The sequence below is a fragment of the Nocardia sp. bgisy118 genome (assembly GCF_057708605.1).
Genome location: NZ_JBYISM010000011.1, coordinates 1 through 113,367 on the forward strand (window position 1 = coordinate 1; position 113,367 = coordinate 113,367).

Genomic DNA, 113,367 nt, shown 5'->3' on the forward strand with positions numbered 1-113,367 from the left:
TCCCCCCCCCCCCCCCCCCCCCCCCCCCCCCCCCCCCACCGGGCTCAGCAGTTGCTCGGCGCGGGCTCGCCGCGGAAGCGGGCGTCGAGCCAGCCCAGTGCGGCGGGGATGCCGAGAACGGCGGCGGTGAGATGATCGGGCACCGCGATCTGCTCGGCCTGCACCCGCACGCCCGCCGCGCACCACCTGCGGTCGGTGTTGACGATCGCGTCGACCGGCACCAATCCGTCTATCGGAGAATGCCATTCGAACACCGGCGTGCGCGGCACACCGGCGTGCAGCTCGAGGCTGTTCTCCTCCACCACCGCTCGCGCGTCGCGATTGTCGATCATCGAGGTCGTCTTGGCGAAGTCCATCGCGCCACGTCCCGCGCCCGCGGCGATGATGTCGTTGGTGCAGCTGTTGGCCATGGCGTCGCGCGCGGCCAGCCCGCGGTCGTTGAGTTGCTCGCTGAGCGGGAACCGCTCCGGGTACTCACGCTCCAGGCCGAGGCCCGCGGCCAAGGCCAGACCGAACACCGGGTGCGAACCGAGGCCGAGGCCCTCCATCATCTTGACCAGGTTCATCGGCACCCCGCCCATCGCGGCACCCGCGAGCTGGAGTTCCGGTGCGTACTCCGGCGCCAGCGCCGCCGCCCACGCGGTGGCCATCCCGCCGCCGGAGTAGCCGACCATCGCCGTAGGGCTCTGCGCCACTTGCAGATCGGACACCTGCTTCACCGCGCGGATGCCGTCCAGGGTGATCTGACCGCCCAGCTTTGCCGCGCCGTAGGCGAACTGCGGGCCGAGATGATCGGGGAGGGCCACGCTCCAGCCGCGCTGCAGCAGCACGTTCCAGCCGGGCGCCTCGCGCACGATCAGATTCGGATCGCCGGTGTAGAGCACCCGCGACACCGAGCACTCGGCGCCGAGCCCGTTGATGATGTGCTGGAAGGACAGCAGCGGGCCGTCCTTGCGGTGCGCCGTCGGGGTGAGCACCGTGGTGGTGGCCGCGATCGGCTTGCCCTGCGAGCTGGTCGAACGGAACCGCACCACGGTGACGGTGGTGTCCGGGAAGATCGGCAGCGGCGGCATCTGGCGCACCGCCAGCACCTCGCCGGGCTTCTTGTCGGCCAGGTCAGGGGGCGAGGCGTAGAACGGATCCGGATCGGGGGCCGGATACAGCGGTTCGCCGTGGGTCACCCCCGCTCCGGCGACGACCATCATCGCTCCGAGCGCGGCGACACCGAGCGCGCGCATCGAACGCAGGGCCTTCCTCATGGACTTGTGCCTCCCCAGTGGGTCCAACGTTGGAGAACATCCTCATCAACGGACGGTGGGGATGGCAGACGCGGTGCGCAACATGTTGACAATTCACAGTTCGGGCAGCGACACGCTGTGACCGCCGCGCACACATACTCGTGAGAATCCCCACCGAAGCGCCGCGCGGCCTGTGACTTGTCCAGCCAGTGGGATGGAACATGTTCTTTGCTATGGTCCCGGACCTACCGTCGAGTAACCGGCGTACGGCCGCGCCGGACCGGAAGGAGACGGTGGCATGGACGGCACACAGCGCATCGCGGATCGCTGGTCGGGTGTCGCGGACGCGCTGACCCGGCGCGTGACCGTCTACTTCGACGGCCCGACCCCCGAGGACGAGATCGTGCTCGCGTACGCCGCGACCAGCACCGAGGCGTGGGAATTCACCAGCGCGGCGCTGCACGCCGGCCTCACCGTCACCGTGGACGGCAAGGTCGGACCCGAGCTGCGCAGGTTGCCGTGCCGGTCGCTGTGGACCTGAATGCGAGGTGACGCGCCGTGCCTCACGGACTGTCCAGCACCCGATGGAGGAAGGCCATCGTGTCCGGCAGCGAGTCGCGGGCGGTAGCGAGGTGGTCGCCGGGATAGACCGCCACCTGGAGATCCGCGCCTGCCGACGTCAGCTCCGCGACCAGGGCTGCGCTCAGGGGCGCGGGCACGTCGCGATCGGTCAGACCCTGGCCGATGAACAGTGGCACCGTGTGGCCCTCGGTCGGTATCCGCAGCATCGAGCGCGCCGCGGCCAGCAGCGCCGGATCCGCCAGCGGCTTCGCCAGCATCTCGCCGATCGAGATATCGCGCACCATGGCGTCGGCCTCGGCGACACACTCGCGCTCGACCAGGGCGAGCACATCCCGGCCCACGGGAGTCAGATAGTTGTCCACGTCGACTTCGGGCGCGGTCTCGCGCAGCCCCACGAGGATCGAGGCGAAGTAGGCGGTCGTCATCCGGAGCGGAAGCCGCGGCACCCAGGGGCCGAGCAGCGGCGCGATGTTCTCCAGATTCGACGGCGGCCCGGTGGCGACCGCGCCGCGCAACCGTAGCTCGGGCGCGTCCTCCGGGGCGATGCGCGCGGTGAACAAGGCGGTCTGCCCGCCTTGGGACTGACCGAGCACGGCCCACCGGTCGCTCAGCTCGGGCACGACAGTCCGCGCGGCGCGCACCCCGTCGATCATGCTGCGCGCCTGCGACGGTCCATCCAGATACGGGTGCGTGCCCGGGGTGCCGAGGCCGACGTAGTCGGAGAGCGCCACGGCGTAGCCGGCGCGCAGCAACTCCGGATAGACGGTGTCGAGATAGAGGCGGCGCGGCTGCACCGTGAACGCGCAGTGGTCGGCGATCCCCACCGTGCCGTGCGCGTAGGCCACGATCGGCCATCCGCCGGGCGGCGGCGGACCCGGCGGCAGATAGATCGCGCCGCTGCTCTGCATCGGCCCGCGCGGGCCGCGCGACCAGTAGACAAGCCGTAGCCCGGCGCCCGCGTCCGCCACTTCGACGACCTGCGGCAACGGGGACACCTCCGTGACCGAGCCGGGCAGTCCGGCAGGGTTCGCCGCGCCGGTGCCCGCGGGCGCAAGCACCGAGATCACGACCCCGAGCACGCCCCCCAAGATCAGTGCACGATTCATCGACCGATGATTGCCGTATCGATGCCGGCGGGGCAAGACACCACATTCGGTGTCCCGCTCAGGGCGACCTACCCCCGCCACATGCGGGCCATCGACGGACGTCGTCCGGCCGCGCACGACTACGCTCGACCGGGACGTCCGCGCCACGCCGGACACCACGGCGGCCACGCTGGATACCCACAGCGGCCACGCCGGACAAGTACAGCGCCTCGGGAGGGAACGACAGTGAGACAGCGGACGCGGACAGCACACGACCGCCGACCGCGCGTGGTACACGGGGCGGCGGTCGCTCTGCTGCTGTCCCTCGCGGTCGCCGGTTGCGGCGGCGATAACACGTCCACCGCGACGACGTCCGATCTGGGCTCGCCCACGCCGTCCGCGCGCCTGACCGCACCGCCGACCACCGCGTCGATCGCGATCACCTCACCCGCCACCCCCCTTGCGGCGCAGCCGACGGTCGACCCCTACGAGGGCATTCCCCTTGTCGACCACGTGGAGTGGACCGAGAACGTGGACGGCGCCCGCCTGCTCGTCTTCCCCTCGGAAGCCGGTCGCCGCACCACCTATCCCGGTTCGGACGAGCGGGCCTGGCAGGAGGTTCTCGCCGAGTCCCCCGACGCCGACACCCCCGGCATGCGCGACCAGTTCATCTGCCACTGGGACTGGGCGCGTCTGGTCCAGCCGAACAAGCCCAGCTGGAATATCGAACCGTGGCGGCCCGCCGTCGGCTACCCGGCCACCGTGCAGGCGTCGTGCAACCCGGGCGGACCCGAACGCTGACCGACCGCCACCCGCTACCGGAAAGGACACCCATGCGCATTGTGATCGCCGGTGGACACGGCAAGATCGCCCTGCTGCTCGCCGAATCGCTCGCCGCGGCGGGTCACTCCGTCGACAGCCTGATTCGCAACCCCGTCCACGCCGCGGATGTCGCCGCCACCGGAGCCCGCCCTCTCGTGCTGGATCTGGAACGAACCGACCGCACCGCACTCGCCGCGGCGCTGACCGGGGCCGATGCTGTCGTCTTCGCGGCGGGCGCGGGGCAGGGCAGCGGCGCGGCCCGCAAATACACCGTGGACAAGGGCGGCTCGGTGCTGCTCGCCGAGGCCGCGGAGCAGGCCGGAGTACGACGTTTCGTGCAGATCTCCACCATGGGTGCCGGTCAGCCGCCCGCGCCGGGCACCGACGAGGTGTGGGCCGCCTACATCGATGCCAAAACCCAAGCCGAGGACGATCTTCGAGCCCGCGATCTGGACTGGACCATCGTGCGCCCGGGTCGGCTGCTCGATACCGAGGGCACCGGCCGGGTCACCCTGAGCGCGGACCGGGTCGGTCGCGACAGCATTGCCCGCGCCGACGTCGCGGCCGTCCTCGCCGCCGTGCTGTCCGCTCCGAACACCGTGCGCACCACGCTCGACCTCGTCGCCGGGGATACGCCGTCGGCCGATGCGGTCGCCAATATTGGTAGCCAATAGATTGCTGATTATCGTGTGACGCACCGGATTCGGCCAGCGGGATCCCCAAGACGGTTCCGTCGGCCGACTTATCCGGCCGCCGCCGACCCGCGATTTCGCACCGAATCCGAAACGATTTCCCGACGCTGCCGATTCACCATTCGAGACCTCGCCGCGCGGGGGCGCAATGACGACGCTTCGCCACACGGAGCGTCCGGCCATCCGCGCGCCCCCGCCGAGGCGCACGCGCCGGTCGGACGGTCCGGGACGCATCGCCGCGGCGAACGCCGCCCGACCTGGCCAGCCGTACACCCGGCCTGACGAGGAAGAACACTGGGAAGAGGGCGAACCCGGAGGCTGCCGCGCCGATCCAGCGAACCGCCCGGTCGGAACGCATGGCCGCGCTGGTCACAACTGTGAAAAACCTTTTGCGCGAATACAATCGATCGTGCAGATGTACTTGCATCTGAAAGGCACACGGACCTAAACTCAGTTCCGCAAAGCTATATAGAGGACAACCAGGGGAGGCCGTGTGGGCGAACCGAGGGCAAAAGTCGCCGGAGGTTTGCTGCCGCCTACAGTCAGGGGCGTTCTTATGGACCAACCACTTACAGGCGGCCGGATCGGGTTCGCCGACACCGCACTGGCCGACCAGCCAGCGAACGGTAGAGCTATGAGCACATCGTCGGCCCCGAGCGGCCACAGAAATACCGCGTACTCACGAGAAACGGCAGTCGCGTTCGTCATCGATGCCGTCGAGTCCACCGGAGCGGCCACCCGGAACGATTTCGACATCGATCGGATCGTGTCCACGGCGCACGCCATGGCGGACGACTGGGATCTCGAGGCGTTGCAGCCGGCGACGTTCTGGCGCATCGCATCCACCTTCATCAGGCAGTAGCCGGTTAATCACCGCGCGCGGCGGCCGAACAGCGCTGCGCGCCAGCGAATCTCGCCTGCGGCAGGACACGGCCGGACATCACCTCCGTCCGCCGAGCCGGTGTGCGCGACACCCAGCGCGACCTCGCCGCTTCTCGCGTCGTCCGGACCGACGACGACGCTCGAGCCACAACGGGATCTTCTCGCCGTCAATCGTTTTCGGCCCGAGCCAGGCGGCAAAAATCAGAAAAGAGACCGCTCGTGATCTTCAGGGCGTCGAGCTGCATCAGCGGCGCTAGGTAGTTATCGACGGCAGATAGTTATCGACGGCACCGCACCGCATCCAGCGGCACTCGGTGATTTCTCGGATACACCGCGAGGTCTTCGGCCGTACTGGCAGACCATCGGCGGCGCCACATGATCTTCGGCGACGCTCCTCAGCGCTGCCGGACGATCGTCACGCGTACGATGCCAACATCTCGACCGACTTCTGCGGCGGCAAGGCCTGCACGCTCAAGCGGTCCATCACCGAGAGATACAGCGCCAGATCTTGCCTGCGGTCAAGGTACAGGGCGCTGGTCAGGTGCTCCAGGTACACGATGTCGGGTAGCTCGGGCTGAGCGAAGCGCAGGATGCTGAAGGAGCTGCCCGCGGCCGCGTGCTCGCCCGCCGAGTACGGCAGGACCTGAAGGGTCACGTTCGGTAGGCCGGCCAGCGCGATGAGGTGCTGCATCTGCTCGCGGTGCACCTGCGGCCCGCCCACCGGACGGTGCAGCGCGGCCTCGTCGATCACCGCCCAGACGATCGGCGGATCCGTCCGGTGCAGGATCTCCTGCCTGCGCTGGCGCACGGCGACGCGTCGTTCGGTGTCGGCATCGTCGTTGCCGAGAGACAAGACGGCCCTTGCGTATTCGGGCGTCTGTAGCAGGCCGGGCACAAGGTGCGCCTCATAGGTGCGGATCTTGTTGGCCGCTTGCTCCAGCCCCAGGTAGGTGCCGAACCACGAAGGCAGCAAGTCGCTGTAGCGGTGCCACCAGCCGGGCTCGTTCGCCTGTCTGGCCAGCGCGAGGAACCGCTCGCGTTCGACGGGATCGGTTACGCCGTAAAGGGTTAGGAGATCGCGGATGTCGCGTTCTTTGAAACCGGTGCGGCCCAACTCGAGACGACTGATCTTGGCGTGCGAGCCACGAATCGCGTCGCCGGCGGCCTCGCGGGTGATGCTGCAACTCTCGCGTAGCTTGCGCAACTGCCCACCCAGGGCGATCCGGAGCACAGTCGGACCATGCTCCGCGACAACCGATTGCACGAGGCCGTCGTCGTTGGGTTCTGCGATCATGGAGTTCGTCTCCGATACTCGAGGTTGCCCACCAGTGTGTCACACACTTGTCGTTTCGAGACACACCGCACCGACCGCAATGTTACCTTTCAGCTAGTCAAATCGTCGAATTCCCCGGCCTTTGCTCCGCGAACGAACGCGTCGATCTCGGGGCGTGTGTAGAAGAGGACCGCGCCCTCGGGGTCGCGCGAGTTACGCACGGCGACCAGGCCATTGGACACCTCCGCTACTTCGACGCAGTTGCCGCCGCTCGGCCCGCTGTACGAACTCTTGCGCCAGGCGCTCGTGATCTTGTGTGTGGTTGTACCCGACATTTCCCACTCCTCGGTTACTGCCAGTGTGAGGGACCTATCCGCTTGGGTGCTTGCAGATGCACGCTCAAACGTTCTTGCATTTGCACCCACGTCCGGACGATAGCACGAAGTTCACCATGCGGCGCAGAATAATTCGGACCTACCGGTCGGCTTTGAGACCGGTGATTCGTCAGTCGCGGAAAGACCGTGATCAGCTGGCGGATCCAGTCCGCTGACACCACCCGAATCTTGTACTGTCACAGAGCACATCGGATGTACCGTCCATTCGCGACAACCTCGGTGCAAGACGCGCGCGGCGCGCCGCCGAACATCGGTCAAGGGCGGCGGACATCCGGCCAGCACGCACGTTCCCGAGGAGTCACACGCGATGCCCGAAGACCAGAGCCCGCTCATCCGGACCGACATCCCCCATTCCGCCCGAATCTGGAACTACTGGATGGGGGGCAAGGACTACTACGAAATCGACAGGGTCGCAGGTGATGCGGGCATCGAGGTCGACCCCGACATCACCACGATGGCCGTCCAGTCGCGCCAGTTCCTGATCCGCGCGGTCAGCTACCTGGCCAGCGAGGTCGGCATCCGCCAGTTCCTCGACATCGGCACCGGCCTGCCGACCATGCAGAACACCCACGAGGTGGCGCAGAGCGTGGCGCCCGACGCGAAAATCGTTTACGTCGACAATGATCCGCTCGTGCTGACCCACGCGAGGGCGCTGCTCACCAGCACCACCCCGGAAGGCGTCACCACCTACGTGGACTGCGACTTCCACGACACGGAGCAGATCGTCGCCGACGCGCAGAACGTCCTCAATTTCAACAAGCCGATCGCCGTCATGTTCATGGGCGTGCTCGGCCACGCCAAGACCTACGACGAATTGCTGCGCATCGTTCACACGGCGCTCGACGCCGTGCCGTCGGGCAGCTACCTGGTGATGTGGGACGGCACGGACGACAGCCAGGAGTACGTGACCCTCTGCGAGAACTACACCGGCACCGGCGGCGTGCCGTACGTGCCGCGCCCGCAGGCCCAGATTCGCGCCGTCTTCGACGGTTTGGAGTTGGTCGACCCCGGATTCACCTCCATCACCCAGTGGCGCGCCGAGAATGCCGAGGTGGGCGAGATCCGGCCCATTTCCGCATACGGAGCCGTCGCGCGCAAACCCTGACGCGCACACCGCGGATACCGGCCAGTCGGCAAATATCCGGCGCGCCGAAATATCCTGACGTGTCATCGATAATCGCGCCGGGTCGGCGAAATTACTGACGCATCAGGAAATAGTGCGACGCGCCTGGGAAAGCCGCTGCGCCACAACGGCGGCCGTCGGCATCCGTCGACGGCCGCCGTTTTCCATTCCTCGCCGTCGTTCGTGCAGATGTACTTGCATCTGTAAGGTACGCGGCCCTAAACTCGGGCAAAGAGTAACGCGGGGAGGCGCGCAGGGAGTTCGCGCCGGCGTCGACAGACAATTCGCCTCCCCATTGCCAGACGCGAGGGGCGGTCGACATGAGTCAGCCATTTCGAACTCCCCACCGGGACGCGCTCTTCGGAGGCGCCGGTGTAGAGACGTTGCGACCACCCGCCGCGGGCGATGTGTCCGCCGCCGATTGCGGCGCCGAGCCCGGTGGCCTCACCTATCGCCGCGCCCGCGAGATACTCCAGTTCCACGAGGTGCACGGCCCGCAGTGCAGACAGTGGCTCGCGGCGGCGGCGTACTTGTCCGCGGGCCTGGACGACGAATAGTTTGCCCTCGAATGTCGTTGCGGCTCAGTCTCTTCTGTCCCGATCACGCGCACGGCGCGTCACCGTAGACGACGAGCCAGATCGCCCGCCCCAGCGATTCCGCCAGCGCGTCGTCGGTGACGACCGAATTCGCCGCGAAGGCGGCCGTGATCGATCGCTCGACCATCGCCGTCAGCACCACCGCCGTCGCGGTCGGGTCGACGGACGAATCTATTCGGCCCGCGGCGCGATCCGTCTCGAGCCGAGTGCGCACCACATCCACGAAGGACGCGACCCGACCTCTCCAGTACCGCCCCACATCTCGGTCGTAGGCGGCGACTTCACTCAGCGCCAGCAGCAGATAGCGATGTTCACGGAACCCCGCGATCATGCTGCCGATCGCACCGACCACTCCCGCCCTGCGGTCACCGTGATCGGCCCGCCACCACGTCTCCGCCGCGTCGAACAGGTCCGCGGTCGCCAGCTCCGCCATGCGGATCAGTAGCCGACTCTTGTCCGGAAAGTAGCGGTAGAAGGTCGATCTCGCGGAACCCGACGCCGCGGCGATCTTCTGCACCGCGATCTCGGTGTAAGGCGTTCCGTCGGCGAGCAGCTCTTCGACGGCGCGCAGGACGCGTCGCTCGAATTCCGCGCGCCGGTCGTCGACCTGCTTGCGCGCGTTCTTCGGGGCTCTCGTCAGCGAAGGCATCCGCCGCCCGCACGTCGCGCGACGGTGCGGCGTCGCCGAGGTCGTCCGCTGGATGGATCCATGAGTTCCATTCTGCCGTGCGGCCGTTGACAGCGAGAGGCGCCGAGCCGCACCATCGATCGGACACCATGTCCGAGACGCAGTGACCGAGGTGGTTCGACGATGAGCGGAGCTTTTGCCATCCCGGTCGAGGACACCGAGGTCGTCGTGGTCGGCGCGCGCTGCGCCGGGTCGGCGGCGGCCGCCGCGTTCGCGCAGGCCGGTCGGCGGGTGGTGCTGCTCGAAGCGACTCGGCTTCCCTCCGACACGCTCTCCACGCACTTGCTGTGGCCCGGCGGAGTCGCGGAGCTGCGGCGTCTCGGTGCGCTCGATCGTGTCGCGGAGTTGGGCGCGCCACCGATGCGGACGGCCTATGCGGCGGGCGCGGGCCATGCCATTCGCTCCTCGTTCGCGCCGGTCGACGGCGTCGACTACGCGCTGTGTGTGCGCCGCACGGGCCTGGACGCCGCGCTCGCGGCCACCGCGGTCGCCGCGGGAGCGCAGCTGCGGGATGGCGCGCGGGTCGGCGAATTGCTCTGGCGCGGAACACGATGCGCGGGCGTGCGGTACACCGATTCGTCCGGCACGCACGAATTGCGCGCCGCTCTCGTCGTCGGCGCCGACGGACGGCGCAGCACGGTGGCTCGGCTGGCCGGTGCGTCCCGCCCTCGGCTCTTCGCGCCGAGCGGGCGGGACTGCTATTTCGCCTACTGGCGTGACACGGCGGTCGAATGGCGCGAGGTGGCCGCGCAGTGGCGCAACGGCGCCGATCTCGGCACCGCCTTCCCCTGCGACGACGGGCTGCTGCTCGCCCTCGTACAACCGCCCGCGAGCCAGGACCGTCCGGGACCCGGCGGGGCCGAACGACGCTATCGGGAAGCGATCGAACGGATTCCGGGGTTGACGGCGCGGCTCGCGGGATGCGAGCGCGTGGGTCGCGTCCGCTCGGCGACCGGGCTCGTCTCCTACTTCCGGGGATCCAGCGGGCCCGGGTGGGCCTTGCCCGGCGACGCCGGTCATTTCAAGGATCCCGTGACGGCGCAGGGCATTCGGGACGCGCTGCACTACGGCAGACGGCTCGGCGAACTCGCCGCCCCGGTGCTGCACGAACCGCAGCGCCTGGACGCGGCGTTGCGCGCCTGGGAGTCCCAGCGCCTCACCGAATGTCTCGGCATCTACCAGTGGACGAACCGGTTGTCTCGCGCGACGCCCATGAGCCCCTTGGAGATTCAGCTGTACCGCCGCGCCACCGGCGACCCGGAGCTGGCAGGGGCGGTGACCGAGATCTTCTCCCGGACAAAGGATCCGAAGGACGTCTTCACCCCTGGCCTCGCCGCCGCGCTGGCCGTTGGCGCCTTGCGTGCGGCCTGGCCGTCGGTCGGTCCGGTGCTGACCGAACTCCTCCACGAAGCCCGCGACACCGCCGCCGACTGGTGGCAGTCCCGCGCGCACCCGGCCATCACGCCCGCCACCGCCGCCGTCCCAGGAGTTCGACATGCGTGATCAGCGACCGTTTTCCGGTATTTCCCCGACCCGTCGCGATGTCCTACGCGGTGCGCTGGCGGCGGGCGCCGGCCTGTTGGCGAGCGCTCCGATGGCCACCGCCGCGCCCGTAGCGCGGCGAGCGCCCGCGCCGGGGCGAACGGTCGCGATCTTCGGCGGCGGCGTCGCGGGACTCTCCGCCGCTCACGAACTCGCCGAGCGCGGATACCAGGTCACCGTCTACGAACCCGCCTTCCTCGGCGGCAAGGCCAGGAGCATGGGCGTCCCGGGCACCGGCACGGAGGGCCGGCTCGATCTGCCCGGCGAGCACGGCTTTCGCTTCTTCCCCGGCTGCTACCAGAACCTTCCCGACACCATGCGGCGCATTCCGTTCCCCGGCAACCACGACGGCGTCGCGGGCAACCTGGTGCGGGTGGAGGGCACCGTCGCCGGATTCCGCGGGCGCCCACCGATTTTCACGCCGGTCGAGCTCGGCGCGATCGACCAGCTGACGCCGCAACGACTACAGAACACTCTGATGAGCGCGTTCGGTTTCGTTCCCGAGCTGCCGCCGCACGAACTCGCGTTCTTCGCCAAGCAGATGACGGTCTGGTTCACCTCTTGCGAGCAGCGGCGTTTCGGGCAGTGGGAGTACATCACCTGGGAGCAGATCCTGCGCGCCGAGGGCAAGTCGCCCGCCTACCGCGACTACTTGGTCAGCGCGCTCACCCGGATCACCGTCGCCGCGAAACCGCACCTCAGCTCGGCGCGCACTATCGGCACCATCGGCGAGGCGTTGGTGCTGGCCGCGACCGGAGCGATTCCCCAGTACGCCGCGGGCATCGACCGTATTCTGAACCGCCCGACCAACGAGGCGTGGATCGATCCCTGGGTCGGCTACCTGCGTTCGCTCGGTGTCCGTTTCGTCATGAACTGGGGCGCGAGCGCGCTGGCACTGCGCGGTGGGCGCGTCGTCTCGGCGACCGTGCGTGGCGCGAACGGCGCGGCCGACACCGTCACGGCGGACTGGTACGTCTGCGCCATGCCGGTCGAGCGAGCGCGGCCGCTGCTCAGCGACCAGATCCTCGACGCCGACCCGCGACTGGCGGGCATGCGTCACCTGCAGACGGATTGGATGGTCGGCATTCAGTACTACCTCGCCAGGACGACCGAGCTGCCGGAGGGCCATATCGCCGCGCTCGGTTCGCCGTGGGCGCTCACCGCATTGCGCCAAGCGCCCATGTGGGTCGGCGATTTCGCCGCACGCTACGGCGACGGCTCGGTGCGAGAGTGTCTCTCGGTGGACATCTCCGACTGGGACTCCCCCGGTCTGCTGTACGGCCGACCGGCCAAGGAGTGCTCGCGCGCGGAGATCGCGGCGGAAGTGTGGGCCCAGCTGAAGGAATGGCTCAACACCGCGACGGGCTGGCTGCGCGACGAGGACATCCACTCCTGGCATCTCGATCCCGGAATCAGCTGGCGCGGTGGCGAAATCGACAACGCGACACCGTTGCTGGTCAACACCGCCGGCTCCTACGAGCATCGGCCGTCGGCGCACTGCGCCATACCCAATCTGTTCTTCGGCGGCGACCACGTGCGCAGCCACATCGACCTCGCGACCATGGAGGGCGCCAACGAGTCCGGCCGCGCCGCGGCCAACGCGATCATGGACGCCGCCGACGACCCCGGCCTGCGCACGCCGATCTTCCCTCTGGTCTCGCTGCCGCTCTTCGATCAGGCCAAGCTCCTCGACGCCGATCGCTACCGCGCGGGACTGCCCCATGTGCTCGACGCCTGACGTTCCTCATCGGCGACCCACGCCGGGCAGTCCACCGAAGAAGATCTCGAACACCGTCTGTGGATTCGTGTGCAGCTGGGCGCTGGTCGGCGGGACGAACGGCGGCCCTTCGTTGATGTCGGTGACGACATAGTCCGCGTGCGAACCCGGCGTGCGCTGTTCGATACCGGAGCAGTCCGGACCGCCGGTCGCGTTGACCTTCGGCAGATCCTCCGGGTACTTGTACGGCTCCGAGGCCAGCATGAAGTTGCTGTTGAACACCGCGCCCGGCTTCATCCCGCCGAATATCGCGTTCGCCAACGGCATGACCGAGGTGATGCCCATGATCACGCAGCGCAGCACAGGGCGATAGTCGTGCAGCAACTCGGCGCCCGGCCGCAGCAGCCGGACCGCCGTCGCCAGCTGCTGCTCGTTCTCGGTGAAGACCGCGCGGGTGGTCTCGGCCAGACCCAGCACGTTGAGCAGCATCTCGTCCAGGTCCGCCGCCCGGTCCGCGACGGTCACGCCGGTCGCGGTCGCGTTGCCGACCGTGCGCAGCAACTCCCCCGCGGTGTCGGCGTAGAGGCCGGTGACCTCGGCTGTGGCGGCCATATCGAGTCCGAGTTGCGGCAGGCTCGGATTCAGTTCTCGCAGTACGGCGTCGGTGCGCGCCAGCAGATCCCCGAGCGTGTCGCCGCGCCCCTGCAACGCCGCGCTCAACGCGGCGAGGGTGGCGTTCAGCCGTGCCGGTTCGATTGCCGCCAGCAGCGTCGAGAGTCGCTGGAACAGCGTGTTGAATTCGACCGTCACCGATTCCCCGCGAATCAGCGCCCCCGGCGCGAGCGGGCGCGACGACGGGTGGGCGGGCGGCACGAAGTTGACGTACTTCGCGCCGAAGACCGTCGTCGAGCGGATATCGACCAGGGTGTTCTCCGGGACCATCCGCAGCAGGCCGGGGTCGAGCGCCAACCGCAGCCACACCCGGCCATCGTGCGGTTCGACGGCCGCGACGCGCCCGATGTCGACACCGCGCAGGCGCACCGCGGCGTCGGGATCGAGCACCAAGCCCGTGCGCGGCGCATCGACGACGACCGTGGCGGTCGGCTCGAAGCGACCCGTGTACAGCGCCGAGGCGACAAACAGCACGGCCACGATCGTCGAAACCAGCGCCAGCCCGGCGAGTTTGAGCCGGATCGTCACCCACGTGGCCCACAGGTTCGGGTAGCGCCCCCGGAAGGACTGTTGCCGTGCGTCCAACTCTTCACCCCTTCGGCAGGGCCCTGCGCGTGATCACGCGATCGCGTATCCCTTGCTCGCGTCCGGTCGACAGTAGTACTGTCCAGACACGTGTCCAGCATATGTCTGGACAGGTATCTGTGGAAGGATTTCCGATGACTCTGGTGAAACCACAGCGCGTCTCCGGCGGCGAGCACGAGCACGGACATCTCGAGGAGTTCCGCTCCGATCCGATCGCGTTGATGCGCCGGGTGCGCGCCGAATGCGGCGACATCGGCGCCTTCGAGCTCGCGGGCAAACAGGTCATCCTGCTCTCCGGGGCGGAAGCCAACGAGTTCTTCTTCCGTGCCGGCGACGAGGATCTCGACCAGGGCGCCGCCTATCCGTTCATGAAGCCGATCTTCGGCGAGGGCGTGGTCTTCGACGCCAGTCCGGAACGCCGTCAGGAGATGCTGCACAACCAGGCGCTGCGGGCCGAGCACATGCGCGGGCACGCGGCCACGATCGCCGCCGAGGTGGAGCGGATGCTGGCGCGCTGGGGCGACGCGGGCGAGATCGATCTGCTCGATTTCTTCGCCGAGCTGACCATCTACACTTCCTCGGCCTGCCTCATCGGCGCGAAATTCCGCAACGAACTGGACGGCAGGTTCGCGCACCTGTACCACGAACTCGAACGCGGCACCGACGCGTTGGCCTACGTGGACCCCTACGCGCCGATCGAGAGTTTCCGCCGCAGGGACGAGGCCCGGGCCGCGCTCGTCGATCTGGTGCAGGGAATCATGGACCAGCGGGCCGCCCGTCCCCCCGCCGAGCGCGGCGACCGCGACATGCTCGACGTGCTCGTCTCCGTGCCCGACGAGAACGGCGCTCCGCGCTTCAGCGCCAGCGAGATCACCGGCATCTTCATCTCGATGATGTTCGCCGGCCACCACACCACCTCCGGCACCGCGGCCTGGACCGTGATCGAACTGCTGCGCCACCCGGAGCTGCTGGACGGCGTCGTCGCCGAGCTGGACGAACTCTACGCCGACGGCTCGCCGGTGAGTTTCGGTGCGCTGCGCCGGATTCCGCGCCTGGAGGCGGTAGTGAAGGAGACGCTGCGGCTGCATCCGCCGCTGATCATCCTGATGCGGGTCGCCAGAGGCGATTTCGAGGTCTGCGGTCACCACATCACCGAGGGCGATCACGTGGCAGCCACACCGGCCATCTCGAACCGGCTGCCCGAGGACTTTCCCGACCCCGACGCCTTCGACCCCGGCCGCTACCTCGATCCGAATCAGGAGGACATCGTCAATCGCTGGACCTGGATTCCGTTCGGGGCGGGGCGGCACCGCTGCGTCGGCGCCGCGTTCGCGCTCATGCAGCTCAAGGCGATCTTCTCGATCCTGCTGCGGGACTGGGAGTTCGAGATGGCTCAGCCTTCGGAGAGCTACCGCAACGACCATTCGAAGATGGTGGTGCAGCTGGAGCAGCCCTGCCGGGTGCGCTACCGCAGGCGCGGTGCGGCGGGCGGGCGGGGCGATTGAGCGCCGGGACTTCGGCGGACATGCTCGGACGGCCGCGGCACCACACCGCGGCCGTCCGAGCGTCACCGGCTCACTCGTATCGAACCTGCCAGCTCTTGACCCCGTTGATCCAGCCCGACCGCAACCGCACCGGATCCGAGACCTGCCGCAGCGCGGGCATCGCGTCGGCGATCGCGTTGAACATCAGATCGATCTCCAGCCGGGCCAGGTTCGCGCCGACGCAGTAGTGCGCGCCCGTCCCGCCGAAGCCGACGTGCGGATTCGGATCGCGCAGGATGTCGAAGACGAACGGGTCGGCGAAGCCGTCCTCGTCGAAATTGGCCGAGCTGTAGAACAATCCGAGCCGCTGCCCGGCGTGGATCCGCTGCCCGCCGAGCTCGACGTCCGCGGTGGCGGTGCGCTGGAATGCGGTGACCGGAGTGGCCCACCGGACGATCTCGTCGGGCGCGGTGCGCGGGCGTCGCGCGCGGTAGATCTCCCACTGCTCGGGGTGATCCACGAAGGCCTTCATGCCGTGCGTGATCGCGTTGCGCGTCGTCTCGTTGCCCGCCACCGCGAGCAGGATGACGAAGAAGCCGAACTCGTCGGAGGCCAGCGCCTCGCCGTCGACGTCGGCGTACACCAGTTCGGAGACGATGTCGTGCGCCGGACGATCACGGCGCTGCTCGGCCATGTTCCACGCGTAGCCCAGGATTTCGGCCGAGGCCACGGTCGGGTCGCCGTACTCGGGGTCGTCGTAGTTGAGCATCTGGTTCGACCAGTCGAAGAGCTTGCGCCGGTCCTCCTGCGGCACGCCGAGCAGTTCGGCGATCGCCTGCAGGGGTAGCTCGCAGGCCACCTGCTGCACGAAATCACCTCCGCCCGTGCGCTTCGCGGCGTGCACGATGCGCTCGGCCCGTTCGGTCAACGCCGCGCGCAGGCTTTCGACCGCGCGCGGGGTGAATCCTTTGGAGACGATCCGGCGGATCTTGGAATGCTTGGGCGCGTCCATGTTGACCAGCAGCGCGCCGGTGAGCTCCATCTGCTCCGGAGTGATGTCGCCCGGCAGCCGGATGATCGCGCCTTTGCGCTGCGAGGAGTAGAGCTCCGCGTGCCGCGAGATCTCCTTGACGTCCGCGAGTTTGCTCACCACCCAGTAGCCCCCGTCGCGGAAGCCGCCCGAGGCGTCGTCGGACTGCGCGTTCCACCACACCGGCGCGGTGCGGCGCAACAGTGCGAATTCCTCGACGGGACTACGGTTCTGCCACAGCGCGGGATCGGTGAAGTCGAAACCCGTCGGCATCGACGGTGCGGTCATGTCTACCTCCTGGGATGAAATGTCCTGCGGCGATGCGGTTCACGCGGATCGGTGATCGGGTTCGCGACCCGCGACATGGTCCCGGGCCCAGCGGTAGTCCGGTTTGCCGCTGGGCGAGCGCACGATGGCGTCGGCAACCCAGATCTGTTTCGGCACCTTGTACCCGGCCAGGTGGCGCCGCACGTGCAGTTCCAGCGAGCCGAAGTCGATCGGGCCGGATTCCGGCACCGTGACGACCGCCGCGACCTGATGGCCCCAGCGCTCGTGCGGCACGCCGACCACCACCGCGTCGTAGATCCGCGCGTGCGCCTTCAGCACGCCTTCGACCTCTTCGACGAACACCTTCTCGCCGCCGGTGTTGATCACCATGTCGCCGCGCCCGAGCAGGGTCACCGAGCCGTCGGCCTCGGCCCTGGCGCGGTCGTCGGTCACCACGATGCGGGCGCCGTCCACGGATTCGAACAGCCGGGCGGACCTCTCGGGATCCTTGTAGTACCCGAGCGGCACCGCCCCGGTCTTCGCCAGCCGGCCTTCGGCGCCCGGCGGCACCGGACGCCCCTCGTCGTCGACCACCACCGCGCCGCGACCGGTCCGCACCCGGGGCCCGCGCGCGGGGTCGTCGTCCTTCTGCGCGAAACCTATTCCACCGAAGCCTGTTTCGGACGATCCGATGGAGTCGGACACGATCGCCGACGGAAACATCTCCAGTAGGGTGTTCTTCACCGCCTGCGAGAGCAGCGCCGCGCCGGAGGCGATGGCCAGCAGCGAGGACGCGTCGGCGGGCCGCTGCCGGTAGGCGTCGATCAGCGGCCGCGCCATGGCATCTCCGGTGATCACCAGCACCTGCGGCCGATGCCGCGCCACGCCCGCCCACACCGCGGCGGGTTCGAAACGGCGCTCGAAGATCACCGCGTTGCCCGACCACAGCGCGGTGAAGGTCGGCATCATCGCGGCCGCGTGGATCAGCGGCGGCAGTACGAACCAGATGCTCGGCTCGCCTGCCGCGCCGGTGCGCGACTGCTGGTACTCGTCGGCCACGGGTTCGCCTGTGTAGAAATCGATCCCGCCGCCGAGCACCCGCCACATGTCCTCTTGCCGCCACATGACGCCCTTCGGCAGCCCGGTGGTGCCGCCGGTGTACATCATGAACAGGTCGTCGGGACCGCGCTTCGCCGCGGGCCGCGTCCCGGGATGCTCCGCCAACGCGCTCTCGTACGGTACGGCGTCGGCGTCGGCCTGGTGCACCGTCTCGTCGTCGACGCGGAGCGCGTGCCGCACGCGCGGGACTCGAGATCTGGCCGCCCGCACCGCGTCCGAATAGCGGGCGTGGTAGACGAGCGCGTCGAGATCGGCGTTGTCGTAGATGTAGGCGAGTTCCGCTGGGCCGTATCGGTAGTTGATGTTGATCGGGACGGCCGCGAGCTTGAAGCAGGCGATCAGCGTCTCCATGGTCTCCACGCTGTTGTGCATCTGGAAACCGACGTGGGCGCCCGCCTCGACGCCCGATGCCGCGAGGTGGTGCGCCAGTCGATCGGCCCTGGCGTCGAGGTCCGCGAAGCTCACTCGGCGCTCGCCCTGGAGTACCGCGATCCGGTCGGGCATGGCGTCGACGGCGTGCTCGAACAGGTCGGCGAAATTGTTGGCCATCAGGTGTCGTCTCGCTCTCGGCCGTCACACCACGGTGAGCGGCAAAGGTTTTCCACGGTCGGCGAACTCGAACCGCGCGCCGGTGCTGAACCGCGTCACCGCCACCTCGGCGCACTCGCGAAACGGTGTGTCGGCGAGCCGGAAATCGACAGTCAGCACGCCGCCCTCGGCGTCGGCTGCCGCGGCGAACCAGCGCGGGTTCACCGCGCGGGCGAGCGCGTCCAGCGGGGCGAGGTGGTCGGGGGCGAGCATGGCGGGCCACGCGCCGTCGGTTTCGGCGCCACTTTTGCGCGGAATGCGCAGGCGGACAGCGTCGTTCGCATAGTCGATGGCGATGCCGGTGTAGGGCAGAGGATTCAGCGCCGGATGCGCCGCGAGCACCGTGGCGAGAGCCTCCGCGTCGTCGCCGAGCCGCAGACAGCGGCGGATTCGGTCGGCGGTGAGTCCGGCGATGCCGGTGAACTGCTTGCGCGCGATCGCCGCCGCGCTCGGCGCGTCGGCCCTGGCCCGCACGGCGAGCACGAAACCGAGGGTGAGCAGATGATGCTGGAGGCACACCTCCTCGGCGATGCGCACCAGTGCGGAGTGCGAGAAGTCCGCGAAGCGCAGGTCGCTCAGCAGCGGTCCCGCGTAGTCGGACAGCCCGTCTTCCGCGGGAACGATGGGCGCCAACTCCATACGGGCCGCAGCGGAATCGGCGACGAGCCCGGCGTCGCGCGGTATCGGCGGCGGCTCGTGCGCCGGATCGATGGTGACCCGCCAGGCGCAGACCGGCGTGCGGTCCGCGGGATGGCGGGGCGGGCGGTGGATGGGGCGCACCTGCGCGTGCGGATTCGTCGCCAGTGCGGTGGCGTCGAAGGTCGGGTCCTCGATGTCGTGGCACATCGAGACGACGAAGTCCTCGCCCATCGGCTCGACATCGGCCAGCGCGCCGCAGTGATCGAGCCAGAACTCGCCGTGATCGCGATCGTCCACGCGGAAGCGGAAATCCATGAACTGCGGCGGCGCGCCGATGTCGAGCTGCAACCCCTTGAAGATGGTCGGCACGTCGTCGCCAGCGAAACCCAGCGCCCGCTGCATCCTGCGCGTGTACACCGGGCTGGCCAGCTGCCACTCCTCGATGGCGACCTCCGTCATGCCCGTCCTGCCGAACGCGGCGATGGAGTGCGCCATTCCGGAACGGTCGATGAGATGCCCGCACAGCAGCAGTTCGGGCACCAGCGCCGCCAGCGTCTGCCGGGAGAATCGCGCGTAGCGGCTCGGTGTCGTGCTCATCACCGTCACCAGAGCGGGGCGGGCGCTTCGCCGACGCCGTACCAGCCCGGCAGCGGCGTACCGGAGGTCGAGCGGGCGATCCGCTGCTGCATGCCGGGGGTCAGCGCGTTGTTCGTGATCATCTCCAGGAACAACGCCGAGACGTTGCCGAAGTCGAAGAAGTCGCGCTGCCACGACCATTGGAAGTCGCCGCCGTAGCGGAACCAGCTGCCGCCGATGCCTTCCGGGCTGTACGGGCGTCCGTCGGGGCGTTGCGCGTCGGCGACCTGCTTCCAGAAACCGATCACCGTGCCGGACCGGTCGTCGACCACGAACTCCTGATACGGATAGGTCCAGCCCTCCAGACCCGTCATCTCCTGGCCGAGGGCGATATCGCGGATCTCCTCGCGCCCGACGGCCATGAATTCCTGGGCCGGGCCGTAGTTCCAGCCGTAGGTGGCGTCCACGGTGTACATCTCGGCGAGGGGCTTCCAGTCACCCTTCTCCTCGCAGCGCTGGTTCTCCAGGACCCAGCGCCGGATCATCTCGTCGAGCTCGGCGCGGTCGTAAGTCGCCATCAGTGTGCACCTTTCGCGGCGTGGTCGTTCTCGTCGTCGGTGAGGGAGAGCGCCCTGGTCGGGCAGTAGCGGATCGCGCTCGCGACCGCGTCGCGCTGCGCCGGATCCGGGCTGGGATCGAGGATCTCCACGTGGCCGCGCTTGGGCACGGCGAAGACGGCGGGCGCCTCGGACTGGCAGACGGCGTGACCCTGGCACAGATCGAGGTCGACGGAGATCTTCACGGCGCTCTCCCCTCGCCCGCACCGGACACCCTGGCTGTCATCACACACCTCGATTTCGAGAACAGGTTCATCCAGACCGGCTGCGACGGATACAACCGTTGAGACAGATAGCTGGACATGTGTCTGGACAGTACCACCGTGCTGGTCGGCCAACAACGGTTTCGACGACAAGCGCATCGGCGACCGAAGCGGCGATTCAGGACCGCGGGCGCGACGAAACCACCGCTACCGGATTCCGTCGCCTCGGGTTTGCGGGCCCGACGGGTCACCGACCGAGACAGTCAGCCCGTCCAAGATCACGACGCGTTGCCAAAACCGTTATCACACAGCGATGTTCGCGCATCTGTACTTGCATCTGTATCGAACACCGACCTACACTCGGCCCGAAAGCAGAGGAGCTTCACCGAGCCCGTGCCAGCGTTGCCACGAGACTCCTCGCAACATCCCGAAGGTCTTTGACATGGATCAGCCGCTACATCGCTCCCGCCGGCTCGGCGTCGCCGATATCGCCGCCGTCTACGGCACCGACGCACTGCACCGACGCATCGCCCAGTTGCGCGCCCGTGGACAGCACTATGCCGCCGTCGCGATAGAACGCGAGATCCGCGGCAGCGCAATGGAAGACGGCTCCGGGTAGGCCGCTGCTCCCGCGGCGGGGACCGGAACGGGCGACTCGCCCCTTCCGACCGGCTCGCCTCCGGCCCGCGCTCGGTCCGGCTCCGATCGAGCGCGGGCACCGGCAAGCGCGCGAAGGCCCGAACGACTTCCGCCGCGTCGATCGACGACCGGCACCGGCGACGGGCACGACCGGACCATCCTCGGCGAGAGGGTTCAGCTATGCGCGACTCGCCTCCCACCGTCCCGGACACTTCGCGCGGGAGACCGCCGCGCGGTGGCACTCCGTACCGCGCACGCCTCGATGCCGTCGCCGATGCCTTGCATCTGGGGCCTCGCACAACGGTGCTGCGGTGCAATTGATCTCATCGAACACTCCCCATGCCGATAACCGTTTCGTATAGTGATGCAACAATTCGGGCGCTGTTCTATGACGTCCGATGTGGCACTGGAGCACTACGAATGACCTTCACCGCGCTGGACCTGTCCGCCGACCCGTCCACCACGGCGCTCGAAATCGGCGGCCAGCCGGCGTCGGTACCGCTGCAGAACACCGACGGGGTGGCGTCGCGGATGGTCGGCTACTTCGCCACCTGTGTCGCCCCGTGCCGCACGCTGCCCGGTGAGCAGATGCGCGGCGACGTCACCAAGGTGACGCGATTCTGCCTCACCCTGGCCGCCGAGATGTTCGATCGCAGGACCGTGCCCGACGACGACCAGCTCGGCGAGGTCAGGGAGGCCGCTGCCCAGTGGGCGCGCGAAGCGGTGCCGCTCGGCACCATCCTGCGCGCCTATCACGAAGGCCTGCGCATCGCGTTCGGCTTGATCACCGAGAGCGCCAAGGCCGACGATGTGGACGAGGTGATCGTCGCGACCGATCTGGTGCTGGAACTGCTCGAGGTCATCACGGCCGCGGTCTCCGACGCCTACGTCGACGAGCAGCATCTCGTCGCCCGCGAGCATCAGACCGCCGCGCAGACCCTGGCCTCCGCGCTGCTGAGCGGGCGCGGCAGTTCCGCGCTGGCCAGGCAGGCGGGTATCCCGATCGCGGAGTCGTATCAGGTGGTGGCGCTCTCGGTGCCGGAGCATCCGGACGAGCGCGATCCGCGGATCGACGCGCAGGTGGCCGCGCGCCGCAAACTACGCCGACTACAGTCCGAACTGGCCACCGTCTTCCGCTCGCGCGTGCTGGCCCTGCTCTCCACCAAGGGCGGCACACTGCTCATCCCCGTGGGCGAGGACATCCCCGAGCTCACTCCCGAACTCCTCGACACTCTCTCCGCCGGGGCCGAGGTCCCGCTCACCGCCACGGTGATCGTCGGCGACACCGATCGGATCCCGGATTCCGCCGAGCAGGCCCACGAGCTGCTGAATCTGGTCCGGGTCGGCGGCCGCTCCGCCGGGCTCTACCAGATGTCCGATCTGGCGGTGGAGTACCAGCTCACCCGCGGCGGACCCGCCGCCCGCCGGATCGCCACCATCCTCGACCCGCTCGACGCGCACCCCGAACTGTTCGACACCATGCGCGCCTACCTGGGCAACGACATGAACCGGCAGCTCACCGCGCGCCAGCTGTACGTGCACCCGAACACCGTCGACTACCGGCTGCGCCGCATCGCGCAGCTGACCACGATCGACCTGGCCACCTCGGCGGGCATCTCGCAGGCGGCCATCGCCCTGCTGGCCAGGGATCTCGACCGCAGCGTGGCGCGGCGCTTGTAGTCGCGCGGCTTCGGCACAGGCCGCGAAACGCCTCCAGCGGCGCGACGCCGACGGCCCGCAGTACGCCTGTTGTGGCACGACCGCGCAACGATGCGGATTCGTGCTGGTCACACGGTCCCGAACTTGCGATCCTGGAACCCCGTGAGTCTGGATGGTGAAAAGTATGCGAATCGCGGAGATCTTGCGCAGGAAAGGTAGCGAAGTCGCCACGGTGCCGCCCGACACGACGGTGCGCAGTCTGCTGGCCACGCTGGCCGAGCACAATATCGGCGCGGTGGTCGTCTCCCCCGACGGGATGCGAATCGCGGGCATCGTCTCCGAGCGCGATGTGGTGCGTCGCTTGCACGAGCTCGGCGCGGACCTGCTCGACACGCCGGTCGCGGACATCATGACCGTCGAAGTCCGCACCTGTGTCCCCGACGATCACGTCGACAGCCTGCGCCGGATCATGACCGACCACCGGATCCGGCACCTGCCGGTGGTGCGCGACGACGTGTTGATCGGCATCGTCAGCATCGGCGACGTGGTCAAGAGCGCGATCTCGGAGCTCGCGACCGAACGCCAGCACCTGGTCGACTATCTCCAGGGCCGGTACTGAGCGAACGGCGCTACAGCGCCGAGAGGTCGCCGAGGTCGGCGGACAACCAGCGCTCAGGTCGCATGTACACCGCGACCTGCTCGCCGTACGCCTCTGCCGCCCGCAGATAACCGTCGACCTTGTCCGGCGGCAGGTAGCGGGCGACCATCTCGCGGTGCAGCTCGTCGGTCATCGGCGTGATCCGGGTGACCGGCCCCTCCACACTGACGTAGCGCACCGTTGGCTCCAGGCGCTGCACCATCAGGCTGAAGCGGCCGGTCTGCCGGATGTACCGCATCTTCTCGGACTCCGGGCCGGTCAGCACCCACACCTCGGCGCCCGGCGAGTACTGGTACCAGATCGGCACGTTCAGCGGACCGCGATCCTGGTCCGTCGTGACGGCCAACGCCGCGATGTGCGGCTGCGCGAGAAACTGTTGACGCTCATCTTGGCTCAACGGCATGGGCTCCAGGCTAGCGCGTGAAACACGTTGCCCACCTGAAACCTTCGATCACCGTACGAAATGTGCGTATCGTTGAATGGTGTCCATGGCATCGGCGTGAAGGGAGCGTCACGTTGCGGTCACCCGCGCCAGGCTCGCATTTCACCCGCTTCCCTGCCGCGCGCGGACACTCCGCCGGCCACCGGATTCCCGCTTCGCCCCCGCTCCTCTCCGCCAAGGTACGCGCGCTGTTCCCCGCGCTCGCCGAAGCGAGCGAGGTCTACCTGGACAGCGCGGCCACCACGCAGAAGCCGCTGCCCGTCGTCGAGGCCATCCACCGCTACCACTCCTCGCGCACCGCCAATGCCGGTCGCGGCACCTACCCGTGGGCGACCGAACTGACCGCGCGGATCTCGGATGTGCGCGCCCGCACGGCCGCGTTCCTCGGCGCCCGGCATGCCGACGAGGTGGTCTTCACCGGCGGCGCGACCGCCGCGCTCAACGCCGTCGCACTGTCCTGGGGGCTCGCCGAGCTCGCCGACGGCGACGAGATCCTCTACAACCCGCGCGATCACGCCTCCGCGGTGCACCCGTGGCACCATCTGCGCGGCCTGCTGGCTCGGTTCGGCCGCCGCGTGGAGCTGATCCCCTATCGGACGACCGAACTCGGCGAAGCCGACCCCGCCGACATCCTCGCCAAGGTCACGCCGCGCACCCGGCTGATCGTCACCAGTCACCTGCACCACGTCTTCGGCGCGGTGACGACGCTGGAGGAACTGCGAGGGCGCATCGATCCGTCGGTGCTGCTGTGCTTCGACTGTAGTCAGAGCGGCGGTCACCTCCCGGTGGACGTGACCGAGCTCGGCGCCGATTTCGCGGTCTTCGCCGCGCACAAGATGTTCGGCGCGCCGGGCACGGGAATCCTCTACTGCCGCAGACGGATTCACGATCGGCTGCTGCCTTTCCTGCCCGGCGGCAATTCGGGGGTGCGGCTCACCGAAGCGGGGCTGGTCGGCGGCGCGATGCCGGAGCTGCTCGAGGGCGGCACCCATAACATCCCGGGCATCCTGGCCCTCGGCAGCGCGCTCGACGTGCTCGAATCCTTCGGCCTCGAGGCCATCGCCGCGCACAATCGCGAGCTCACCCTGCGGCTCCTCGACGGGCTGCGCGCGGTGCCCGGACTCGAATTCCTCCCCGGTCCCGCCTACGCGCCCTGCGCCGTCGGATACGGCATCGTCTCGTTCCGTCTCGCCGGAATCACCGCGGCCGACGTGGGTTTCGTGCTCGGCCAGCTGGGTTTCCTGGTGCGCACCGGCCTGCACTGCACCCCCGCGGCCGACCCCGGTGCCGACGACCTGGACTCGGTGCGGGTCAGCACGCACGTCTACAACACCCTCGACGAGATCGACCGGTTCACCGCCTGCGTCACCACGATCGCCGAGGAGGTCACGTGAAGACCGACACCCCGCGCTACGACCGGAGGGCGGCGTCCCGGGTCATCGCCGGACTCGCCCAGCCGGGGCTGTTCGACGACGTGCCGGTGCCGACCGGTCCCCGCCATTCCGAATTCACTTGTGCCGCTTTGGTTCCCGAGGAAGGCAGCCATCTGACCTATTCGCAGCGGCTGTACCTGGAGCGTTTCATGCGGCCGTGCCACCCACGGCAGGTGACCAGCGCGACCCACCGCATCGCGTGGACCGACAGCGATGGGATCCCCAACACCGGGCACTTCCGCTCCGACGGCCTGGGGCCCCTGGTGCCGATCGCGGTGCGCGAGACCGTCCTGGCGCTGTGGCACGCGCTGCGCGCCGACACCGGGCTGGTGCGCCGCGCGGAGCGACTCGGCCCCCGCGACCGCGCCGTGCTCGAGGGCACCACCACCGACCACGACCCGCTCGAGATCTTCCGCGTCGGCATCGAGGCGACCGGCCGCGCACTGGCCCAGCACGCCCTGCTCGCCCGCCAGACGCCCTACCGCGATGCGGTCGAATTCGCCAGGGGCATGCGGGATTCCGGGCTCTTCGCGGCGATCGCGACGCGCTGGTTCTGGGAATTGCAGGCCTCCACCTACCGGCGCGGAATGATCCCGGTGACCCTGGCCACCCAGCCCGACGGCACCGTGCGCTACACCGCCGACGCGGTGGCCACGCTGCGTGCCATGAAGGACGCCACCATCGCCGACGCGCACACGGTGATGCGCCGCGCGACCACCGGCGAGGGCCTGAGCGTCGCCGATGCCATCGCCAAGTACCACGAGGATCTCGACCTCATCTCCCGCCAGTACGCGCTGCTGCCGCCGGGCACCCGCCCCGCCTGCCTGGCCGCGATGCCGCATCAGCTCGACGGCGTGCACTACAGCTTGCTGCCCATGGTGGTCGACCGGTTCGTCGAGGTGTTCGCCGAGATCGTGAGGGGTTGCCGCCCTGTCGAGGTCGCCGCGACGCTCGACGAACGCACCGCCGACGATCCCGCGACGGCCGACGACCGGACCTTCTATGTACCGGACATGAACTGCAAGCACTGTGTTCGCACCATCACCGGCATTCTGGAGTCGATGGGCCTGGTCGTCGCCGAGGTCGATCTGATCACCAAGCGGGTGACCGCCGAGTTCCGCAGCCCGCGCAACCGGGCGCGCGCGTTCGAGGCGATCCGCGACGGCGGTTACAACCCCGTCGCGGAGCGGCCCGAGCCAGCCCACGCCGAAATCGCCTCCCAGCCTTCGGAATCCGCGGTATGACGGCGCCGCTACCGGCGCTACCCGCGAAGATCCACCCGCTGGTTCGCGCCTTCCTCGACACCCGCGACGCCCTGGACGAGACACTGATCCGGTTCGGCTCGCCCGTGCATCTGGTCTTCCCCCAGGTCTTCGCCCAGAACTTGAAGCAGTTGCGCGCGGTCCTCGATCAGGAGCGGACCGGGTATCGAATCTGCTACGCCCACAAGGCCAATCAGTCACGTGCCTTCGTCCGCACCGCTGAGCACGCGGGCATCGCCATCGATGTGGCCTCGCCGCAGGAGCTGGCCAGCGCGATCGGCGCCGGGTTCGGGCCGATGCGAATCGAGGTGACCGGACCGAAGGGCGAGGCGTTCCTGCGCACGCTGATCGAGTGCGGCGCGACCATCAACGTGGACAACCTCTGGGAGTTGCGCCGCATCGCCGAGCTCGCCGGTGAGCGCGCCACCGTGCCGGTGCTGCTGCGTGTCTCCGGCTTCCCCGGCTCGCCGCTGAGCCGTTTCGGGGTTCCGCTCGAGCACGTCGACCACGCGTTGGATCTGCTCAGCGCCCATCGCGGCCGGATTTCCTTCCTCGGCTTCGCCTTTCACATCGATTCCGGCGAGAACGCCGAACGGGTGCGCGCGTTCGACGCCTGCCTGACCTTGATCGAACGGGCGTACGCGCGCGGGCTTTCACCCCGCGTGCTCGACCTCGGCGGCGGTCTGCGCCAGGTCTTCACCGCCGACGCCGATCGGTTCGACGGCTACGTTCGCGCGTTGCGCGAGGCGCTGCTCGGCCGTGGCGATCCGATGAGCTGGGGCGACAATACCTTCGGCTATCACATCGATGACGCGGCGGTGCACGGCACGCCGGTGTTCCACAAGTACGCCAACACGATTCCGGCCACCCGGATGCTCGGCGACCTGCTCACCGCACCCCTGGAGCGGCACGGCGGGCGCACGGTCGCCCAGGTCGCCGCGGACAATCTGCTCGAGCTCTGGCTCGAGCCGGGCAAGGCCCTCGTCGACCATGCGGGCGTGACGGTGGCGCGGGTCGAGTTCGTCAAGGAACTCGGCGACGGCACCCTGCTGGTGCACGTCGACCTCAGCCGCGACGCGGTGACCCCGGCCGACCAGGAGGTGATGGTCGACCCGATCGTCCTGCCGAGCGCCGCGCACGACTCGGGCCCGATGAGCGAGCGGTACGACGAGGGCGCGCTCACCCCGTTGCGTTCGGCGGCCGACACCGCGCCCGCGCTGCGGCCGGTGCGCGAAACCGGGCCGGTGGGTGTGTATTTCGCCGGACGGCTGTGCCTCGAGCGCGACCTCGTCACCAATCACAAGGTCTGGCTTCCGCAGCGTCCCAGGTCCGGGGATCTGGTCGTGTTCCCGAACACCGCCGCCTACCACATGGACCTGTCGGCGGCCTCCGCCTCGATGCAGGCGCCGCCCCCGAAACTGGCCGTGGCCCACCGCGCGGGCAGTTTCCAGGTGAGCCGCGACGTCGACTACGAGCCCCATATCCCGGTGGGTCCGGCGCCCGCCCGGCGGACTCCGCCCCGAGCACCGCGCCGGACGCCGGTGCCGCGCGAAACCGAGGCGCCCTGATGCTCTACGGCCACATCACCGAACTGATCGGCAACACGCCGCTGCTGCGCCTCGACCCCGCGGTGCACGGGCTCGCGCACGTCGAGCTGTACGCGAAACTGGAGTCGCACAACCCCTTCGGCTCGGTCAAGGACCGCGTCGCCTGGGGCATGATCCGCGACGAACTCAATGGCATCACCGCCGCGGGACAGACCTTGATCGAGGCGTCCAGTGGCAACACCGCCAAGGCGCTGCGCGTGCTGGGGGCGCTCTCGGGCGTCGGACTGCGGGCGGTGACCAACCGGATCAAGGTGGCCGAGGTCCGCGATCTGCTGCGGCTGCTCGGCACCGACATCGTCGAGCTACCCGGGCTTTCCGAGTGTCCGGACCCGACCACGCCGAACGACGTGTACTCCGTGATCGAGTCGACCATGGCGAAAGAGCCCGGCGTCTATCACCATCCCTCGCAGTACACCAACGAGAAGAACGTCGAGGCGCACTGCCTCGGGACCGGACGGGAGATCCACGAGGACCTGGCGGCCGAGGGCATCGACCGGGTGGACTATCTGGTCGGCGGGCTCGGCACCACCGGGTCCACCCGCGGCGCCGCGACCTATCTGCGCAAGCACAATCCCGAATTGCGCACGGTCGCGGTGGTTTCCGAGCGCTCGGACTTCATCCCCGGTATCCGCTCGGAGACGGAGATGTGGGACGTGGGGCTGTTCCAGCCCGATTTCTACGACCGCATCGTCAGCGTCGCCTCGGGCGACGCCGTCGACGCGACGCTGCGACTGGCCACCGGATACGGCGTGCTGGCGGGGCCGACCAGCGGCGCCGCCTACGCCGCCGCGTTGGAAACTTTGGGCGCGCTGGATCTTTCGGAGCGCGACGCGAACGACCCTGTGGTCGCGGTGATCATCGTCTGCGATCGCCTCGAACCCTATCTCTCGTATCTGCAGAAGCGCAGGCCCGAGTTGTTCGGCAGGCCGGATCGCCGAAGCGAGCCGACCGCCGCCGAACTCGCCGCGACGCCCCGGCTGACGCCCGCCGAGGTCGCGGAACTGGATCGCACCGGACGGCCCACCATCGTCGACACCCGCGGCGCGATGGCCTACCGGATCGGCCACGTGCCCGGCGCGGTGAACATCCGCGACGATCAACTCGAGGACATGCTCACCCACGGCGTCCCGTTCCCGCGCTCGCGACCGGTGGTGTTCGTGTGCCCGGTCGGTGAGATCTCGCTGCGTTTCGCCGCGCTCGCACGGCGCGCGGGATACGACGCGGTGAGCTTGGACGGCGGCATCGTGTCCTGGCGCGACGCCGGGATGGCGCTGGAAAGCGGGGCCTGAACGGCCGATGCCCGGCAGGCATTACTGTGAATCGGTGCAGACAGGCCAGGAATCAGAGGACGCCGGTCCCCGCATCTGGGGCGGGACGACGCTCACCGAACGCCGGGAGGCGCGGCGCTCCGCGCTGCTGGAGGCCGCCCTGGATCTGATCGGCGAGGCGGGGGCCGCGGGCGTCACCATGCGCGCGGTGTGCCGCCGCGCCAACCTCACCGACCGGTACTTCTACGAGAGTTTCAGCAGCCGCGACGAACTGCTCGACGTGCTCTACCGGCAGATCGCCGACGAGTTCCTGGAGCCGATGACCGCGTTCACCTCGGCCGACGACGCGTCCAGGGACCGGGCGCTCTCGGAGATCCTCGTCGACAAGGTGCTGGAAGATCCCCGCAAGTCGCGCCTGTTCCTGGTCGAGCCGTACTCCAGCACCGGCCTCGGCCAGACCACCATCGCCGTGATGCCCGCCTTCACCCGGCTGATCCAGGACCACCTGTTCGCCCACATCGCGGACCCGGTCCGGCGCAGACTGGCCGCGGTCAGCATGGCCAGCGGCAATGCGGGCATGTTCTCCGCGTGGCTGAACGGTTCGCTGCGCGCGACCCGCGAGCAGATCGTGGAGCACTGCGTCGCGACCCTCACGGCGTACCGCTCGATCTACCCCGCCTGATCCCGGAATCCCCACGGCCCGCCGCCTCCCCGAGGCGCGCGGGCCGTTGTCGTCCGCGACCTCGTTTCGGGACGAGCATTTGACGGCAGGTGCCATCACTTCTAAATTGATGGCACCTGCCATCAGATGAAAGGCACCGTCGCCATGACCCTGTTCAATCCGAAGACCGACACCTTCGCGGAGTTCGACCCGATGACCCAGCGATTGCTGACCTCGCTCGTCGGCTTCTTCGAGAGCAAGGGCAAACAGGCGCTCACCGCCGACGCGCACCGCGGCGAGTGGTACGACGACTGGATGGTCTTCTTGCGGAAGTCGAGAATCCTCGCCTACATGGCCACCCCGAAGGCGCACGCGGGCGGCGATCCGGACAAGCGCTGGGACACCGCCTTCATCTCCAAGTTCAACGAGATCACCGGCTTCTACGGCGCGCAGTACTGGTACGCGTGGGGCGTGTCGACCCTCGGCCTGGCCACCATCTGGCAGAGCGGCAACGACAAGGCGCACGCCCGCGCCGCCGAGGAACTCGATCGCGGCGGCATCGTCGCCTTCGGCCTGTCCGAAAAGGACCACGGCGCCGACATCTACTCCACCGACATGCTGCTCACCCCCGACGGCGCGGGCGGATTCACCGCCAACGGCGGCAAGTACTACATCGGCAACGGCAACGTCGCGCGACTGGTGCCGACCATCGGCCGCCGCACCGACATCGAGGGCCCGGACGCGTACGTCTGGTTCCTCGCCGACAGCAGCCACCCCCGCTACACCCTGGTCAAGAACGTCATTCACGGCCAGAACTACGTCAGCGCCTACGATCTGGCGGATTACCCGGTCACCGCCGACGACGTACTGCACACCGGCCGCAAGGCCTTCGACGTCGCGCTGGCCGCGGTGAACTGCGGCAAGTTCAACATCGGCATGGTCACCCTCGGCATCGTGCAGCACTGCTTCTACGAGACCGTCGACCAGGCCGCGGGGAAGATCTTGTTCGGACATCCGGTCACCGACTTCGGTCAGGTGCGACAGATACTGTCCGACAACTACATTCGCATCACCGCCATGAAGCTCTATCACGAACGAGCCATCGACTACATGCGCGAATCGACCCCGGAGGACCGGCGTTTCGTCATGTTCAACTCGATCGGCAAGATGAAGGTGACGCGCGAGGGCGAGCGCGTCTTCCGCGAACTCTCGGATGTCATCTCCGCCAAGGGTTTCGAGAAGAACACCTACTTCGCGGTGGCGCGCGGCACCATCGACTCCATGCCCCGCCTGGAGGGCACCGCGCACGTGAACATGGCGCTCACACTGAAATTCCTGCCGAGTTTCCTCTACAACGCCGCCGACTTGCCGCCGGTGCCGGTGCGCCGCGACGCGGGCGACGACGAGGCGCTGTTCCGCCAGCCCGGCGCGGCCGGGCTCGGCAAGGTGCGTTTCGCGGACTGGCGGCCCGCGTTCGCCGGCTATCGCCACCTCCCGAATGTCGCGCTGTTCCTGGAGCAGGCCGAGCGGTTCGTCCAATTCCCGGTACAGGCCCCCGCGACCGACGCGCAGCTGACGGACCTGGACTATCAGCTGGCCGTCGGTGAGTTGTTCACGTTGCTGCCCTACGGCCAGCTGATCCTGGAGCAGGCCGCGATCGCGGGCACGCCCGACGACCTCGTCGACGCCATCTTCGAGTTGTTGGTCCGCGACTTCTCGGCCTACGCCCTCGGGGTCTTTGCCAAGGCATCTTCCACTGTGGCGCAACAGGAATGGGCCCTCGGCTCGTTGCGCAAGCCGATCTCCGACGCCGGGCGCGCCGACCGCGTGTACGCGGAGGTGCTCGGTCATGCGGGCGCGTACCGGATGAACCCGTAACTCGCGCACGTCCGTGGCTGCCCGCCGGGCGACGCGCGAGCCCGACCGGTCAGGACGACTCGCGCTCGACGAGCTGGGCGAGCCGCTCGAGATCGCCTCGAAGCGCGCGGGAACGGTCGCGGTGGGCGGGGACGAACCGGTAGATCACCCGATCGAGCCAGACCGGGAGCGAGAGCACTCGGAACGTCTGCTCGATACACGTCCCGTCGGGAGTAGGGCGCAGCCGGAAGCGCCATTCGGAGTTGTCGCCCAAGGCGCCGTCGGTGACCCACACCAGCTCCCGCGGCTTGTCGGCGACCGTGCAGGTGCACAGCCGCCGCCAGCGCCAGAGACCCGACTTGCTGCTGCCGCGGAAGCGAGCGCCGACCTCGGCGCGGGTGCTGCCGCCGAGCCACTCGGCGCCGCGGCATTCGTGGCTCCATTCGCCGACGCGGGTGACGTCGGCGAGCACCGCCCACACCGCGTCCGGCGGCGCGGCGCAGAACACTTCGTTCCTGCCGCCCAACGGCACGCGCAGCGGGGAGAATTCGGCGGTGTGCCAGCGCCGGAACGCGGCCCTGCGATACCGCCTGATCATGACGTGCAGCATCAGCCAGCGCGGCACCGCGGGAACCATCTCGCCGATCGCGGCGGTGTCGTCGGGCGAGGCGCCGTCCACGAGGAACAGCCCCTCGTCGAACCGCTCGATCGGGCCGAGCGGTTTGAGGTTGTGCTCGTCGGCCCAGTGCCGCCATTCGCCCTCGGTGATCGCGGTCGAGACCACCGGCATCATCTGGCGCTCTTCGCGTTCCAGGTGCGGGAGCAGTACGGCCTCCAGCTCGTCGAGCGCCGCGAGAACATGTGCGCGAGCCTCACCGGCGGCCCGGTAGGCCACCGCGGCGTCGACCAGCCGATCCATGGCGGGCACGAGGGCGCGGTGGTCGGCGTTCATCCGATCGAGCAGCTGCACCGCCGCCGGGTCGTGGTCGCGGACCAGCGGGTAGAGGTGTTCGTCCTCGGATTCGTGGAGATGGCGCAGGAAGCGCATGATCCAGAGCAGATGCTCCGCGATCGCGACGCGTTGTTCGTCGAACGGGTAGGGCCAGGCGCTCAGCGCGTTCCTGGCCCGGAGCAGGTCACGGCGCAGCGCCGAGTGCGCGACTCCCATCGCGCGGGTGTCGGCGGGTCGTTCCAGGTCTGCGGAGTTGGTCATATGGATTACTCCTCGGCGAGGTCGAGCAGCCGAATCACGGTGTCGGCCGCCCAGTTTCGGTATGTGGCGGGTGTCCACGCGGACTCCTCGGTGAGCGCGAGGTAGACCTCGCCGCCGAGGACGGCGTGCAGCGAGGCTGCCTCGGCGTCGGTGACGGGCCTGCCCGTCACCGCCTCGAGCCCCGCCCGCATCGACGTCGAGCGATCCGCGCGGTCGCGGGCCGCGAGTGCCGCCAATTCCGCGTCGACGGCCGCGGCCTGCACCAGCACGCGGTGCAGTGCGGCCGATCTCCGGTTCACGGTCTCGAGCAGGTTGGCCAGCTTGGCGGCGCGCTCGCGGACGAGACCGGCCGCGATGGCGTGGAATTCCGGCCGCTCCAGCAGGGGCACCGGCTCGTCGTCCCCGACAACGGCCACGTCGAGCACCACTTTCAGGATCTCGCGCTTGTTGCCGACGCTGCTGTACACCGTCTCCACGGCGCAGCCCGCGCGTGCGGCGATGTCGCGCATCGATGTGCCCGCCCACCCGCGGGCCACGAACAATTCGGCGGCGGCGGCGAGCACCGCCGCCCTGGTCTCGCCTGCCTTGGCCTGACGCAGGGTGGAGCGATATCGCCGCGTGCTAGTGGCCATACTCCATTGTCGAACGGGCCTGTATTCGACACAAGGTCGTTCCAGCGAATTATTCGTTCGTCGTCACTCGCGACGCACCCGGCGTTTCGAAAGTCGCTACCGAAAAGTGGCCTGGCACACGTAGGCTGACGTGTTCTGGTGTCGAGGGCAGGAGTGGAGGCATGACCGATCCCGTGCGTGGATTGACGGGAACGATCACCACGCCGATCCGCGGCGCCGGGACATTGGGAGAGGTGCTGGTCGCGATACGCGGGGGGACGGAGTTGTATATCGCGCGGGCCGCGGAGCCGATCGGGACGGGCGCTACCGTGCTGATCGTCGAGGCGCATCCCGGACGCATCGTCGACGTCGTTCCCTGGATCCCGCTGATATCGGAGCAGCAGGAACACTGAAAGAGCAAGGGAGACAGACGTGCTGGGCTACCACGTACCAGACCCGGACGAGGCGATGCTGGTCAGCGGCGCCACGAGCAAGGACAACGCGCCGTTCAAGGTGATCATCGGCCGCGGCGCCTGGGTGGTTCCTATGTTCCGCAAGGTCAGCTATTTGTCGCTGGCCATGTTCGAGGCGGAGATCAAGGAACGCTGCGTCACCAAGCAGGCCATCCAGCTGGATGTGCGGGCGGTGATCGCGTTCAAGGTCGCCAACGACACCCAGTCGATCGTGAACGCCGCGCAGCGCTTCCTTTCCGAGCAGGAACGGGAGATGTCGGTCCTGACCGGCCGGATCTTCTCCGGTCACCTGCGCTCGATCGTCGGCTCCATGACGGTCGAGGAGATCATCAGGGAACGCCAGAAGCTGGCCGACGAGGTACTGGTCGCCTCGAAGGTGGAGATGAGCAATATCGGGCTGTGGGTGGATTCCTTCCAGATCCAGTCCATCGACGACGGCAATCTGGGCTACATCAACGCGCTGGCCGCGCCGCACAATGCCGCGGTGCAGCGCGACGCGCAGATCGCCCAGGCGCAGGCCGCGCAACGGGCCGCGGAGGCCGAACAGGAATCGCTGCGCAGGCAGGCCGAATACCAGCGCGAGACCGCCATCCTGAAGGCCCAGTACCAGCGCGATATCGACAAGGCCAACGCCGAGGCCGCGCAGGCGGGTCCGCTGGCGGAGGCCATCGCGATGCAGGAGGTGCTCACCGCACAGGCCGAGCAGGCGCGCAAGGAGGCACACCTGCGCGAGCAGCAGTTGCAGGCCGAGGTGGTGAAACCCGCTCAGGCCGAGGCGGATCGGGTGCGCATCCTGGCCGAGGCGGAAGCCGATCGCACCAGGATCCAGGCCGAGGCGGCGGCCTCCAACAACCGGATCGCGCTCGATCAGCTGCTCATCGAACAGCTGCCGGAAATCGTCAAACAGGCCTCGAACGGGCTGGCCAACGCCAATCTCACCGTGCTCAACGGACCGGACGGCGTCGGCGAATTGGTGAATGGAATGGTCGGCCAGGGACTCACCGTGTTCAACTCTCTGCAAAAGGCGCTTTCGAACAACGAAGCGGATAATGGGAGCTAAAGTGGCCGGGTAGCGACGGCGGCGAGGAGCGGGTGTTGGTGTCCATCGGGAAATTGGTGTCGTTCGACAGCTCTCGGGGGTTCGGGTTCATTCGACCGGAAGACGGTGGACCGGATGTGTTCGTGCACGTGAACGACATCGGACTGGACGAGGACGAACTGCGCCAGGGCCGGGTCTTCGAATTCGATGTCACCGAGGGCGACCGGGGTCCCAAGGCGGTCAACCTCAGCGCGGTCGGCGGAGCGTCCGCCGCAGCGCCCCGCCACAAGAAGGACAGGTCGTCGACCGGCCAGCTCACCGCCGCCGAGCACAAGCGCCTGATCACCGAACTATTGCTGGACGCCAGCCCCGCGCTCACCGCGGGCGAGATCCTCACCATCCGCGACCGCCTCACCGCCTTCGCCGATCAGCACGGCTGGTTGGACTGACCCGGCGCCCGGCGGTAACCACACGCTCCTCCGCGCCGACAACGCCCAGCTGGCGGTCCCAGCCGGGGAATTGCCGGTGAACAGCGCACGCCCGGACCGCGAAGTCCGCCTCCTTGTCGTACCCGAGCTCTACGATCGACCGGGACGACCCGCTCCGCACCGATGAATTCGCGTCGGCCACGACGTCGACACGGGTGAAGGACCAGACCCGAGGAGGAACGTGTGGACCTACCGGTGATGCCACCCGTCCGGCCGATGCTGGCCAAGACCGCGCCGTCCGTACCGCGCGAGCCGGGGCTGAGCTACGAGCCCAAATGGGACGGATTCCGTTGCGTGGTGTTCCGCGACGGCGACGAGGTCGAGCTCGGTTCCCGCAACGACCGCCCGTTGACCAGGTATTTTCCCGAGGTCGCCGAACTGCTGAAGCAGGCGCTGCCCGACAAGTGCGTGGTGGACGGCGAGATCGTGGTGGTCACCGAGCACGGCCTGGATTTCGACACCTTGCAGAACCGGCTGCACCCGGCCGCGTCCCGGGTGAACAAGCTGGCCGTGGAGACCCCGGCCAGTTTCGTCGCCTTCGACCTGCTCGCCCTCGGCGACAAGGATCTCACCGGCGAACCGTTCGCCGAACGCAGGCGGCTGCTGGAGACGATCCTCGACACCGCGCTCGCCCGCGTCCACCTGACCCCGCTCACCCGCGATCCGGACGTGGCCGAGGACTGGTTCACCCGGTTCGAGGGCGCCGGTTTCGACGGGGTCATGGTCAAAGCCGACGCCCAGCCCTACCAGCAGGACAAGCGGGTGATGCTGAAGGTCAAACACGAACGCACCGCCGACTGCGTGGTCGCGGGATTCCGCTGGCACAAGGACGGCGAGGGCGTCGGCTCGCTGCTGCTCGGGCTGTTCGACGACGAAGGCCAGCTGCACCACGTCGGGGTGGCGAGCAGTTTCACCGCGGCCAAGCGCAAAGCCCTCGTCGAGGAGCTGAAACCGTTGCGAGACAACGCCTTGGCGAACCATCCGTGGCGGGAGTGGGCCGATGCCGCCGCGCAGGCCAAGGCGGAGGGCAAGATGCCGGGCGGGGTGAGCCGCTGGACCGGGGGCAAGGACCTGTCTTGGGAGGCGCTGCGGCCGGAGCTGGTCGCCGAGGTCCGCTACGAGCACGTGCAGTCCGGCCGGCTGCGCCACGGCGGCAGGCTGGTGCGGTTCCGATCGGATCGCACACCGGATTCGTGTACCTACGCCCAGCTGGACGAGGTGGCGCCCGCCGAGCTCGGCGCCATCTTCGCCGAGGCCGAGGCGTCCCGATGAGCGCGTCGGTGGACATCGAGGTCGACGGCAGAACCGTCACCATCAGCAATCCCGACAAGGTCTACTTCACCAAGCGCGGCGAGACCAAGCTCGACCTGGTGCGCTACTACCAGGCGGTGGCCGAGCCGTTCCTCGGCGTGGTGCGGGACCGGCCGCTGCTGCTGGAGCGCTACCCGGACGGAGCGTCGGGCAAGTCGTGGTTCCAGAAGCGGGTGCCCAAATCCGCGCCCGACTGGCTGCACACCGTCGAGGTGTCCACTCCCAACGGCACCACCAGCGACGCGCTGGTCGCCCACGATCTCGCACACGTGCTGTGGGCGGTGAACCAGGGCTGCCTCGGCTTCCACGTCTGGCCCAATCACGTCGCCGATCTGCGCATCGCCGACGAACTGCGCATCGACCTCGATCCCTCCCCCGGCATCACCTTCGACGACCTGAAGCATGCCGCGGTGCTCACCAGGGACCTGTTCACCGAACTCGGCATCGAGTGCCGGATCAAGACCTCCGGATCGCGCGGCCTGCACATCTACGTCGCGCTCCAGGAGAAATGGGACGGCTACCAGGTGCGCGCGGCCTCGGTCGCACTGGCCAGAGAGCTCGAGCGCAGACACCCCGATCTGATCACCGCGCAGTGGTGGAAAGAGGAACGCGGCCACCGGGTGTTCGTCGACTTCAACCAGAACGCACCGCACAAAACGGTGTTCGGCGCGTGGTGCGTGCGCCCGAAGGTGGGCGCGCAGGTGTCGACGCCGATCTCCTGGGACGATCTGGCCACCGTCGCGCCGGACGAGCTGACCATCGCGACCGTGCCCGCCCGGCTCGCCGAGCGCGGCGATCCCTGGGCCGACCGAGCGCCGCAGTCCATCGAACCGCTGCTCGAGATGTCCGACCGCGACATGGCCGCAGGCCTGATGGACGCACCGTGGCCGCCGCAGTATCCGAAGATGCCCAACGAGCCGCCGCGCGTCCAACCCAGCCGGGCGAAGAAACCGGACTGAGGGCCCGGCGCGGCTATTCCGTCCAGAGCACCCAGGCCCCGCCGCGCCCCTGGGTCTCGCATACCAGGGCGCGGCCCTCCGACGTGCGCCCGGTCTTGGCGACCGAGGAGTCGCATTTCGAGCCCACTTCGTAGATGCCGGTGCCGACGTTGTAGGGGCCCGACCACTGGTAGCCGCTTTCCGCTGCGGCGTTGGCTAGGCATAGCAGCGTTCCGCCGTCGGCCGCGGCCCCGATCAGACCGGCTTGGGTTGCGGTGCAGGCCCCGCCCTTGCGCGCCGCCGGCTGGGTGGTGGTCGCAGGTGGCGGCGGAGGTGGGGCAACCGCGGTCGACGCCGACGTGGTGGCCACCGTGGCCACCGTGGTCACCTGGGCGGTGGTCGTCGTGGTCGCCTGAGTGGCCCGGGACATGGTGTCGGGCAACATGTTTCCCGACAGCACGAAGAACCCCGCCACCGCCGCCACCTCGGCGGCGCCGAGCAACAACGCGAAACAGGCCATCACGCGGCCGCGCGGATGACTGAAGGCGATGAACCCGAAGACGATCGCGACGGGGAACAGCGCGAGCAATGCGGCCACCAGCGCGACAACCGCGTAGGGATTGACGATCGGCCGGGACTCGTGCGGGAACGGATCCTCCGGATCCCGCTCGTCCGGCCAAGCCTCCGGCCAGCGCTCGCGTTCCTGCCACTGTTGCGTGCGTGCCATCCAGCTCCCTCTCGCGTCAAAACTCTCGCGCAGGAACCCGGGCTGTCCGGCCCCGCCCGATACGCAGACAGAATACGGACGAATTGCCGTAATAAGACCGAATTGTCCGATCGATTCGGAATAACGAACTCGGCACAACGCTCGCACCCGCGGCGCAGGAGGTTCATGCTGAGCTAGCGGTGATATCGCTGATAATGCGCTGGTTCACTTCAGGAGGGACCGATGCCAGGACCTACCGATTCACCGAGCAAGGACAAGCGACTCTGGCACGCCCAAGCGGGCGACATGCTCGGCGATAACTACAACATGCCCGGAATTGTGCTGTGCGCCCTGGGCGTCGTCGCGATGGCGTGCACGTTGACCGCGGCCGGTTACGGCTATCCCGGCTGGACGCAACTCGGCGCGATCGCCACGGCGCTGCTGTGGTGTCTAGGGGTCGGCGCGCTGCTGGTCGAGCACCGGAGGCAGGAAGTGATCGAACTGCGCTACGGCAGGCGCGGCCACGCACCCGGCGGCCTCCGCCCGGTGCACTACAGTGCCGCGCGCAGGCCCGACGCCTGAGCCGACCGCGTCAGCCGGCCCAGGCTCCCCGACACACGGCGAGTTCGAAGATCTCAGATGCAGAAAACGACGCTGCCGAGGGGCACACAGAGGATGACGGACCCGGCGGGCGTGGCAGCGGCGGAGACCGGGGTCGCTTGCGCGGGAGCCGGATTCGCCGAGGCCGCGGGAGCTGCGAGGAAGCACAGCGGGAGAGCTAACGCGGTAGCAGCCGCGGTTTTGATGATTGTGCTGGACATTGTGCAATCCCTTGATTCGATCGAATAGTTCACGAACGCCCGGACAGCCGCTGGGTAGTGGGCCGGGGGCGCCTCGCCGATAGCCCGGAGCAGTTCTGCCGACGGGTTATCGTGCCGAGCCCTGGTGGGCAGGCGTGATCTGCCGGTCGCCGGGGGATGTCCCCGTGAGCGCATGCCGAGGAGTCGCTGGGTCGTTGTCGCTGACGACCGTCTCCGGTAATCCAGGTCTGCCGATGGCGGACGGGGCGGCTAGATGCCCCAGCGGCCAGGTCGGCACGCCGACCGGCAACTGGCCGGTGCCGAATCATCAGGTAACAGCCCGCCGCGGCATCGAGCAAACGAATGGAGACGCCGCGACGATGGTCGCGACGGCCCACCCTGGTTCACCGCGGGGAAGGCGTCTAGATCAGCTTACTTCCGGCTACCAAATGTGAAAACAGGAACAGGAAATTTTCAATAATTTTCCTCCGGCCAAATGCCCGGCCTGAACGAGGAATTCAGGCAGATCGGACATCGTCCGTGCCGCTTATGCCGACCGCTTCGGCCGCGCTCAGCGCCAGTTGTCGACCTTCGGCATCGTCTCGGTGACCAGGGTGAACAGCATGTCGGCGAGCAGTTCGTGCACCTGTTCGCGGGTGAGATTGCCGCGGGTGATCCACTCGCGTCCCGCGACCTTCACCAGCCCGCCGTAGGCCCGCACTATCGCCCGCAGTTCCGTACTGTGCGCCGAATCGGCCAGCCCGACCATCACCAGCGTGCGCTCGGCGGCGGCGTCGTCGGCCTCGTCGAGTATCTGCTGCACCTCGGGGTCGTCGCCGACGCCTTCGTGGCTGGTGACCTTGACCCAGGTGCTGCCATGCTCGCCGATGGTGTCCAGCAGCCAGCGCACACTGGCCTCGACGCGCTCGCGATCGGTGCCCGCGGGCACGACCATGGTTTCGAGCTTGGGCAGGGTCACCATCCGGCGCACCACGGCGAGATACAAATCCCGCTTGTTGCCGAAGTAGTGGTTGATCAGTCCGCGGGCCACCCCGGCGCGCTGCGCGAGCTCCGCGGTGGACACCGCGGCATAGGGCCGCTCGCCGAACATGTCGATCGCGCAGGCGAGGATCTGTGCGCGCCGCTCGTCGGGTTCGAGCCTGCGTCGGCGCGGCGACCCGTCGGCGGCGCCGTTCGACACCGCCGCGGAGGCCTCACCGCTTCGGGTTTCAGAGAGACCGCGCAATGAGATCCTTCATCACTTCGTTGCTGCCCGCGAGGATGCGCAGGACGCGGGCGCCGGTGTAGAGCTGGGAAATCGGATACTCCGTCATGTAGCCGTAGCCGCCGAACAGTTGCAGGCAGCGATCGACAACGATACCGAGTTGGTCGGTGATCCAGTATTTCGACATGGCCGCGGTCGGTATGTCGAGCTCGCCACGCAGATGCTTGACGATCGCGTCGTCGAGGAAGGTGCGGCAGACCTTGGCCAGCGTCGCGCATTCGGCGAGCTCGAACTTGGTGTTCTGCATCGCGAACAGCGGCTTGCCGAACGCCTCGCGCCCCTTGGTGTAGTCGACGGTCAGTTCGACGGCCTTCTCCATCATGGCGGTCGCGAGGATGGCGGTGACCAGTCGCTCCTGGGCCAGCAGCTGCATCATCTGGTAGAAGCCCTGCCCCTCGGCTTCGCCGAGCAGGTTGGACGCGGGCACCCGCAGGCCGTCGAAGAACAGTTCGGCCGTGTCCTGGGCCTTGCCGCCGATCTTGTTCAGGATGCGGCCCCGAGTGAATCCGGGGGTGTCGTCGCCGACCTCGGCGAAGATCAGCGAGACGCCCGCCGCGCCCTTCGACGGATCGGTCTTCGCGGCGATGATGATGCCGTCGCAGAGCCAGCCGTTGGTGATGAAGATCTTCGAGCCGGTGATGACGTACTCGTCGCCTTCGCGCACTGCGCGGGTCTTGATGTTCTGCAGGTCCGAGCCGGTGCTCGGTTCGGTCATGCCGATGGACAGCACCATCTCGCCGCCGGCCGCCTTGGGCAGCACCCGCCGCTTGAGCTCCTCGGACCCGAATTCCATGAGGTACGGCGCGATGATCGAGCTGTGCACCGCCATGCCGAGCGAGCCGTCGCCCGCGAAGGCCTGCTCCTCGATGATCGCCGCCTCGTGCGCGAATGTGCCACCGCCACCGCCGTATTCGGCCGGGATCGCAGTGCACAGCAGACCGAGATCACCCGCCCGGTTGTACAGATTCCGGTCGGGGTGCCCCTGCGCGACGAACTTCTCCTCGTGCGGAACGACTTCCTTCTCGAAGAACGTCCGTGCGAGGTCGCGAACGGCCTCCACCTCGTCGTCACTCCACGCGGCCCGTGCCATGGTCCCGATCCTTTGCTCACCACGGACCGGCCCCGATGCCGATCCACCGCCACCAGATTCCAGCACTATTGGCGGCTTGTCAACAACATGGGCGCGAGTTCGCCCCGGGTAAGGAGAAGAGCTTGGCCGGGGTCAGCTCGCGGGGCGTGCGGAGTTCACGGTGGCCAGGGTCGTGAAGATCGGGGCGTCCGGGTCGGCGACTATGCCTTGGGTGCGGAGGAATCGGTCGATCAGGCCCCAGACGAATTCGGCGGTTCGGTCGACGAATTCGGTGGTGCCGGACGGATCGGGGCGTCCGGATTCGCCCAGCCACAGGTCGGTGACGGCGACGACCGAGCCGACGACGGCGCGGGCCAGGTAGTCGACTCCGGCGGGGTCGATCGAGACGGATTCGGCGATCTCGCGGGCCTGCCGGGTGAAGCGATCCGCCGCTGCGCGACCGAGGTCGAACTGCAGCACCGATCCGTCGGCGCGCTGACTCACCTGCGCCTGACCGAGAAACCGAAACACGTTGGGGTGCTGGAGAATACTGTCGGCGTATCCGGTGAGCACGCGGCGCAGCGCGACGCGCGGCGGTTGCAGCACCAGGGTGACGTCGTTGCCCGCGGCGGCCGCGGCGGATCTGGCCATCCGGTCACCGATCTCGGTGTACAGATCGGATTTGTCGGCGAACCGGCGGTACAGGCGCGGCTTGGTGATGCCCGCTTCCTTGGCGATGTCGTCCATGCTCGGCCGGGGCCCGTCGCGATCGATGACGCGCACGGCCGCGTCGACGATCTCCTCGCGGGTGATCGTCGTCCTCACGGTTCTGCCGTGTGTGCGGGCCACGTGCGCAGCCTACTCGTACCGTCGGTACGCCTGCCGTTCGCTCAGCCCTTCTCGCCGCCAAGCGGTGACCCAGCTCATACCGCCGTCACGTCGCTCACCATTGATTGGGGGTCTCCGCGCTGTCAGTATCGTGGAACGTACCGGCAGTACGTTCAGGGCTCCGTACCCCTGGAAGCGATGGACAGTGACCGAGGCGAGCACATGACCGAATCGTTCGACAGCATCGGACCGCGCGGGACCCATCTCCCGCGACGAGAGCGCCGGGTCCGCGGCGCCGACGGTGACCTCGCGGTCTTCGAATGGGGCCACCCCCGCGGCGTCCCGCTGGTCCTGGTGCACGGACTCAGCGACACCCATCGGGTGTGGCGCGAGGTCGCCGCGCTGCTCGCCGACGATTTCCGGGTGATCGCGTACGATGCCCGCGGCCACGGCGACAGCGAAACATGCTCCAGCGCGAGCGCTTTCCGGCTGGACAAGTTGGCCGACGATCTCTTCGCCGTGCTGGACGCGGTCAGCCCGAACCGGCCCGCGCACGTCTGCGGGCACGGGTGGGGCGCGATCCAGGGCTGGGAGGCCGTGTGTGACCCGCGCGCCAACAGCAGGATCGCCTCCTTCACCGCCATCTCCGGACCGAATCTCGATCACCTCGGCGTCCAGCTGCGCGAGCTCGCCGTGCGGCCGCACCGGATGGGGCGACTGGCGGCCGATCGCAAGTTCTGGCGGCACGGCGCGGGCTCGGCGCGCACGGCCGCGCTGCGGATCGCCTATCCGCCCCGCGTCCGCACCTGGCTCATCGAACGGCTCGGCGGCATCCCCGCGGCGCACGCGCCCATCGCGCCGACCTGGCGCACGGATCTGCTCGCCGGCGCGCGCATCGCGCACGCCAACCTGGCGCCCCGGCTGCTGTGTCCGCGTCCTCGGTCGACCGCGGTGCCGGTGCAAATGGTGGTCGACACCACCGACGTGCTGGTCCCGCCGTTCCTCTACTACGGCAGTGCCCGCTGGGTGGACCGGCTGTGGCGCTGCTCGGTCCCCGCCGACCACTGGCTCCCGAGCACCGATCCGCTGCTGGTCGCCGAGGCGCTCGGCAATTTCGTCGAAGACCTGGCCGCGGCCGACAGCAGCCTGCCTCGAGGCTGACACGACACCCGCGAGGGCTTCAGGCCTCGTGGTCCGGGGGAAGATCGGCGACCGCGTCGATGCGCAGGCACCCCGCGCGGGTTCCGCCCGCCGCCGTGGTGACCACCCAGACGGGATAGTCCGCCGCGGCGAGCACCGCGTCGAAAGCGGTGCAGGCCTGATCGGGGGCGTTCTCCATCGGCTGTCCCTTTCGTGAGCGGCGGCCGCCGGCGCCGCCAAGGATGCGCTTCGCCCCTCGACGACACCGGCGAGCCGGTCACCAGCGATCCGGTCCGCGGGTCTCGTCGATACCGTCGACCCGTTCCGTCCGCACCCTGTCGGACCCGGTCCGTTCTTCGACGATGTCATCGATCTTCAGCTGCATCGGTTCCGCGGGCACCGATGCGTCGCGCCCGGTCGCCATCGCCACCGTCGGCTCGTCGTCGACGTATCTGCGGCCGCGCGCGGCGCCCGCCGCGTCGGGATCGGCGCCGATGGTCAACCGTTCCTCGGAACGAATCAGCTCGTCGTCGGTCCGGCCGCCGCTGTCGGCGGCCCACTCGGCGGTCGTCGCCCGGGCGTTCACCGGGTGCTCGCCATAGGGCCTGCCGTAGGTCTTCCACGCCGAGAGGGCCGGGTCGATGTCGTAGTGCTCGAACAACTCTCGTTCGCTGCGCTGGCTGATATTGCCGTCGTCGTCGAGGTACGGCGCGGACTTGACCTGCTCCTTGCCGACCCGCACCTGTAGCGTCGCGCGCTCGCGCCGGTGCTCGGCGCCTGCCAGCGGCACCAGCGCGTCGTGACCGAACAACCCCGTGGAGATGGCCACCCAGGTCGGGAAGCCGCTGGCGTTGTCCACGTAGATCCGCTTGACCTTGCCGACCTTGTCCCCGTCACGGTCGTAGACGATGTTGCCGAGTACCGAATCCAGCAGACTGCTCATGGTCTCCTCCTCGATCCTCACTGCGGGACGATTGCGGCGACCGGCCGAAAGAGCGATCGGCAAGACACCGCGGACCTGCATGATCAATCGATCACACAGGCAACTACCCCCTGTCCTCACCGGCAAACAGCACTCGGTCGAGCGTCTGTTTCGCCGCGGCCACGACCGACGCGGGTGAACAAGACACGGCCGGACCGCGACCGGACGCGAGGGTTTGCGACAATGGTGACTTCGATTGCCCAGCTCACGAAGGACCTCCACACCCCCGATGGCCGACAGCAGTATCGATCCCGACGAGCTCGCCACCTGTCTTCGGGTACTCGACCAGGCCGGACAGCTGGAGAAGGACCACCCCGATTCGCTGCTCGTGCAGCGCGCGGTCGGGCACATGTTCAAGAAGCTCAAGCAGCGCCGCCGCGTCGAGGCCCGCGACAAGATCGCCACCGCGGACCGCGCGGTCGTCGCGGCCACCGCCACGGGCTCACCGAATCGCATCGATGACGAGACCGCGGGCATTCCGCTGACCTCGACGACCAAGGGCGCCAGCGCGGGCACCCTGCTCCGCCCGCGACCCTGTTACATCTGCAAGCAGCGCTACACCCGCGTCGACGCCTTCTACCACCAGCTGTGCCCGGACTGCGCCGCGAGCAGCCACGCCAAGCGCGACGCGCGCGCCGATCTCTCGGGCCGTCGCGCGCTGCTCACCGGCGGCCGCGCCAAGATCGGCATGTACATCGCGCTGCGGCTGCTGCGCGACGGCGCGCACACCACCATCACGACCCGCTTCCCCAACGACGCCATTCGCCGTTTCGCCGCCATGGACGACAGCGCCGATTGGCTGCACCGGCTGCGCATCGTCGGCATCGACCTGCGCGACCCCGCGCAGGTGGTGGCCCTCGCCGACGACATCGCCGCGCAGGGCCCGCTGGACATCCTGATCAACAACGCGGCGCAGACCGTGCGCCGCTCCCCCGGCGCGTACAGCGCGCTGGTGGAGGCCGAGTCCGGTCCGCTGCCCGCCGGCGCACTGCCCGACGTGGTGACCTTCGGCAAGACCATGCAGGCGCATCCGACCGCGCTGACCGCCTCGCTCGCGCCGACGCTCACCGCAGCAGATGTCGCGGAGCTCGCGCTGGTCGCGGGATCGGCCACCCCCGAACGGATTTCGCGCGGCGTGGCGATCGACGCGGGCGGGCTGGTGCCAGATCTCGCGCACACAAACAGCTGGGTGCAGACGGTCGCCGAGGTCGATCCGACCGAACTGCTCGAAGTCCAGCTGTGCAATTCGGTGGCGCCGTTCATCCTGGTGTCGCGGCTGCGTCCGGCTATGGCCGCCGCGCCCGCCCGCCGCAAGTACATCGTGAACGTCTCCGCCATGGAGGGTCAGTTCGGCCGCGGGTACAAGGGACCGGGACACCCGCACACCAATATGGCCAAGGCGGCGCTGAACATGCTGACCCGCACCAGCGCCAAGGAGATGTTCGAGTCCGACTCGATCCTGATGAGCGCCGTCGACACCGGCTGGATCACCGACGAGCGCCCGCACTACACCAAGATCCGCCTCGCCGAGGAAGGCTTCCACGCCCCGCTCGACCTGGTCGATGGCGCCGCCCGCGTCTACGACCCGATCGTGCAGGGCGAGGACGGCGTCGACCTCTACGGCTGCTTCCTCAAGGACTATCAGCCCTCGCCCTGGTGAGCCTCCGCCGCGCGCGCTGCCTGGCGAGCAGAATCGGTGGTGACACAGCTACCACGATCTGGAGGGCGCATGGCGGACGAGACTGGATCGCGTCGAACCGGAATCAGCGTGCTGCTGCGCGACAAAGCGCCGTTCCTGCGCTGGTCGATGATCCGCTTCGCGCTCGGCGGCCAATCCGTGCTGCGCACCGGACAGGTGGGCGACGGCCGCGAGGAAGCCGTGCGACAGCACGTGCTGAGCACCGCGACACCGGGCGATCCCGACAGTGTGCTCGCCGCCATCGATGACTTCGCGCGCACCCGCAGCTTCCTGATGAACGTCGGCGACGAGAAGGGTCTGCTCCTCGACGCCGCGGTTCGGCGCGCGAGGCCACTGCTCGCGCTGGAACTGGGCGCCTACTGCGGATACAGCGCGGTGCGAACGGGACGCCTGCTGCCGCAGCGGGGACGGCTGGTGTCGGTGGAGGTCAGCGCCGCCAACGCCGCGATCGCGACCGACGTGATCGCGCACGCCGGGCTCGCCGACCGGGTCGAGGTGGTGGTCGGCAAGATCGGCGACGGCGGGACGACCATGCGCAGGCTCGCCGTCGACCACGGATTCGCCGCGAGCGCGGTCGATTTCGTCTTCCTGGATCACTTGAAGACCGCGTATCTGCCCGACCTGCTCGCGCTGCTCACCGTGAACTGGCTACACCCGGGCTCCCTCGTGGTCGCCGACAACGTGAAGATGCCGGGAGCGCCGCGCTACCTGCGCTACATGCGTGCGCAGGAGGGCAGGACCTGGCGCACCGTGGAGCATCGCACCCACGTCGAATACCAGTCCCTGCTGCGCGATCTCGTCCTCGAGTCGGAGTACCTGGGCTGAGCGCACCCGCCACCGCGCTCTATTCGGCGCGACGTGCGGGATCGTCCAGCTGCCGAGCTACGAAATCCGATACCGCGCCGACGTGTTCGTCGAGGTAGAAGTGGCCGCCGGGAAACGTCTCGCGGGCGAACGCGCCCGAGGTGAACGCCCGCCATCCGTCGGCCTGCTCGGGTGTGGTGGTCGGGTCGTCGGTGCTGACCAGCGCGGCGAGGTCGCACGCGAGCGGCTCGCCGTGCCGGTGCCGATAGGTTTCCACGGCTTGGTAGTCGCTGCGCACCGCGGGCAGCACCAGATCGGCGAGGCCGGGCTCGGTGCGCAGCAGTGCGATCGGCGCGGGATCGGCGGCGAGGCGCTCCAGATCCGCGATGAGCGCCTCGTCGGATTCCAGGTGCAGGCGACGGTGTTCGACGAAAGACGGTGCGGGACGGCCCGAGACGAACAGGGCGGCGAGCTCCTGCCCGCGGGCCTCCAGCCTGCGGGCCGTCTCGTAGGCCAGAGTGGCGCCCATGCTGTGCCCGAACAGCGCGAGACCGGACCGAGGACCGCGTCCCAGCAATTCTCCGGCGATCAGCTCGGCGAGTGCGTGCAGATCCGGGACCGCCGCTTCGCCGAGCCGGTCCTGCCGTCCCGGATACTGGACGGCCAGTACCGCCACGCCGGAACCGAATTCGAGGGCAAGCTCACGGTAGGCCGCCGCCGAACCGCCGCCGGGCGGGAAACACACCAGGTAGTGGCGCGGCGCCGGGTCGGTCCGCAGGACCCGCAGCCAATCGGTGGCGGTGATCGTCTCGTCCACGTCGGTCTCCTTCTCCGCCGGTGCGGCTAGTCTCGATCTGGTGAACGCGCACACACGGCTGGTCCACGAGTACGAAGCCGGAATCGGTGTCCCCGTTTCCGGCATTACCCACTCCCCCGATCCTGGCAGCAATCTTGCTGCGACACTGCCGGTCTGGGCGCTTGCGGCGGGTTCGGTGGCCACGGTGGCGGCCGCGGCCAACCGGTTGCGCGACGCGCACGGACTCGCTCCCGTGCCGCATCGGATCGACCCGGAACGGATCACCGCCGCGTTCTCGAGCGACCGCCTGCTGCGCGCGGACGGCCGTCAGGTGCCTGTGTTCGCCGATCTCTCCGGATTCTTCCCCACTTTCGACGGTTGGGTGCGCACTCACGCCAACTATCCGCATCACCGAACCCGTCTGCTCGCCGCGCTCGGCCTACCGGAGGACGCGCCACTCGACCTGGCGGTCGCCCACATCGCTATGAGCCGCGCGTCCGATATCGAGGACAACGCCGCCCTGGCGGGCGCGATCGCGGTCCAGGTGCGCACCGAGGAGGAGTGGGCCGCCACGCCGCAGGCGGCGGCCGCCGCGTCCGGCCCGCTGGTCGCCATGGATCCGCGGCAAGACCGCGCGGGCGCGCCTTTCCGTTCCGAGGCGACCCCGTTCCAGCCGTTGCGCGGGGTGCGTGTGCTCGACATGACCCGGGTGATCGCGGGCCCGGTCGCGACCAGGACGCTGGCGCTGCTCGGCGCGGAGGTGCTGCGGGTGGACCCGCCGTGGCTGCCCGAGATTCCGTGGCAGTACGCCGACACCTGCCAGGGCAAGCACTCCGCGATGGTCGACCTGCGCACTCACTCGGCCGTCTTCCACGACCTGCTCGCCTCCGCCGACGTGCTCGTCACGGGATACCGCCCCGGCGCGCTGGAGCACGCCGGGCTGACCACCGCCGTGCGTCCCGGCCTGGTGCACGGCCGGGTCAGCGCCTGGGGCGAGTCCGGTCCCTGGGGCAGCCGCCGGGGCTTCGACAGCATCGTGCAGTCCGCCACCGGCATCTCCATCCTGGAGGGCGCGCCGTCGGTGCCCGGCGCGCTGCCCGCCCAGGCACTCGACCACGCCTCGGGCTATCTGCTCGCGGCGGGCGTGATCGACGCCCTCGCCGCGCGCACCTACGACGGAATCGGCCGTGACGTGCGGGTCTCGTTGGCGCGCACGGCGTCCTGGCTGCTCGTCAACCCCGACCGCGGCCTGAGCCACGGCCCCGCCGCGGCCCCCAACCCGGAGATGACCGTCCACCACGGCGGCCTGGTGACGGCCACGCCCGCCCTGGCCGAGTACCCGGATTACGCCTGGCCCGCACCGCAATACGGGGCCAGTGCGCCCGCCTGGCCGGTGCGTACCCGGTAGGGGTCGCGTCAGGCGTCGCGGGCGAAGTCGGCCAGCAGCGCCGGGACCGCGGAATCGAAGCCGGCGATGTCGAGCATCCCGGCGTCGGACGGGTCCGCGATGCTGAACTTCGTCGCCGTCATGCCGACCACGACCAGCTTCGCGTGCGGGTTGACTTCACGGCGGTACCGCTGCAGGGCCTGGTGCGGGTGGATGCGGCCCGCCCAGGTCTCGGAATCGGTGTACACCGAGAACACGTCCACCTCGAGACCGTGCCGCAGCGCGTACGTCATGGGCAGCGAGCAGTCGGTGCCGCCGAACGGCAGGCCGGACACGGCGCGCACCGCGTCGTCCAGCCGCTGGCGCGGACCGATCGCCAACGGCGTCAGCTCCGCGTCGCTCGACCACGCGCCGCTCCTGGCGGTGAAACCGACGATCGAATGCGCCGTCTCGGTACTCGCGGTCACCAGCGCCAAGGCGGCGCTCGCCTCCCGCGCCGACAGCGGCGTGCCACCGATCGTCACGGCCATGGAGCCGGACACGTCGAGGGCGAGCAGGTGGCGCTTGCCGGTCGGCGGCACCGCCTCGAACGCCGCGTAGAACGCGGAGTCCAGCGCGTCCACGATCGGCGCGGCGGGCTCCCACCGGCCGTCGCCGCGTGCGGATCGACCCGCGGCGTAGGTGCGCAACGCGACGAGGACGTTGACCGGATGCACCCGAGACTTCCGCAGTCGCGCCGGGTCGGCGAGCTGGCGCGCCACCGCCGCGGTTCGCTCACCCAGCGGGGCGAGCAACCCGAGCCGGGTCAGCCGCGGCAGCTGGCGCATCAGTGCCGTCTGCGGAATCCCGTTGTCCAGCAGCGCCTCCCACACCGCGGGCGCGTCGAGCGCGGCATCGGGCAGCATCTCCCAGGACAGCCGGTACGCGCGCACCAGATCGGGGAGCTCGCGCACCGGCGCGGCCTGCGCTCGGTGGTAGCCCTCGATCAGCCGCAACCCGTCCAGCGACGCCTCGCGACCGCAGATCCAGTCGAACAGGTTCTTGCGGTCCGGCTCGGCGGTGTCCGGGTGCGCGAGACGCAGCAGGTCGCGGTGCGTCCACCCCTCCCGCTGGCGGTACTTCACCACCTGGAAGGCGAGATCGTCGACGGACTTCTCGACATACCAGTGCGCGACGGCGCGGCGCAGACCGCGGCCCCAGCCACGGAACTGCTCGACGTAGCGCGCGAACAGGAACAGGTGCGTGCCGGTGCGCGCCACCAGCGGCAGCGCGTCCAGCGCGGTCCGGCGACCGTCGGCATCGCCGAGGGAGGCCGCGGCGGCGAGCGCGAACAGCGCGGGATTCTGCTTGGGCGCGCGGCCCGCCGTGGAGATCGCGACGATCTCGGCGACGAGCTCGGCGGTGCGATGCCGCGCGAAATCCAGGACGACCTCGGCGTTGTCCTTGGTCAGGTCTTCGGCGCGCACGTAGTAGGTGCCGCCCTCGGTGCCCAGTGTCAGGAACCGGCGCAGCCGTACCTCGGGGGTGACCTCGAAGGCGAAGCCGCCCGCGTTGTTGCGCGCCTGTCGCGCGTCCGCCCGCTCCGCCTGCGGCGTGGCGCGGGTGGTGATCCCAGCCAGCACGTCCATGTCTTCCTCGTTTCCGGCCCCGGTCGGGGCTTGTCGGGAACGGGGGAAGCGGACGTGGCGAACGCCCACCGGGATGATCTACCCGAAGGATAACCGACGGGCTTTCGGCCCGCGTCCCCCGTTCGACGGAACGCGAAGAACGGTCGTGGTGTGCCGACCGGACCAACGCTCCGTGGGGAGCGTGGCAGGAGTCGAACCTGGGAACCGATAACCGACCGACTCCGGCCCGTTCTTCGCGTCCTGGCAATCCAGCGGGGCGGTCGTGGTGTGCCGACCGACGTAAGCGCTCTACCGGATTGAGCTACGGCAACATGCGCTGCCGGCGGGATTCGAACCCGCAACCGCTCCATTCGAAGTGGATAACCGACCGACTCCGGCCCGCCCCTTCGGATTGCCCAACGCGGAGAACTGTAGGGCGCGGTCGCGATCCGGCGCCACCGAATTATTCGCGCTCCGGCGGCCACCGGAAAATCCGTTGCGCTCGTCGGCGCGGGGGCGATGAAATGTGTATTCGCAGGTCGTCTGCACTCACATGACAGCAATCGACATCGGCACGCCGGAAGGAACCCGCACCGTGGACACCGTCGACCAGAGCGTGCACAGAGACGTCGCGGCGCTCGCCGGACGGACCGAATGGGTCGGCCTCGGGGTCCTCGCGCTCGCCTGCCTGGTCTACGCGATGGACCTCACGGTGCTACACCTCGCGGTGCCGATGATCAGCGCCGACCTGCACCCGACCAGCTCTCAGCTGCTCTGGATCATCGACGTCTACGGCTTCATGGTGGCCGGTCTGCTGATCACCATGGGCACCCTCGGCGACCGGATCGGTCGGCGGCGCATGCTGATGATCGGCGCGGCGCTGTTCACGGTGGTGTCCGTGGCGGCGGCGTTCGCGCCGACCGCGGAAGCGCTGATCGTCTGTCGCGCCCTGCTCGGCATCGCGGGCGCCACGCTGGCGCCGTCGACGCTGTCGTTGATCTTCAACATGTTCCGCGATCCCCGGCAGCGTTCGGTCGCGGTGGGCGTGTGGGTCGGCGCGTTCTCGGCGGGCGGCGCGGTCGGGCCGATCTTCGGCGGCGTGCTGCTGGAGAACTTCTGGTGGGGATCGGTGTTCTTGCTCGCCGTTCCCGTCATGGTGCTGCTACTGGCGCTCGGCCCGAAGGTGCTGCCCGAGTTTCGCGATCCCGAGGCGGGCCGCCTCGATCCGCTCAGCGCGGCGCTCTGCGTGGCGACCATGATCGCCGTCGTGTTCGGCATGAAGAAGATCGCCCAGGACGGTGTCGGGGTGGCGGCGCTCGCCGGCCTCGTCGGCGGAGCTGCGCTCGGCGTGCTGTTCGTGCGGCGTCAGCTCACCGGCGCCGACCCGATGCTCGACCTGCGGCTGTTCCGGTTGAGCAGGTTCCGTATCGCCTTGCTGATCAACATGGTCGGCATCTTCGTCGCCTTCGGGTATTTCCTGTTCGTCGCGCAGTACTTCCAGCTGGTGCTCGGGATGTCGCCGCTGCGGACCGGTCTGGTGATGGTGCCGTCCGGCGTCGGTTTCATCGTCGGATCGCAGCTGGCGCCGCGGCTGGTCCAGGTGGTGCGGCCCGCCTACCTGATCGGCGGCGGGCTCGCCGCGGCCGGTATCGGACTGCTGATGATGACTCAGCTCAGCGCCTCCGGAGGCTACGGTCTGGCGCTGGCCGCCTCGGTGATCTCCTCGCTCGGGCTGGCTCCGGTGTTCGGCATCACCACCGAGCTCATCGTCGGCGCCGCACCGCCCGAACAGGCGGGCGCGGCCTCCGGCGTGTCCGAGACCGGCGCGGAATTCGGCGGGGCGCTGGGCATCTCGATCCTGGGCAGCATCAGCATCGCGATCTACCGCGGCGATCTGTCGTCGTCGCTGCCCGCCGGGCTCTCCGACGCCGACGCGGGGTCGGTCCGCGACACCTTGGGCGCGGCGGTGCAGGTCTCGACCCAAGTGCCAACGGCCCTGGGCGAATCCGTGCTCGCGGCGGCACGCGAGGCATTCCTGCACGGCGTGCACATCACCGCGGGCATCGCCGGTGTCGCCGCACTCGCCATCGCGCTGGTCTCGGTGCGCAAGCTGCGCGAGATCCCGGCGGGCCCGCTGACCCACGAGGACTGACCCCGTCGTCAGCCGGTGGTCTCGGGCGAACCGGCGAGCGCCGCGAACGCGGTCGAGAGGGTGTCCCCATTCGGGAGGGCGCCCTCCGCGCTGATCATCCAGAGCACCGAGAAGCCCTGCGTCAGCGCGAAATAGAGTCCGGCGATCGCTTCGGCCTGCTGCTGGGTCAACCGGGGGTGGGTTGTGCGCAGGTTCGTGGCGAGGTCGGTGGTCGCGTGCCGGATGCTGTCGGCCATGTACCGCTGCGACTCCGGCGAGCGGGCCACGCGCAGCAGGTTCTCCATGCTGGCCAGCATGCCTTCGCGGTTGGCGGCGAAGACGGCGGGCAGGCCGTCGATCATCGACGCGAAGGCTTCCGGCATCGGACGCCCCTCGGTCTCCTCGATCAGCTCGGCCATGCTGTCGCCGATGCCGGTGCCGAGCGCTTCGGCCAACGCCTCGGTGATCAACCTGTCCTTCGAACCGAAGTGGTAGCCGATGGCGGCCAGGCTGACCCCCGCCGCGTTCGCGATGTCGCGCGCGGTGGTCTTGGCGACGCCGCGTTCCATGATCGCCTTGCGCGCTCCGGCCAAGAGGTCTTCACGGTTTCCCATGCGCTTCAGGCTACCGCACGTCTCAGACGTTTGTCCAAGACGTATGTACTAACACTTCAGCGGTCCGCACCGTACCTCCGCGCGTCGTTCCGGCATGCGAGAACTCTGGACGCCCCGGCCTCGCCCATTCGGCGTAACTCCGCCTTCGCTCCAGCCCCGTGCGGGACTCCAGAAGGACATGTCCGGAAGCTTCCACCAGACGTAGCTCCGCTTTCGCTCAGCGATGCTCGGGACTCCGCCGGACCGCGTCCCACAGCGTCGATTAGTGTCGAGTCGTGCCGCAGAAAATGATCGTGGACGTCGACACCGGAATCGACGATTCGCTGGCACTGCTGTACCTGCTCGCCTCCCCCGAGGCCCAGATCCTCGGTATCGCGGCCACCGCGGGCAATGTGCCCGCCGCCCAGGTCGCCGCCAACAATCTCGCGTGGCTGGATGTGTGCCGGGCGCCGGAGATCGAGGTCGCCCTCGGTGCGGCCGAACCGCTCGCCGTCCCGTTGCGCACCACCGAGGACACGCACGGCCCGCAGGGCATCGGCTACGCCGACCTGCCCGAAAGCAGGCGCACGTGTTCGGACCGGACGGCCGCGCAGATGTGGGTGGCGCTGGCGCGCGAACATCCCGGCGAGATCGTCGGCCTGTGCACCGGTCCGCTGACCAACCTCGCGCTGGCGCTGCGCGTCGAACCCGAGCTGCCACGGCTGCTGCGCCGGTTGGTGATCATGGGCGGCGCGTTCAACCATCCCGGCAACACCACGCCTACCAACGAGTGGAACGTGCACGTCGATCCCGAGTCCGCCAAGGAGGTGTTCGACGCCTTCTCCGCCGCACCGCCGGATCGCCGTCCGCTGGTGTGCGCGCTCGACATCACCGAGACCATCGAGATGCATCCGAAACACCTGGCGCTGCTGGCCGAGCGCGCGCTCAGCCACCCCGCCGAGGCGGTATCCGAGGACGACGCTCCCGGCGCGCGGTCCGCGGCCTCGAATCCCGTTGTGCGCCATGTATCCGACGCCGTGCGGTTCTACTTCGAGTTCCACCGCGCCTACGACCAGGGCTATCTCGCGCACATGCACGACCCCTTCGCCGCCGCCGTCGCCCTCGACCCGGCCCTGGCCAGGACCAGGCCCGCGACGGTCGACGTGGAGCTGACCGGCACGCTGACGCGCGCGACGACGGTGGCCGACTGGGCGGGCATGTGGGGGCGCGAACCCAACGCGGACATCGTCGTCGGCACCGATCCCGAGCTGTTCTTCGAACGGCTCGTCGCTCGCGTCGGCGATTTCGCGAGGAACCTCTATCCCGGTGACAGCAGCGCATGACGCACGCTCGCTCCGCTCCGGCCGACGAAGGACTCACGGTGATCGACGACGACAACGCTTACCTGGCCGATTTCCGCGCGCGGCTCGACCTGCCCGGAATCGTCGACGTGCACACCCATTTCATGCCGGAAAAGGTGCTGAGCAAGGTGTGGTCGTACTTCGACTCGGTGGGCCCGCTGACCGGCCGCAGCTGGCCGATCGCGTACCGCGAGGACGAGCAGGTGCGACTGAAGACGTTGCGCGACTTCGGTGTCCGCGCGTTCACCGCGCTGGTGTACCCGCACAAGCCGGAGATGGCCGCGTGGTTGAACGACTGGACCGCCGAGTTCGCCGCCCGCACCCCCGACTGCCTGCACACCGCCACCTTCTACCCCGAACCCGGTGCGGCCGACTACGTCGCGACCGCACTCGACCGCGGCGCGCGCGTCTTCAAGGTGCACATCCAGGTCGGCGATTTCCCGCCCGGCGACCCGCTGCTCACCCCGGTCTGGGGACTGCTCGAGGACGCCGGGGTCCCGGCGCTGATTCACTGCGGCTCCGGTCCCGCTCCGGGTCGATTCACCGGGCCCGAGCCGATCGCCGAACTCCTGCAACGGTTTCCGCGACTACGGCTGATCGTCGCCCACATGGGCACGCCGGAGTACTCGGAATTCCTCGACCTCGCGCAGCGGCACCCGGGCGTCTACCTCGACACCACCATGGTGTGGACCGATTTCAGCGAGGCCGACTCGCCGTTCCCCGTCACCGAGCACGGACGGTTGCGCGAGTTCGGCGAGCGCATCCTGTTCGGCAGCGACTTCCCGAACATCCCCTACAGCTACGGCCACGCCATCCATGCCTTGGAGCGCCTCGACCTCGGCGCGGACTGGCTGCGGAAGGTCTGCTACCGCAACGCCGCCGAGCTCTTCACGATCAGCTGACCCCAGCCGTTGCCAGACAGTGCCTTTCGGGGCACAGCGCCGGTCAGCGAGTCTCGCGCCGGGAGAGCCCGCTGGCGCGCAGCACCCGGCGCGCCACGGCCGCGCGGATGGCCTCGTCGGTGCCGATGATGCGCACGTGCTTGCGCGCCCTGGTGATGGCGGTGTAGAGCAATTCCCTGGTGAGCAGCGTGGATTCGGGTTCGGGCAACACCACCGAGACGGTGTCGTACTGACTGCCCTGGCTGCGGTGGATGGTCATGGCGAACACCGTGACCACCGCGGGGAACTGGGTGGGATGCACCAGATACGGTTCGCTGCCGCGCTGGAGCGCGGCGCGCAGCGACCCGTCCGGCAACCGGACGATGACGCCGGTGTCGCCGTTGTAGATACGGGCCTCGTGATCGTTGGCGGTGACCAGCAGCGGCTGCCCCGGATACCAGGCCGCGTAATGCGTGTCGGGCCCCGCGCCGGAGGCAGCCGCCCAGTCCGCGGCCATCCGATCCCAGCGCTCCACGCCGAACGGACCCTGCCGGTGCGCGCAGAGCAGCCGGTGCGACTCCAACGCGAGCAGGGCGCCTGCCGCATCGCCGTCCAGCGCCGAATCGGTGACGGCGCGCGCCGCCCGAACCACATCCCCGCGCACCGGGGCCGTGTCCTCCGGCGCGCACAGCGACAGCTCCTGCCCGCCCGCGCGCAGCAGCTCCAAGGCCGCGTCGGCGTCCCCCGCCCGCACCGCGACGGCCAGGTCGGCGATCCGCCCGCCGAAACGCCGCCCCCTGGTGAGCCGGACGATGCCGCCGCGCAGCCTCGTTCGCTCCAAGGGCGTAAGCGCCTCCGTATCGTGTTCCGGCGCAGCCGAACCCGCGCCGATGATCTCGTCCAGCACCGGATTTGGTTCGCCGGCAACAGGTCCGGCGACCAGATCGGCGAGCACGGCGCCCGCGTCCACCGAGGCGAGCTGGTCCGGGTCGCCCACCAGGACCAGGCGCGTGTCGGGACGCAACGCGGCAAGCAGGCTGCTCATCATGGTGAGCGACACCATGGAGGTCTCGTCGACCACGATCACGTCGTAGGGCAGACGGTTGAACTCGTGGTACTTGAACCGGGTCCGGCGGCCGCGCTGCCAGCCGAGCAGCCGGTGCAGGGTAGCGGCCGTCAGCTCGGGAAGACCGAGATCGGCCGCCTGCTCGCGCACCGCCTCCTGTAGTCGCGCGGCCGCCTTGCCCGTCGGCGCGGCGAGGGCGATGCGCAGGGCGGCCGCTTTGGGATTCGCCTTGCGGTGCGCCTCGAGCAGCGCGAGCACCCGGGCGATGGTGTGCGTCTTGCCGGTGCCGGGGCCGCCTGCCACCACGGTGGTCCAGTGCGTGGCGGCCAGCGCGGCGGCGAGGCGCTGGCGGTCGGGTCCCTCGCCGAGCGGGCTGTCGAAGAGCCGGTCCAGTTCCCGGCGCACCACCGCGACATCGATCTTGGGGTGGGTGGCCGCGCGTTCGGTGAGCACCCGCCGGATGGTCTGTTCCTGCTGGTAGTAGCGGTCCAGGTAGAGCAGGGGGCCGGAGTCGTCGCCGCGCTCGGGCGGTACGAGCCGCAGCGGGCGCAGTGGTCCGGCCGATCCGCCGCAGACCAGCGGGCTGACCCGCAGCGCCGCCGTCACCGCGTCGATGTCCGGCCACGGCAGGGTCGCCGGATCGACGCCTGCCCCCGCGTCCCAGTCCTCGTCCGCGTCGACGCCGATCTCGCGCATCCGGTTCAGCTCCAGACAGACCGAGCCCGAGCGCACCGCCCGCACAGCCAGTGCCGCCGCGAACAGCACCTCCTCCGAATCCTCGCGCCCGAGCCTGCCGAGCCGCACCGCGACGTGCACGTCCGCCGCCGACAACACCCCGGCCTCGTTGAAGACCCGCAGCAGGCCGGTGCCGCGCTGCGCCAACTGAATCGACGTCATCGGGCCTCCCCCGTTTCACCGGCGAGCAGATCCGTGTCGCCCGCGAGCAGATCCGACAGCGCGGTGACGAGTCCTGCCGGTGGCGTCCACTCGAAAACACCTCGGCCGGGCGGTGTTTCGGGGCCGACCATGCCGCGCACGAACAGATACCGGCAGCCGCCGAGGTGCCGGGCCGGGTCGTAGCCGGGCAGCCGCCAGCGCAGGTAGCGGTGCAGCGCGACGGAATACAGCAACGCCTGCAACGGATAGTGCGAGCGCAGCATCTCGGCGGTCATGCGCTCCCTGGTGTAGTGATCGACGGTGAGGTCGCCCGCGCCGAGACGGTTGGTCTTGTAGTCGACCACGACGAAACGCGGTGTGCCGGAGGGATCGGTGACGCGGAGCACGGCGTCGATGCTGCCGGTGAGGTAGCCGCGCAGCTGGACGTCGTCCAACCCCGCGAGCAGGTCGGCGTAGGAGGCCACGTCGTCATCGGCCGGCAGGTGCGCGCGCAGCAGTACCGCGATGCCGCGCAGAGTCGCCGCGCCCGCGGCCGGAGCGTCGCCACCCGCCAGCGGCAGTTCGAATTCCAGTTCGGCGAGTTGGTCGCGACGGGAAATCTCTGCCAGACAACCGATTCCGAGCGGAGTACGGAGCACCGCGAGCAGCGCGGCGCCGAGCACGGCGGGATCGATCTCGGCCATCGACTCCTCGACCGCGGCGCGGCAGCGGGCGTGCACTTCGGTGTCGAGATCCGCGGCGTCGGTGTCGATCTGCTCGAGCACGCCGTGCACTAGCGTGCCGAACTCGGCGCCGTAGGGCAGGGCGTTCATCAGCGACGGCGCGGCCGCGGTGACCGGTTCTTCGGCGGCGGGCGGCGGCGCGGACGGCTCGTCCTCCGGCCCGCGTTCGTCCTCCGGCTCGGCGTCCACCACCGTCTCGTGCGCGCCCGCGGTGAGCGCGGAGTAGGAGGTGCGCCGCCAGTGCTGGTCCATGGCCCGGTCGAAGCGGGCCACCGCGAGGTCGCCGGTGACCGGTTCGGTGCGCGCCCGGCGCGGCTCGATGTCCTCGGCCGATGCGACCGCGGTCACCGAAATCGCCTCGGGCGCCGCGGCCGCCCATGCCGCCAGCATCGGCACCGCCTGCTGGTCGGCGGGCACCGCGGCCCGCCCTGGCACCGTCTCGCCGCCGTCGGGCCTGCCGAGGATCATGCGGTGCAGCGGCGCCGCCGCGGTGGTGATGGCGGGCGCCCACCAGGCCACGATCTGGCACATGGCGCGGGTCAGCGCGACGTAGAGCAGCCGCAGCTCCTCGCCTGCCTCCTCGGCTTCGCTGCGCAGCTTGCGCTCGGCGTAGCCCCCGGCGTCCTGTCCGCCCACGTCGAGCACGCGCGCGCCGTCGTCGTCGTCGTGGAACAACAGCGTGGCCGGGTACGGGTTCTTGGCGCTGTCCCACGCGAAAGGCAGGTACACGATGGGGAATTCGAGTCCCTTGCTGGCGTGCACGGTGGCGATCTGCACGGCCGCCGCGTCGCGGTCGAGCCTGCGGGAGCGGTCGGCGACGACGCTCGCGGCGGGATCGCGCACCTGGTCGGCCAGCCAGCGGGTCAACGCGGTCAGGCCGAGCCCCTCGGTCAGCGCGACCTGGTCCAGCAGCTGGGCGATGTGCCGCAGGTCGGTGAGCCTGCGTTCGCCGTTCTCGATCGAGAGCAGCCGCGGCGCGAGACTCGCCTCGGCGGAGAGCTTTTCGAAGACGGCCGCGAAACCGGCGCGGGCGAACAGCCGTGCCGCCTCACGCAGCTGCGCGCTCACCCGTCCGACGAGATCGGCTCCGTCGCTGTCGATGTCGGCGGCGGTGCAGCCCAGGATCGGCGTGCACGCGGCAAGGCGGACGCGGTCGGAGCGATGCGGCTGTTCCAGCGCCCGCAGCACCCACAACCAGTCGGTGGCGCTCGGCGTGCCGAAGACACTGGTGCCACCCGCCAGCACGGAGGCGACGCCCGCCCGGTCCAGCGCCGCGCGCACCACGTCGATCTGGGAGCGCGTGCGGACGAGCACGGCGATATCGCCGGGACCGACCGGACGACGGACGACACCGTCGATCTCGTCGTCCGGCGCGTCTTCTCGCGCCCGATCGCGTTCCGTTCGCGCCTTCGGCGCCGGAACGGTCACCCGCACACCGGATTCGAGCAGACCCACGATGTCGGCGGCGAGGTCGGCGGCGACCTTCGCGCGCTGGCGGCCGACGGACGGGAACCCCGACTTGTTCAGCGGGCCCGCACCGGTGCGCGGCAGGCACCGCACCCGCATCGGGGTGACGAGTTCGGCGGGCCCGGTCAGCCGCGACCACGGGCGCGTCGCGGCGACCGGATAGACCGCGATCTCGGGATGCCCGAGCGCCGCGCCGCCCTGGACGCGTTCCAGCGCGGCCAGCAGTCCCGCGTCGCTGCGCCAGTTGGTGGTGAGCTCGCTGCGGCGGTCGGCGTGCCCGGCGGCGTCCAGGTAACTGAGCACCTCCGCGCCACGGAAGGCGTAGATGGCTTGCTTGGGATCCCCGACCAGCACGAGTGTCGTCTCGCCGTCATGGAAGCAGCGGCGCAGGATGTCCCACTGGAGCGGGTCGGTGTCCTGGAATTCGTCTACGAGCGCCACCCGGTAGCGCTCGCGGATGCGCGCGCAGGCGAGGGGGCCGTGGTCGGGATCGGCGAGCACGTCGTGCAGCAGCACCAGCAGGTCGTCGAAATCACGCAGTCCCGCAAGGCGTTTGCGGCGCTCGGTCTCGGCGCGCACGGCCTCGGCGAAGGCCACCCGCTCGCCCGCGGGCCCGTCCGCGCGGGGGACGAGGCGGGCGTGCCGGTCGCGGACCGCCGCCAGCGCGAGGGTGTGCGCCTCCTTCAGCGAGAACGGTGGCGTGTCGCGCGCGTAGCGGTGCAGATAGAGATCGTCGGCGACCGTGCCGACCAGCTCGTCGACCGATTCGACCAGGCGGGCGCCCGGATCGTGTTCGCCGGCCAGCCCGAGTTCGTCGAGCATGCGCTGGCAGAAGCTGTGCGTGGTGGCGATGGTGCCCGCGTCGAAATCCGACAGCGCGGCGAGCAGTCTGGCCCGCCTTCGCCCGACCTCCGCGGCGTCGGCGTCGGCCAGGTGCCGGACCAGGTCGTCCGAATGCGCCTGCGCCGCCGCCGGATCGGCCAGCGCCGCCGCCACCGCCACGAACCGATCGCGGGCGCGTTCGCGCAGCTCTTGCGTCGCGGCCCGGCTGAAGGTCACCAGCAGCAGCTGGGCGATGTCGACGCCCGCTTCGGCCACGTAGCGCACCGCGAGCCCGACGATGGCGTGAGTCTTCCCGGTGCCCGCACTGGCTTCCAGCACCGTCGTGCCGGTGGGCAGCGGACCGTACGGGTCGAACGACGCGATCGCCTCCGTCGCCGGGGCCCGGACGGTGTCTTGAACTGTCATGCCACGCACCGCCTTTCGCCCTGACTCCGCGCATCGTCGATCCGGGCGTCGCACGGTCGCCCGGGGAAATCGCACCACGCCTGCGCCGGAAGCCCGGCAGACACGCCGGGACGCACGCGAAAACCGTGGGACGACACCGTGATCACGGCTGCCCCTGGCCTTCCGCGCCGAGCAGCGGCGCCCACAGGCGACGCGCCAGCACGCCGAACCGGGTGGTCTCCCCCGGCTCTCCCGCCGGAGCGGGCGTGTCCATCAGGTGTTCCAGCCGCGGCGCCGAGCCCCACACGTAGCGCAGGTGACGATCGGTGTGATCCCCGAATGCGCCGGGGCCGTTGGGTCCGCCGTTGAATTCGCGTTCGGCCGCGGCGAAGGCTTCGTCCGCGGAGGCTCCGCGGAACCGTCGCTCGGCGTAGGCCGCGGTCGCGGTCGGCGCGATCGGGAGCGGTTCGCACAGGCCCGCGTCTTGCAGCCGCACCAGTTCGCGCAGGATCGCCACGGCGGCAGGGGCATCCGGCGCGGTGAGCACGGATCGCCATGCGGGACGGCCGAATTGACCGCGTCCGGTGGTCACCGCACGCCAGGAACGGTCCTCGGTCGCCGCCAGCGCGAGCAGCGCGACCCACGCGGCGATGCGGTGTTTCGGCGCGAGGCGCGAAAACGTGGTACGCACCAACGTTTCTCCCCGCACCTCGGGCACCGTGCCGGTGAGTCTGCGACCGTTGCCGAGATCGATGGCCACGTCGACGGCCCTGGCCTGGCCCTCGTAGTCCGGCAGCGAGGCGCGCACCAGCTTGTCGACGGTGTGCTCGACCTCGTCGAGCACCGCGCCGCCGAGCCCGAACGGCGGCAGGGTGCCGCGCCGCCATTCCGCGGCGCGCAGCGCGTTCGCGTCCGCGCCGGTGAGCCGCGCGGTGAGCATCCGTTCGCCCAGTTCCCATTTGGCGAGGCCGTCGAGTTCGATGGGCAGCCGGTCGGCGATGTCCTCCTCGTGCTCGGGGACCCGCAGACCGAGCCGCTGCCACAGGAAGGCGCGCACCGGGTGTTCGGCGAAGGACATCAGATCGGCCAGCGCGACGTCCGACGGTTCCGGCGTGGGCAGCGGTTGCGGCAGGAACGCGGGGCGCGGCGCGGGCGGGCGCCCGGCCGCCAGCGCACCCGCCAGCGCGACCGTGTCGAAGCTGAACGGGCGCTCGGCGTGGAAGTTGCGGCGGTCGAAGCCTTGCAGCGGGTGCCGGGTGAGCACCGCGTCCATTCCCGCCGCGCCGACATGGGCGCGCAGCGCGTCGAGCAGTTCGGCGACCGGAATCGCGGGCGGCCGGTGCGCGCCGCTGACCGGGTCGGCGCCGGTGTGGAACAGCAGCAGCTTCTCACCCGCCGCCAGTACGGCGTCCAGCAGCAGCTGCCGGTCCTCGCTGCGCGGATCTCGTTCGCCGAGCACCGGATTGCGGGCGAGCACGTCGTCGCCGTCCACTCCGGCCGCGCGCGGGAACACGTCGTCGTCGAGGCCGAGCAGCACCACGACGCGGTGCGGCACCGACCGCATCGGAACCATGGTGCAGACGGTGAGCTCTCCGGTGCGGAAGTTGGCGCGGGTGGGCTGGGCGGCGAGCCTGCTCGACAGCAGCACCGCCAGATCGGCCAGGCGCAGCGGCACCTCACCCGCGTGGTCGGTGGCCGCGGCGATCTCTCTGCGCGCCTCGGTGCGCACCCACGCCTGACTGTCGGGGACGTCGGTGAGCAGGTCGAGCGAGCGGCCGAGCACGGCGGCCCATTCACGCGCGGGGCGCGGCCCACGCAGATCGCGCAGGCACACCGCGAGCCGATCGACGAACTCCGCGAAGCGTCCTGCCAGATCGACGTCGTTGCTGTCCACGTCGTCCAGCGGCAGCGCGAGATCGAGCCAGTCGTCGGCGGATTCGTCGGCGGTGACTCCGAGCAGGATCCGGTCGACCGCGCCGTTCAGCGTGTTCTGCGCGAAATCGGCCAGCCCGAACGCCTGGCGCTGCCGCTGCCCGATGGCCCATCGTGCGCCGGATTCCGCCGCCCACCCACGCAGCCGTTCGATCGCGTCGTCATCGAATCCGCAACGGCGACGGACGGTTTCGGACGCGGCGAGATCGAGCACCTGGGTGACGGTGACGCGCCCGTCGGCCATCTCCAGCAGCACCTCGATCACCGCGAGCAGCGGATTGGTCACGCCGCGGCCGCGGTCGGCGAGCCGGACCCGCAGCAGGTGCGCGGGATGCGCCGCTTCCTGCGTGGTCTCCCCCGACCCCGCGCGGGAGCCGAAGGCGGCGCGCACCAGCGGCGCGTACGCCTCCACCTCGGGGCACATGATCAGCACGTCGCGCGGTTCCAGCGTGGGATCGGCCGCGAACAGGCCGAGCAGGCATTCGCGCAGGACCTCCACCTGCCTGGCCGGTCCGTGGCAGGCGTGTACCCGCACGCTGTCGTCGGCCGGGACGAGTTCGGCGGGCGGCCACGCGTCGTCGCGAATGCCCGCCTGCACCGCGGCCAGCAGCGAGGTCGCCGCCCGCGGCGCTCCGCGCTCCCATGGCGCCGAGCCACTCACCGGCGCAACGTCGTTCGACCGACCCGCCCGTTCGGACTCGGGCACCGGCTCCGCTCCGGCCGCGACCACCCGCGCACCACGCGGCGGCGCCGAGAGATGCGTATCCGACCCGGCCGCGGCAGGCCCGGACAATCGCTGCTGCAACTCGCGCACATCCCGCGCCAGACCCGCGAGCAGCGGATGACGCACCGACCGCCCTGACGCGTCGTCCGCACGCGAGACCGTGGGCGACAACCGCGCGATCTCCGACCACATGACCGGGCTCGGGTGCGCCAGCCACAGGTGCACGTCCCTGGCGTGACCCAACGCGTCGAGGACGGCCAGCTGATCGGCGGGCAACCGGGTCACCCCGAACAGTGAAAGTCGTTGCGGCAGTTCGACGAGATCGGGTTCGGCGCGCAGCAGCGCGCAGGCCGCGTCCAGCCGTTCGGCGGGGCTCGGCGCGCCGATCTCGGCGCGCAGCCGCCGCCACAGCGTCGGCTGCCACAGCAGATCGTCGGGCACCTGGCGGCCGGCACCATCGGTGTCGGCGCCCGCCGCCCACTCGGTGATCAGGGCGGGACGCTGTGCGCCGTACCCGTCGAACAGCCCGGACAGGTGCGCCGCGGTGGCGTAGCGCCTGCCGACCCGGTGATCGCGGCCCGCGGGGTCGGCGCCGCCGAGATGACGCGCGAGCACCACGCACCACGGCTCGCCGAGCGCGGCGTCGATCACCCGCAGCAGCGTCCACACGGTGCGCTGCGGCGACCACGGATCGTCGTCCTGCGCGATCCCGGTGCTCGCCCCGAGCGCCTCGGCGACCAGCGCCGAAGGGGACGGGAATCGGATGTTCGCCGCGACGCCGTCCCGGCCGCCCGCCGAGACGCCGAGCACCGCGGACAGCCGCTGGGTCAGCCAGCGCTCCACGCCTTTGGCGGGCACGGCGACGATCTCCGCCGCGAACGGGTCCGGCTGCGGCGTCGCCAACAGCTCGGCGAGCGCGTCCGCCAGGGCGTCGGCGCGCTCGGCCCGGTGGATGTGCAGCGGCATTGCACGTTTATACGCCAGCGACCTGCGCGCAACCGCGCCGCCCCGCCCGGTCGAGAGTGAATTGAGCCACACGGGAACGGAATACTCGGCCATGTCACGGCGAACCGGTCGGACCCGTGTGCAACAGTTCTCAGCCGGGGAGGAACGGGAGAGCTGCATCGAAAGGCTGGTTCGCATTCATGAATGCGATGGTGATTCCCCTGCTGCCGAGAGGCGGGTTCACGGTCCGCCGTGTCGGTGACCGATGGGAACTGGTCAACTCGCGCCACTTCGGCCGCACCGTCGTCCTGCACAGCTGGCCTCGCGACCGCCACGCCGAGGCGTTCGAGCACTGCTACCGGCTCAACGGACGCACCGTCGAAGAACTTCGCGCCACCTTCCGCTGACTCGCGGTTCAGCGAAACCCGCTGCGGTACAAGCGCACAACGGTCGCTGTAACACACCGGGCTGCCGAGCTCAAGACGTGCGTCCTCGGCGCGGATGTGCGATCGTGGTCCCTCGTGCGTTACCCCATGGCCCCCACCCGGACAGTTCCCCGCGTGGCCGCATCCGCCTGTGTCCTGGCCGCAGCGGCGATCCTGATCCCGACCGCGCCCACTTTCCTCCCTGGCGCCGCGGCGCCGAGCGCCTACGCCGCGCCCGGTTGCCTCGCCGGCTTCGACTGCGATATGAGCAGCCGGATCGCCGCGGTCGACGCCTACCTGAAGACGCGGCCCGGCGTCACGGGTTATGTCGTCCGCGACCGGGTGACCGGCGGGGTGTACGCCAACGAGCACGCGGAGAACTCCGTGTGGACCGCCTCCACCATCAAGCTCGCGATCGCCGCCGACCTGCTGAACCGGGCCCGCGTCGGCGCCATCGCGCTCCCGCCGGAAGACCGCGGCCTGCTCGAGGCGATGCTCGCCACCTCCAACGACGCCGCCGCCGACCTGCTCTGGAACAAGTACGCGGGCGTCGACCGGATGGCCTACAACAACGCATTCCGCGCCAACGGCATGGTCTCGCTCGTCCCCCAGCCCACCAACACCGCGCTCTTCCCCGACTGGTCGTTCCAGAAGTGCACCGCCGCCGACCTGGACCGGCTGATGGACAACGTGCTCACCGCGATGCACCCCGACGACCGCAACTACCTGCTCGACCGGATGCGCTCGGTCGACTACAACCAGCACTGGGGCGTCTGGGGAGCGGGCGCCCGCATGCGGCCCGGACTCAAGAACGGCTGGTCGGCCGAGCAGGGCGGCTGGGTGGTCAACTCGGTCGGCTTCGCGGGCCCCAACGAGCGGTACACCCTGGCGATCATGAGCTCGCTGGGCGACGCGGGCGGGTACACCGAGGGCGCCGAGACCGACACCAAGGTCGCGGAGATGCTGCTCGCCGGTCGCTGACCGGTCCTACCGCCGACGGCGCAGCAGCATGGGGGCGCCGTCGCGCGGGAACGGAATCGTGGTGAATCCCCACGGCATTCGATAGTCGCCGGGGATCTCCCACTCGTATTCGCGCACCATGGCCGCGATCAGGGTCTTCACCTCGAAGGTGCCGAAGTGCATGCCGATGCACTTGTGCGCGCCCGCGCCGAAGGGCAGCCAGGCCAGCCGGTGCGAGTGGTCCTCGCGGCGCGGTTCGGCGAATCGCAGCGGATCGAACACCTCCGGCCGCGTCCACAGCTCGGGCAGCAGGTGGTTGACCTGGTAGGCCAGGTCGACGGCGGTGCCCGCCGGAATGTAGTGACCGAGGATCTCCGTGTCGCGCACGGCACGGCGCACCAGGCCGGGCACCGGCGGCATCAGCCGCAGCGACTCCCTGACCACGAGGTCGAGCTCGGCAAGGCGGTCCAGATCCGCGATGGTCGTTGCGGCGTCGCCGGTTTCGGCGTCGGCCGCGAGCACCTCGTCGCGCACCCTGCGCTGCCATTCCGGATGTTTGCCCAGGTAGTAGGCGACCGCGGTGGCGGTGGTCGTCGTGGTGTCGTGGGCGGCCATGATCAGGAAGATCATGTGGTTCACCACGTCGGCGTCGGTGAACACCTCGCCGTCCTCGCTGCGCGCGTGGCACAGACCGGAGAAGAAGTCGGGGTCCTGTGAGCGGCGTTTGGCGGGCAGCATCTCGGTGAAGTACCGCTCCAGCACCTGCCTGCCGCGCAGACCCGCGCGCCAGTGCCCGCCCGGGATCGGATGGCGCACGATCGACAGGCCGGCGTGTGTGCAGTCGACGAAGGCGTCGACGAGTTCGCGCCGCCGCGGCCCGACGTCGACCGCCATGAAGGTCTCCCCCGCGATCTCGAGGGTCAGCTCCTTGATCGTCGGGTACAGCCGTACCGTCGCGCCGTTCCGTCCCTGCGGCACCCAGCGCGCGACGGCGGCTCGCGCGATCGGTGTCAGCGTGGCCAGGTGCGCCGCGAGGCGGTCCCTGGTGAAAGCCTGCTGCATGATCCGGCGGTGGAACATGTGCTCGTCGAATTCGAGCAGCAGCAGCCCGCGCCGGAAGAACGGACCGATGAAATAGTCCCAGCCCTGGCCGAAGTCCCGGCGTCGCTTGCCGAGCACCTCGTCGAGCGCCTCCGGTCCGGACACCAGCACGCGGTCGATGCCCAGCGAGGTGTTCAGCGCAACCGGTCCGTAGCGGCGGTGCCGCTCCATCATCTCGGCCGGACCCCAGCGCATGTAGTGCAGGGCGCGACCGAGATAGGGCAGCCCGATATCGCCGCGCACCGGGACGGTCGCGCTGCCGCGCGGCGGAGCGGCCAGCACGCGGTGACGTTCGGGCAGCCTGCGCAGCATTCGATCGATGACGCTCGTCTGCGGGACATCGATGAGATAGGCGTTCTCCGATACGGCGTGCACGCTGCGCTTTCGGACTGCGACCCGGTCTTCGGCGACCATCGCACACCTCCCTGAACGACAGCATCTATCGTATTCTCTTCTTCACAATCGTTCAGGTGGATCCGCGGCGGTGGTTTTCACTACTCCACCCCGCCGACCGTGAGGTTCCGCACTTCAACACGCCCGGAACGGGGATCTCGTCGTGACGGTCCAGGACGGGCCGACTACGGTTGGAGCTTGTCGATAACCGTTCGCGGGGGAATCAGCCCCCCGATTGTCGAGGAGCAGGACGATGAGCACTCAGTCTGTGGAGAACCGTCGCCACAGGGTGGTGGTGATCGGCTCGGGCTTCGGCGGCCTGTTCGGCACCAAGCACCTCAAGCGCGCCGACGTGGACATCACCCTGATCTCCAAGACCTCGACCCATCTGTTCCAGCCCCTGCTCTACCAGGTCGCCACCGGCATCCTCTCGGTCGGCGAGATCGCGCCCGCCACCCGGCTGGTGCTGCGCAAGCAGCGCAACGCCCAGGTGCTACTCGGCGATGTGACCGACATCGACCTAGCCGAGAAGACCGTCACCTCGCGGCTGCTGAACCAGGACACGGTCACCCCCTTCGACAGCCTGATCGTCGCCACCGGCGCGCAGCAGTCGTACTTCGGCAACGACCGGTTCGCCACCTACGCCCCCGGCATGAAGACCATCGACGACGCGCTGGAGCTGCGCGGCCGCATCCTCGGCGCGTTCGAGGGCGCGGAGCTGGCGACCACCCAGGAACTGCGCGACCGGCTGCTCACCTTCGTCGTGATCGGCGCGGGACCGACGGGCGTCGAATTGGCCGGGCAGATCGCCGAACTCGCCGATCGCACGCTCGAGGGCACCTTCCACAACATCGATCCGCGCGACGCCAGAGTCATCCTGATCGAGGGCGCGGGCTCGGTGCTCGGCCCGATGGGTCCCAAGCTGGGCGGCAAGGCCCAGCGCAGACTCGAGAAGATGGGCGTGGAGATCCAGCTCAACGCCATGGTCACCGACATCGACGCGCACGGCGTCACGGTCAAGGACTCCGACGGCACGATCCGCAGGATCGAATCCTCGTGCAAGGTCTGGTCGGCGGGCGTGCAGGCGAGCCCGCTGGGCAAGATGCTCGCCGAGCGCTCCGAGGGCACCGAGGTGGACCGGGCCGGGCGCGTCATCGTGGAGCCCGACCTCACCATCAAGGGCCACCCCAACGTCTTCGTCGTCGGCGACCTGATGTCCGTGCCCGGCGTGCCCGGCCAAGCGCAGGGCGCGATCCAGGGCGCGACCTACGCCGCCAAGCAGATCAAGGCCGGACTCGAGGGCGAGTCGCCCGAGGAACGTAAGCCGTTCAAGTACTTCAACAAGGGCAGCATGGCCACCGTGTCGCGGTTCAGTGCCGTCTGCCAGGTCGGCAAGCTGGAGTTCGGCGGGTTCATCGCCTGGCTGGCCTGGCTGGCGCTGCACCTGTACTACCTGGTCGGCTACCGCAGCCGGATCATCACAGTGATCCAGTGGTTCGTCACCTTCCTCGGGCGCACCCGCGGACAGATGGCCGCCACCGAGCAGTGGGTGTTCGCGCGGCTCGCCTTGGAACAGGTCAACGAGGATCAGGAGGAGGCCGACGAGCTCGCGGCCGCCCTCGGCGCGCCGCCCGCGAGCGACGGTCGCGCGCCGGGGAAAACGGTGACCGACCGCGCGGTCTCCTGACTTTCCGCAACGCCTCTCCGCGCCACCCGCTCGATCGGGTGGCAAGCTTTCGCGCGCGTCGGCGAAGTCGACCGGCCGCGACTCACTTGTCGTGCTGCGGATTTCCACCAATCCGTGTGGCGCTCTGGTCCGAATGTGGGACGTCGAGCAATCTCATCCACGACGAAAGGTGAGTATGGGCACAGGCAAGCACAGAGCTCTCAACCCGCAGCGGCAGAAGGTGGGCTCGATGGTCGCGGCGGGCGCGGTTCCGCTGGTGCTGGCGCTCGTCGGCACCGGGGTCGCCAATGCCGAGCCCGCACAGTCGAATACGGTCGCCCAGCCCGAGCAGGCGAAGCAGTGGCCCGCGGCCGACGCGCCCAACATCGTTCCGTACGAGGGCCTCGACATTCCGGACGATGTCCACAGTTCGCTGCAGTGGGCGCGGCCCGCGCCGGACCAGAGCTACCTCGCGCCGGTCGGTGTCCTGCACCCGCCGGTCGCGGTGGACCCGGTACCGCCGATCGCGCCGCCGCCGGGGCAGTTCCGCTTCGGTGACGTCACGGTGCCTACCCCCGACTGGATCACCCACGACCAGGCGATCCAGATCAACGACAATGCCGCCGTGGCCGAGGCCAATATCGCGACGTTCCTCGACTCGGTCGGCATGGAGCGCAGCCGGTCCGACCGCATAGCCGCGCAGACCCTCGGCACCGCGGCCATGGGCGCCGTGTCGGGCGCCGCCTCGGCGGTGCCGATTGCGATCAGTTCGGGGATGATGGGCGCGACGGTGGGTCTGGTAGCCGGTCTGATTTTCCTGCCGATCGGCCTCGTCGCGGGACCGATGCTGGGCGCCGCGGCAGGGGCCGCTGCGGTCACCGTCCCCGCGGCCATCGTGGGTGCGGCCGCCGGTGCGGCGGTCGGCGCGGCCAGCGGCTTCATCGCCCCCGCACGGGTTCTGGGCGACTGAACGCGCGGTACGCGCTTCCGGCGGGAAAGGTTGTGCCGGAAGGCAGAGCGCAGGGCGGGGTTTCGACACTTGTGTCGAGGCCCCGCCCTTTCGACGTCGACGGGAAGTCGCGGCTGCCGCACCTCAGCCGGGCGGCTGACCACCGGCCGGCACCGAAACCGCTGTGCCGCCGGGTGTTCGCGGGCTCGCGCTCAGCCGCGGCCCCACGGCGGTGAACAGACTTCCGCCCGCGGCGAGCGGCAGTCGCGCCGCGGTCAGCCCGAAGGTTTCGACGGGCCGATCGTCGGGGTAGACGAGCTCGCTGTCGAGTGCACGCGGTGCCGCGAGCGCGTCGTCGCCGGCGGTGTGCGCCCCGAGTTCCAGACGATGGCGCAGCAGCGGCAGATCCGCGAGATCGGCGATCAGATCACCGCGCCACGCGCCTCGATCCTCGTCCGCACGCCCGATCTGCACGCGTTCGCGCAGCCGCAGGCGGGCGCCCGCCGCGAGCAGCACGGTGGTGACCGCGCGGTGGTCGGCGCCGCCCGCCACGATCGTCGGCTCGGTCTCCGCGTCCAGTTCACCGCCGTCCGCGATCTCGAAACGCCAGCGCGCGACCGACACTCGCGTGGCGGCGCCGGGCAGCGCGATGGTCGCCGCCACCGACCGCAGCGCGAGCCGGGCGCCAGGACCGACCGCGACCGAGATGTCGATTTCGTCGCCGCCGAGGGGGGTGGCGGCTGTTCCGATCAGGTGCACGGTGTGCGGACCGGTCCGGCGGGCGGCCAAGCCGCCCGACGCGTGGATCTCCGGGAGCGTGCCCGCCCTGGCGACGATGCTCAGTTCGGTGCGCAACGGTTCAGTGGACTACGGCGGCCGCGGCGAGCTGTTCGCGCACCCACGCCAGCACCGGAGCGGCCGCGGGGTCTTCCATCAGCGAGAGCATCGCCGTCGGCCTGCCCTCGCGCACCTTGGCCGCGTCACGCTCCATCACCCCGAGATCGGCGCCGACCAGCGGGGCCAGGTCGGTCTTGTTGACCACCAGCAGATCCGAGAAGGTGACGCCGGGGCCGCCCTTACGCGGCACCTTGTCGCCGCCCGCCACGTCGACGACGAAGATCTGCACGTCGATCAGGCCGGAGGAGAACGTCGCGGTGAGGTTGTCACCGCCGGATTCCACCAGGATCAGATCCAGCGGCGGGTTGGCCGCGATCAGGTCGTCGATCGCGTCCAGGTTGGCGGTGATGTCGTCGCGGATCGCGGTGTGCGGGCAGCCGCCGGTCTGCACGGCGCTGATCCGCTCGTCCGGCAGCACCGCGTGGCGGCGCAGGAAGTCCGCGTCCTCGGTGGTGTAGATGTCGTTGGTCAGCACGGCCAGCGACAGTTCCTCGCGCAGTTGCCTGCACAGCGCCGCGACCAGCGCGGTCTTGCCCGAGCCCACCGGACCGCCGATGCCGATGCGCAGCGGCTCCCCCGGTGTGCGCTCCCGTTTCGGCCGATCGTGCGAATGATCGTGCGGTTCACCATCGATCAGGTGCGGTGGCATGCGGCCTCTCCTCTCTCGAAAACGTGTCAGCTGGCGAACAGCGGCATGTCGCGGCGCCGGTGCCGCTCGGCAAGCACGTCTTGCAGCGGATCCGACAGCGCGGCGAGACCGCCTGCGGCTTCGGCCGCGGTGCGGTCGCAGAGCTCGGCCAGCCGGACGGTGCACGCGGCGACGGCGGCGGGATCCAGCGCCAGCAACCGCTGGGCGGCGGTGGCGGCGCCGGTGAGGGTGGTGTACACGACGACGTCGGCCGTCTCGCGCGGGGTGATCGCGCAGGCGCGTCCCACCGCACCGAACACCGTCGACAAGTGCGGGCGAGCCGCTAGCTCTGCCCAATCATGGTGTGGCCAAACATTTTTTGCCAAGCGCAGCAGTCCGCGGCCCTGTGCGCGCGAGGCCGCCCGTGCCGCCGGTGCGGGCGTTCGCGCGTCGGCCTCGGCGTCCGCGCGGTGCGGGTCGAGATCCCCCGCGCACACGGCCGCGGCCAGCGAGGCCGCGACCAGACCCGAGGTACGCACACGACGTCGCAGGTACGCCTCGACGGACGCGACATCGCGCACCAATCCCGAGGCGACGGCCTCCTCCACACCGCCGGAGTGCACGTGCCCACCGATCGGCAGGCGCGAGTCCGCCAGCGCGAACAGTGTCGCCGGACTCGTCGCACCCGCTTCCACCATCGCTCGATCCTAGGCGTACCTTCGCCTTCGTTCCCGCCGTGCGCGGGATTCCGGCTACGTCCGGCCGAGCATTTCAGGCCTCGCCGCGGCGGTAGGCACGGGCCCAGAAACGCCGGGCCTGCCGTCGGGTGAGGTCGGTCCAGGCCTGGATGGGCGCCGACCACCAGGGGGCGATATCGGCCGGTTTGGCGGTGACGGCGTGACAGACGAGATCGGAGGCCTCGTCGACGGTGAGGCCGGGCACCCGGCTGAAGTCGGTGGGCGCGCTCATCCTGGTGTGCACGAGCGGCATATAGATCGACGTGGTGGTCAGGCCGTCGACGGCGATCTCGGCGGCGACACTGCGCAGCCACACGTCGAAGGCCGCCTTCGACGCGCCGTAGGCGGCCCACCGCGGGGCGGGCGGCATGAGCACGCCCCAGGTGGACATGTTGACGATGTGCCCGCTGCCGCGCGATCGCATGGCGGGCAACAGGGTCAGCAGCAGGCGGACCGGACCGAGGTAGTTCACGTCGATGGTCCGGGTGAAATCGTGGAAGCGGTCGTAGGATTCGGCGATCGGCCGGCGAATCGACTTGCCCGCGTTGTTGATCAGAACATCGATGTGGCCGTGCGCGGCGAGCAGCTCGCTCGCCAGACGATCTACCGCGTCCATATCGGTCATGTCGGTCGGATAGGCGTGGGCGACGCCGCCCGCGGCGGCGATCTCGGCGGTCAGCCGCTCGAGTTCGCCCGCGGACCGGGCGACCAGCAGCACCGTCGCGCCCGCCGCGGCGAGTTTGCGCGCGCTGGCCTTGCCTATCCCGTGCGACGCGCCTGTCACCAGCACGTTCCGTCCGGACACCGCGGCGCGCAGGTCTTTTTCGGAGGGTCGCGAGGTCGGGTACAGGAGCTTGACGGCCACCCGCTCGGCGAGCGGACGCCCGGTTCCGGTGGGCTGAGTCTCGGACACCCCACCAATGTATGGCGCGCTGGGGGTTTCTACCCGGTTCCTGGCGTAGAAACACGGCGGCGCGGCGGGCGGCCGATACGAGAGGATTCGACGATGTCGTCGCAACCTTCCCGTCCGGTCGGCCTCGGGGCCTGGATCGCCCGGATCATCGCCATCGTGGTGCTCGTCCCCGTTCGGCTGATCTGGGAGGGCCTGCGTCTGCTCGGACGCGTGCTCGCGGCCGCACTCTGGTACTTCGCCACCCGGCTGCTCGCGCCCATCGCCCGGTTCGTCTGGTATTGGGTGATTCGTCCGATCTGGTTGTTCGTCAAGGACTTTCTGTGGGGCTGGCTGCTCCAGCACGTGCTGTGGAGCTTGGTGCTGACGCCCGTCCTCGCGCTGCTGCTCGACTACGTCCTGCGACCGCTGCGCCAGGCCGTCGAGCGCTGGCTCTGGCGCACCGTGCTGCGACCCACGCTGGCCTGGTTGTGGCGCGCGGTGCTGGAGCCGCTGCTCGCCCTGCTGCTCGCGGCGGTCTACTGGCTGGGCAAGTGGTTCGTGGTCTGGCCGCTGGTGCAGCTGTGGCGCTGGGTGCTGCGTCCCCTGTGGCTGCTGCTGCGGGCGGTGCTGACCTACGCCTGGATGGTGGCCACCGTGCTCGTCGGGGTGCTGGTCGTGGCGCCGTGCCGTTACGTCTACCGCACCGTGTTGCGGCCTGTTCTGCACGTGGCGGTCGCCGTGTGGGTGGCGACGGTCGTGCGACCGCTGCGCTGGGTGCACGACAACGTCGTCACGCCCGTCAACCGATGGGCAGCAGAGATACTGACCACCGTGTTCGGCCGCTGACCTATCCGGCGCGGGCGGGGCGCCGGGTCGCCACCCAGGCGACGATCGCCATCAGCACGAGCAGACCGGCGCCGACGGTGGTCGCGACGTGCATGCCGTCGACGAACGACGCCTGCGCGCTGTGCGTCACGGCGTCGTCGGCGTCCTGGATCGTCTCGCCCAGCGTCGAGGCGTAGTCGCCGCCGGAACGGAAGACCAGCGCGGCGAGCGAGCCGAGCAGCGCCAGCCCGAGCGCGTTGCCGAGTTCGAAGCTGGTCTCCGAGATCCCGACCGCCGAGCCCGCGCGCTCCGGCGGCACCGACGACACCGCGACATCCGACACCAGGGTGAACGCCATGCCGTACCCGATGCCCGCGATGGTCGAACCCGCCAGGTACCAGCCGATCCCGCCGTCCACGCCGACCCCGAGCAGCATCAGGTTGCCCAGCGCGGAAGCGAGCAGGGCTAGCACGAAGGTGGCGCGCACGCCGATCCACTGCCCGACGCGCGCGCCGCTCATCGAGCAGATGAACACCGCGACCGCCATCGGAATGCCGAGCAGCGCCGCGGCGAGCGGGTCGCGACCGGTGACCGATTGCAGGTAGATGCTGGTCAGATAGCTCAGCGCGGCCAGCGACATCATGCCGACCATGCTGGAGCCGATGGCGACGGAGAACTGCGCGCGGCCGAACAGCCGCAGGTCGAGCAGCGGCTCGGCCAGTGTGCGCTGCCTGCGCACGAAGACGAACAGCACCGCGACGCCGATCAGGCCGATGACGATCGCCTCCGGGTCGATCCCCTCCGCGGCGGCGTGCTTGATCGCGTAGACCACCGGAAGGATGCCGCCGATGGACAGCGCCACGCTCGGCAGATCCAGCGGGCCGAGCACCCCCGCGCGATGCTCCGGCAGGAGGAACGGCCCGAACGCCAACAGGATCAGCAGCACCGGCAGGTTGATCAGGAAGACCGATCCCCACCAGAAGTGGTGCAGCAGCAGCCCGCCGATGATCGGACCGACCGCGGACCCGCCCGCGAAGAACGCCGTCCACACGCCGATCGCGGCAGCCCGCTCGCGCGCGTCGGGGAAGAGACTGGAGATCAGCGCGAGGCTGGACGGCAGCAGCGTCGCGCCGCCGACGCCCATCAGCGCCCTGGCCGCGATCAGCACGCCCGCGGTGGGCGCGAACGCGGCGAGCACCGAGGCGATGCCGAACACGGTGGCGCCTGCCAGCAGGATGTTGCGCCGCCCGATCCGGTCGCCGAGGTTGCCCATGGTGATCAGCAGGCCCGCGATGAGGAAGCCGTAGATGTCGAGAATCCACAGCTGCTGGGCAGCCGACGGGTCGAGGTCGACGGTGAGCGTCGGCATGGCCAGGAACAGCACCGAGATGTCCATCGACACCAGCAGCACCGGCAACAACAGCACCCCGAGCCCCAGCCAGGCGCGCCGTGAGCCGACAGCGACGGACCCCGGCCCTTCGGCAGGCCGCACTGTCTCCACGTCTGTCATCCCGATTTCCTCTCCCGTGTCGCGTACACCGTACGCATGAGTCCGGGTACAGTGTACGCACCCGGGCCCGGAACCGAAAGTGAGTCATGGGATGACCGAGCCGAAGCTGCACCGCGCCGCCATCGTCGACACCGCGATCGCGCTCGCCGACGACGAGGGGCTCGACGCGCTGTCCATGCGCCGCATCGCCGACCGGATGGGCGTCGGCGCGATGTCGCTGTACCGGCACATCGCGAACAAGGACGAGCTCCTCGCGGCGATGACCGACGAGGTGACCCGCCGGCATCCCTACCCGACCGCGGAGGGGCAGGGCTGGACCTGGCGCGACCGGGTCCGCATCGCCGCCGAGATCGACTGGGACCTCTACCAGCGGCACCCGTGGGTCATCCTCACCTTCGCCATGCCCCGCTACAGCTTCGGCCCGCACAGCATGGCGTGCCTGGCCTGGCTGGTCGAGGGCTTCCGTGAACTGGACGTCTCCGCGCGCGAGGGGCTGCAGATGGCGTTCTCGGTGTGGAACTACATCTCGGGCGCTACGCTGCCGCAGATCAGCTCGGCGCTGATGACGCGCAAGGGCATCGACACCGACGGCGACAACGGACTGCGCGCGCTACTGGAGGGCGCCCCGAGCACGCCCGTCCCCGCCGCACTCGCCGAATTACAGGGCGCCGGGGTCAGCGATCTGACGTCCGAGGACCTGCTCTTCCTCGGACTCGAGGCCCTGTGCGACGGGTTCGCCGTCCGGGTTCGCCACCGCACGACTTGACCCCAACCCCACTCGAGGTTGCAGGGTGATCACCATGCACGCGATCCGACTGCACGCCTTCGGGCCCGCCGAAAACCTCTGCTACGACACCGTTTCCGATCCAGAGCCCGGGCAGGGTCAGGTCCGCATCGCGGTCGCCGCGGCCGGGGTCCACGTCGTCGACACCGCGCTGCGCGGCGGCATGCCGGGACCGTATCCGCTGCCGGAGTTGCCGACCGTGCCCGGCCGGGAGGTCGCGGGCGTGGTGGATCTCGTCGGCGCGGACGTCGACCCGGGCTGGATCGGGAAGCGGGTGGTCGCCCATCTCGGCACGGCGCCCGGCGGCTACGCCGAACTGGCGGTCGCGGATGTCGCTCGGCTGCACGAGATCCCGGCGAATCTGGATCCGGCCGAGGCGGTCGCGATGGTCGGCACGGGGCGCACGACGATGGGCATTCTGCAGTTCGCCGACGTCGGGCCGGAGACCGTCGCGGTGGTGACGGCCGCCGCGGGCGGTATCGGAACCCTGCTGGTGCAGTATCTGAAAACCCACGGCGCCACGGTGATCGGACTCGCAGGCGGACCGAAGAAGGTGGCCAGGGTGACCGCCAACGGCGCCGACGTCGCCGTCGACTACCTGCTGCCCGACTGGCCCGACCGGGTGCGCGCCCGTCTCGGCGATCGCGGCGCGACCCTGGTCTTCGACGCCGTCGGCGGCGAAACCGCAAGGGCCGCCGTCGATCTCCTCGCCAAAGGCGGCAGCCACCTGGTCTACGGTTTCGCCGGGACGGGACCGAACGACGGTGCGGCCCTGACCTTCACCGACGACGAGCTCGCCGAACGGGGCATCACCTCACAGGTCGTGCTCGGGCCGCCGATGCTGCGGCCGGTCGGCGGCGACATCCGCGTCCTGGAGGACCGCGCCATGGCGGAGGCGGCCTCCGGACGGCTACACCCCGCGGTGCACCGCTTCGAGCTGGCCGACGCCGCAGGCGCCCACCGCGCCATCGAAACCCGCGCCACCATGGGCAAAGTCGTGCTGATCCCCTGATCGGCACGCTCATCTACCCAGGTGCGCCAACGATGGATGGACAAGGACGGAAAGACCGCGACCAACACAGCGGGCCGAACATTTCGAGGTTCTGCGGCCCCGACAACAATCTCGTCCGCCACCGCCCGCTGGCCGATCAGCCTGATACCGCTTGAAGAATGGGATACGTTGTAGAGAGTTTGCAAGGGTCGAGACGTGGACCTCCGGCCCGATCGGAGATGATGTCGGCATGGACTACAGCGGAAGCGGGGATCCTCAGCGCACGATCGAGCTGCTGTGGGGGCTCACGCCGCGCCCGAAGCGTGGCCCGAAACCCAAGCTGACCGTCGACGACATCGCGAAGACGGCGATCCGGATCGCCGATCTGGAGGGACTGGCCGCGGTCACGCTGCGCCGCGTCGCCGACGACCTCGGCGTCACGGCGATGTCGCTGTACGGGTACGTCCCGAGCAAGGCTGAACTGCTCGACCTCATCGCCGACCGCGTCTACCGCGACTACCCGATGCCCGACGGCTCGCCCTCCGGCTGGCGAGCGCGGCTCGAGACCATCGCCCGCGCGAATCGGACGATGTACCTGGCCCACCCCTGGCTGCTGCAGATCGCGGCGAGCAGGCCCATCCCCGGGCCGCAGCTGACCGCCAAATACGACTACGAGCTCCGCTCCATCGACGACCTCGGCCTGTCCGATACCGAGATGGATCTCGTCGTCACCCTCGTCAACGACTACGTGCGCGGCGCGGCTCGCACCGCCGTCGACGCCGCACGGGCCGAATCCGAGACAGGCCGCACCGACCGGCAGTGGTGGGACGCCTACGAGCCCGCGCTCGCCCAGGTGCTCGATCCCGCCCGATTCCCCACCGCCGTCCGCGTGGGCAGCGCGGCGGGCGCCGAGTACGGCGCCGCCTACGATCCCGACCGCGCCTTCGAATTCGGGCTGGACCGTCTGCTCGACGGTTTGGAGCGGTTCGTCGACGCCGCCGAGACCCGGTGACCTCGAAATCCATTCTCCGGCAACACCACTACCCCAATGAGGCACCGACTACGGAGCCACCCGGAAATTCGGTGGAGCCGTTCGGCCGGGCGGCCTACTGTCGCGGAATGGGTGAAAACGCGGGGCTGCTCAACGTCGTCGACATCGAGGCGACGTGCTGGTCGGGTCCCGCTCCGGCGGGTGCGGTGAGCGAGATCATCGAGATCGGCCTGACCGTGGTCGATCTGGCGGCGGGGGAGCGAATCGGCAAGCACCGCATCCTGGTTCGGCCCGAGCGCTCCTCGGTCAGCGAATTCTGCACCGAACTCACCGGCCTCACCCAGACAGAGGTCGATACCGGCGTCTCGTTCGCCGAGGCCTGTCGAATACTCGCCGCCCAGCACAATGCCGGGGCGCGAGCGTGGGCCAGTTGGGGCGATTACGACCGCAAGCAGTTCGCGAGCCAGTGCGCCATGACAGGTGTCGCGTATCCCTTCGGGCAACGGCACACCAACGCCAAGCTGGTGTTCTCGGAGGCCTACGAGCTCCAGCGGCGCCAGGGCATGGCGGGAGCGTTGCGGATCGCTGGACTGCCGCTGGAGGGCCGCCACCACCGCGGCGAGGACGACGCGTGGAACATCGCCGCGCTGGTGCTCGACATTGCCGGGCGCGAGGCATGGCGCCTCACGTCAACGGACTACTGAGCGGCTACTCGTTCACGATCGCGTAGGCAAAACCGTCCCAGCCTTTCGCGCCGACCGTTTGCAGCACCGTCGCATCCAGACGCGGTTCGGCCGCGAGCATTTCGACCAGTTCGCGACTCGCCCGCACCGCCGGATCGTCCGAGGCGACGTCCGCCACCGCACCCCTGCGGACCACATTGTCGACAATGATCACCGATCCGGGCCGGGTCAACCGCAGCGCCCAGCGCACATAGTTCGAGTTGTTCACCTTGTCGGCGTCGATGAACACCAGATCGAACGGCTCGGACTCCTCGGCCTCGAGCACCGGCAGGCTGTCCAGCGCCGCGCCCACCCGGATGTCCACCCGGTCGCCCACGCCCGCCTCGTCGACGTTCGCGCGCGCCACCTCCGCATGCCGCGGCTCGTATTCGAGGGTGATCACGCGGCCCGACTTCCCCACCGCCCTGGCCAGCCAGATCGTGCTGAACCCGCCGAGCGTGCCGATCTCGAGCACCCGCTGCGCTCCCGTCGACCGGGCCAGCAACGACAGGAATTTCCCTTGCGCCGCAGACACATCGATCGCGGGCAGTCCCGCCGCCGCGTTCGCCGCCAGCGCGGCGGTGGTATCGGGATCTCGCACCAGATTGTCCACGAGGTAGGCGTCCACGTCGGCCCAGTCGGAAGTCGTCATGCCTGAAGTCTGCCACCCGAAGTTTCCGAAAAGCGGTCGTCCGAGGTCCAGGCCATATTAGAGTCTGATTACAAACAGAGACCAGCGCGTCTCACTTTCGCCGAGATCGACCGACCCGACACAACCGACCCGGAGCACCACCGACCATGACCACCGTCCGGAACCGCTTGCGCGCCACCGCCGTCGCCGCGGGCCTGCTGACCCTCTTTGCGGCGACGATGCACGCCCCGGCATCGGCCGCGCCCGCCGACGGCGGCGCCGAGTACGTGGCGCTCGGCGATTCCGGCGCGGCGACCACGGGCGTGCAGCGGTTCGACCCGAGCGCTCCGTTCCCGTGCGTCCGCTCCACCGCGAACACGCCCAAACTGGTCGCAGCCGACCTCGGTCTCCGGCTCGATGACCGCACCTGCAGCGGAGCCCGCATCCCGGACCTGACCACCGGCCAAAGGCCCGGCATCGCACCGCAATTCGATGGACTCGGCCCGAACACCCGGCTGGTGACCGTACACATCGGCGCGAACGACACCGAGATGACCAGGTTCGTCGTCGCCTGCCACTTGGCCGGGCTCCGTGGCGGCGCGTGCGCCGACCCGGCGTGGGATCCCGCGATCGACGGAATCTCTGCCGCGTATTCGGCTGCGCTACAACGGATCACGTCGCTCGCACCGAACGCGAAGATCTTCGTGGACGGCTGGCCGCTGTATGTCCGCGACGGGGGCTGCCCCGCGTTGATCGGCCTTCGCCCCGAAGACGCCGCCGTCGTGCAGCGCGCGTTCGACCGGTTGAACTCCGTAGTCGCCAGTGCCGCGGCCGAATACGGGGCCACCTATATCGACACCCGTACCCCGTCCGCCGGCCACGACATGTGCGCGCCCGAGGGCGTCCGCTGGTTCGATCCGCTCGTGGCCACCGAGACCCTGGCCCCCTACCACCCGACCCTGACGGGCATGCGCGGCGTTGCCGACCTCGTCGTGGCGGCGGTGCGCGCTTCCGGATTTCAGGGCTGACCGGAGCTTCGGCTACACCCCCGCCTCGGCCAGCTCGTTCTCGATTCCGACGACGCCCACGACCATCTGCACCAGGTTGCGCAGCAGCGCGCCGAGACCGATGAGGGATTGGGCCATCTTCAACACCATCTGGGAGACCGTCATGGTGGCGGTGGAGATGCCGAACACGGCGCGGGCGATCAGCGCCGGTGAGGCCGTGCCCCCGGAAGCGATGAGAATCGCGGCGATCTCGACCAGCATGCCCGCGAGGGAGTTGAGGATCTCGGTGATGATGCCGCGCACGCCCTCCACCACCTTCGACATCTTCTCGTTCACCCGGCTCAGCAGGTCGGCGAGCGCGGCCTGCACGGCGATCTGGGCGATCACCGCGTCGGCCTTTGTCCGGTAGGCGTCGGCGACGGCGCCGACCCATCCGTCCGTGTCCGCGGTGACCTGCTGCTTCCAGTCGGCGGCGACCGAGGCGAGTTTCGCCGATGTGGCGGACCAGGATTCGGAGTAGGCCGTGACCATCTCCGGATTGCCCGCCAGCGAATCCAGCGTCTTCCGCATCGGCTCGACGTGTTCGAGCATCCAGCCCATCAACATCGAGCCGACGTAATTGAAGGGATCGAACTTCGCCAGTGTGATGCCCTTGGCGATGTCCTGCCCGATCTTGGTCGCATCCGCCACCGCGCTCGCGCCCGCCCAAATCTGCATGACGCCCGCGAAGGTATTGCCGTTCTCGCCAGTCGATCCGGCGAAGACCTTGTGACCGCCCTCGAATAGGTCACCGACCGGGGTGCCCGCGAAGACACCGGCGTTCGGGTCCTTGTCCTCTCCCTGCCCGGTGGGCAGGCCGACGTTGCGCAGGAACGGAACATCCTCCTGGTAGTACTCGTTGCGGTGGTCGACACCCTCCGCGAGCAGTTCGTTCCCTTCCGGCGCCTTGCTGTCGTCGAAACCCATCCCCTACACCTTCTGTTCGATCTGCTCGCGCTGCCGGTCCGTCTCGTTCTTGCGGCCCTCGTCCAGGTTCTGGAACGAGTCCGCGGCGAACCGCAGCTTCGGCGGCAGTTCTTCGGCGTCCTCGGTCACGACGCGCAGGCGCTCGGTGATGTGGTCGTGCAACGGGTTCAGGATCGATCGCGCGTAGGGGCCGACCAGCATGCCGTAGCCGTCGTCGGCGTGCGCGAGATACTCGGCCGCCTCCCGCCCCATCGAAAGCCCTTCGAGCACGGCGTCCACCTTCGCGGCGTGGTCACGCATCCCGCCGGGATCGACCGCGATATCACCGGGATTGCCCATCTACGTCCCTCCAGTTGCCGTTTCCGTGCCTGCCGCAGGCGGCGGCCCACTGACTATGACGCGGTCACGGCACATTCGGTTCCGACGGAATTCCGTCGGGCTCACTCCAGCCAGGACTTGCGGCGGTAGTACAGGTCGTCCTCGTCCGGTTCGTCCGGCGTGAATGTCTGATCGCGGTCGGGCTTTCGGCTGCCATGGGGTGGCTGGGACGGCTGAGCGGGCGCTGGCGGTGGGGCGTAGGCGGCGGGCGGCGTATACACCGGCTCCGCGTGGGCCGGCGGCGCGGCGGGTCCGGGATCGGGGAAGCGCTCGGCGTACTGGCCGACGATGGCCTGGCCCGCACCGTCGTCGCCGACCATGTCGTGGACGAGATCGGTGACCTGGTTGCGCAGGCGGGCCTGGGCGCGGCGGGTGCAGGCCATGAGCTCGGCGGCGACGGCGGCGGGGTCCATGCCGCGGGTGGCCGCGGCGAGGGTGATGCCGGTGGTGACGCCGTTGGCGTCGACCGTCACGCTGATCCGGTTGTCGGCCGAGCTCTCGGTGACCGACAATGCCACCATTCTGCCTTGCAGGTCCTGATATTTCTGCGCCGTACGTTGCAGATTCTCGGCCCACCGAGCCAATTCGTCGGCGGCCTGGCTCGGGTCGTTGCCCAGCACTCGCGTCCCCTTCCACGCAGTGACAGTTCGGTCGCCCGGGCGTCGGAGAGATCACCCGGACCGTTCGTTCGCAGCACCTTACCCAGCCGGACGTGACGCGGCCGCCACGGGGCGCGATGATTTTCCCGGCCGAACGCCGTCGGTATCGGTGTACGACAACGACACGTCGAGGAGATCACCATGCACGCTGCATTCGCCACCGGCGCCCCCTGCTGGTTCGATGTCACGACCCCGGATATCCCGGCCGCCGCCGAGTTCTACACCGCCCTGTTCGACTGGACCGCCGAGGATCTGGGCCCCGAGGCCGGCCACTACACGCTGCTGCGCCAGGGTGACGCCCAGGTGGCGGGCATCGCATCGGCGACAACGCCGGACGGCAGCACCGTTCCGTCGGCCTGGACGCTGTATTTCGCGGTGTCCGACGCGGCGGCCACCGTCGCGGCCGCGCGGGACGCGGGCGCGGCCGTCTTCTGCGAACCCATGGACGTCTTCGGGCAGTTGACCTTCGCGGTGCTCACCGATCCGGCCGGCGCGACCTATGCGATCGCGCAGCTGATCACCCATCCCGGTACCCAGAACTGGGGCGCGATCAACGGTCCGTGCTGGGTGGAGTATTCCGCGCCGGGCGCGCCCGCCGACGCGATGGCGCATTACGCCGAGGTGCTCGGCTGGAAGTACACCAACGCCGCCTGGGAGACGGCGGCCGAAAACCCGTACCAGGCAGTCTCTCCCGGTGCGGGCGGGCACGAATTCGGCGGGGCGCACCACGCCCAGCCCGGCGAGCCCGCACCCTTCTGGTCGATGACCCTCCGCGTCGCCGACGTCGACGCCGTGGTCGCTCGCGCCGCGGAACTGGGCGGCAAGCTGCTCGCCGAGCCGCAGGACATGCCGGGTCCCTCGCGCGTCGCCGCGCTCGCCGATCCGGCCGGGGCCGCCTTCGCGATCATGTCGTTCGGCGCCTGAGACCGGTCAGAAGAGGAAATACCGCTGGGCCATGGGCAGTTCCGTCGCGGGCTGCTCGGCCCAGACCTCTCCGTCGATGCGGACGGTGAAGGTGTCCGGGTCCACCTCGATGTGCGGCATCGCGTCGTTGAGCGGCATGTCGGACTTGGTCAGCTGGCGAACATCCTTGACGGGCACCAGCTTTCGGCGCACCGCCAGGCGATCCGCCAGACCGGATGCGACGGCCTGCTCGGAGACGAAGTGCAGCGAGGTGGCCGCGGCGACGGGCGCGGCCGCGCCGAACATCGGGCGGGGCAGCACCGGTTGCGGGGTCGGGATGGAGGCATTCGCGTCGCCCATCGCCGCCCAGGCGATCGCGCCGCCCTTGAGCACGGCGTGCGGGCGTACGCCGAAGAACGCCGGGTCCCACAGCACCAGATCGGCGAGCTTGCCGACCTCGACCGAGCCGATCTCGTGGTCCATGCCGTGTGCGACCGCGGGACAGATCGTGTACTTGGCGACGTAGCGGCGCACCCTGGCGTTGTCGGCGGCGCCGTCGCCGGGCAGCGACCCGCGACGGCGCTTCATGACGTGCGCGGTCTGCCAGGTGCGCAGCACCACCTCGCCGATCCGTCCCATCGCCTGCGAGTCGCTGCCGATCATGGAGATGGCGCCGAGATCGTGCAGCAGGTCCTCGGCGGCGATGGTGGACGGGCGAATCCGGCTCTCCGCGAAGGCCAGATCCTCAGGAATGGCCGGGCTCAGGTGGTGGCACACCATGAGCATGTCCAGGTGCTCGTCGAGGGTGTTGACGGTGTGCGGACGGGTCGGGTTGGTCGAACTCGGCAGCACGTTGGAATGCGAGGCGACGGTGATGATGTCCGGCGCGTGCCCGCCGCCCGCTCCCTCGGTGTGATAGGCGTGGATACCGCGCCCGGCGATGGCGGCGAGGGTGTCCTCGACGAAGCCGACCTCGTTCAAGGTGTCCGAGTGCAGCGCCACCTGCACGCCGGAGGCATCCGCGACCCGCAGGCAGGCGTCGATCGCCGCCGGTGTCGAGCCCCAGTCCTCATGCAGCTTGAAACCCGCTGCGCCCGCGCGCAATTGCTCCCACATGGCTTCTTCGCTGACGGTGTTGCCCTTGCCGAGCAGCGCGATGTTCAGCGGCCAGTGATCGGTGGCCTCCAGCATGCGGGCCAGATGCCAGGCGCCAGGGGTGACGGTGGTCGCCTTGGACCCCTCGGCGGGCCCGGTGCCGCCGCCGACGAGCGTGGTGATGCCGCCGCCGAGCGCTTCGTCCATCAGCTGCGGGCAGATGAAGTGCACGTGGCAGTCGATGGCGCCCGCGGTGAGGATCCGGCCGTTGCCCGCGATGATCTCGGTGGACGGGCCGACCACCAGGTCCCGGTGCACGCCCGGCATGGTGTCGGGGTTGCCCGCCTTGCCGATGCCGCAGATGCGTCCGTCGCGAATGCCGATGTCGGCCTTGATGATTCCCCAGTGATCGATGATCACCGCGCCGGTGATCACGGTGTCCGGCGCGCCCTCGGCGCGGGTCGCGCGGGACTGGCCCATGGATTCGCGCAGCACCTTGCCGCCGCCGAACACGGCCTCGTCGCCCGCGAGACCCGGTCCGCCGCAGCGGTCTTCGGTGATCTCGACGATCAGATCGGTGTCCGCCAAGCGGATTCGGTCGCCCACCGTCGGTCCGAACAGTTCGGCGTAGCGGGCCCTGCTCAGCGCGGTCATCGCGCCCCCTCGGTGTTCGACGGTTCGTTCAGCCGTCCCGGCGGCGTCAGGCCGATGCCGTGTACCTCGCGGGTCCCGCCCAGCGGAACCAGCGAAACCCGTTGGCCGAGGCCAGGTTCGAAACGCACGGCGGTGCCGGCGGGGATGTCCAGCCGCCGCCCGTACGCGACGACGCGGTCGAAGTCGAGCGCGGCGTTGGCCTGCGGGAAGTGCACGTGACTGCCAACCTGCACGGGCCGGTCGCCGGTGTTCACCACGTCGAGCGTGATGCGGTCGCGGCCCGCGTTCAGCTCGATCTCGCCCTCGGCGCAGAAGTATTCGCCAGGAATCACGCGGGCCGCCTAGGCGATCGGGTGGTGGACGGTGACGAGCTTGGTGCCGTCCGGGAAGGTCGCCTCCACCTGCACGTCGTGGATCATCTCCGGCACGCCGGTCATCACATCGTCGCGTCCGAGCACGGTGCGCCCGGACGACATCAGCTCGGCGACGGTCCTGCCGTCGCGCGCGCCCTCGAGCACGTGATCGGTGATGAGGGCGACCGCCTCGGGGTGGTTGAGTTTGAGCCCGCGTGCCTGCCTGCGCCTGGCCAGCTCGGCGGCGTAGCTCAGCAACAGGCGCTCCTGCTCGTGCGGCGACAGTCGCATCGGGGCTCCTCACCGGTCGGTGGACGGGTGAGGGCCATTCTGGCACGCCCGATCCCGCGTCGCCGCTCGACGGCGCGGGCTCAGTCGCGCTTGGGCAGGTTCTGCAGACGCACCTGGCCGCGGGCCACCACCCGCCGCTGCTCGTCGGTGATCACGACCTGCCACAGCTGCTGGGTGCGGCCCTGGTGGACCGGGGTCGCCTCACCGTAGAGGATGCCCTCGCGCACGGCGCGCAGGAAGTCGGTGTTGTTGTTCACGCCGACGACGGTGCCGCGCTCGCCGTACCAGAAGCCGCCGCCAATGCTGGCGAGCGTCTCGATGACGGTGCAGTACACGCCGCCGTTCTGGATGCCCGCCGGCTGGTAGAGGTGCGGCTTGACGACCCACTCGCCGCGCACCCGCTCCCCGCTGAGCTCGGTGTAGCGCAGGCCGATCAGGTCCGCGAAGGTGCCCTCGCTGAGCTCGTTCATCATCTCCGGCGTGACATCGGCCAGCGAACGTACGGCCCCGGTCTCCTGTTGCGTCATGACCCCCAGCTTTACACCACACGAAACCGCCGGGCGCAGCGGGTTCAGTTCCCGGCCAGCGTGATGGTCCGGCCGTTCAGCGGCTGGGTCGGCCGGTTGCTGTGCGCGAACAGCCCGCGGTAGAGCTCGACCTCGCCCGGCGCGACCGTCACCGGCGTGCTCAGCACCGTCCACGACACGCCCTCGCTGCACGGCGGCGTGGTGAGCGAACCGTTGTAGCGGAACTGATCCCGGATGGCGGGCAGGAACGCCGACGGATCCAGCGGGCCGCCGAAATCGACGGCGGCATCCGAACTCTTCGGTGCGGCGGCGAGGATCGGCCCGAACACCGACGCGCCCGCACCCGCCTCCATCAGCACGCCGAGCACGGCGATCCGGCCCGCGGCGTTCTTGTGCACCAGGTGCAGTTCCATCGCCGCGCCGTGGCCGTCGACGGTGTGCTCGCTGGGCAGATGGAAGTGGAACTGGAGCAGATCGTAGGGCTGGCCCGCGACGAGGATGCGGTTGCCGCTGCCCGCGGGGAGCTCGGCCTGGACGGTATGACCGTTGTTGATCAGCCGGACCCCCGATATCGGCCGGTAGTCGACGTCGATGTGGTCGGCGGGATCGATCCGGGCGGACCCGGACAGGTCGACCGGCGACTGCTCGTGGCCGCTGCGGCAGGTCAGGAAGTCGTGGTCCAGGTCGGCCCAGTGATCGGGCCCCTCCGCGTCGTAGTCCCAGTGCGCGGGGACGTGCGGGGACGGGCTCTCGACATGACTGCGCAACCCGGGCTGTTCGGCGCTACAGGAGAGCGCGGCCAGCAAGGCGGTCGCGGTGAACAGCGCGGCCAGCGAGCGCGACCGGAACGAACGGTGAACGAACACAGCGGGTACAGCTCCTCGACATCGACACACACGATCCCGACACGCGTCCGGACGGATCGGTACTCGGCGGTGGTCGACGCGCCGGTCTGTACGGTTTGCGACGAATATCCCTTTGGGTCAGGGGATCTCGCGACTCGTGTCGGAGCGACAGCGTAGGACCGCGCTGATTCGACACGCCAGGGTCGCCGAGGGCGAAAAATGTCACATGACACACGGCCGGGAAACAGCGTGTTGCCAAGTTAGGTAAGCCTGACCTATACTTAGGACGGCGTCAGGATCGAGCGAGTCCCGAGGGCTGCGGTGACCCCGATCCACTGCCGCGACGGGCTCCACGTCACCACGTGGGGCCCGTCGCTCTTTCTTTCCCGCGCCGTCGATCTCACCGCCGTCGTCGCGAACTTCCTTCTGTCACAGCACATGTCGACTTCGTGTCGGCCGTCGACACACGATCGCAAAGAACTGGACACGCGACCGCCGGGGAACGTTCATCGGCGCGGGCGACGCCGGTTCATCGGTCGGACAACGCGACTCGACAAGCTCGGGTGCACCTCGCGGAGGCGGTGACGCCTCGAACGCCGAGGCGCACCGTCCGAGATCTGATGAGGGGAAGTATGAGCATGAATCGCTCCAGCGGTCTGCGCGGCGTCGGCCGTGTCGCCGGCGTCGGCGCCGCCGCGGCCGTTGCCATGGGCCTGCTGTCCACCGGCGCCGCCGACGCGGACACCTTCGTGCCACTGCCGAACGGCGAGCGGGTCGGGCCGGGCGTCACGATCGCCAGGATCGGTGAGCGCGCGGTGATCTCGCCCTCGCTGGCCGCCAACGGCGCGGGCCGGGTCGCCTGGGTCTCGGGCACCGTCACCGCGGACGTCACGGGCACCCCGGAGGGCAAGGTCGGCCCCAACAACGGTCCCGCCAACGGACCGGGCAGCAACAACTCCTCGACGCACGGCGCCTCGCAGCTGAACACCGGCTACATCGTCGGCTGCCAGGTGGCCATCGGCGACGACGCGATCAGCGCGGGCCTCTCCGGCGGCATCGATCTCAGCGGCGGCAGCCTCGGCGGATCGATCGGCCTCGAGCTCGGTCCCGGCCAGGTGAAGTTCGTGCAGATCGACTACAAGGACATCCTGAAGCCGGGCGTCTACTCGGTCGAGTACCAGGACGTGGAGATCGAGATCCAGGGCTGCGCGGGCTACGCCCAGGCGCGCGCCTACACCGTCGTCGAGATCGTCGGCGACCACTACTCCAAGACCACCCTCTACGGGATGCCGTTCAGCATCGGCTGATTCCGGCAGTGGTCCACGAAACACTCTCGCGCTGAAGCGACTTCGACCCCGGAGGGGCAACACCACAATGATCGATCGCAAGAGCATCGCACGAGCGGCGGGCCTCGGGGCCGCAGCCACTCTCGCGATGGGCCTGTTCTCCACCGGCGCCGCACACGCCGACACCTTCGTGCCGCTGCCGGGCGGCCAGATCACCAAGACCCTGTCCGACGGCACCGTCGTCACGGTGCGCTTGGTCGGCGAATCCGCCACCATCAGCCCGTCCCTCGGCTCGACCCCGGTGCATCGCAACACCTGGGTGTCGGCCAGCGCGCAGGTCGAGCTGTCCGGCTCGAATGCCAAGGGCGGCAAGATCTACCCGGGCTACGTCGTCGGCTGCCAGGTCAACATCGACGGCGGCGGCGTCGAGGGCGGCGTCACCGGCGAGCTCGACTGGAGCGGCGACCAGGTGGAGGGGAACGTCGGCGCCGAGAGCGGCGGCGAGCTCTCGCTCGGCCCCGGCCAGGCCAAGTCGTTCTATGTCCTCGACATCGAGGAGGCCGACGACTTCGGCAACGAGTCGCACGAGCGGCGCAACAAGTTCAAGGGCACCACCGGCAGCGTCACCTGGGCGGACGAGACCATCGGCCTGACCGGCTGCGGCGGCTACGCGCAGGCGCGCTCGTTCGTCAAGGTGAAGGTCGAGACCACCAACGTCATGTCGGTGATCACGCTGTGGGGCCGGCCTTTCAGCATCGGCTGATCCACGATCGGCACCACCGGGGCCCGGCGTCGTCACGCCGGGCCCCGCTCGTTCGTTCGGCCGCCGTGCGATCTCATGACGAATTCGTGATCGCCGCCGCGGGCAGCCACACGACGAAACGGGCGCCGCCCCCCGGTCGTTCCAGGCAGGCGATACTGCCGCGGTGCGCGGCCACAGTCTCGGCGACGAGGGCGAGCCCGATGCCGGTGCCCGCCGTCGAACGCCGACCGGTGCGGACGGTCGCGAAGCGCTCGAAGATGCGCGCGCGGTCCGCTTCCGGCACACCGGGACCCGCGTCGTCGACGGTGAGCACGGCGCGCAGGCCCTCCTTCCCGACGCGCACCGCGACGACACCCTCGCCGTGCCGGTCCGCGTTCTCCAGCAGATTCGCCACCGCGCGCTCCAGCTCGATCTTGCGGCCTTCGACGGCGACGTCGTCCTCGACGTCCAGCAGCGCGCTGTCGTAGGCGCGCGCCGCCAGGGTGTTGGTCAGCAACTCCGTGAGCGAGAGCGGCTCCAGGTCCGAGCGATGAATGCCCGCCTCCGCCCTGGCCAGCGCGAGCAGATCCTCGAGCAGCCGCCGCAGGTGGTCGAGTTCGGCGTTCACCAGGCCCAGGGCCTGGCGCGACCGCTCGGGCAGCTCCTCGGCGTTCCTGGTCAGCACGGCGACGCCGGTGGTCAGCGTGGTGAGCGGGGTGCGCAGCTCGTGGCCGATGTCGGAGACCAGCCTGCGTTCCCGTTCGATGCGCTGCTGCAGTGCGTCGACCATGGCGTTGAACGCGTCCACTGTGGTCGACAGATCCCGGTCCCGCGAGCGCGGCAGCCGGATCTCGTGCTCGCCCGCGGCGAGGCGCGCCGCGGTCCCGGCCACCTGGCGCAGCGGCTTCAGCGCGTGCCTGCTGGCCCACACCCCCAGCCCCGCGCCGATCGCGACCGCGGCGAGCCCGCAGATGATCAGCACGTTGCGCAGCATGCGCAGGGTGGCCTCGAGTTCGGCCAGCGGCGCGAATTCGTAGAGCACGCCGCCCTTCTCGCCGAGCGCCACCCCGGTGCGCAGGTACGACCGCCCGTCCAGGGTGACGCGTTCGGTGGGACCGGGACCGCGCCTGCCGTGCCCCCGGGGCAGCACCACCGCGGGGTCGGCGTCGAAATCCGGGTCGCTGCTGAACCATTCGGAATTCCACCGCAACAGCAGCACCGTGTCGGCGGGCGGGTTCAGCGCGCCGAGCGCGGCGGCGCCGGTCGCGCCCGGTTCGTCGAGCAGTACGCCGAGCATTTCGGCGTGCGCCTCCGCGCCCCGTTCCACCGCGCGGACGCGCTGGGATTCCATGTAATCGCGCCCGATCAGGAACACCGCCGCCACCAGGATCAAGGCCACCAGGCTCGCGCTCGACGCGAAAGCGAAGACGACGCGCCCGCGCAGACTCCGCAGCGGGATCGGCGCGCAGCGGCGATCACTCCTGGACATCGAGGCGATAGCCGAGGCCGCGCACGGTGACGATCAGGCGAGGGTCGGAAGGATCGCACTCGATCTTGGTGCGCAGCCGCCGCATGTGCACGTCGACGATCCGCTCGTCGCCGAAGAAGCCGCGGTCCCAGACCCGGTCGAGCAACACGGCGCGGCTCAGCACGAAACCCGGGTTCTCGGCCAGCTCACAGAGCAGCCGGAACTCGGTCAGCGTGAGACGCAGGTCGTCCCCGCCGCACCGGGCGATGCCGCGCCGCGGCGAGAGCACAACGCGGCGCGCGGCGTCCAGCAGAATGTCTTGCGGCGCATCACGTTCGGCGGTCAGGCCCGCGCGCCGCCGCAGCGCCCGCATCCGGGCGGTGATCTCCTTGACCTCGAACGGCTTGGTGACGAAATCGTCCGCGCCCGCCTCCAGCGCGGCCACTACGTCGTGGGTGTCGTCGCGGGCGCTCACCACGATGATGGGCACCTGGTGGTCGCGCCGGATCTCCCTGATGCAGGTGAAGCCGTCCATGCCGCCGAGCATCAGGTCGATGATCATCACGTCCGGTGCGCCGTTGTCGCGCAGGTGATCCAGCGCCGATTCCGCGGCTTCGGCCTCGGCGACGTCATAGCCCTCGTCCTCCATCGCCAGCCGCAAGGCGGTCCGCACCCGGTCGTCGTCCTCCACGATCATCAGCTGCGTGCTCATGCTTTCGCCTCACCGGCGCTCGGCTCCGGCATGCGCACAGCCCGCAGGCACATGATTCGCTCACCGCGTTCACTCATGCCTTCGCCTCGCCCCTCCTCGCGCTGACAATCGGCCTTTCCCGGACACCGTCGCGCCGCGTCGGCATCGGCCGTGGTTCACCAGCGCGCAACGTACCCGGCGCAGGTGACGACGAAACGGACGCGCGGCGAACGGCGGTGGACTCAGCGGACCAGACAGGCGGTGCGCCGGACCGGCAGCCCGCGTTCCTCCAGCGCGAGCAGCAGACCCTGGCCGCGGCGGGCGCCGTCCTCGGCGTCGGTGCGGGCCAGAGCGGGCACATAGGTCGACGCGCCGACGAGGGATTCGCCGACCAGCGACCAGAATCGGCGCGCGCTGAGCCCGGAGCACCTGGCGAGTCCCTGCTGGATCAGCGTCAGCGAGGGCTCGCAGCGGTGGGCCAGCCAGACGAACATGGCGCGTTCGCAGGGCAGCGTCACGACACCCGGCCGCCCGGCCGAGCGTTCGCCGTCGATCACCCGAATCGTGGTGTCCTCCAAGCCCGCCCAGTCGATGCCGCCGTCGTTGTCGTGGTGCACCCACAGGTTCTCCAGGCCGGGATCCCAAGCCTTGCCCTCGGCGACGAGCAGCGCGGCCACTCGGCCGATCACCGCGTGGATGAGCGCGGTCGCGACCACCTCGGCGGCGGTGTCGGCGCTGATCATCTCGGCGGCGTGGCGCCGGTACATCAGCTCGATCCGGCCCTCGCGCAAGCCTTCCGACAGCTTCCACCAAAGGCGTTTGCCCTGATCGGCCATCGCGGCAACGGCATACACTCGCGGGTGCTCCGGCTGCAACGCCCGCAGCCGGGCACAGGCGCGACCGAACGCCGCCTCGGCGTCGCGGGCCTGGCGGGTTGTCAATGGCTCGAGCATCGAACCTCCTCGGGGTCGGCTCCTCATAGAAGTCGAGTTCGGAAGATAGGTTAGGCTTACCCAACCTGGCAAGCCCAGGGCTACGTGAAGTCGGCACCACATCGAGTCAGGAGCAGTTCGTCGCTGTGACACCCCTTGGCACCGTGAGGCGGCGTCGCCTGACCGGTCTCGTCCTCTTGTTCGCGCTGCTCGCGCTCGCCGCGGTGGCCAGCGTCGCGCTCGGTTCCCGGTCGCTCGCGCCCGGCACCGTCTACGACGCCGTGCGCGATGCGCTGGCCTGCCAGGGCGGACCGTTCAGCTGCCCGGCGCAGACCGTCGAGGAGCAGATCGTGCGGTCGCTGCGGCTGCCGCGCACGGCGCTCGCGGTGGTCACCGGGATGGCGCTCGGCATCACCGGTGCGCTGATCCAGGGCTACACCCGCAACCCGCTCGCCGACGCCGGCCTGCTCGGACTCAATTCCGGCGCCGCGTTTCTCGCCGCGCTGAGCATGTACCTGTTCGGCTTCACCATGCCCGAGCAGTACATCTGGTTCGCCTTCGCCGGAGCGCTGCTGACCGGACTCGCCGTCTTCGGGTTCTCCTCACTCGGCAGCGGCAAGGCCAGCCCGCTCAGCCTGGTGCTCGCGGGCGCGGCGCTCACCGCGTTGCTCCAGGCGATGACGAATGCCATTGTGCTGCTGGACCCCGCGGCCCTGGACACCTATCGATTCTGGGTGGTCGGCGCGGTCGCCGGGCGCGACGCCGAGGTGTTCTGGCAGGTGCTGCCGTTCCTGGCGGCCGGGCTCGTACTCGCCGTCGCGGCCGCGCCCGGACTCAACCTGCTCACCCTCGGCGACGAGGTGGCGCGCGGGCTCGGCGTGCACATCGGCCGCAGCCGCGCCCTCGGACTCACCGCGGTGGTGCTGCTGTGCGGCGCCGCGACCGCCGCCGTGGGACCGATCGCCTTCCTCGGCCTCATCGTCCCGCACCTGGCGCGGATGGTCACCGGGCCCGATTTCCGCTGGCTGGTGCCGTATTCGGGGGGCATCGGCGCGCTGCTGTTGCTCGTCACCGACACCGCGGGCAGGCTCGTCGCGCGGCCGGGCGAACTCCAGGCCGGCGTGATGCTGGCCGCCGTCGGCGCCCCGTTCTTCATCGCGCTCGTGCGCCGTCGAAAGCTGGTGAACCTGTGAGACTCGGCTCCTCCGCCTTCGCGCCCGCCAGGAGGACGCGGTGAACGTCGACGTGAAAACCGCCGTCCGACCGCCGGATTCGGCCGGACTGCGCCGGGTGCGACCCGCCCTGCGACTCGGCCCGGTGTCGCTGGTGTTGCGACCGGCCATGGTCGCGATCGTGCTCGTGCTCGCCGCGCTCGCGTTCGCGCTGTTCTGCGTGGACATCGCCGTGGGCGACACGCACATTCCGATCGGCCGGGTCCTCGACGTGCTCTCCGGCGGCGGGAGCCGATCGCAGCGCTACATCGTGCTCGACTCGCGGCTGCCGCGCGCGCTCACCGCGCTCGTCGTCGGCGCGGCGCTCGGACTCGCGGGCGCGATCACCCAATCGATCCTGCACAACCCACTGGCCAGCCCGGACATGCTCGGTATCACCACCGGAGCGAGCCTGGGCGCGGTGTCGGTGCTCGTCGCCTCCGGCGGCGCCACGACGGGCTTCGCGGCCACCTTCGGCGCGCCGCTGGCCGCGCTGCTCGGCGGACTGCTCACCGCCGCGGCGATCTACGTCCTGGCGCTCGGTCGCACCGCCACCGGCGAATTCGGTGCGACCGGCCTGCGGCTGGTGCTCATCGGCATCGGCGTCAACGCGCTGCTCATGGCTGGTATCAACTGGGTGCTCACCCGCGGGACCTGGCAGGACGCCGCCCGCGCCCAGCTGTGGCTGACCGGATCGCTCAACGGCGCGGACCGTGACCAGCTCGTCCCCGCGGCGCTGGCGCTGGCGATCGTCGCGCTCGTCGCGGTGGGTTCGGCGCGCACCCTCGCCGCGCTGCGACTCGGCACCGAGACCACCAGGGTGCTCGGCGTGCGCATCCAGACCCAGCAGGCCATCCTGATCGGCGCCTCGGTGGTGGCCGCCTCCGTGGCGACCGCGGCCGCCGGTCCGATCGCGTTCGTCGCGCTGGCCGGGCCGCAGGTCGCGCGGCGACTGCTGCGCACGCCGGGGGAACCATTGATCGGCTCGGCGTTGATCGGTGCCATCCTGGTGGTCGGAGCGGACGCGGCCGCGCGGACGCTGTTCCCGGTGGACCTGCCCGTCGGCATCGTGACCGCCGGATTCGGCGGACCGTTCCTGCTGTACCTGCTCGTGCGTATGAATCGGAAGGCGACCCTGTCATGACCGTCACCACCACCGCCGCCGCGCACCAGCTGGCCGCCGAGGGCATCAGCCTCGGCTATGGCGACCGCGTCATCGTCGACGGCCTCACCCTGGACATCACGCCCGGCGTGATCACCACCGTCATCGGCCCCAACGGCTGCGGCAAGTCCACCCTGCTGCGCTCGCTCGGCCGCCTGCTGCGGCCGCGGACCGGGCGAATCCTGTTGGACGGCAAGGCCATCTCGTCGATGAAGACCAAGGAAGTCGCGCGCGTGGTCGGCATGCTGCCGCAGACGCCGGTCGCGCCGGAGGGCCTGACCGTCGCCGACCTGGTCGCGCGCGGCCGTCATCCGCACCAGTCCTGGATCCGGCAGTGGTCCGCGGCCGACGAGGCCGAGGTGATGACCGCGCTCGAGCAAACCGGCATCGCCGATCTTGCCGACCGCGCGCTCGACGAGCTCTCCGGCGGCCAGCGTCAGCGCGCCTGGATTTCCATGGCGCTGGCGCAGGGCACCGACATCCTGTTGCTCGACGAGCCGACGACCTACCTCGACCTCGCGCATTCGCTCGAGGTCCTCGATCTGGTCGACCGGCTGCACGACGATCTCGGCCGCACCGTGGTGATGGTGCTGCACGATCTGAACCTGGCCATTCGATACAGCGATCAGCTGATCGTCATGCGCGCCGGACGGATCGTCGCGCAGGGCAGTCCGGCCGACATCGTCACCGCCGCGCTGCTGAAAGAGGTCTTCGGGCTGGACGCGTCCGTGCTCGAGGACCCGGTGTCCGGCAGGCCGATGATCGTGCCGATCGGTACCCGGCACGTGCTGCCCGGCGCATCGGCGGAATAATTCATCCGGTTCGCGAGGTATGACCAATACCACATAGCAACCGGACAGTTACGACGGGGTGTAGTACGCATCCTTGTCGTTGTGTCCGTAAACTTGGGGGATGGCAGGACTCGGTGAACTCGAGAAAGCGGTCATGGACCAGTTGTGGTCGAGCGACGAACCGCAAACCGTCCGGCAAGTGCACGAAGCGCTGGCCGCGCGCCGCGAACTCGCGTACACCACGGTCATGACCGTGTTGCAGCGACTCGCCAAGAAGAATCTGGTGGTCCAGCGGCGCGACGATCGCGCGCATCGGTACGCGCCCGTGCACACCCGGGACGAATTGGTCGCCTCGCTCATGGTCGACGCGCTGCAACAGGCCGACGCGGCCGGTAGCCGCGCCGCCGCGCTCGTGCATTTCGTGGAGCAGGTCGGTCGCGACGAAGCGGATGCGCTGCGCGAGGCACTCGCTAAGCTCGAAGCATCCGAAGGCAATCAACCACCGCCCAAGTAGTATCGGGGATGGCCGTTCGGCCCCCGGCCCTCACAATGCCGTGAGCGCGCCGGTCCCCACAACGCAGTGAGCTGAGTCGATGAACGCAACCGCGCCGGTCTTCGCCGGTCTCGCCTTGCTTCTCGCGGGGCCCGCCCCTGCGCTGCTCAGCCGTGCGACCTGGCCGTACCGGACACCGCGCGCCGCGCTCGTGCTGTGGCAGGCCATCGCGCTCGCGGCCGTGCTCAGCGCCTTCGGATCCGGGCTCGCCATCGCCGCCGAGCTGCTGGTGCCCGGACCCGACGGACGCCCGACCACCTCCCCCACCAGGGAGATCGATGCCCTCGGTCTGCCCCTGTGGCTCGCCTACGTCACCGTCTTCGCGCTGACCCTGCTGATCGGCGCGCGACTGATCTTCTCGGTGATCCGCGTCGGGGTGCACACCCGCAGGCGGCGGGCCAGGCACCGCATGCTGGTCGACCTGCTCGACCAGAGCGGCCCGCACCGGCGCGCGCACGACATCCGCGTGCTCGCCGCCACCGAACCGATCGCCTACTGCCTGCCTGGCCTGCGCCAGCGGGTCGTGCTCAGTGCGGGCACGCTCACCAACCTGGACCATTCCGAGGTCACCGCCATCGTCAGTCACGAGCGCTCGCACCTGCGGGCCAGGCACGATCTGGTGCTCGAGGCGTTCACGGCCGTGCACGAGGCCTTTCCCCGGGTGGTGCGCAGCAAGGCCGCGCTCGGCTCGGTGAAGCTGCTCATCGAGTTGCTCGCCGACGATTCCGCGGTCAAGATCACCGGACCCAAGCCGCTCGCGCGGGCGCTGGTTGCCTGCGCGAAGTCGACCGCGCCGCAGGGTGCGCTGGCCGCGGGCGGACCGACCACGCTGATTCGCATCCAGCGGCTGAGCGGCCGGATCGGTGATCTCCGCGTGGCGTCGGTCGCCTATCTGGGGTCGGTCGCCATCCTCGTGGTTCCCACCTTGGCCGTCGCGGTACCCTGGCTGGTCGAACTCAGTCGGTTGTTCAACCACTGACCTCGCCGATCCGGCGTCACACCGGTCGCCCCTACTGCATCTCACTTCGGGACGTCGCCGTCCACCACCACGCCCGTTCGCGCGCCGATCACGCGCGCGCACGTCGACACACGAAAGGCCGTCAACCCTTTGACTCCCTCGCCCGCCGCCGCGGCGCCCAGCGTCACCTTCGCTGACCTGGGCCTGCCCGTTCCGCTCGTCCAGGCTCTGCGCCGCGACGGCATCGAGGCGCCCTTCCCCATCCAGGCCGCGACGGTCCCGGACACCCTCGCGGGCAAGGACGTGCTCGGCCGCGGCCCCACCGGTTCCGGCAAGACGCTGGCGTTCGGACTACCCATGCTCGCCCGCCTCGCGGGCGGCGCCGCCAAGCCCGGCCGTCCGCGCGGATTGGTGCTCGTACCCACCAGGGAGCTGGCCGCGCAGATCGAACGCGCACTCGACGAGCCCGCGCTCGCCCTCGGCCTGCGCATCGCCTCGGTGGTGGGCGGCGCGCCGATCAAGCGGCAGGCCGACCGGCTGGCCCGCGGAGTCGACCTGCTCATCGCCACCCCCGGCCGGTTACAGGATCTGATCCTGCAGGGCTCGGCCGACCTGTCCGAGGTGGTGATCACCGCGCTGGACGAAGCCGACCACATGGCCGACATGGGCTTCCTGCCGCAGGTCACCAAGCTGCTCGACCGGACACCCAAGGACGGTCAGCGACTGCTGTTCTCGGCCACCTTGGACGGCGAGGTGGACAAGCTGGTCAAGCGCTACCTGCGCTCCCCCGTCACGCATTCCACCGCGCCGCCGTCGGCCGCGGTCACCACCATGTCGCACCACCTGCTGTACGTGCACAAGGCCGACAAGCGCGCCGTGGTCGCCGAGATCGCGTCCCGCGACGGGCTCACCATCCTGTTCGTGCGCACCAAGCACGGCGCCGACCGGCTCGCCAAACAGCTGCGCGCCTCCGGCGTCGCTGCGGGCGCGCTGCACGGCGGTAAAGCGCAGAACAACCGGACCAGGACGCTGGCGGCCTTCGCCGACGGCAGCGTGCCCGTACTCGTCACCACCGACGTCGCCGCCCGCGGCATCCACGTGGACGGCATCTCCCTCGTCGTGCACGTCGACCCGCCCGCCGAACCCAAGGCCTACCTGCACCGAGCGGGCCGCACCGCGCGCGCGGGCGAGGACGGCGTCGTCGTCACCTTGGTCACCGACGCCGAGCGCACCGACGTGGAGAAGATGACCCGCAAGGCAGGGGTCGACATCGAGGGCGTCGAGATCACGCCGGGCGACAAGCGGCTGGCGGCGATCACCGGCGCGCGTCGGCCGTCGGGAATTCCTGTCACTTTGCCCGGCGCTGCCGCAGCGAAGGTCGAGGGGGCCGGGGGCGATGGGCGTCGCACCGAGGCCAAGGCGAAGTCCACCTCGCGCCGCGCCGGCACCGAGGCGAAGACCGGTAGGCGTCGCGCCGCAGCCGAGGCGACGTCCGACGGGCGATACGTCGGTGCCGAGGCGAGATCTACCGCGCGCCACGCCGCGACAGAAGCGAAGTCCGACGGGCGTCGCACCCGCGCCGAAGTGAGCTCGACCGCGCACCGATCCGCCGCCGAGGCGACGTCCTCCGGAGAAACTCCCGCCCCACGCGGGCCGGGACGGCGGTCCCGCGGCAACCGTTCGACCACTCCCGCGGCAGGGCGCGCGAATCACGCCGCAGGCGCGCGCTCGACCGAAAACCGCCGCACCACAACCGAACCCGCACGCCGATCGACCACGGACGGCACATCGACCGCACACACCGGCCGACGCCGCAACGAAGCCCCCGACCGCGGCGCGCCCCGCGCCGACGGCTCGACCCCGGTCCCCCGCACCCGCGCCGGACGCCGCTCCGCCGAAGCGCGAGACACCACGGGCCACCACCACGCCACCGGCGGGCGTCGCCGACGGGCCAACTGATCCGCGCGCCACGCCCAGGCGCCTTCCGCACACCGCCAACGCGTCCTCACACTCCTTCCGCACGCCTCACATAGACACCGACAGCGTGAGGCGTACGAAAGACATGTGGCAGCGGGGATTCGCGCCAGTGAATGTTGCGTACGACTCGCATGGGTTCTGAGGTCTGCGAAGGGTGTGGACGGGGCGCGAGGTTGGAGACGGGGCGCGACACGCCCGGGATGCAACGGCGACGCGCCCGGGTGGAGTGGGCGGATCCGCGAGTTGGCTAATGCGGGGCAAACTGGAGTGGTGCATCATCCGTTCTGGGCCGTGGTTTGCGCGCTCGTGGCCGCGCTGTTGTTCGCGGTGGCCGCGGTGGCACAGCATCGGGCCGCCTCGGCGGTGCCGGAGGAGCACTCGCTGGTGGGGACGCTGCTGCGCAGTCCGCGGTGGTGGGCAGGGGTCGGCGGAGACGCGGGCGGGTACGCGATGCAGGTCGTGGCGCTCGCACTGGGGGCGGTGCTGCTGGTGCAGCCGATTCTGGTGAGTGCGCTGGTGTTCGCGCTGCCGCTTTCGGCGCGGCTCACCGGTCGCCGGGTCGGGGCGCGCAACTGGGCTGCCGCACTGGCGCTCGTCGCGGCGCTGGCCTGCTTTCTCGTGGTCGGCAATCCTTCCGAAGGGGATTCGAACGCGCCGCTGGGCGATTGGATCGTCCCGCTGGGGATTCTGCTCGGCGCCGTCGGCGGCGCGGTCGCACTGGCGCTCGGCGCGGCCGACGGCGGACTCCGCGCCCTGTTGTTCGGCGCCGCGGGCGGCGCGCTGTTCGGGCTGGCCGCCGCGCTGACCTCCTACGTCACGGATCTGTTCGAGCACGGGCTCGGCCACGTCGTCGGCAGTTGGCAAACGTGGGCGCTGGTCGCCGCGGGCTTGATCGGTGTCTACTTCCAGCAGCGCGCCTTCCAAGCCGGTTCGCTCACCGCCTCGCTGCCCGCCGTCACGATCGCCGAACCGCTGGCGGCCGCGTTTCTCGGCCTGACGGTTCTCGACGAACAGTTGCGCACCAACGGTTTCGGGATTGTGATCACCGCGTTCGCTGTGTTCGTCATGTGCGTGACAGCGATTCAACTGTCGCGCGCACAGGCCGCCGCTTGATCGACCGCATCCGCTTCGCCACAGGAGCGTCCGGTCGCAACCCTGTAGCTGAATGTGTTGAGGCACATACTGTTCCATCGATACGCCGGGCAGACGTACGTCCAATCCCTCATGCTGACACCACTCCGGCGCTGACACCATTCCGGCACAGTGCCGAGTTGCACCGCCCCCTTCGGATTCGCCATTCACCGGCCCGCCACTGAGCAGCTCCCAGCGAACCCACTGCGCCCGCCGATCGCGTTCGGGCACGCACTGTTACGCCACGCGCAAACGCCCGGTCCCGCTCGATGGGACCGCCCCAGCCGGTGCGCCGGAGAATTGCCGCGCGAGTCGTGAGTCCCGGTTAGTATTGGTCAAGTGCAGTTTCTCCCTGGACACCAGCCGCCGTACGACCTCACCTACGACGACATCTTCCTCGTCCCGAACCGGACCGACGTCGCGTCCCGTTTCGATGTGGATCTGTCGACCGTCGACGGTTCCGGCACCACCATTCCCATCGTCGTGGCGAACATGACCGCCGTCGCGGGCCGCCGCATGGCCGAGACCGTCGCCCGGCGCGGCGGCGTCGTGGTCCTGCCGCAGGATCTGCCGATCACCGCGGCCGCCGACACCATCGCCTTCGTCAAGAGCCGCTCGCTCACCGCCGACACCCCGGTCACGCTCGACCCGGATCGGTCGGTCTCCGAGGCCGTGGCGCTGATGCACAAGCGCGCGCACGGCGCACTGGTGGTGGTCGACGCGGGCAGGCCGGTCGGCGTGGTCACCGAGGGCGCGTGCACCGACGTCGACCGCTTCGCCCGTCTGCGCGAGGTAGCCGTCACCGATTTCGTCCAGGCGCCTGCCAGCACCTCCCCGCGCGAGCTGTTCGACCTGCTCGAGGCCGAGCACGCGCACCTTGCCGTGCTCACCGCCGAGGACGGCTCGCTGGCCGGCGTGATGACCCGCACCGGCGCCATTCGCACGGGCATCTACCAGCCGAACATCGACGGCAATGGCAAGTTGCGCGTGGCGGCCGCGGTCGGCATCAACGGCGACGTGGCCGCGAAGGCCAAGGCGCTGGTCGACTCGGGCGCCGACCTGCTCGTCATCGACACCGCGCACGGTCACCAGGAGAAGATGCTCGAAACGCTGCGCGCCGTCGCCGATCTCGGCCTCGGCGTGCCGCTGGTGGCGGGCAACGTGGTCTCCGCCGCGGGCACCCGCGATCTGGCCGCGGCGGGCGCGGACATCATCAAGGTCGGCGTCGGCCCCGGCGCCATGTGCACCACGAGGATGATGACCGGCGTCGGTCGCCCGCAGTTCTCCGCGGTGGCCGAATGCGCTACGGCCGCAAAAGAACTCGGCGTGCACATCTGGGCCGACGGCGGCGTCCGGCATCCGCGTGACGTGGCGCTCGCGCTGGCCGCGGGCGCGTCCAACGTGATGATCGGCTCCTGGTTCGCAGGCACCTACGAGTCGCCCGGCGACCTGCGGGTGGACCGCGACGGCAACGCCTACAAGGAGAGCTTCGGCATGGCCTCCAAGCGCGCCGTCGCCGCGCGCACCGCCACCGACAGCGGCTTCGACCGGGCCCGCAAGGCGCTGTTCGAGGAGGGCATCTCCAGCTCGCGCATGCGACTCGACCCGGAACGCCCCGGCGTCGAGGACCTGATCGACCACATCTGCTCCGGTGTGCGCAGCGCCTGCACCTACGCGGGCGCCCGCACGCTCACCGATTTCCACGACAAGGCCGTGCTCGGCGTGCAGTCCGCGGCGGGCTTCGCGGAAGGGCGTCCGCTGCCCAGCGGATGGTGAGCACCGACACGCGAACAGGACGCAGACCGGGCGACGCGATCCACCGCGTCGGCCGGTAACATGGTGGTTGCCGGGCCGCCCGGCACCACGATTTCCGCATGCCGAAAGGAACAAGTTGTCACCCGCGTCCGAGGGCGCCGCACAGGAGGGCTCCTCTACCGAGCCGGGTGACAAACCCGGCGCTCTCCTTCTCGCAGCAAGCCAGCCCGAACCAGCTTCTCCCCGCGTGTCCCGTAGTACCGCGCTCCGCGGGCGGTGTTGATCGTGTCCACCGTCCTCACCATTCTCAGCCTGGTCGGGTTCGTCGCCCTCACCGCAGGCACCGCGCTGTTCGTCGCGGCCGAATTCTCGCTCACCGCCCTGGAACGCAGCACCGTCGAGGCGCACGCCCGCACCGGTGACGTGCGCTCGCGGATGGTGCGTCAGGCGCACCGCACGCTCTCGTTCCAACTCTCGGGCGCCCAGCTCGGCATCACCATCACCACGCTGATCACGGGCTACATCGCCGAGCCGGTGCTCGCCCGCCTGCTGGCGCCGGTGTTCACCGCGGTCGGCATGAACTCGAGCGCGGCCGGCGGCGTCTCGCTGGCGCTGGCTCTGGTGCTGGCCACCTCGCTGTCGATGATCTACGGCGAGCTGGTGCCCAAGAACATCGCCATCGCCAAGCCGATGGCGACCGCGCGCATGACCGCGGGCCCGATGATCGCCTTCTCGGTGGTGTTCAAGTGGATGATCCACTTCCTGAACAGCAGCGCGAACTGGGTGGTGCGCCGCCTCGGCGTGGAACCCGCGGAGGAATTGCGCTCGGCGCGCTCGCCGCAGGAACTCGGCTCGCTGGTGCGCACCTCGGCGCAGCGCGGCGCGCTCGACCAGCGCACCGCCTTGGTGATGGACCGGTCGCTGCAGTTCGGCGAGCGCAGCGCCGAGGAGTTGATGACGCCGCGGGTGAAGGTGGAGTCGCTGGACAAGTCCGACACCATCGCCGATCTGATCGCCGCCGCCAGCCGCACCGGCTACTCCCGGTTCCCGGTGATCGACGGCGATCTCGACAACACCCTCGGCGTGGTGCACGTCAAGCAGGCGTTCACCCATCCCGCGAACGTGCGCCGCACCATCCCGCTGCAACTGCTGGCCCGCCCCGTTCCGGTGGTGCCCGCCAGTCTGGACGGTGACGAGGTGCTCGAACGCGTGCGCGCCGACGGTATGCAGGTCGCGCTGGTCGTCGACGAGTACGGCGGCACCGCGGGCCTGGTCACCATGGAAGACCTGATCGAGGAGATCCTCGGCGACGTGCGCGACGAGCACGACGAGGAGGAGCGCGACGTGCGCCGGGTCTCCGACGGCTGGGACTGCTCGGGCCTGCTGCGCATCGACGAGGTCTCGCGCGCCACCGGCTACGACGCGCCGGAGGGTGAATACGAAACCCTCGGCGGTCTGGTGCTGACCGGCCTCGGCCGCATTCCCGTGGTCGGCGACGAGGTGGTGCTGCCCAATTCCACGGCAGGCAACCGCCACCCGTACGAAAACGGCGACGGTGGCTGGATCGCCAGGGTCGAACGCATGGACGGCCGCCGCATCGACCGGGTCCGCCTGATTCCCGTCACACCGGAGGCGCTGATCGCCCACCCGTCGCAGGAGCACAGCCATGGGTGATCTGTTCGCTGTCCTGCTCACGGTGGTGCTGCTGGCGGGCAACGCCTTCTTCGTCGGCGCCGAGTTCGCGCTGATCTCCGCGCGGCGCGACCGCCTCGAGGCGCTGGCCGCCCAGGGTAAGCGCAACGCCACCACCGTCATCCGGGCCGGTGAGAACCTGTCGATGATGCTTGCCGCCGCGCAGCTCGGCATTACGATCTGTTCGATCCTGCTCGGTCGCGTCGGCGAGCCCGCCGTGGCGCACCTGCTGGAGGGGCCGTTCGAGCTGCTCGGCCTGCCCGATCAGCTGTTGCACCCGGTGGCCTTCGCGGTCGCGCTGACCATCGTGGTGATCCTGCACATTCTCTTCGGCGAGATGATCCCGAAGAACATCGCGCTGGCCGGGCCGGAACGCAGTGCGCTGCTGCTGGTTCCGATGCACCTGATGTGGTTGCGGATAGCCCGTCCGCTGATCGCGATCTACAACCTGGCGGCCAACCTGTCGCTGCGGCTGCTGCGCATCGAGCCCAAGGACGAGTTGGAGGCCACGGTCTCCAGCGTGGAGCTCGCCGAGATGATCGGCGAATCCCGTTCGGAGGGTCTGCTCGACGAGGAGGAGCACCGACGCCTCACCCAGGCGCTGGGCACCTCGGATCAGATCGTCGCCGATGTGATGGTGCCGCTGGCCACGACGCGCTCGGTGCCGTTGCGCGGCAACGGAACAACGCTCGGCGATGTCGAGACCGCGGTCACGGAGACCGGCTTCTCCCGCTACCCGGTGCGCGCCGACGACGGTTCGCTGGTCGGCTACCTGCACGTCAAGGACGTGCTGGACAAGGTCGCCGACGACGCCGCGGGCCCGAGCACCCCGATTCCGCGCACCGACATCCGCCCGCTGCCGACCGTCGGCGCGGCCACCACGCTGTTCGAGGCGCTGGCCCGCTTGCGCCGCACCAGCAGCCACCTGGGCCGCGTCGTCGACGCTCGCGGCAACACCGTGGGCATCGTCGCGCTGGAGGACCTGGTCGAGGAGTTCGTCGGCACGGTCCGCGACACCACCCACCGGATCGCCGAATGATATTCCGCGCCACCGTGTTCCGTCGCGGTATCGCGCCGTATGGCACGGTGGCGCGGTCCGGGTTCGCGCCACGCACTCCGTTCACGGGCCACCGTGCGGATGACGATCGGCTGCCGCGCAGCCTGCGTCGCCCGCACGGGCACGCGGGCCGGTTCGCGCGCGCGGCGGCCGGACAGCTGCCCGCCCGGATCGCCTTCCCCTGCGTGGCCCGCCGACTGGTCGGTGACGTCCGGGAGTCGGCGTGATGCTCGAAAGTGTTTTGGCGGAGGACGATTGGCGTGCGCGCGCCGCCGCGTACCGGGCGCGGCTGGACGAGCTCGTCGGGCCGTATCTGGAGCGGCGGGCCGCCGGTTCCACGCATCCGGTGATCGATTTCCTGTTCACCTACTACGGCAACAAGCCCGCGCAGTTGCGCCGGTGGCATCCCGGGTTCGGCGTCGGGTTGGCCGGTGCGCGCGAGTACGAGGGGGCGCGGGGCTACCACCGGGACGCGCGGCCCCGTCAGACCGGCACTCCCGAGTGGTCCGGCGCACCCCCGACCGATCGCGGGCCGGTGTTCGCGGCGGATCCCGTATACCTCGCCCGCCGCCGCGACACCATCGAATTCGTTGCGAACCTGTTGCGCGCCACTGCGTCCCGCCCCGCGCAGCTGTCCTGCTTCGGACTGCACGAGTGGGCCATGGTGTACCGCACCGACGACGTCCGCCATCGACAGGTGCCGCTGCGGCTCGGCTCGGCGGGCACCGACGCCGTGGTCGAGGCGATGTCGTTGCGCTGCACCCACTTCGACGCTTTCCGCTTCTTCACCCCGGAGGCCGTCGGCCGCAACGCCCAGCCGCTCGCCCGCGCCGACCAGGTGACGAGGGAACAGCCCGGCTGTCTGCACGCCAATATGGATCTCTACAAATGGAGCTTCAAGCTCGTCCCGCTGGTCTCCTCCGAGCTGGTTCTGGAGTCTTTCGAATTGGCATGCGCCGCCCGTGAACTCGACATGCGCGCCAGCCCCTACGATCTCGGCGCATACGGCTACACTCCGATTCCCATCGAAACCCCCTCCGGCCGTGCGGAATACGTCCGCCGACAGGCCGAACTCGCCGAGCGGGCCGCGACGCTGCGCGCCACCTTGCTCGCCACCTGCGAGGAGCTGCTCGAAGCAGGCGCTGAGCACGCCGTCGGATAAGCCGTCGCACGGCAAAGCATGTCGAGGTCGGACCCTGCCGGTCGAGTCCAGCGGCATGCGTCACCTTTGCCTCGAATTGTTACCGTGGCATATGCCCAGCGAATCCCCGGCGGCGGCGACTCTGCGCCGCGAGCAGCTCCGCGACTTCCTGCGCACCCGCCGCGCCCGGCTCACCCCCGATGACGTCGGCCTGGTCACCGCAGGAAAGCGGCGGACGCCGGGGCTGCGCAGAGAAGAGGTCGCCCTGCTGGCGGGGGTCGGCGTCTCCTGGTACACGTGGCTCGAGCAAGGACGCGATATCAAGGTGTCGGCCGAGGTGCTCGACGCGGTCGGGCGCGCGCTGCTCCTCACCGAACCCGAGCGCGCGCACCTCTACGTGCTGGCCGGTCTCAATCCACCGGCCGCCGGTGGCACACGCGACACCGAGGTCTCGCCGGAGCTTCGGCAGCTGGTCGACGCGTGGACACCGCGCCCGGCGATCCTGCGCGACCCCTACTGGAACCTGCTCGCGATCAACGACGTGACGCGCTCCGTCTTCGGCTACGGCGACACTGACCGCAACTGCCTCGTCTCGTTCTTCACCAACGCCCGCTACCGCGGCATGCACGACCCGTGGGCGACCACCGCGCCCGTGATCGTCGCGGCCTTCCGCGCCGATGCCGCCCGCGCGCCCGGCGATCCCGAATTCAGCCGCGTGGTGGACGAACTCACCGCCGCGAGCCCCGAATTCGCCGAGCTGTGGGCGCGCCACGATGTCGGCGTCCCGGGTCAAGGCGTGAAGGCGGTGCGCCATCCCGAGGCGGGCGACCTGTACTTCGATACGACCACCCTGATCGTCGCCGACCGCCCCGACCGCTACCTCGAGCTGTACAACCCGCGGCCGGGCACCACGACCGAACAGCGAGTCGCTCAGCTCCTGCGTATCCCGGTGGCCACCTCGGCCTGACCGCCAGGGTGGTGTTGCCGGACCCAGGTTGACCACGCACTGTTTGCCGCGCGCCGCACTCGGCAGGCTGAATGCCATGACACACAGCACTTCCCGATCGTTCGGCACCTCCCGTTACCAGGACAAGATCGCGCTCGTCACCGGCGGCTCCAGCGGTATGGGGCTGGCCACCGCCCGGCGGCTGCTCGCCGAGGGCGCCACGGTCGTGATCACCGGACGGGACAAGAGCCGCCTCGATGACGCCGTCGCGGAGCTGGGCGACGGTGACCGTGTCCTCGCGATCCCCGGTGACGCGTCCAGCCTCACCGATCTCGACGCGCTGACCGACGCGATCCGGGAGCGCTTCGGACGCCTGGACGTGGTCTTCGCCAACGCGGGCGTCGCCTCGTTCGGGCCGTACGCCGAGATCACCGAGGCCGAATTCGACCGCGTGGTCGACATCAACTTCAAAGGCGTGTTCTTCACCATCCAGAAGACGCTGCCACTGCTGCCCGACGGCGCGGCGATCGTCGTCAACGCCTCGTGGACGCTGCATCGAGGCATGCCGGGCGGCTCGCTCTACGCGGCGACCAAGGCAGCGGTGCACAACCTGGCGCACACTCTCGCCGCGGAGCTGGGCCCCCGGCGAATCCGCGTCAACTCGGTGAGCCCCGGCTACATCGAGACCCCGATGTTCGACGCCGAAGTGTCCGCCGAGGCGCGGGTCGCCGTCGTCGGCGAGGTGGTCGCCGGGCGCATCGGAACCGCCGAGGACGTCGCCGACGCCGTAGCGTTCCTGGCCTCTGAAGAGGCGTCCTACATCAACGGCCAGGACCTGATCATCGACGGCGGGCTGGTCGCCGCTATCCCGGGCAAACTCCTCTAGGCGAAACCTTTTCGGTTGCAAGGAGCGTCGTATGCCACTGCGGCGGGCTCGTCCCGGCGCACAAGAAGGCGGCGCTCCGCTTCCCTCGTTCGACGAAGTCGATAGTTTCCTGAATACCGGGAACTGTCACGGTAAATTTCCGACCAATGCCGACTACGCACGTCTTATTGGTACCCAAGGGTATTCCGCACCCAGGCATTGGGACCGCATGCACTGTCGGCGGCTCCGGGCCCGGCACGACGACGCCAGCGGATACCCCGTCAAAGGACGAAGCGGGGCGACAGGCCGGACGACCAGGCGAGTGAATCGTGCCCGGTCACGTAACGAATCACGTTGCATTCCAGCCCACTTTGCGCTTCTGACCAGGACAGCCGTTCTGGCGAGAACCACAGTTCCGGCGAGATCGAATGCGCTATCTTTATTGTGGAGTACTGGTCAGATCTACATGGCGCAATCTCTCATCTCATGGCACATCCAGCCCGAGGAGGATTCGACTATGACGACGTTCGCACCAGTCACCATTCAGCAGGCGCAATTCCCGATCGTCGAATCGTTCACCCAGGACGCCGTGACCAACCCGCACTGGCAGCTGCTCGGCAGCGCTCGGCTGAACGGCGGCAGCCTGGAGCTCACCCCCAACGCCAATTCCCAGGCCGGGACGGCGTTCCTCGATCAGGCGTTCTCGTCCAAGCTCGGCGTCACCATCGACTTCGATTACTCCTGCGAGGGAGGATCCATGCTCGGTGACGGCTTCAGCGTCTACGTGATCGACGGCGAGCACACGACGCAACCCGGCGGCATCGGCGCCGCACTCGGCTACTCCTTCACGAAAGCGTCGCAGGAACAAATCGTCGCGCCGGGAGTCACAGCCGGGTTCGTGGGCGTCGGCTTCGACAATTACGGGAACTTCGCCACGCCGCTCGCCGGTACGGGAGGCGGCGCGCAACGGCCCAACACCGCCGGGGTCCGCGGACCCGGCAGTCTGCGGGAGGGGTTCCGCTGGCTGACCGGCGTGCAGGTGCCGGGCGGATTCCGCGCGGCGTGGGAGCGCGGTGCGCACATCCAGATCTCCATCATCGGCGGCCGGCTGACCGTACGGCACGCGGACAAAGCCAACCCGAACGGCACCCTGCTGATCGACAACTTCGATCTCGCCAGCACCAACGGTAAGGCGCCTGTGCCCGAGACCTTCAAGCTGGGGCTGGCGGCCGGAACGGGTGCCGCGACCGCGTCCCACCGGATCAGGAACCTGACGGTGACCCTGCCCGCGGACATGCCGCTGGAGATGACCGGCCCGGAGACGGCGAAGTCGGGACATCGGATCTCCTACACCATCGGCGTGCAGAATCTCGGCCCCAACGACACCCCTGACGCCGTGTTGGAGGGCGCGATTCCGACCGAACTGACCGACTTGGAGCTGACCTGCCGACCCGAGAACGGGGCCGTCTGCGGCACCGGTTCGGTCCGGGACGGCTTGTACCTGCCGATCGACCTGCCCAAAGGCAGCAAGGCGACCGTCACCCTGTCCGGCACCATCGACCCGCAGTTCGAGGGCCGGCTCACCTGCACCAGCATGATCACGTCGCCGTCGCGCGCCAATACCGCCAAGCAGCACTCCGGCTCGGTCACCACCGACGTCGAGCGGCCGCCCGTCACCGTCACCCCCGAGATCGTCGGGCAATGGGCCCAGACGTGGCCCGAGGACGCGAAGGGGTGGGTCATCAGCTACAAGCTCACCCTGGCCGCCCATGAGCAGCGGGTGGTGTGGTGGGAGATCCGCTTCGACGTACCGCCGCGAACCCGCATCAATCCCCAGCAGACGCAGTGGTACAAGGTGATCAAGGACGGCACCGACGGATCCGTCGTCATCGCTACACCGGACGACACCCACACCGTCGAGCCAGGCACGCCCCTGCCCGTGGCCGTGCAGCTGCTCTACCCGTCACAGCACGAGGCCGGTGACGGCACCCTGCGCAACCTCCAGGCCACCGAGGTGACCCACCCGTAGGCCCGGGGTCGAAGCATCACCGAGAACCTGGTGACCCGCCGGGGGGTGAAGAACCAACCCCGGCGGGAAACCCACAGCGGCACCGGTCCGGAGACCGGTGCCGCTGAATCCGGTTCAGGTGTAGAGATGTTCGCCGGGCACAGCGGTTGCCGACGCACGCACCTCGGCGGGATTGGTCTCCCTCAGCACCCAGGCACTGAAGACGGTGACCAGCCCCATCAGCGCGAGATACACCGAAACGAGCACAGTGGTACCGGTATTCGCGATCAGCGCGGTCATGATGAACGGGGTTCCGCCGCTGATGGTGATCGCGGCCAGCTGATACGCCAGTGACGCACCCGAGTAACGCAACCGGGGCTCGAACAGTTCGCCCATGAAAGCGGCCAGCGGACCGTAGGTCATCGACTGGAGGATCGTGCCCACCGTGATGGCGACAGCGAACAGCGGAAGTTTCGCGGTATCGACCAGCCAGAAGTACGGGAAGGCCCAGATCACCAGACCGATACCGCCGAAGAGAATCATCGGCCGACGTCCGACCCGGTCCGATCTGGCGCCCGACCACAGGATCACCGCGCAACCGATCAGGGAGGCTACCAGCGATATGGTCAGTATGTCGTTGCGCTTCATGCCGAGCTCCCGGGTCCCGTAGCTGAGCACGCCCGCGATGCTGATGTAGAAGGAGGCGTTGGTGGCGGCGAGCAGACCGCAGCCGAGCAGGATCTTGCGCCAGTGCATCCGAAGCGCCTCCGACAGCGGTGCGGCGACGACCTGCTCGGCACGTTTGCTCGCTACTTCCTGTTGCAGCGCATGGAATTCGGGCGTGTCCTCGACCTTGGTCTGGATGTAGAGCACGACAGGGAACAGCAGCGCGCTACAGAGGAACGGCACCCGCCAACCCCAGCTCAGAAACGCCTCGTTCGACAGGGCCGAGGTCGCGACGAGGAACACCAGGTTTCCGAGGACCACGCCGAGCGGGACACCCATCTGCCCGAAAGTCCCTGCGAATCCTCGCTTTTTCGGACTCGCGGATTCGGTGAGCAGCAGCACGATCCCACCCCACTGCCCGCCACATGCCATACCCTGCACGAAGCGCATCGCGACCAGCAGTATCGGTGCGGCGACGCCGATGGAGTGCGCACCGGGCAGACAGCCGATGAGGAAGGTCGCGAATCCCATCGCGAGCAGGCAGACGACCACGGCGGGCTTGCGGCCGTACTTGTCGCCGAAGTGTCCGGCCAGCACGCCGCCGAGCGGGCGAGCCACGAATCCCGCCCAGAAGGTGCTGAACGAGAGCAATGTGCCCATCAGCGCCGAGCTGTCCGGGAAGAACACCTTCGGAAAGACCAGTGCGGCGGCTGTTCCGTACAGGAAGAAGTCGTACCACTCGATCGAGCTGCCGACGAGTCCTGCGGCAAGGAGTCTGCGATGCCCGCGACTTCTTTCCTGTCCTGGTGTCGATGCCTTTTCGGTGGCGGGGCCTACCGGTTCCAGTGGCGGTGCGGTCATGCGCATACTCCTCGAGCTGGGGTGGATCACTCACAGACACGCAGAAAACAAACTTGACGTCAGATTCATGTGAGTGCGCCCAGTGTGGAGCAGCGAGAAAGTAATGTCAATCACACTTGTCAAGCAGCGCCTACGGCCGCCCACATAGAACCTGACGCCTTCCCGCGCCGCCGAGCAGAGCCGCCGATACCACCGCATTCCGAACGGCCGGTAGGCGCAATCCATCCCCCTTTCGCCGCAAAACGCCAGCTCATCGACATCATTGGGGCCAGTTCCGCAGAAAACATAATCTTGACGTCAGTTTCATATACGCTGACCGCGGTCCCCGCACAGTTCGTCTCGAAGGATCCGCCGATGGTCAATGTCGTCGACCCCGTCCGCCGTCACGCCGTAGCCACTCCCGACGCCGTCGCGCTCCGATCCGAGCGAGGCGAATGGAGCTACCGGCAGCTGTATTCGCTGAGTGCGCGGTACGCGGGCGCGCTCACGGCCGCGGGCCTGCGCGCGGGCGATCGAGCCCTGCTCGCCGCGCCATCGGTGCCGGAGTTCGTTGTGGCGTATTTGGGGATCCAGGCAGCGGGATGCGTTGTCGTGCCGGTGAACACGATGTCGACCCGCGCCGAAGTCGAATACGTCCTCACCGATGCGGGATGTTCGCTGGCCATCGGCTGGCACGGTCTCGGCCCGGCCGTCGCGGAAGCCGCGGAGAGCATCGGCATACCGTTCTGGTCTCTGACGGACGGTGCGCGCGTGGCCGCGCCTGCCGGCCCGTGTGTAGACCGCGACGCGGAGGAGACCGCGGCCATCCTCTACACCTCGGGGACCACAGGCCGCCCCAAGGGCGCCCAGCTCACCGTCGGAAACCTCTTGGCGGGCGGCGAGATCGGCGTGGCCTCCAGTCGCGGGACAGCGGCCGATCGCACCGGGACCGGGCTACCCCTGTTCCACGTGTTCGGGCAGTCCGCGGTGATGATGCCCTGCTTCACCGGCGGTGGATCGCTGTCGTTGCTCGGCCGGTTCGATCCGGTCGCGATGCTCGGGATGCTGCGTCGTGATCGACTGACCATCATGGCCGGCGTGCCGACCATGTGGAATGCCATGCTGCATGCGGCCGAGGCCGCGGACCCGGACGATTTCCGGCAGTTGCGGGTCGCCATCTCCGGGGGCGCGTCCTTGCCCGGCGAGATCGCGCGCCAGTTCGAGAAGACCTTCGGCTGCACGATCCTCGAGGGGTACGGGCTCACCGAGACCACCGCGTTCGGCACCTTCAACGATCTCGACCGCGGCGCGAAGATCGGCTACACCGGTCGTGCCGTCCCCCGGCTCCGCGTCGAGGTCCGAGACCCGGAGGGGAACGCATGTCCGCCCGGCCACATCGGCGAGGTGTTCATTCAGGGCGACACCGTGATGAAGGGCTACTGGGGCAGGCCAGAGGCCACCGCCGAGGCGCTCTCCCCCGACGGCTGGTTCCGCACCGGAGATCTGGGCGAATTCGATGAAGACGGCGATCTGCGCATCGTCGACCGCGTCAAGGACCTGATCATTCGCGGCGGCTACAACGTGTATCCGGGTGAAGTGGAGGAGGTCCTCTACCAACATCCCGACGTGATCGAAGCCGCCGTGGTCGGCGTGCCCGATCCGCATTACGGCGAGGAGGTCGCCGCGGTCATC

At 69.5% G+C, this 113,367-nt stretch carries 105 protein-coding genes, 1 tRNA gene and 1 pseudogene (1 of these 107 only partly in view); 60 read left to right on the plus strand and 47 right to left on the minus strand.

The annotated features are described in order from the left end of the window. Positions 1-44: 44 nt before the first annotated feature. Positions 45-1,259, minus strand: a complete 1,215-nt coding sequence (locus AC3EO7_RS15565) for a lipase family protein (RefSeq protein ID WP_435591558.1) — start codon at positions 1,257-1,259, stop codon at positions 45-47. A gap of 277 nt (positions 1,260-1,536) precedes the next feature. On the opposite strand from AC3EO7_RS15565, the gene AC3EO7_RS15570 reads away from it, so the two are divergent. Continuing rightward, the gene (locus tag AC3EO7_RS15570) at positions 1,537-1,779 is read left to right on the plus strand and encodes a hypothetical protein (RefSeq protein WP_431970235.1); all 243 of its coding nucleotides are present in this window, start codon (positions 1,537-1,539) and stop codon (positions 1,777-1,779) included. A 22-nt stretch (positions 1,780-1,801) separates the two neighbouring features. Here the strand turns inward: AC3EO7_RS15570 and AC3EO7_RS15575 are convergent, their stop codons facing one another. After that, the gene (locus AC3EO7_RS15575) at positions 1,802-2,926 is read right to left on the minus strand and encodes an alpha/beta hydrolase family protein (RefSeq protein WP_435591559.1); all 1,125 of its coding nucleotides are present in this window, start codon (positions 2,924-2,926) and stop codon (positions 1,802-1,804) included. 225 nt (positions 2,927-3,151) lie between these two features. Here AC3EO7_RS15575 and AC3EO7_RS15580 point away from each other — a divergent pair, with 225 nt between their 5' ends. The 3 genes from AC3EO7_RS15580 to AC3EO7_RS15590 all read left to right on the plus strand — a co-directional run bounded on the left by AC3EO7_RS15580 (position 3,152) and on the right by AC3EO7_RS15590 (position 5,281). Then, positions 3,152-3,706 (plus strand): DUF2599 domain-containing protein, encoded by a 555-nt coding sequence (locus AC3EO7_RS15580; RefSeq protein ID WP_435591560.1) that lies wholly within the window; start codon positions 3,152-3,154, stop codon positions 3,704-3,706. Between the two features lie 32 nt (positions 3,707-3,738). After that, positions 3,739-4,401 (plus strand): NAD(P)H-binding protein, encoded by a 663-nt coding sequence (locus AC3EO7_RS15585; RefSeq protein ID WP_435591561.1) that lies wholly within the window; start codon positions 3,739-3,741, stop codon positions 4,399-4,401. Positions 4,402-5,053: 652 nt separating this feature from the next. Next, positions 5,054-5,281 carry a hypothetical protein gene (locus AC3EO7_RS15590; RefSeq protein ID WP_431970239.1) on the plus strand — a complete coding sequence of 76 codons (228 nt, stop codon included), beginning with the start codon at positions 5,054-5,056 and terminating at the stop codon, positions 5,279-5,281. A gap of 435 nt (positions 5,282-5,716) precedes the next feature. Here the strand turns inward: AC3EO7_RS15590 and AC3EO7_RS15595 are convergent, their stop codons facing one another. Together AC3EO7_RS15595 and AC3EO7_RS15600 are read right to left on the minus strand one after the other, a co-directional pair. After that, the gene (locus AC3EO7_RS15595; RefSeq protein WP_431970240.1) at positions 5,717-6,595 is read right to left on the minus strand and encodes a helix-turn-helix domain-containing protein; all 879 of its coding nucleotides are present in this window, start codon (positions 6,593-6,595) and stop codon (positions 5,717-5,719) included. Positions 6,596-6,684: 89 nt separating this feature from the next. Continuing rightward, positions 6,685-6,909 carry a DUF397 domain-containing protein gene (locus AC3EO7_RS15600; protein ID WP_431970241.1) on the minus strand — a complete coding sequence of 75 codons (225 nt, stop codon included), beginning with the start codon at positions 6,907-6,909 and terminating at the stop codon, positions 6,685-6,687. Positions 6,910-7,276: 367 nt separating this feature from the next. Here AC3EO7_RS15600 and AC3EO7_RS15605 point away from each other — a divergent pair, with 367 nt between their 5' ends. Together AC3EO7_RS15605 and AC3EO7_RS15610 are read left to right on the plus strand one after the other, a co-directional pair. Beyond that, complete coding sequence (locus tag AC3EO7_RS15605; protein ID WP_435591562.1) at positions 7,277-8,074, plus strand: SAM-dependent methyltransferase; 798 nt, start codon at positions 7,277-7,279, stop codon at positions 8,072-8,074. 338 nt (positions 8,075-8,412) lie between these two features. Further along, positions 8,413-8,649 carry a hypothetical protein gene (locus AC3EO7_RS15610; RefSeq protein WP_431970243.1) on the plus strand — a complete coding sequence of 79 codons (237 nt, stop codon included), beginning with the start codon at positions 8,413-8,415 and terminating at the stop codon, positions 8,647-8,649. A 43-nt stretch (positions 8,650-8,692) separates the two neighbouring features. Here the strand turns inward: AC3EO7_RS15610 and AC3EO7_RS15615 are convergent, their stop codons facing one another. Then, on the minus strand, positions 8,693-9,337 hold the full coding sequence (locus AC3EO7_RS15615; protein ID WP_435591563.1) for a TetR/AcrR family transcriptional regulator: 645 nt from the start codon (positions 9,335-9,337) through the stop codon (positions 8,693-8,695). 162 nt (positions 9,338-9,499) lie between these two features. On the opposite strand from AC3EO7_RS15615, the gene AC3EO7_RS15620 reads away from it, so the two are divergent. Both AC3EO7_RS15620 and AC3EO7_RS15625 read left to right on the plus strand, forming a co-directional pair. After that, positions 9,500-10,879, plus strand: coding sequence for an FAD-dependent oxidoreductase (locus tag AC3EO7_RS15620; RefSeq protein WP_435591564.1), 1,380 nt, complete (start codon positions 9,500-9,502; stop codon positions 10,877-10,879). Continuing rightward, positions 10,872-12,656 carry a hydroxysqualene dehydroxylase gene (locus AC3EO7_RS15625; protein ID WP_435591565.1) on the plus strand — a complete coding sequence of 595 codons (1,785 nt, stop codon included), beginning with the start codon at positions 10,872-10,874 and terminating at the stop codon, positions 12,654-12,656. Before AC3EO7_RS15620 ends, AC3EO7_RS15625 begins: the two co-directional genes overlap by 8 nt. Positions 12,657-12,662: 6 nt before the next feature. Here the strand turns inward: AC3EO7_RS15625 and AC3EO7_RS15630 are convergent, their stop codons facing one another. After that, a complete protein-coding gene (locus AC3EO7_RS15630; RefSeq protein WP_435591566.1) occupies positions 12,663-13,892 on the minus strand; it encodes an MCE family protein in 1,230 nt (409 codons plus the stop codon). A 134-nt stretch (positions 13,893-14,026) separates the two neighbouring features. Here AC3EO7_RS15630 and AC3EO7_RS15635 point away from each other — a divergent pair, with 134 nt between their 5' ends. After that, positions 14,027-15,397 (plus strand): cytochrome P450, encoded by a 1,371-nt coding sequence (locus AC3EO7_RS15635; RefSeq protein ID WP_431970248.1) that lies wholly within the window; start codon positions 14,027-14,029, stop codon positions 15,395-15,397. Positions 15,398-15,467: 70 nt separating this feature from the next. Here AC3EO7_RS15635 and AC3EO7_RS15640 read toward each other — a convergent pair whose 3' ends face one another. The 5 genes from AC3EO7_RS15640 to AC3EO7_RS15660 are packed head-to-tail and all read right to left on the minus strand — an operon-like array spanning position 15,468 to position 20,397. Then, positions 15,468-16,694: a cytochrome P450 gene (locus tag AC3EO7_RS15640; RefSeq protein ID WP_435591567.1), complete on the minus strand. Its 1,227-nt coding sequence runs from the start codon at positions 16,692-16,694 to the stop codon at positions 15,468-15,470. Between the two features lie 39 nt (positions 16,695-16,733). Further along, entirely contained in the window at positions 16,734-18,341 is a 1,608-nt protein-coding gene (locus tag AC3EO7_RS15645; protein ID WP_435591568.1) for an acyl-CoA synthetase, read from the minus strand. A 24-nt stretch (positions 18,342-18,365) separates the two neighbouring features. Beyond that, positions 18,366-19,616 carry a hypothetical protein gene (locus AC3EO7_RS15650; RefSeq protein WP_435591569.1) on the minus strand — a complete coding sequence of 417 codons (1,251 nt, stop codon included), beginning with the start codon at positions 19,614-19,616 and terminating at the stop codon, positions 18,366-18,368. Between the two features lie 5 nt (positions 19,617-19,621). Then, positions 19,622-20,173, minus strand: a complete 552-nt coding sequence (locus AC3EO7_RS15655) for a Cif family virulence factor (RefSeq protein WP_435591570.1) — start codon at positions 20,171-20,173, stop codon at positions 19,622-19,624. Further along, complete coding sequence (locus AC3EO7_RS15660; RefSeq protein ID WP_435591571.1) at positions 20,173-20,397, minus strand: ferredoxin; 225 nt, start codon at positions 20,395-20,397, stop codon at positions 20,173-20,175. The genes AC3EO7_RS15655 and AC3EO7_RS15660 overlap by 1 nt, the downstream gene beginning before the upstream one ends. Positions 20,398-20,857: 460 nt before the next feature. Here AC3EO7_RS15660 and AC3EO7_RS15665 point away from each other — a divergent pair, with 460 nt between their 5' ends. From AC3EO7_RS15665 to AC3EO7_RS15675, 3 genes are all read left to right on the plus strand, one after another. After that, positions 20,858-21,034, plus strand: a complete 177-nt coding sequence (locus tag AC3EO7_RS15665; protein ID WP_435591572.1) for a hypothetical protein — start codon at positions 20,858-20,860, stop codon at positions 21,032-21,034. A gap of 440 nt (positions 21,035-21,474) precedes the next feature. After that, positions 21,475-22,734 (plus strand): PucR family transcriptional regulator, encoded by a 1,260-nt coding sequence (locus tag AC3EO7_RS15670; RefSeq protein ID WP_431970255.1) that lies wholly within the window; start codon positions 21,475-21,477, stop codon positions 22,732-22,734. Positions 22,735-22,897: 163 nt separating this feature from the next. After that, entirely contained in the window at positions 22,898-23,332 is a 435-nt protein-coding gene (locus tag AC3EO7_RS15675) for a CBS domain-containing protein (protein ID WP_435591573.1), read from the plus strand. Between the two features lie 10 nt (positions 23,333-23,342). On the opposite strand, the gene AC3EO7_RS15680 is transcribed toward AC3EO7_RS15675, so the two are convergent. After that, entirely contained in the window at positions 23,343-23,774 is a 432-nt protein-coding gene (locus tag AC3EO7_RS15680; RefSeq protein WP_435591574.1) for a pyridoxamine 5'-phosphate oxidase family protein, read from the minus strand. A gap of 113 nt (positions 23,775-23,887) precedes the next feature. On the opposite strand from AC3EO7_RS15680, the gene AC3EO7_RS15685 reads away from it, so the two are divergent. The 6 genes from AC3EO7_RS15685 (at position 23,888) to AC3EO7_RS15710 (ending at position 31,922) form a co-directional block, all read left to right on the plus strand. Beyond that, positions 23,888-25,207, plus strand: coding sequence for an aminotransferase class V-fold PLP-dependent enzyme (locus AC3EO7_RS15685; protein ID WP_435591575.1), 1,320 nt, complete (start codon positions 23,888-23,890; stop codon positions 25,205-25,207). Beyond that, positions 25,204-26,490, plus strand: coding sequence for a heavy-metal-associated domain-containing protein (locus AC3EO7_RS15690; RefSeq protein ID WP_435591576.1), 1,287 nt, complete (start codon positions 25,204-25,206; stop codon positions 26,488-26,490). Before AC3EO7_RS15685 ends, AC3EO7_RS15690 begins: the two co-directional genes overlap by 4 nt. Then, positions 26,487-28,076, plus strand: coding sequence for an alanine racemase (locus AC3EO7_RS15695; RefSeq protein ID WP_435591577.1), 1,590 nt, complete (start codon positions 26,487-26,489; stop codon positions 28,074-28,076). Before AC3EO7_RS15690 ends, AC3EO7_RS15695 begins: the two co-directional genes overlap by 4 nt. Continuing rightward, a complete protein-coding gene (locus AC3EO7_RS15700; RefSeq protein WP_435591578.1) occupies positions 28,076-29,404 on the plus strand; it encodes a pyridoxal-phosphate dependent enzyme in 1,329 nt (442 codons plus the stop codon). The genes AC3EO7_RS15695 and AC3EO7_RS15700 overlap by 1 nt, the downstream gene beginning before the upstream one ends. A 34-nt stretch (positions 29,405-29,438) precedes the next feature. Further along, positions 29,439-30,065, plus strand: coding sequence for a TetR/AcrR family transcriptional regulator (locus AC3EO7_RS15705; RefSeq protein ID WP_431970262.1), 627 nt, complete (start codon positions 29,439-29,441; stop codon positions 30,063-30,065). Between the two features lie 144 nt (positions 30,066-30,209). Further along, a complete protein-coding gene (locus AC3EO7_RS15710) occupies positions 30,210-31,922 on the plus strand; it encodes an acyl-CoA dehydrogenase family protein (RefSeq protein ID WP_435591579.1) in 1,713 nt (570 codons plus the stop codon). Between the two features lie 49 nt (positions 31,923-31,971). Here AC3EO7_RS15710 and AC3EO7_RS15715 read toward each other — a convergent pair whose 3' ends face one another. Continuing rightward, positions 31,972-33,114, minus strand: coding sequence for a hemerythrin domain-containing protein (locus AC3EO7_RS15715; protein WP_431970264.1), 1,143 nt, complete (start codon positions 33,112-33,114; stop codon positions 31,972-31,974). Positions 33,115-33,119: 5 nt separating this feature from the next. Next, positions 33,120-33,746, minus strand: a complete 627-nt coding sequence (locus AC3EO7_RS15720; RefSeq protein ID WP_431970265.1) for a TetR/AcrR family transcriptional regulator — start codon at positions 33,744-33,746, stop codon at positions 33,120-33,122. A gap of 161 nt (positions 33,747-33,907) precedes the next feature. On the opposite strand from AC3EO7_RS15720, the gene AC3EO7_RS15725 reads away from it, so the two are divergent. From AC3EO7_RS15725 to ligD, 5 genes are all read left to right on the plus strand, one after another. Continuing rightward, positions 33,908-34,138 carry a hypothetical protein gene (locus AC3EO7_RS15725; protein WP_068064169.1) on the plus strand — a complete coding sequence of 77 codons (231 nt, stop codon included), beginning with the start codon at positions 33,908-33,910 and terminating at the stop codon, positions 34,136-34,138. Between the two features lie 19 nt (positions 34,139-34,157). Further along, positions 34,158-35,258, plus strand: coding sequence for an SPFH domain-containing protein (locus AC3EO7_RS15730; RefSeq protein ID WP_431970266.1), 1,101 nt, complete (start codon positions 34,158-34,160; stop codon positions 35,256-35,258). Positions 35,259-35,290: 32 nt separating this feature from the next. Beyond that, a complete protein-coding gene (locus tag AC3EO7_RS15735; protein ID WP_431970267.1) occupies positions 35,291-35,686 on the plus strand; it encodes a cold shock domain-containing protein in 396 nt (131 codons plus the stop codon). Between the two features lie 222 nt (positions 35,687-35,908). Further along, a complete protein-coding gene (locus tag AC3EO7_RS15740) occupies positions 35,909-36,997 on the plus strand; it encodes an ATP-dependent DNA ligase (protein WP_431970268.1) in 1,089 nt (362 codons plus the stop codon). Further along, the gene (gene ligD, locus AC3EO7_RS15745; protein WP_431970269.1) at positions 36,994-37,995 is read left to right on the plus strand and encodes a non-homologous end-joining DNA ligase; all 1,002 of its coding nucleotides are present in this window, start codon (positions 36,994-36,996) and stop codon (positions 37,993-37,995) included. Before AC3EO7_RS15740 ends, ligD begins: the two co-directional genes overlap by 4 nt. 13 nt (positions 37,996-38,008) lie before the next feature. Here ligD and AC3EO7_RS15750 read toward each other — a convergent pair whose 3' ends face one another. Continuing rightward, positions 38,009-38,701, minus strand: coding sequence for a hypothetical protein (locus AC3EO7_RS15750; protein ID WP_435591580.1), 693 nt, complete (start codon positions 38,699-38,701; stop codon positions 38,009-38,011). A gap of 222 nt (positions 38,702-38,923) precedes the next feature. Between AC3EO7_RS15750 and AC3EO7_RS15755 the strand changes: the two genes are divergently transcribed. Beyond that, positions 38,924-39,262: a hypothetical protein gene (locus AC3EO7_RS15755; RefSeq protein WP_431970271.1), complete on the plus strand. Its 339-nt coding sequence runs from the start codon at positions 38,924-38,926 to the stop codon at positions 39,260-39,262. A gap of 53 nt (positions 39,263-39,315) precedes the next feature. Here AC3EO7_RS15755 and AC3EO7_RS15760 read toward each other — a convergent pair whose 3' ends face one another. The 4 genes from AC3EO7_RS15760 to AC3EO7_RS15775 all read right to left on the minus strand — a co-directional run bounded on the left by AC3EO7_RS15760 (position 39,316) and on the right by AC3EO7_RS15775 (position 42,659). Next, a complete protein-coding gene (locus AC3EO7_RS15760; RefSeq protein WP_435591581.1) occupies positions 39,316-39,501 on the minus strand; it encodes a hypothetical protein in 186 nt (61 codons plus the stop codon). 550 nt (positions 39,502-40,051) lie between these two features. Next, a complete protein-coding gene (locus AC3EO7_RS15765; protein WP_431970272.1) occupies positions 40,052-40,726 on the minus strand; it encodes a TetR/AcrR family transcriptional regulator in 675 nt (224 codons plus the stop codon). Next, positions 40,710-41,855: an acyl-CoA dehydrogenase family protein gene (locus AC3EO7_RS15770; RefSeq protein WP_431970273.1), complete on the minus strand. Its 1,146-nt coding sequence runs from the start codon at positions 41,853-41,855 to the stop codon at positions 40,710-40,712. The genes AC3EO7_RS15765 and AC3EO7_RS15770 overlap by 17 nt, the downstream gene beginning before the upstream one ends. 132 nt (positions 41,856-41,987) lie before the next feature. Continuing rightward, positions 41,988-42,659 carry a TetR/AcrR family transcriptional regulator gene (locus tag AC3EO7_RS15775; RefSeq protein ID WP_431970275.1) on the minus strand — a complete coding sequence of 224 codons (672 nt, stop codon included), beginning with the start codon at positions 42,657-42,659 and terminating at the stop codon, positions 41,988-41,990. Positions 42,660-42,884: 225 nt separating this feature from the next. On the opposite strand from AC3EO7_RS15775, the gene AC3EO7_RS15780 reads away from it, so the two are divergent. Further along, positions 42,885-43,823, plus strand: a complete 939-nt coding sequence (locus AC3EO7_RS15780; protein ID WP_431970276.1) for an alpha/beta fold hydrolase — start codon at positions 42,885-42,887, stop codon at positions 43,821-43,823. A gap of 19 nt (positions 43,824-43,842) precedes the next feature. On the opposite strand, the gene AC3EO7_RS15785 is transcribed toward AC3EO7_RS15780, so the two are convergent. Both AC3EO7_RS15785 and AC3EO7_RS15790 read right to left on the minus strand, forming a co-directional pair. After that, positions 43,843-44,001: a hypothetical protein gene (locus AC3EO7_RS15785; protein ID WP_435591582.1), complete on the minus strand. Its 159-nt coding sequence runs from the start codon at positions 43,999-44,001 to the stop codon at positions 43,843-43,845. Between the two features lie 78 nt (positions 44,002-44,079). After that, positions 44,080-44,745, minus strand: coding sequence for a PRC-barrel domain-containing protein (locus AC3EO7_RS15790; protein ID WP_435591583.1), 666 nt, complete (start codon positions 44,743-44,745; stop codon positions 44,080-44,082). Positions 44,746-45,013: 268 nt separating this feature from the next. On the opposite strand from AC3EO7_RS15790, the gene AC3EO7_RS15795 reads away from it, so the two are divergent. Further along, entirely contained in the window at positions 45,014-46,444 is a 1,431-nt protein-coding gene (locus AC3EO7_RS15795; RefSeq protein WP_431970278.1) for an SDR family NAD(P)-dependent oxidoreductase, read from the plus strand. Positions 46,445-46,513: 69 nt separating this feature from the next. Next, positions 46,514-47,308, plus strand: a complete 795-nt coding sequence (locus tag AC3EO7_RS15800) for an O-methyltransferase (protein ID WP_431970279.1) — start codon at positions 46,514-46,516, stop codon at positions 47,306-47,308. A gap of 19 nt (positions 47,309-47,327) precedes the next feature. Here the strand turns inward: AC3EO7_RS15800 and AC3EO7_RS15805 are convergent, their stop codons facing one another. After that, entirely contained in the window at positions 47,328-48,104 is a 777-nt protein-coding gene (locus tag AC3EO7_RS15805) for a thioesterase II family protein (protein WP_435591584.1), read from the minus strand. A gap of 40 nt (positions 48,105-48,144) precedes the next feature. Here AC3EO7_RS15805 and AC3EO7_RS15810 point away from each other — a divergent pair, with 40 nt between their 5' ends. Then, entirely contained in the window at positions 48,145-49,491 is a 1,347-nt protein-coding gene (locus AC3EO7_RS15810; RefSeq protein WP_431970281.1) for a CoA transferase, read from the plus strand. Between the two features lie 8 nt (positions 49,492-49,499). Here the strand turns inward: AC3EO7_RS15810 and AC3EO7_RS15815 are convergent, their stop codons facing one another. Continuing rightward, positions 49,500-51,098 carry a TROVE domain-containing protein gene (locus AC3EO7_RS15815; protein WP_435591585.1) on the minus strand — a complete coding sequence of 533 codons (1,599 nt, stop codon included), beginning with the start codon at positions 51,096-51,098 and terminating at the stop codon, positions 49,500-49,502. A 317-nt stretch (positions 51,099-51,415) separates the two neighbouring features. Then, positions 51,416-51,477: transfer RNA gene (locus AC3EO7_RS15820), tRNA-Arg, on the minus strand. Positions 51,478-51,630: 153 nt separating this feature from the next. On the opposite strand from AC3EO7_RS15820, the gene AC3EO7_RS15825 reads away from it, so the two are divergent. Then, positions 51,631-53,229: an MFS transporter gene (locus AC3EO7_RS15825; protein ID WP_431970283.1), complete on the plus strand. Its 1,599-nt coding sequence runs from the start codon at positions 51,631-51,633 to the stop codon at positions 53,227-53,229. An 8-nt stretch (positions 53,230-53,237) separates the two neighbouring features. Here the strand turns inward: AC3EO7_RS15825 and AC3EO7_RS15830 are convergent, their stop codons facing one another. Next, entirely contained in the window at positions 53,238-53,822 is a 585-nt protein-coding gene (locus tag AC3EO7_RS15830) for a TetR/AcrR family transcriptional regulator (protein WP_435591586.1), read from the minus strand. A gap of 287 nt (positions 53,823-54,109) precedes the next feature. On the opposite strand from AC3EO7_RS15830, the gene AC3EO7_RS15835 reads away from it, so the two are divergent. Together AC3EO7_RS15835 and AC3EO7_RS15840 are read left to right on the plus strand one after the other, a co-directional pair. Then, positions 54,110-55,144 carry a nucleoside hydrolase gene (locus AC3EO7_RS15835; RefSeq protein WP_435591664.1) on the plus strand — a complete coding sequence of 345 codons (1,035 nt, stop codon included), beginning with the start codon at positions 54,110-54,112 and terminating at the stop codon, positions 55,142-55,144. Then, on the plus strand, positions 55,141-56,064 hold the full coding sequence (locus AC3EO7_RS15840; protein WP_435591587.1) for an amidohydrolase family protein: 924 nt from the start codon (positions 55,141-55,143) through the stop codon (positions 56,062-56,064). The genes AC3EO7_RS15835 and AC3EO7_RS15840 overlap by 4 nt, the downstream gene beginning before the upstream one ends. A 43-nt stretch (positions 56,065-56,107) precedes the next feature. On the opposite strand, the gene recD is transcribed toward AC3EO7_RS15840, so the two are convergent. From recD to recC, 3 genes are all read right to left on the minus strand, one after another. Then, on the minus strand, positions 56,108-58,006 hold the full coding sequence (gene recD / locus AC3EO7_RS15845) for an exodeoxyribonuclease V subunit alpha (RefSeq protein ID WP_435591588.1): 1,899 nt from the start codon (positions 58,004-58,006) through the stop codon (positions 56,108-56,110). Next, positions 58,003-61,443, minus strand: coding sequence for a UvrD-helicase domain-containing protein (locus AC3EO7_RS15850; RefSeq protein WP_435591589.1), 3,441 nt, complete (start codon positions 61,441-61,443; stop codon positions 58,003-58,005). Before AC3EO7_RS15850 ends, recD begins: the two co-directional genes overlap by 4 nt. 142 nt (positions 61,444-61,585) lie before the next feature. Next, complete coding sequence (recC, locus tag AC3EO7_RS15855; protein ID WP_435591590.1) at positions 61,586-65,044, minus strand: exodeoxyribonuclease V subunit gamma; 3,459 nt, start codon at positions 65,042-65,044, stop codon at positions 61,586-61,588. Positions 65,045-65,232: 188 nt separating this feature from the next. Here recC and AC3EO7_RS15860 point away from each other — a divergent pair, with 188 nt between their 5' ends. Both AC3EO7_RS15860 and AC3EO7_RS15865 read left to right on the plus strand, forming a co-directional pair. Next, complete coding sequence (locus AC3EO7_RS15860) at positions 65,233-65,430, plus strand: hypothetical protein (protein ID WP_435591591.1); 198 nt, start codon at positions 65,233-65,235, stop codon at positions 65,428-65,430. Between the two features lie 153 nt (positions 65,431-65,583). Further along, positions 65,584-66,429 carry a serine hydrolase gene (locus AC3EO7_RS15865; RefSeq protein WP_431970289.1) on the plus strand — a complete coding sequence of 282 codons (846 nt, stop codon included), beginning with the start codon at positions 65,584-65,586 and terminating at the stop codon, positions 66,427-66,429. A gap of 6 nt (positions 66,430-66,435) precedes the next feature. Here AC3EO7_RS15865 and AC3EO7_RS15870 read toward each other — a convergent pair whose 3' ends face one another. Then, positions 66,436-67,923: a cytochrome P450 gene (locus AC3EO7_RS15870; protein WP_435591592.1), complete on the minus strand. Its 1,488-nt coding sequence runs from the start codon at positions 67,921-67,923 to the stop codon at positions 66,436-66,438. A gap of 232 nt (positions 67,924-68,155) precedes the next feature. Between AC3EO7_RS15870 and AC3EO7_RS15875 the strand changes: the two genes are divergently transcribed. Then, positions 68,156-69,589 carry an NAD(P)/FAD-dependent oxidoreductase gene (locus AC3EO7_RS15875; protein ID WP_431970291.1) on the plus strand — a complete coding sequence of 478 codons (1,434 nt, stop codon included), beginning with the start codon at positions 68,156-68,158 and terminating at the stop codon, positions 69,587-69,589. A gap of 175 nt (positions 69,590-69,764) precedes the next feature. Next, a complete protein-coding gene (locus AC3EO7_RS15880; protein WP_435591593.1) occupies positions 69,765-70,538 on the plus strand; it encodes a hypothetical protein in 774 nt (257 codons plus the stop codon). Between the two features lie 123 nt (positions 70,539-70,661). Here the strand turns inward: AC3EO7_RS15880 and AC3EO7_RS15885 are convergent, their stop codons facing one another. From AC3EO7_RS15885 to AC3EO7_RS15900, 4 genes are all read right to left on the minus strand, one after another. Continuing rightward, a complete protein-coding gene (locus AC3EO7_RS15885) occupies positions 70,662-71,372 on the minus strand; it encodes an urease accessory protein UreD (protein WP_431970293.1) in 711 nt (236 codons plus the stop codon). 4 nt (positions 71,373-71,376) lie between these two features. Further along, positions 71,377-72,063: an urease accessory protein UreG gene (gene ureG, locus AC3EO7_RS15890; protein ID WP_431970294.1), complete on the minus strand. Its 687-nt coding sequence runs from the start codon at positions 72,061-72,063 to the stop codon at positions 71,377-71,379. 26 nt (positions 72,064-72,089) lie between these two features. Then, a complete protein-coding gene (locus tag AC3EO7_RS15895) occupies positions 72,090-72,740 on the minus strand; it encodes an urease accessory protein UreF (RefSeq protein WP_431970295.1) in 651 nt (216 codons plus the stop codon). Positions 72,741-72,813: 73 nt separating this feature from the next. Continuing rightward, positions 72,814-73,692: an SDR family NAD(P)-dependent oxidoreductase gene (locus tag AC3EO7_RS15900; RefSeq protein WP_431970296.1), complete on the minus strand. Its 879-nt coding sequence runs from the start codon at positions 73,690-73,692 to the stop codon at positions 72,814-72,816. Positions 73,693-73,785: 93 nt separating this feature from the next. On the opposite strand from AC3EO7_RS15900, the gene AC3EO7_RS15905 reads away from it, so the two are divergent. After that, positions 73,786-74,517, plus strand: a complete 732-nt coding sequence (locus AC3EO7_RS15905) for a hypothetical protein (RefSeq protein ID WP_431970297.1) — start codon at positions 73,786-73,788, stop codon at positions 74,515-74,517. 1 nt (position 74,518) lies between these two features. On the opposite strand, the gene AC3EO7_RS15910 is transcribed toward AC3EO7_RS15905, so the two are convergent. Continuing rightward, positions 74,519-76,006: an MFS transporter gene (locus tag AC3EO7_RS15910; protein WP_435591594.1), complete on the minus strand. Its 1,488-nt coding sequence runs from the start codon at positions 76,004-76,006 to the stop codon at positions 74,519-74,521. A 91-nt stretch (positions 76,007-76,097) separates the two neighbouring features. Between AC3EO7_RS15910 and AC3EO7_RS15915 the strand changes: the two genes are divergently transcribed. The 4 genes from AC3EO7_RS15915 (at position 76,098) to AC3EO7_RS15930 (ending at position 79,476) form a co-directional block, all read left to right on the plus strand. Further along, complete coding sequence (locus AC3EO7_RS15915; RefSeq protein ID WP_435591595.1) at positions 76,098-76,772, plus strand: TetR/AcrR family transcriptional regulator; 675 nt, start codon at positions 76,098-76,100, stop codon at positions 76,770-76,772. A 34-nt stretch (positions 76,773-76,806) separates the two neighbouring features. After that, on the plus strand, positions 76,807-77,802 hold the full coding sequence (locus tag AC3EO7_RS15920) for a zinc-binding dehydrogenase (protein WP_435591596.1): 996 nt from the start codon (positions 76,807-76,809) through the stop codon (positions 77,800-77,802). Between the two features lie 229 nt (positions 77,803-78,031). After that, positions 78,032-78,793 carry a TetR/AcrR family transcriptional regulator gene (locus AC3EO7_RS15925; RefSeq protein WP_435591597.1) on the plus strand — a complete coding sequence of 254 codons (762 nt, stop codon included), beginning with the start codon at positions 78,032-78,034 and terminating at the stop codon, positions 78,791-78,793. A gap of 107 nt (positions 78,794-78,900) precedes the next feature. Then, the gene (locus AC3EO7_RS15930; RefSeq protein WP_435591598.1) at positions 78,901-79,476 is read left to right on the plus strand and encodes a 3'-5' exonuclease; all 576 of its coding nucleotides are present in this window, start codon (positions 78,901-78,903) and stop codon (positions 79,474-79,476) included. Positions 79,477-79,480: 4 nt separating this feature from the next. On the opposite strand, the gene AC3EO7_RS15935 is transcribed toward AC3EO7_RS15930, so the two are convergent. Beyond that, positions 79,481-80,146 carry an O-methyltransferase gene (locus AC3EO7_RS15935; RefSeq protein ID WP_435591599.1) on the minus strand — a complete coding sequence of 222 codons (666 nt, stop codon included), beginning with the start codon at positions 80,144-80,146 and terminating at the stop codon, positions 79,481-79,483. Between the two features lie 146 nt (positions 80,147-80,292). On the opposite strand from AC3EO7_RS15935, the gene AC3EO7_RS15940 reads away from it, so the two are divergent. Then, a complete protein-coding gene (locus AC3EO7_RS15940) occupies positions 80,293-81,153 on the plus strand; it encodes an SGNH/GDSL hydrolase family protein (protein WP_435591600.1) in 861 nt (286 codons plus the stop codon). Positions 81,154-81,165: 12 nt separating this feature from the next. Here AC3EO7_RS15940 and AC3EO7_RS15945 read toward each other — a convergent pair whose 3' ends face one another. The 3 genes from AC3EO7_RS15945 to AC3EO7_RS15955 form a co-directional block, all read right to left on the minus strand. Further along, on the minus strand, positions 81,166-82,098 hold the full coding sequence (locus tag AC3EO7_RS15945) for a hypothetical protein (RefSeq protein ID WP_435591601.1): 933 nt from the start codon (positions 82,096-82,098) through the stop codon (positions 81,166-81,168). A gap of 3 nt (positions 82,099-82,101) precedes the next feature. After that, on the minus strand, positions 82,102-82,437 hold the full coding sequence (locus AC3EO7_RS15950; protein ID WP_435591602.1) for a type VII secretion target: 336 nt from the start codon (positions 82,435-82,437) through the stop codon (positions 82,102-82,104). A gap of 101 nt (positions 82,438-82,538) precedes the next feature. Further along, entirely contained in the window at positions 82,539-83,096 is a 558-nt protein-coding gene (locus AC3EO7_RS15955; RefSeq protein ID WP_431970308.1) for a YbaB/EbfC family nucleoid-associated protein, read from the minus strand. A gap of 180 nt (positions 83,097-83,276) precedes the next feature. Between AC3EO7_RS15955 and AC3EO7_RS15960 the strand changes: the two genes are divergently transcribed. Beyond that, the gene (locus AC3EO7_RS15960; protein WP_431970309.1) at positions 83,277-84,059 is read left to right on the plus strand and encodes a VOC family protein; all 783 of its coding nucleotides are present in this window, start codon (positions 83,277-83,279) and stop codon (positions 84,057-84,059) included. Between the two features lie 6 nt (positions 84,060-84,065). On the opposite strand, the gene AC3EO7_RS15965 is transcribed toward AC3EO7_RS15960, so the two are convergent. From AC3EO7_RS15965 to AC3EO7_RS15985, 5 genes are all read right to left on the minus strand, one after another. Further along, complete coding sequence (locus tag AC3EO7_RS15965; RefSeq protein ID WP_431970310.1) at positions 84,066-85,787, minus strand: urease subunit alpha; 1,722 nt, start codon at positions 85,785-85,787, stop codon at positions 84,066-84,068. Continuing rightward, the gene (locus AC3EO7_RS15970; protein WP_431970311.1) at positions 85,784-86,119 is read right to left on the minus strand and encodes an urease subunit beta; all 336 of its coding nucleotides are present in this window, start codon (positions 86,117-86,119) and stop codon (positions 85,784-85,786) included. The genes AC3EO7_RS15965 and AC3EO7_RS15970 overlap by 4 nt, the downstream gene beginning before the upstream one ends. A gap of 9 nt (positions 86,120-86,128) precedes the next feature. After that, positions 86,129-86,431 (minus strand): urease subunit gamma, encoded by a 303-nt coding sequence (locus AC3EO7_RS15975; RefSeq protein ID WP_431970312.1) that lies wholly within the window; start codon positions 86,429-86,431, stop codon positions 86,129-86,131. Between the two features lie 80 nt (positions 86,432-86,511). After that, complete coding sequence (locus AC3EO7_RS15980; RefSeq protein ID WP_431970313.1) at positions 86,512-86,958, minus strand: PaaI family thioesterase; 447 nt, start codon at positions 86,956-86,958, stop codon at positions 86,512-86,514. 44 nt (positions 86,959-87,002) lie between these two features. Beyond that, positions 87,003-87,824, minus strand: coding sequence for a carbonic anhydrase (locus tag AC3EO7_RS15985; protein WP_431970314.1), 822 nt, complete (start codon positions 87,822-87,824; stop codon positions 87,003-87,005). A gap of 611 nt (positions 87,825-88,435) precedes the next feature. On the opposite strand from AC3EO7_RS15985, the gene AC3EO7_RS15990 reads away from it, so the two are divergent. After that, on the plus strand, positions 88,436-89,110 hold the full coding sequence (locus AC3EO7_RS15990) for an MspA family porin (RefSeq protein WP_435591603.1): 675 nt from the start codon (positions 88,436-88,438) through the stop codon (positions 89,108-89,110). A gap of 67 nt (positions 89,111-89,177) precedes the next feature. Beyond that, positions 89,178-89,852 (plus strand): MspA family porin, encoded by a 675-nt coding sequence (locus AC3EO7_RS15995; RefSeq protein WP_431970316.1) that lies wholly within the window; start codon positions 89,178-89,180, stop codon positions 89,850-89,852. 73 nt (positions 89,853-89,925) lie between these two features. Here AC3EO7_RS15995 and AC3EO7_RS16000 read toward each other — a convergent pair whose 3' ends face one another. The 3 genes from AC3EO7_RS16000 to AC3EO7_RS16010 all read right to left on the minus strand — a co-directional run bounded on the left by AC3EO7_RS16000 (position 89,926) and on the right by AC3EO7_RS16010 (position 92,943). Beyond that, on the minus strand, positions 89,926-91,320 hold the full coding sequence (locus AC3EO7_RS16000; RefSeq protein ID WP_435591604.1) for a sensor histidine kinase: 1,395 nt from the start codon (positions 91,318-91,320) through the stop codon (positions 89,926-89,928). Further along, positions 91,307-92,011 carry a response regulator transcription factor gene (locus AC3EO7_RS16005; RefSeq protein WP_431970318.1) on the minus strand — a complete coding sequence of 235 codons (705 nt, stop codon included), beginning with the start codon at positions 92,009-92,011 and terminating at the stop codon, positions 91,307-91,309. The genes AC3EO7_RS16000 and AC3EO7_RS16005 overlap by 14 nt, the downstream gene beginning before the upstream one ends. Before the next feature lie 221 nt (positions 92,012-92,232). After that, positions 92,233-92,943 carry a hypothetical protein gene (locus AC3EO7_RS16010; RefSeq protein ID WP_435591605.1) on the minus strand — a complete coding sequence of 237 codons (711 nt, stop codon included), beginning with the start codon at positions 92,941-92,943 and terminating at the stop codon, positions 92,233-92,235. Between the two features lie 125 nt (positions 92,944-93,068). Here AC3EO7_RS16010 and AC3EO7_RS16015 point away from each other — a divergent pair, with 125 nt between their 5' ends. From AC3EO7_RS16015 to AC3EO7_RS16085, 15 genes and pseudogenes are all read left to right on the plus strand, one after another. Then, complete coding sequence (locus AC3EO7_RS16015; protein ID WP_431970320.1) at positions 93,069-94,115, plus strand: FecCD family ABC transporter permease; 1,047 nt, start codon at positions 93,069-93,071, stop codon at positions 94,113-94,115. A 40-nt stretch (positions 94,116-94,155) separates the two neighbouring features. After that, on the plus strand, positions 94,156-95,277 hold the full coding sequence (locus AC3EO7_RS16020) for a FecCD family ABC transporter permease (RefSeq protein WP_431970321.1): 1,122 nt from the start codon (positions 94,156-94,158) through the stop codon (positions 95,275-95,277). Then, positions 95,274-96,107 carry an ABC transporter ATP-binding protein gene (locus AC3EO7_RS16025; protein ID WP_431970322.1) on the plus strand — a complete coding sequence of 278 codons (834 nt, stop codon included), beginning with the start codon at positions 95,274-95,276 and terminating at the stop codon, positions 96,105-96,107. The genes AC3EO7_RS16020 and AC3EO7_RS16025 overlap by 4 nt, the downstream gene beginning before the upstream one ends. 100 nt (positions 96,108-96,207) lie before the next feature. Beyond that, positions 96,208-96,600, plus strand: coding sequence for a BlaI/MecI/CopY family transcriptional regulator (locus AC3EO7_RS16030; protein WP_067778283.1), 393 nt, complete (start codon positions 96,208-96,210; stop codon positions 96,598-96,600). 79 nt (positions 96,601-96,679) lie between these two features. After that, entirely contained in the window at positions 96,680-97,618 is a 939-nt protein-coding gene (locus AC3EO7_RS16035; RefSeq protein WP_431970323.1) for a M56 family metallopeptidase, read from the plus strand. A 129-nt stretch (positions 97,619-97,747) separates the two neighbouring features. Beyond that, a pseudogene (locus AC3EO7_RS16040) lies at positions 97,748-99,115 on the plus strand (DEAD/DEAH box helicase); the annotation flags it as partial. A gap of 729 nt (positions 99,116-99,844) precedes the next feature. Next, positions 99,845-100,687 carry a DMT family transporter gene (locus AC3EO7_RS16045; protein ID WP_435591606.1) on the plus strand — a complete coding sequence of 281 codons (843 nt, stop codon included), beginning with the start codon at positions 99,845-99,847 and terminating at the stop codon, positions 100,685-100,687. A 357-nt stretch (positions 100,688-101,044) separates the two neighbouring features. Continuing rightward, entirely contained in the window at positions 101,045-102,481 is a 1,437-nt protein-coding gene (locus AC3EO7_RS16050; RefSeq protein ID WP_431970325.1) for a GuaB1 family IMP dehydrogenase-related protein, read from the plus strand. A 264-nt stretch (positions 102,482-102,745) separates the two neighbouring features. Continuing rightward, positions 102,746-104,134, plus strand: coding sequence for a hemolysin family protein (locus AC3EO7_RS16055; RefSeq protein WP_431970326.1), 1,389 nt, complete (start codon positions 102,746-102,748; stop codon positions 104,132-104,134). Next, on the plus strand, positions 104,127-105,191 hold the full coding sequence (locus AC3EO7_RS16060; RefSeq protein WP_431970327.1) for a hemolysin family protein: 1,065 nt from the start codon (positions 104,127-104,129) through the stop codon (positions 105,189-105,191). The genes AC3EO7_RS16055 and AC3EO7_RS16060 overlap by 8 nt, the downstream gene beginning before the upstream one ends. Continuing rightward, positions 105,188-105,436: a hypothetical protein gene (locus tag AC3EO7_RS16065; RefSeq protein ID WP_435591607.1), complete on the plus strand. Its 249-nt coding sequence runs from the start codon at positions 105,188-105,190 to the stop codon at positions 105,434-105,436. The genes AC3EO7_RS16060 and AC3EO7_RS16065 overlap by 4 nt, the downstream gene beginning before the upstream one ends. Continuing rightward, on the plus strand, positions 105,436-106,371 hold the full coding sequence (locus tag AC3EO7_RS16070) for a 3-methyladenine DNA glycosylase (RefSeq protein WP_435591608.1): 936 nt from the start codon (positions 105,436-105,438) through the stop codon (positions 106,369-106,371). Before AC3EO7_RS16065 ends, AC3EO7_RS16070 begins: the two co-directional genes overlap by 1 nt. A gap of 91 nt (positions 106,372-106,462) precedes the next feature. Next, entirely contained in the window at positions 106,463-107,317 is an 855-nt protein-coding gene (locus tag AC3EO7_RS16075; protein WP_435591609.1) for a helix-turn-helix transcriptional regulator, read from the plus strand. Between the two features lie 76 nt (positions 107,318-107,393). Continuing rightward, positions 107,394-108,182 carry an SDR family NAD(P)-dependent oxidoreductase gene (locus AC3EO7_RS16080; protein WP_431970330.1) on the plus strand — a complete coding sequence of 263 codons (789 nt, stop codon included), beginning with the start codon at positions 107,394-107,396 and terminating at the stop codon, positions 108,180-108,182. Positions 108,183-108,678: 496 nt separating this feature from the next. After that, entirely contained in the window at positions 108,679-110,190 is a 1,512-nt protein-coding gene (locus AC3EO7_RS16085) for an L-type lectin family protein (protein WP_431970331.1), read from the plus strand. A gap of 114 nt (positions 110,191-110,304) precedes the next feature. Here AC3EO7_RS16085 and AC3EO7_RS16090 read toward each other — a convergent pair whose 3' ends face one another. Then, positions 110,305-111,696 carry an MFS transporter gene (locus AC3EO7_RS16090; protein ID WP_435591610.1) on the minus strand — a complete coding sequence of 464 codons (1,392 nt, stop codon included), beginning with the start codon at positions 111,694-111,696 and terminating at the stop codon, positions 110,305-110,307. 354 nt (positions 111,697-112,050) lie between these two features. Here AC3EO7_RS16090 and AC3EO7_RS16095 point away from each other — a divergent pair, with 354 nt between their 5' ends. Beyond that, positions 112,051-113,367 carry the 5' portion of a class I adenylate-forming enzyme family protein gene (locus AC3EO7_RS16095; RefSeq protein WP_431970333.1) on the plus strand. The gene runs 183 nt beyond the window's last position, so 1,317 of the gene's 1,500 nt are visible here — the first part of the coding sequence; it begins with the start codon at positions 112,051-112,053; its stop codon lies beyond the right edge, outside the window.

Coding starts and splice junctions, on each gene's coding strand:
- AC3EO7_RS15665 (WP_435591572.1), top strand. CDS start 20,858: ATGGATCAGCCGCTACATCGCTCCCGCCGGCTCGGCGTCGCCGATATC.
- AC3EO7_RS15895 (WP_431970295.1), bottom strand. CDS start 72,740: ATGGTGGAAGCGGGTGCGACGAGTCCGGCGACACTGTTCGCGCTGGCG.
- AC3EO7_RS15650 (WP_435591569.1), bottom strand. CDS start 19,616: ATGAGCACGACACCGAGCCGCTACGCGCGATTCTCCCGGCAGACGCTG.
- AC3EO7_RS15990 (WP_435591603.1), top strand. CDS start 88,436: ATGAGCATGAATCGCTCCAGCGGTCTGCGCGGCGTCGGCCGTGTCGCC.
- AC3EO7_RS15975 (WP_431970312.1), bottom strand. CDS start 86,431: ATGCGACTGTCGCCGCACGAGCAGGAGCGCCTGTTGCTGAGCTACGCC.
- AC3EO7_RS15960 (WP_431970309.1), top strand. CDS start 83,277: ATGCACGCTGCATTCGCCACCGGCGCCCCCTGCTGGTTCGATGTCACG.
- AC3EO7_RS15915 (WP_435591595.1), top strand. CDS start 76,098: ATGACCGAGCCGAAGCTGCACCGCGCCGCCATCGTCGACACCGCGATC.
- AC3EO7_RS15800 (WP_431970279.1), top strand. CDS start 46,514: ATGGCGGACGAGACTGGATCGCGTCGAACCGGAATCAGCGTGCTGCTG.
- AC3EO7_RS15610 (WP_431970243.1), top strand. CDS start 8,413: ATGAGTCAGCCATTTCGAACTCCCCACCGGGACGCGCTCTTCGGAGGC.
- AC3EO7_RS15760 (WP_435591581.1), bottom strand. CDS start 39,501: ATGTCCAGCACAATCATCAAAACCGCGGCTGCTACCGCGTTAGCTCTC.
- AC3EO7_RS15565 (WP_435591558.1), bottom strand. CDS start 1,259: ATGAGGAAGGCCCTGCGTTCGATGCGCGCGCTCGGTGTCGCCGCGCTC.
- AC3EO7_RS15570 (WP_431970235.1), top strand. CDS start 1,537: ATGGACGGCACACAGCGCATCGCGGATCGCTGGTCGGGTGTCGCGGAC.
- AC3EO7_RS15995 (WP_431970316.1), top strand. CDS start 89,178: ATGATCGATCGCAAGAGCATCGCACGAGCGGCGGGCCTCGGGGCCGCA.
- AC3EO7_RS16025 (WP_431970322.1), top strand. CDS start 95,274: ATGACCGTCACCACCACCGCCGCCGCGCACCAGCTGGCCGCCGAGGGC.
- AC3EO7_RS15790 (WP_435591583.1), bottom strand. CDS start 44,745: ATGAGCAGTCTGCTGGATTCGGTACTCGGCAACATCGTCTACGACCGT.
- ureG (WP_431970294.1), bottom strand. CDS start 72,063: ATGCCACCGCACCTGATCGATGGTGAACCGCACGATCATTCGCACGAT.
- AC3EO7_RS15880 (WP_435591593.1), top strand. CDS start 69,765: ATGGGCACAGGCAAGCACAGAGCTCTCAACCCGCAGCGGCAGAAGGTG.
- AC3EO7_RS15825 (WP_431970283.1), top strand. CDS start 51,631: ATGACAGCAATCGACATCGGCACGCCGGAAGGAACCCGCACCGTGGAC.
- AC3EO7_RS15600 (WP_431970241.1), bottom strand. CDS start 6,909: ATGTCGGGTACAACCACACACAAGATCACGAGCGCCTGGCGCAAGAGT.
- recD (WP_435591588.1), bottom strand. CDS start 58,006: ATGACGTCGATTCAGTTGGCGCAGCGCGGCACCGGCCTGCTGCGGGTC.
- AC3EO7_RS15750 (WP_435591580.1), bottom strand. CDS start 38,701: ATGGCACGCACGCAACAGTGGCAGGAACGCGAGCGCTGGCCGGAGGCT.
- AC3EO7_RS15615 (WP_435591563.1), bottom strand. CDS start 9,337: ATGCCTTCGCTGACGAGAGCCCCGAAGAACGCGCGCAAGCAGGTCGAC.
- AC3EO7_RS15695 (WP_435591577.1), top strand. CDS start 26,487: ATGACGGCGCCGCTACCGGCGCTACCCGCGAAGATCCACCCGCTGGTT.
- AC3EO7_RS15840 (WP_435591587.1), top strand. CDS start 55,141: ATGACGCACGCTCGCTCCGCTCCGGCCGACGAAGGACTCACGGTGATC.
- AC3EO7_RS15625 (WP_435591565.1), top strand. CDS start 10,872: ATGCGTGATCAGCGACCGTTTTCCGGTATTTCCCCGACCCGTCGCGAT.
- AC3EO7_RS16065 (WP_435591607.1), top strand. CDS start 105,188: ATGATATTCCGCGCCACCGTGTTCCGTCGCGGTATCGCGCCGTATGGC.
- AC3EO7_RS15585 (WP_435591561.1), top strand. CDS start 3,739: ATGCGCATTGTGATCGCCGGTGGACACGGCAAGATCGCCCTGCTGCTC.
- AC3EO7_RS16085 (WP_431970331.1), top strand. CDS start 108,679: ATGACGACGTTCGCACCAGTCACCATTCAGCAGGCGCAATTCCCGATC.
- ligD (WP_431970269.1), top strand. CDS start 36,994: ATGAGCGCGTCGGTGGACATCGAGGTCGACGGCAGAACCGTCACCATC.
- AC3EO7_RS15655 (WP_435591570.1), bottom strand. CDS start 20,173: ATGGCGACTTACGACCGCGCCGAGCTCGACGAGATGATCCGGCGCTGG.
- AC3EO7_RS15950 (WP_435591602.1), bottom strand. CDS start 82,437: ATGGGCAATCCCGGTGATATCGCGGTCGATCCCGGCGGGATGCGTGAC.
- AC3EO7_RS15910 (WP_435591594.1), bottom strand. CDS start 76,006: ATGACAGACGTGGAGACAGTGCGGCCTGCCGAAGGGCCGGGGTCCGTC.
- recC (WP_435591590.1), bottom strand. CDS start 65,044: ATGCCGCTGCACATCCACCGGGCCGAGCGCGCCGACGCCCTGGCGGAC.
- AC3EO7_RS15725 (WP_068064169.1), top strand. CDS start 33,908: ATGACCGATCCCGTGCGTGGATTGACGGGAACGATCACCACGCCGATC.
- AC3EO7_RS15830 (WP_435591586.1), bottom strand. CDS start 53,822: ATGGGAAACCGTGAAGACCTCTTGGCCGGAGCGCGCAAGGCGATCATG.
- AC3EO7_RS15770 (WP_431970273.1), bottom strand. CDS start 41,855: ATGGCACGGGCCGCGTGGAGTGACGACGAGGTGGAGGCCGTTCGCGAC.
- AC3EO7_RS15870 (WP_435591592.1), bottom strand. CDS start 67,923: ATGGTCGCCGAAGACCGGGTCGCAGTCCGAAAGCGCAGCGTGCACGCC.
- AC3EO7_RS15755 (WP_431970271.1), top strand. CDS start 38,924: ATGCCAGGACCTACCGATTCACCGAGCAAGGACAAGCGACTCTGGCAC.
- AC3EO7_RS16010 (WP_435591605.1), bottom strand. CDS start 92,943: ATGCTCGAGCCATTGACAACCCGCCAGGCCCGCGACGCCGAGGCGGCG.
- AC3EO7_RS15850 (WP_435591589.1), bottom strand. CDS start 61,443: ATGACAGTTCAAGACACCGTCCGGGCCCCGGCGACGGAGGCGATCGCG.
- AC3EO7_RS15715 (WP_431970264.1), bottom strand. CDS start 33,114: ATGACCAACTCCGCAGACCTGGAACGACCCGCCGACACCCGCGCGATG.
- AC3EO7_RS15645 (WP_435591568.1), bottom strand. CDS start 18,341: ATGGCCAACAATTTCGCCGACCTGTTCGAGCACGCCGTCGACGCCATG.
- AC3EO7_RS15710 (WP_435591579.1), top strand. CDS start 30,210: ATGACCCTGTTCAATCCGAAGACCGACACCTTCGCGGAGTTCGACCCG.
- AC3EO7_RS15640 (WP_435591567.1), bottom strand. CDS start 16,694: ATGACCGCACCGTCGATGCCGACGGGTTTCGACTTCACCGATCCCGCG.
- AC3EO7_RS15965 (WP_431970310.1), bottom strand. CDS start 85,787: ATGACCGCGCTGAGCAGGGCCCGCTACGCCGAACTGTTCGGACCGACG.
- AC3EO7_RS15720 (WP_431970265.1), bottom strand. CDS start 33,746: ATGGCCACTAGCACGCGGCGATATCGCTCCACCCTGCGTCAGGCCAAG.
- AC3EO7_RS15835 (WP_435591664.1), top strand. CDS start 54,110: ATGATCGTGGACGTCGACACCGGAATCGACGATTCGCTGGCACTGCTG.
- AC3EO7_RS15635 (WP_431970248.1), top strand. CDS start 14,027: ATGACTCTGGTGAAACCACAGCGCGTCTCCGGCGGCGAGCACGAGCAC.
- AC3EO7_RS15930 (WP_435591598.1), top strand. CDS start 78,901: ATGGGTGAAAACGCGGGGCTGCTCAACGTCGTCGACATCGAGGCGACG.
- AC3EO7_RS16090 (WP_435591610.1), bottom strand. CDS start 111,696: ATGACCGCACCGCCACTGGAACCGGTAGGCCCCGCCACCGAAAAGGCA.
- AC3EO7_RS15815 (WP_435591585.1), bottom strand. CDS start 51,098: ATGGACGTGCTGGCTGGGATCACCACCCGCGCCACGCCGCAGGCGGAG.
- AC3EO7_RS15780 (WP_431970276.1), top strand. CDS start 42,885: ATGACCGAATCGTTCGACAGCATCGGACCGCGCGGGACCCATCTCCCG.
- AC3EO7_RS15700 (WP_435591578.1), top strand. CDS start 28,076: ATGCTCTACGGCCACATCACCGAACTGATCGGCAACACGCCGCTGCTG.
- AC3EO7_RS15670 (WP_431970255.1), top strand. CDS start 21,475: ATGACCTTCACCGCGCTGGACCTGTCCGCCGACCCGTCCACCACGGCG.
- AC3EO7_RS15605 (WP_435591562.1), top strand. CDS start 7,277: ATGCCCGAAGACCAGAGCCCGCTCATCCGGACCGACATCCCCCATTCC.
- AC3EO7_RS15925 (WP_435591597.1), top strand. CDS start 78,032: ATGGACTACAGCGGAAGCGGGGATCCTCAGCGCACGATCGAGCTGCTG.
- AC3EO7_RS16000 (WP_435591604.1), bottom strand. CDS start 91,320: ATGTCCAGGAGTGATCGCCGCTGCGCGCCGATCCCGCTGCGGAGTCTG.
- AC3EO7_RS15680 (WP_435591574.1), bottom strand. CDS start 23,774: ATGCCGTTGAGCCAAGATGAGCGTCAACAGTTTCTCGCGCAGCCGCAC.
- AC3EO7_RS15620 (WP_435591564.1), top strand. CDS start 9,500: ATGAGCGGAGCTTTTGCCATCCCGGTCGAGGACACCGAGGTCGTCGTG.
- AC3EO7_RS15675 (WP_435591573.1), top strand. CDS start 22,898: ATGCGAATCGCGGAGATCTTGCGCAGGAAAGGTAGCGAAGTCGCCACG.
- AC3EO7_RS16070 (WP_435591608.1), top strand. CDS start 105,436: ATGCTCGAAAGTGTTTTGGCGGAGGACGATTGGCGTGCGCGCGCCGCC.
- AC3EO7_RS15595 (WP_431970240.1), bottom strand. CDS start 6,595: ATGATCGCAGAACCCAACGACGACGGCCTCGTGCAATCGGTTGTCGCG.
- AC3EO7_RS16080 (WP_431970330.1), top strand. CDS start 107,394: ATGACACACAGCACTTCCCGATCGTTCGGCACCTCCCGTTACCAGGAC.
- AC3EO7_RS16035 (WP_431970323.1), top strand. CDS start 96,680: ATGAACGCAACCGCGCCGGTCTTCGCCGGTCTCGCCTTGCTTCTCGCG.
- AC3EO7_RS16005 (WP_431970318.1), bottom strand. CDS start 92,011: ATGAGCACGCAGCTGATGATCGTGGAGGACGACGACCGGGTGCGGACC.
- AC3EO7_RS16060 (WP_431970327.1), top strand. CDS start 104,127: ATGGGTGATCTGTTCGCTGTCCTGCTCACGGTGGTGCTGCTGGCGGGC.
- AC3EO7_RS15905 (WP_431970297.1), top strand. CDS start 73,786: ATGTCGTCGCAACCTTCCCGTCCGGTCGGCCTCGGGGCCTGGATCGCC.
- AC3EO7_RS15860 (WP_435591591.1), top strand. CDS start 65,233: ATGGTGATTCCCCTGCTGCCGAGAGGCGGGTTCACGGTCCGCCGTGTC.
- AC3EO7_RS15935 (WP_435591599.1), bottom strand. CDS start 80,146: ATGACGACTTCCGACTGGGCCGACGTGGACGCCTACCTCGTGGACAAT.
- AC3EO7_RS15875 (WP_431970291.1), top strand. CDS start 68,156: ATGAGCACTCAGTCTGTGGAGAACCGTCGCCACAGGGTGGTGGTGATC.
- AC3EO7_RS16030 (WP_067778283.1), top strand. CDS start 96,208: ATGGCAGGACTCGGTGAACTCGAGAAAGCGGTCATGGACCAGTTGTGG.
- AC3EO7_RS16075 (WP_435591609.1), top strand. CDS start 106,463: ATGCCCAGCGAATCCCCGGCGGCGGCGACTCTGCGCCGCGAGCAGCTC.
- AC3EO7_RS15980 (WP_431970313.1), bottom strand. CDS start 86,958: ATGACGCAACAGGAGACCGGGGCCGTACGTTCGCTGGCCGATGTCACG.
- AC3EO7_RS15920 (WP_435591596.1), top strand. CDS start 76,807: ATGCACGCGATCCGACTGCACGCCTTCGGGCCCGCCGAAAACCTCTGC.
- AC3EO7_RS15945 (WP_435591601.1), bottom strand. CDS start 82,098: ATGGGTTTCGACGACAGCAAGGCGCCGGAAGGGAACGAACTGCTCGCG.
- AC3EO7_RS15795 (WP_431970278.1), top strand. CDS start 45,014: ATGGCCGACAGCAGTATCGATCCCGACGAGCTCGCCACCTGTCTTCGG.
- AC3EO7_RS15940 (WP_435591600.1), top strand. CDS start 80,293: ATGACCACCGTCCGGAACCGCTTGCGCGCCACCGCCGTCGCCGCGGGC.
- AC3EO7_RS15785 (WP_435591582.1), bottom strand. CDS start 44,001: ATGGAGAACGCCCCCGATCAGGCCTGCACCGCTTTCGACGCGGTGCTC.
- AC3EO7_RS15590 (WP_431970239.1), top strand. CDS start 5,054: ATGAGCACATCGTCGGCCCCGAGCGGCCACAGAAATACCGCGTACTCA.
- AC3EO7_RS15575 (WP_435591559.1), bottom strand. CDS start 2,926: ATGAATCGTGCACTGATCTTGGGGGGCGTGCTCGGGGTCGTGATCTCG.